Source organism: Nonlabens ulvanivorans, assembly GCF_032922765.1.
GTDB lineage: Bacteria > Bacteroidota > Bacteroidia > Flavobacteriales > Flavobacteriaceae > Nonlabens > Nonlabens ulvanivorans.
In genome coordinates, this window is the sequence record NZ_CP136694.1 from 2,965,073 (window position 1) to 3,080,415 (window position 115,343).

At 35.7% G+C, this 115,343-nt stretch carries 95 protein-coding genes, 1 tRNA gene and 1 riboswitch (2 of these 97 running past the window's edge); of the genes, 60 read left to right on the forward strand and 36 right to left on the reverse strand.

From position 1 onward, the window contains the following. The 7 genes from mgtE to R1T42_RS13435 form a co-directional block, all read right to left on the reverse strand. Positions 1-1,345: the 5' portion of a magnesium transporter gene (gene mgtE, locus R1T42_RS13405; RefSeq protein ID WP_042245628.1), read on the reverse strand. Its footprint begins 5 nt before the window's first position; the window shows 1,345 of its 1,350 coding nt (coding positions 1-1,345); its start codon is at positions 1,343-1,345; its stop codon lies off the left edge, out of view. 176 nt (positions 1,346-1,521) lie between these two features. Next, positions 1,522-2,364 (reverse strand): 16S rRNA (adenine(1518)-N(6)/adenine(1519)-N(6))-dimethyltransferase RsmA, encoded by an 843-nt coding sequence (gene rsmA, locus R1T42_RS13410; RefSeq protein ID WP_317290684.1) that lies wholly within the window; start codon positions 2,362-2,364, stop codon positions 1,522-1,524. Between the two features lie 40 nt (positions 2,365-2,404). Continuing rightward, the gene (locus R1T42_RS13415) at positions 2,405-2,734 is read right to left on the reverse strand and encodes a DUF4286 family protein (protein ID WP_036585209.1); all 330 of its coding nucleotides are present in this window, start codon (positions 2,732-2,734) and stop codon (positions 2,405-2,407) included. Positions 2,735-2,744: 10 nt separating this feature from the next. Further along, positions 2,745-4,535 carry a tetratricopeptide repeat protein gene (locus R1T42_RS13420; RefSeq protein ID WP_317290685.1) on the reverse strand — a complete coding sequence of 597 codons (1,791 nt, stop codon included), beginning with the start codon at positions 4,533-4,535 and terminating at the stop codon, positions 2,745-2,747. Between the two features lie 17 nt (positions 4,536-4,552). Then, on the reverse strand, positions 4,553-5,824 hold the full coding sequence (serS, locus tag R1T42_RS13425; RefSeq protein WP_317290686.1) for a serine--tRNA ligase: 1,272 nt from the start codon (positions 5,822-5,824) through the stop codon (positions 4,553-4,555). A gap of 38 nt (positions 5,825-5,862) precedes the next feature. Further along, positions 5,863-7,191: an HTTM domain-containing protein gene (locus tag R1T42_RS13430; RefSeq protein ID WP_317290687.1), complete on the reverse strand. Its 1,329-nt coding sequence runs from the start codon at positions 7,189-7,191 to the stop codon at positions 5,863-5,865. After that, complete coding sequence (locus tag R1T42_RS13435) at positions 7,172-8,107, reverse strand: bifunctional riboflavin kinase/FAD synthetase (protein ID WP_317290688.1); 936 nt, start codon at positions 8,105-8,107, stop codon at positions 7,172-7,174. Before R1T42_RS13435 ends, R1T42_RS13430 begins: the two co-directional genes overlap by 20 nt. 75 nt (positions 8,108-8,182) lie before the next feature. Between R1T42_RS13435 and R1T42_RS13440 the strand changes: the two genes are divergently transcribed. After that, entirely contained in the window at positions 8,183-11,497 is a 3,315-nt protein-coding gene (locus tag R1T42_RS13440) for a zinc-dependent metalloprotease (protein WP_317290689.1), read from the forward strand. Here the strand turns inward: R1T42_RS13440 and pth are convergent, their stop codons facing one another. The 3 genes from pth to R1T42_RS13455 form a co-directional block, all read right to left on the reverse strand. Then, entirely contained in the window at positions 11,498-12,064 is a 567-nt protein-coding gene (pth, locus tag R1T42_RS13445) for an aminoacyl-tRNA hydrolase (RefSeq protein WP_200875709.1), read from the reverse strand. A gap of 135 nt (positions 12,065-12,199) precedes the next feature. Then, entirely contained in the window at positions 12,200-12,835 is a 636-nt protein-coding gene (locus R1T42_RS13450; protein WP_042245653.1) for a 50S ribosomal protein L25/general stress protein Ctc, read from the reverse strand. Positions 12,836-12,862: 27 nt separating this feature from the next. Further along, entirely contained in the window at positions 12,863-13,804 is a 942-nt protein-coding gene (locus tag R1T42_RS13455) for a ribose-phosphate pyrophosphokinase (protein WP_036582609.1), read from the reverse strand. A 130-nt stretch (positions 13,805-13,934) separates the two neighbouring features. Between R1T42_RS13455 and R1T42_RS13460 the strand changes: the two genes are divergently transcribed. The 4 genes from R1T42_RS13460 to R1T42_RS13475 all read left to right on the forward strand — a co-directional run bounded on the left by R1T42_RS13460 (position 13,935) and on the right by R1T42_RS13475 (position 16,799). Beyond that, a tRNA-Leu gene (locus tag R1T42_RS13460) sits at positions 13,935-14,016 on the forward strand. A gap of 94 nt (positions 14,017-14,110) precedes the next feature. Then, on the forward strand, positions 14,111-14,695 hold the full coding sequence (locus R1T42_RS13465) for a HupE/UreJ family protein (protein WP_042245656.1): 585 nt from the start codon (positions 14,111-14,113) through the stop codon (positions 14,693-14,695). A gap of 101 nt (positions 14,696-14,796) precedes the next feature. Next, positions 14,797-15,222: a deoxycytidylate deaminase gene (locus R1T42_RS13470; RefSeq protein WP_036585207.1), complete on the forward strand. Its 426-nt coding sequence runs from the start codon at positions 14,797-14,799 to the stop codon at positions 15,220-15,222. A 2-nt stretch (positions 15,223-15,224) separates the two neighbouring features. Further along, a complete protein-coding gene (locus tag R1T42_RS13475) occupies positions 15,225-16,799 on the forward strand; it encodes a S41 family peptidase (protein WP_317290690.1) in 1,575 nt (524 codons plus the stop codon). A gap of 16 nt (positions 16,800-16,815) precedes the next feature. Here the strand turns inward: R1T42_RS13475 and R1T42_RS13480 are convergent, their stop codons facing one another. Then, entirely contained in the window at positions 16,816-17,016 is a 201-nt protein-coding gene (locus R1T42_RS13480) for a hypothetical protein (protein WP_036582602.1), read from the reverse strand. Then, on the reverse strand, positions 17,017-17,619 hold the full coding sequence (locus R1T42_RS13485; RefSeq protein WP_006796739.1) for a MarC family protein: 603 nt from the start codon (positions 17,617-17,619) through the stop codon (positions 17,017-17,019). A gap of 193 nt (positions 17,620-17,812) precedes the next feature. On the opposite strand from R1T42_RS13485, the gene R1T42_RS13490 reads away from it, so the two are divergent. The 9 genes from R1T42_RS13490 (at position 17,813) to R1T42_RS13525 (ending at position 30,372) form a co-directional block, all read left to right on the forward strand. Continuing rightward, positions 17,813-18,379, forward strand: a complete 567-nt coding sequence (locus R1T42_RS13490) for a DUF3109 family protein (protein WP_036582599.1) — start codon at positions 17,813-17,815, stop codon at positions 18,377-18,379. A gap of 374 nt (positions 18,380-18,753) precedes the next feature. Then, positions 18,754-19,746 (forward strand): ribonucleotide-diphosphate reductase subunit beta, encoded by a 993-nt coding sequence (locus R1T42_RS13495; RefSeq protein WP_036582597.1) that lies wholly within the window; start codon positions 18,754-18,756, stop codon positions 19,744-19,746. A 146-nt stretch (positions 19,747-19,892) separates the two neighbouring features. Beyond that, positions 19,893-22,379, forward strand: coding sequence for a ribonucleoside-diphosphate reductase subunit alpha (locus R1T42_RS13500; RefSeq protein WP_036582595.1), 2,487 nt, complete (start codon positions 19,893-19,895; stop codon positions 22,377-22,379). A 338-nt stretch (positions 22,380-22,717) separates the two neighbouring features. Beyond that, entirely contained in the window at positions 22,718-22,927 is a 210-nt protein-coding gene (locus tag R1T42_RS14365; protein ID WP_394805711.1) for a DUF2383 domain-containing protein, read from the forward strand. Next, a complete protein-coding gene (locus R1T42_RS14370) occupies positions 22,921-23,085 on the forward strand; it encodes a ferritin family protein (protein WP_394805712.1) in 165 nt (54 codons plus the stop codon). Before R1T42_RS14365 ends, R1T42_RS14370 begins: the two co-directional genes overlap by 7 nt. Positions 23,086-23,349: 264 nt before the next feature. After that, the gene (gene dnaE / locus R1T42_RS13510; RefSeq protein WP_317290691.1) at positions 23,350-27,702 is read left to right on the forward strand and encodes a DNA polymerase III subunit alpha; all 4,353 of its coding nucleotides are present in this window, start codon (positions 23,350-23,352) and stop codon (positions 27,700-27,702) included. Between the two features lie 110 nt (positions 27,703-27,812). After that, complete coding sequence (gene trxA, locus R1T42_RS13515) at positions 27,813-28,133, forward strand: thioredoxin (RefSeq protein ID WP_042287338.1); 321 nt, start codon at positions 27,813-27,815, stop codon at positions 28,131-28,133. A 190-nt stretch (positions 28,134-28,323) separates the two neighbouring features. Continuing rightward, positions 28,324-29,322, forward strand: coding sequence for an NADP-dependent oxidoreductase (locus tag R1T42_RS13520; RefSeq protein WP_317290692.1), 999 nt, complete (start codon positions 28,324-28,326; stop codon positions 29,320-29,322). Between the two features lie 120 nt (positions 29,323-29,442). Next, on the forward strand, positions 29,443-30,372 hold the full coding sequence (locus R1T42_RS13525; protein WP_042296075.1) for a DUF58 domain-containing protein: 930 nt from the start codon (positions 29,443-29,445) through the stop codon (positions 30,370-30,372). Between the two features lie 398 nt (positions 30,373-30,770). On the opposite strand, the gene R1T42_RS13530 is transcribed toward R1T42_RS13525, so the two are convergent. The 4 genes from R1T42_RS13530 to R1T42_RS13545 all read right to left on the reverse strand — a co-directional run bounded on the left by R1T42_RS13530 (position 30,771) and on the right by R1T42_RS13545 (position 39,196). Further along, positions 30,771-33,500 carry an alpha-amylase family glycosyl hydrolase gene (locus R1T42_RS13530; RefSeq protein WP_317290693.1) on the reverse strand — a complete coding sequence of 910 codons (2,730 nt, stop codon included), beginning with the start codon at positions 33,498-33,500 and terminating at the stop codon, positions 30,771-30,773. 64 nt (positions 33,501-33,564) lie between these two features. After that, positions 33,565-34,680, reverse strand: coding sequence for a SusF/SusE family outer membrane protein (locus R1T42_RS13535; RefSeq protein WP_317290694.1), 1,116 nt, complete (start codon positions 34,678-34,680; stop codon positions 33,565-33,567). Between the two features lie 18 nt (positions 34,681-34,698). Then, a complete protein-coding gene (locus tag R1T42_RS13540; RefSeq protein ID WP_317290695.1) occupies positions 34,699-36,294 on the reverse strand; it encodes a RagB/SusD family nutrient uptake outer membrane protein in 1,596 nt (531 codons plus the stop codon). A 19-nt stretch (positions 36,295-36,313) separates the two neighbouring features. Then, positions 36,314-39,196: a SusC/RagA family TonB-linked outer membrane protein gene (locus R1T42_RS13545; protein WP_317290696.1), complete on the reverse strand. Its 2,883-nt coding sequence runs from the start codon at positions 39,194-39,196 to the stop codon at positions 36,314-36,316. Positions 39,197-39,390: 194 nt separating this feature from the next. On the opposite strand from R1T42_RS13545, the gene R1T42_RS13550 reads away from it, so the two are divergent. The 16 genes from R1T42_RS13550 (at position 39,391) to R1T42_RS13625 (ending at position 61,130) form a co-directional block, all read left to right on the forward strand. Further along, positions 39,391-40,410, forward strand: a complete 1,020-nt coding sequence (locus R1T42_RS13550) for a LacI family DNA-binding transcriptional regulator (protein WP_317290697.1) — start codon at positions 39,391-39,393, stop codon at positions 40,408-40,410. 122 nt (positions 40,411-40,532) lie between these two features. Then, positions 40,533-41,993 (forward strand): MFS transporter, encoded by a 1,461-nt coding sequence (locus R1T42_RS13555; RefSeq protein WP_036582568.1) that lies wholly within the window; start codon positions 40,533-40,535, stop codon positions 41,991-41,993. Beyond that, positions 41,986-42,651, forward strand: a complete 666-nt coding sequence (pgmB, locus tag R1T42_RS13560; RefSeq protein WP_317290698.1) for a beta-phosphoglucomutase — start codon at positions 41,986-41,988, stop codon at positions 42,649-42,651. The genes R1T42_RS13555 and pgmB overlap by 8 nt, the downstream gene beginning before the upstream one ends. Then, positions 42,648-44,951 (forward strand): glycoside hydrolase family 65 protein, encoded by a 2,304-nt coding sequence (locus R1T42_RS13565; RefSeq protein ID WP_042245679.1) that lies wholly within the window; start codon positions 42,648-42,650, stop codon positions 44,949-44,951. The genes pgmB and R1T42_RS13565 overlap by 4 nt, the downstream gene beginning before the upstream one ends. A 3-nt stretch (positions 44,952-44,954) precedes the next feature. Beyond that, on the forward strand, positions 44,955-46,865 hold the full coding sequence (locus tag R1T42_RS13570; protein ID WP_317290699.1) for an alpha-amylase family glycosyl hydrolase: 1,911 nt from the start codon (positions 44,955-44,957) through the stop codon (positions 46,863-46,865). Between the two features lie 67 nt (positions 46,866-46,932). Further along, on the forward strand, positions 46,933-49,290 hold the full coding sequence (locus tag R1T42_RS13575; RefSeq protein WP_317290700.1) for an alpha-amylase family glycosyl hydrolase: 2,358 nt from the start codon (positions 46,933-46,935) through the stop codon (positions 49,288-49,290). Between the two features lie 6 nt (positions 49,291-49,296). Beyond that, positions 49,297-50,739, forward strand: coding sequence for an alpha-amylase family glycosyl hydrolase (locus R1T42_RS13580; RefSeq protein WP_317290701.1), 1,443 nt, complete (start codon positions 49,297-49,299; stop codon positions 50,737-50,739). A 94-nt stretch (positions 50,740-50,833) separates the two neighbouring features. Further along, complete coding sequence (locus R1T42_RS13585; RefSeq protein WP_006796759.1) at positions 50,834-51,169, forward strand: arsenosugar biosynthesis-associated peroxidase-like protein; 336 nt, start codon at positions 50,834-50,836, stop codon at positions 51,167-51,169. Positions 51,170-51,414: 245 nt separating this feature from the next. Then, entirely contained in the window at positions 51,415-52,482 is a 1,068-nt protein-coding gene (arsS, locus tag R1T42_RS13590; RefSeq protein ID WP_036582554.1) for an arsenosugar biosynthesis radical SAM (seleno)protein ArsS, read from the forward strand. 1 nt (position 52,483) lies between these two features. Then, the gene (locus tag R1T42_RS13595) at positions 52,484-53,170 is read left to right on the forward strand and encodes a TIGR04282 family arsenosugar biosynthesis glycosyltransferase (protein ID WP_317290702.1); all 687 of its coding nucleotides are present in this window, start codon (positions 52,484-52,486) and stop codon (positions 53,168-53,170) included. Between the two features lie 45 nt (positions 53,171-53,215). Next, entirely contained in the window at positions 53,216-56,425 is a 3,210-nt protein-coding gene (locus R1T42_RS13600) for a SusC/RagA family TonB-linked outer membrane protein (RefSeq protein ID WP_317290703.1), read from the forward strand. A gap of 41 nt (positions 56,426-56,466) precedes the next feature. Continuing rightward, complete coding sequence (locus R1T42_RS13605) at positions 56,467-57,918, forward strand: SusD/RagB family nutrient-binding outer membrane lipoprotein (protein ID WP_317290704.1); 1,452 nt, start codon at positions 56,467-56,469, stop codon at positions 57,916-57,918. A 90-nt stretch (positions 57,919-58,008) separates the two neighbouring features. Further along, positions 58,009-59,355 (forward strand): sodium:solute symporter family transporter, encoded by a 1,347-nt coding sequence (locus R1T42_RS13610; RefSeq protein ID WP_317290705.1) that lies wholly within the window; start codon positions 58,009-58,011, stop codon positions 59,353-59,355. Next, positions 59,340-60,164 (forward strand): metallophosphoesterase family protein, encoded by an 825-nt coding sequence (locus R1T42_RS13615; RefSeq protein WP_317290706.1) that lies wholly within the window; start codon positions 59,340-59,342, stop codon positions 60,162-60,164. The genes R1T42_RS13610 and R1T42_RS13615 overlap by 16 nt, the downstream gene beginning before the upstream one ends. A 3-nt stretch (positions 60,165-60,167) precedes the next feature. Further along, positions 60,168-60,659, forward strand: a complete 492-nt coding sequence (locus R1T42_RS13620) for a rhodanese-like domain-containing protein (protein ID WP_317290707.1) — start codon at positions 60,168-60,170, stop codon at positions 60,657-60,659. A gap of 3 nt (positions 60,660-60,662) precedes the next feature. Then, positions 60,663-61,130 (forward strand): hypothetical protein, encoded by a 468-nt coding sequence (locus tag R1T42_RS13625; RefSeq protein WP_317290708.1) that lies wholly within the window; start codon positions 60,663-60,665, stop codon positions 61,128-61,130. A 69-nt stretch (positions 61,131-61,199) separates the two neighbouring features. Here the strand turns inward: R1T42_RS13625 and metK are convergent, their stop codons facing one another. Beyond that, entirely contained in the window at positions 61,200-62,456 is a 1,257-nt protein-coding gene (gene metK, locus R1T42_RS13630) for a methionine adenosyltransferase (RefSeq protein WP_317290709.1), read from the reverse strand. A 394-nt stretch (positions 62,457-62,850) separates the two neighbouring features. Next, a riboswitch (SAM riboswitch) is annotated at positions 62,851-62,958 on the forward strand. 126 nt (positions 62,959-63,084) lie between these two features. Between metK and R1T42_RS13635 the strand changes: the two genes are divergently transcribed. The 9 genes from R1T42_RS13635 to R1T42_RS13675 all read left to right on the forward strand — a co-directional run bounded on the left by R1T42_RS13635 (position 63,085) and on the right by R1T42_RS13675 (position 71,752). After that, a complete protein-coding gene (locus tag R1T42_RS13635) occupies positions 63,085-64,377 on the forward strand; it encodes an O-acetylhomoserine aminocarboxypropyltransferase/cysteine synthase family protein (RefSeq protein ID WP_317290710.1) in 1,293 nt (430 codons plus the stop codon). Next, a complete protein-coding gene (locus R1T42_RS13640; RefSeq protein ID WP_042245713.1) occupies positions 64,377-65,366 on the forward strand; it encodes an alpha/beta fold hydrolase in 990 nt (329 codons plus the stop codon). Before R1T42_RS13635 ends, R1T42_RS13640 begins: the two co-directional genes overlap by 1 nt. A gap of 9 nt (positions 65,367-65,375) precedes the next feature. Further along, positions 65,376-66,458, forward strand: a complete 1,083-nt coding sequence (locus R1T42_RS13645; RefSeq protein ID WP_317290711.1) for a homoserine dehydrogenase family protein — start codon at positions 65,376-65,378, stop codon at positions 66,456-66,458. Positions 66,459-66,538: 80 nt separating this feature from the next. Next, complete coding sequence (locus tag R1T42_RS13650) at positions 66,539-66,949, forward strand: RrF2 family transcriptional regulator (RefSeq protein WP_036582526.1); 411 nt, start codon at positions 66,539-66,541, stop codon at positions 66,947-66,949. A gap of 351 nt (positions 66,950-67,300) precedes the next feature. After that, positions 67,301-68,365 carry an NAD(P)/FAD-dependent oxidoreductase gene (locus R1T42_RS13655; RefSeq protein WP_317290712.1) on the forward strand — a complete coding sequence of 355 codons (1,065 nt, stop codon included), beginning with the start codon at positions 67,301-67,303 and terminating at the stop codon, positions 68,363-68,365. Then, positions 68,365-68,688, forward strand: coding sequence for a 2Fe-2S iron-sulfur cluster-binding protein (locus R1T42_RS13660; RefSeq protein ID WP_036582522.1), 324 nt, complete (start codon positions 68,365-68,367; stop codon positions 68,686-68,688). Before R1T42_RS13655 ends, R1T42_RS13660 begins: the two co-directional genes overlap by 1 nt. Before the next feature lie 21 nt (positions 68,689-68,709). Continuing rightward, entirely contained in the window at positions 68,710-69,813 is a 1,104-nt protein-coding gene (locus tag R1T42_RS13665) for an acyloxyacyl hydrolase (RefSeq protein ID WP_317290713.1), read from the forward strand. Between the two features lie 65 nt (positions 69,814-69,878). After that, positions 69,879-70,988 carry an acyloxyacyl hydrolase gene (locus tag R1T42_RS13670; protein WP_317290714.1) on the forward strand — a complete coding sequence of 370 codons (1,110 nt, stop codon included), beginning with the start codon at positions 69,879-69,881 and terminating at the stop codon, positions 70,986-70,988. 2 nt (positions 70,989-70,990) lie between these two features. Then, positions 70,991-71,752 (forward strand): head GIN domain-containing protein, encoded by a 762-nt coding sequence (locus R1T42_RS13675; RefSeq protein WP_317290715.1) that lies wholly within the window; start codon positions 70,991-70,993, stop codon positions 71,750-71,752. On the opposite strand, the gene R1T42_RS13680 is transcribed toward R1T42_RS13675, so the two are convergent. The 3 genes from R1T42_RS13680 to gldA are packed head-to-tail and all read right to left on the reverse strand — an operon-like array spanning position 71,753 to position 74,128. After that, positions 71,753-72,352 (reverse strand): DUF2911 domain-containing protein, encoded by a 600-nt coding sequence (locus R1T42_RS13680; RefSeq protein WP_317290716.1) that lies wholly within the window; start codon positions 72,350-72,352, stop codon positions 71,753-71,755. 48 nt (positions 72,353-72,400) lie between these two features. Next, the gene (locus R1T42_RS13685) at positions 72,401-73,198 is read right to left on the reverse strand and encodes a tRNA pseudouridine synthase A (protein WP_317290717.1); all 798 of its coding nucleotides are present in this window, start codon (positions 73,196-73,198) and stop codon (positions 72,401-72,403) included. Between the two features lie 18 nt (positions 73,199-73,216). Next, entirely contained in the window at positions 73,217-74,128 is a 912-nt protein-coding gene (gldA, locus tag R1T42_RS13690; RefSeq protein WP_317290718.1) for a gliding motility-associated ABC transporter ATP-binding subunit GldA, read from the reverse strand. A 339-nt stretch (positions 74,129-74,467) separates the two neighbouring features. On the opposite strand from gldA, the gene R1T42_RS13695 reads away from it, so the two are divergent. The 11 genes from R1T42_RS13695 to rlmN all read left to right on the forward strand — a co-directional run bounded on the left by R1T42_RS13695 (position 74,468) and on the right by rlmN (position 85,537). Further along, the gene (locus R1T42_RS13695) at positions 74,468-75,280 is read left to right on the forward strand and encodes a prephenate dehydratase (RefSeq protein ID WP_317290719.1); all 813 of its coding nucleotides are present in this window, start codon (positions 74,468-74,470) and stop codon (positions 75,278-75,280) included. After that, positions 75,277-76,440 (forward strand): pyridoxal phosphate-dependent aminotransferase, encoded by a 1,164-nt coding sequence (locus R1T42_RS13700; RefSeq protein ID WP_317290720.1) that lies wholly within the window; start codon positions 75,277-75,279, stop codon positions 76,438-76,440. The genes R1T42_RS13695 and R1T42_RS13700 overlap by 4 nt, the downstream gene beginning before the upstream one ends. Next, entirely contained in the window at positions 76,437-77,297 is an 861-nt protein-coding gene (locus R1T42_RS13705; protein ID WP_317290721.1) for a prephenate dehydrogenase, read from the forward strand. Before R1T42_RS13700 ends, R1T42_RS13705 begins: the two co-directional genes overlap by 4 nt. Beyond that, positions 77,287-78,369 (forward strand): bifunctional 3-deoxy-7-phosphoheptulonate synthase/chorismate mutase type II, encoded by a 1,083-nt coding sequence (locus R1T42_RS13710; protein ID WP_042245738.1) that lies wholly within the window; start codon positions 77,287-77,289, stop codon positions 78,367-78,369. Before R1T42_RS13705 ends, R1T42_RS13710 begins: the two co-directional genes overlap by 11 nt. A gap of 82 nt (positions 78,370-78,451) precedes the next feature. Then, positions 78,452-79,456 (forward strand): ribosome small subunit-dependent GTPase A, encoded by a 1,005-nt coding sequence (rsgA, locus tag R1T42_RS13715; RefSeq protein WP_317290722.1) that lies wholly within the window; start codon positions 78,452-78,454, stop codon positions 79,454-79,456. Further along, on the forward strand, positions 79,453-79,905 hold the full coding sequence (gene dtd / locus R1T42_RS13720; RefSeq protein ID WP_317290723.1) for a D-aminoacyl-tRNA deacylase: 453 nt from the start codon (positions 79,453-79,455) through the stop codon (positions 79,903-79,905). Before rsgA ends, dtd begins: the two co-directional genes overlap by 4 nt. Positions 79,906-79,922: 17 nt before the next feature. Then, positions 79,923-80,252 (forward strand): nucleotide pyrophosphohydrolase, encoded by a 330-nt coding sequence (locus tag R1T42_RS13725; RefSeq protein ID WP_042245744.1) that lies wholly within the window; start codon positions 79,923-79,925, stop codon positions 80,250-80,252. A 2-nt stretch (positions 80,253-80,254) separates the two neighbouring features. Then, a complete protein-coding gene (locus R1T42_RS13730; RefSeq protein WP_317290724.1) occupies positions 80,255-81,532 on the forward strand; it encodes a 3-phosphoshikimate 1-carboxyvinyltransferase in 1,278 nt (425 codons plus the stop codon). Between the two features lie 67 nt (positions 81,533-81,599). Continuing rightward, positions 81,600-82,652 (forward strand): tRNA preQ1(34) S-adenosylmethionine ribosyltransferase-isomerase QueA, encoded by a 1,053-nt coding sequence (gene queA / locus R1T42_RS13735; protein WP_042269595.1) that lies wholly within the window; start codon positions 81,600-81,602, stop codon positions 82,650-82,652. A 105-nt stretch (positions 82,653-82,757) separates the two neighbouring features. Next, positions 82,758-84,419, forward strand: coding sequence for a T9SS type A sorting domain-containing protein (locus tag R1T42_RS13740; protein WP_317290725.1), 1,662 nt, complete (start codon positions 82,758-82,760; stop codon positions 84,417-84,419). Between the two features lie 77 nt (positions 84,420-84,496). Further along, on the forward strand, positions 84,497-85,537 hold the full coding sequence (gene rlmN / locus R1T42_RS13745; RefSeq protein ID WP_317290726.1) for a 23S rRNA (adenine(2503)-C(2))-methyltransferase RlmN: 1,041 nt from the start codon (positions 84,497-84,499) through the stop codon (positions 85,535-85,537). Between the two features lie 77 nt (positions 85,538-85,614). Here rlmN and R1T42_RS13750 read toward each other — a convergent pair whose 3' ends face one another. Then, positions 85,615-87,078: a T9SS-dependent choice-of-anchor J family protein gene (locus R1T42_RS13750; RefSeq protein ID WP_317290727.1), complete on the reverse strand. Its 1,464-nt coding sequence runs from the start codon at positions 87,076-87,078 to the stop codon at positions 85,615-85,617. A 234-nt stretch (positions 87,079-87,312) separates the two neighbouring features. On the opposite strand from R1T42_RS13750, the gene R1T42_RS13755 reads away from it, so the two are divergent. The 9 genes from R1T42_RS13755 to R1T42_RS13795 all read left to right on the forward strand — a co-directional run bounded on the left by R1T42_RS13755 (position 87,313) and on the right by R1T42_RS13795 (position 98,307). Then, on the forward strand, positions 87,313-88,290 hold the full coding sequence (locus tag R1T42_RS13755; RefSeq protein WP_317290728.1) for a polyprenyl synthetase family protein: 978 nt from the start codon (positions 87,313-87,315) through the stop codon (positions 88,288-88,290). A gap of 118 nt (positions 88,291-88,408) precedes the next feature. After that, positions 88,409-89,710: a ribosome biogenesis GTPase Der gene (der, locus tag R1T42_RS13760; protein WP_317290729.1), complete on the forward strand. Its 1,302-nt coding sequence runs from the start codon at positions 88,409-88,411 to the stop codon at positions 89,708-89,710. A 153-nt stretch (positions 89,711-89,863) separates the two neighbouring features. Further along, a complete protein-coding gene (locus R1T42_RS13765; protein WP_317290730.1) occupies positions 89,864-92,623 on the forward strand; it encodes an outer membrane beta-barrel protein in 2,760 nt (919 codons plus the stop codon). Positions 92,624-92,797: 174 nt separating this feature from the next. Beyond that, positions 92,798-93,286 carry a toxin-antitoxin system YwqK family antitoxin gene (locus R1T42_RS13770; RefSeq protein WP_317290731.1) on the forward strand — a complete coding sequence of 163 codons (489 nt, stop codon included), beginning with the start codon at positions 92,798-92,800 and terminating at the stop codon, positions 93,284-93,286. A 53-nt stretch (positions 93,287-93,339) separates the two neighbouring features. Further along, a complete protein-coding gene (locus tag R1T42_RS13775; protein ID WP_317290732.1) occupies positions 93,340-94,044 on the forward strand; it encodes a glycosyltransferase family 2 protein in 705 nt (234 codons plus the stop codon). Continuing rightward, a complete protein-coding gene (locus R1T42_RS13780; RefSeq protein ID WP_317290733.1) occupies positions 94,041-95,531 on the forward strand; it encodes a cellulose synthase family protein in 1,491 nt (496 codons plus the stop codon). The genes R1T42_RS13775 and R1T42_RS13780 overlap by 4 nt, the downstream gene beginning before the upstream one ends. Continuing rightward, positions 95,531-96,940 carry a glycosyltransferase 87 family protein gene (locus R1T42_RS13785; protein WP_317290734.1) on the forward strand — a complete coding sequence of 470 codons (1,410 nt, stop codon included), beginning with the start codon at positions 95,531-95,533 and terminating at the stop codon, positions 96,938-96,940. The genes R1T42_RS13780 and R1T42_RS13785 overlap by 1 nt, the downstream gene beginning before the upstream one ends. A 10-nt stretch (positions 96,941-96,950) precedes the next feature. Next, complete coding sequence (locus R1T42_RS13790) at positions 96,951-97,607, forward strand: peptidoglycan-binding domain-containing protein (RefSeq protein WP_317290735.1); 657 nt, start codon at positions 96,951-96,953, stop codon at positions 97,605-97,607. Between the two features lie 130 nt (positions 97,608-97,737). Continuing rightward, positions 97,738-98,307 carry a helix-turn-helix domain-containing protein gene (locus R1T42_RS13795; protein ID WP_317290736.1) on the forward strand — a complete coding sequence of 190 codons (570 nt, stop codon included), beginning with the start codon at positions 97,738-97,740 and terminating at the stop codon, positions 98,305-98,307. A 57-nt stretch (positions 98,308-98,364) separates the two neighbouring features. Here the strand turns inward: R1T42_RS13795 and R1T42_RS13800 are convergent, their stop codons facing one another. The 15 genes from R1T42_RS13800 to R1T42_RS13870 all read right to left on the reverse strand — a co-directional run bounded on the left by R1T42_RS13800 (position 98,365) and on the right by R1T42_RS13870 (position 113,962). Continuing rightward, the gene (locus R1T42_RS13800) at positions 98,365-99,885 is read right to left on the reverse strand and encodes a bifunctional GNAT family N-acetyltransferase/carbon-nitrogen hydrolase family protein (protein WP_317290737.1); all 1,521 of its coding nucleotides are present in this window, start codon (positions 99,883-99,885) and stop codon (positions 98,365-98,367) included. Between the two features lie 170 nt (positions 99,886-100,055). Then, the gene (locus R1T42_RS13805) at positions 100,056-101,024 is read right to left on the reverse strand and encodes a deoxyhypusine synthase family protein (protein ID WP_317290738.1); all 969 of its coding nucleotides are present in this window, start codon (positions 101,022-101,024) and stop codon (positions 100,056-100,058) included. Between the two features lie 14 nt (positions 101,025-101,038). Then, the gene (gene speB, locus R1T42_RS13810) at positions 101,039-101,974 is read right to left on the reverse strand and encodes an agmatinase (protein ID WP_317290739.1); all 936 of its coding nucleotides are present in this window, start codon (positions 101,972-101,974) and stop codon (positions 101,039-101,041) included. 48 nt (positions 101,975-102,022) lie between these two features. Further along, a complete protein-coding gene (locus R1T42_RS13815) occupies positions 102,023-103,414 on the reverse strand; it encodes a type III PLP-dependent enzyme domain-containing protein (protein WP_042296037.1) in 1,392 nt (463 codons plus the stop codon). Between the two features lie 201 nt (positions 103,415-103,615). Continuing rightward, a complete protein-coding gene (locus R1T42_RS13820) occupies positions 103,616-104,596 on the reverse strand; it encodes a pseudouridine synthase (RefSeq protein ID WP_042245773.1) in 981 nt (326 codons plus the stop codon). A gap of 143 nt (positions 104,597-104,739) precedes the next feature. Then, positions 104,740-105,690 carry a carbon-nitrogen hydrolase family protein gene (locus tag R1T42_RS13825; RefSeq protein ID WP_317290740.1) on the reverse strand — a complete coding sequence of 317 codons (951 nt, stop codon included), beginning with the start codon at positions 105,688-105,690 and terminating at the stop codon, positions 104,740-104,742. Positions 105,691-105,699: 9 nt separating this feature from the next. Next, positions 105,700-106,890, reverse strand: a complete 1,191-nt coding sequence (locus R1T42_RS13830) for a TlpA family protein disulfide reductase (protein WP_317290741.1) — start codon at positions 106,888-106,890, stop codon at positions 105,700-105,702. Beyond that, a complete protein-coding gene (locus R1T42_RS13835; protein WP_317290742.1) occupies positions 106,890-107,831 on the reverse strand; it encodes a geranylgeranylglycerol-phosphate geranylgeranyltransferase in 942 nt (313 codons plus the stop codon). Before R1T42_RS13835 ends, R1T42_RS13830 begins: the two co-directional genes overlap by 1 nt. A gap of 148 nt (positions 107,832-107,979) precedes the next feature. Beyond that, positions 107,980-108,918 (reverse strand): mevalonate kinase family protein, encoded by a 939-nt coding sequence (locus R1T42_RS13840; protein WP_042291765.1) that lies wholly within the window; start codon positions 108,916-108,918, stop codon positions 107,980-107,982. 10 nt (positions 108,919-108,928) lie between these two features. Beyond that, positions 108,929-109,984, reverse strand: a complete 1,056-nt coding sequence (locus tag R1T42_RS13845) for a diphosphomevalonate/mevalonate 3,5-bisphosphate decarboxylase family protein (protein ID WP_317290743.1) — start codon at positions 109,982-109,984, stop codon at positions 108,929-108,931. Positions 109,985-110,196: 212 nt separating this feature from the next. Then, complete coding sequence (locus R1T42_RS13850) at positions 110,197-110,712, reverse strand: hypothetical protein (RefSeq protein WP_317290744.1); 516 nt, start codon at positions 110,710-110,712, stop codon at positions 110,197-110,199. After that, complete coding sequence (locus R1T42_RS13855; protein ID WP_317290745.1) at positions 110,709-111,383, reverse strand: M24 family metallopeptidase; 675 nt, start codon at positions 111,381-111,383, stop codon at positions 110,709-110,711. Before R1T42_RS13855 ends, R1T42_RS13850 begins: the two co-directional genes overlap by 4 nt. Further along, positions 111,380-111,664, reverse strand: a complete 285-nt coding sequence (locus R1T42_RS13860) for a hypothetical protein (protein ID WP_317290746.1) — start codon at positions 111,662-111,664, stop codon at positions 111,380-111,382. Before R1T42_RS13860 ends, R1T42_RS13855 begins: the two co-directional genes overlap by 4 nt. 112 nt (positions 111,665-111,776) lie before the next feature. Continuing rightward, positions 111,777-113,129: a UDP-N-acetylmuramate--L-alanine ligase gene (locus R1T42_RS13865; RefSeq protein WP_317290747.1), complete on the reverse strand. Its 1,353-nt coding sequence runs from the start codon at positions 113,127-113,129 to the stop codon at positions 111,777-111,779. A gap of 74 nt (positions 113,130-113,203) precedes the next feature. Further along, positions 113,204-113,962: a tetratricopeptide repeat protein gene (locus tag R1T42_RS13870; protein WP_317290748.1), complete on the reverse strand. Its 759-nt coding sequence runs from the start codon at positions 113,960-113,962 to the stop codon at positions 113,204-113,206. A gap of 142 nt (positions 113,963-114,104) precedes the next feature. Here R1T42_RS13870 and R1T42_RS13875 point away from each other — a divergent pair, with 142 nt between their 5' ends. Continuing rightward, positions 114,105-115,343: the start of an alpha-2-macroglobulin family protein gene (locus R1T42_RS13875; RefSeq protein ID WP_317290749.1), read on the forward strand. Its footprint extends 5,325 nt past the window's final position; 1,239 of the gene's 6,564 nt are visible here — the first part of the coding sequence; its start codon is at positions 114,105-114,107; its stop codon lies off the right edge, out of view.

Here is a 115,343-nt window from a genome sequence, read left to right on the forward strand (position 1 = left end):
TACCTATGATAGCCTTTGCAATCAAAAAGTATATCAATATACCAAATATATCATTACTGGTTGTAATAAATGGACCAGTTGCAAGTGCTGGGTCAATACCTCTTTTATGTAAAGCTAGAGGCACAAAAGTACCTACTAATCCTGCCACAATGATTACCGCAAATAGAGAAGTAGAGATGGCTAAAGAGGTTAAGAATTCACGCTCTGCAAAGAAGGTGTAAGCAAATAATAGAATAGCCAAAATCACACCATTGAGCATCGCTAGTAATATTTCTTTTAATAGTCGGTTTCCTATACTACCTTTTAAATCATCATTTGCAATACCTTGTACAATAATCGCACTGGATTGTACACCTACATTACCTGCCATCGCAGCAATAAGCGGTGTGAATAAGAATAATACAGCATATTCTTTAATCAGATGCTCAAAACCACCCATAATGGCTGCAGCACCTATTCCACCTACTAGGCCTAGGACTAGCCAAGGTAATCGTGCTTTAGTTAAATCCCAGATGCTGTCATTTGCCTCAACGTCTTGAGAAATACCACTAGCAAGTTGGTAATCTTTCTCTGCTTCTTCTGTTATAAAATCTACTATATCATCGATGGTTACGCGACCTACTAATCGGTCTAATTCATCTACAACAGGTATGGCTTCTAGATCATACTTACGCATGATACGAGAAACTTCTTCTCCAGACGTTTTAACGGTTACATAATCAACCTTAGGTTTACACACATCTTTAATAGGTGTGTTTGCTGGACTGGTTAATAAATCTTTAAGGGATAAGCGGCCTTTTAATTTATCGTTATTATCCACTACATAAATGGAGTGTACTCTTGTAACATTTTCTGCTTGAGCACGCATTTCACTCACACAACCAGTAACGGTCCAGTTCTCGTTTACCTTAACGAGCTCTTTGGCCATTAATCCACCGGCACTATTTTCTTCATAACGTAGAAGGTCTACGATATCCTCAGCATGTTGTTCATCTATAAGCTCTGAAATGACTTCTTGAGCAATGTTATCAGGAAGCTCGTTGAGAATGTCAGCCGCATCATCAGTATCCATTTCCTCGAGCTCGTCTGCAATTTCTTTAGGAGATAGGGCATTAAGAACGCGATCACGCTGGTCTTCATCCAGTTCCATTAAAGCTTCACTCGTCTTTTCAGAATCGAGTAGCTTAACGATGTAAACCGCTTGTTCAAGATTGAGCTCGTCTATAATTTCTGCAACATCAGCAAAGTGTAATTCTTCTAGAATGTGTTCTAGTTGCGCACTATTATCGCTCTCAATAAGCGTGCATATTTCTTCTAGAAAATCTTTGGTAATATTAAACTGCATGATTCATGGACTTGCTGCAAATATAAAGGTTATAGATTTTGAAAGCGAACTTGAAGTAGGTCTGACACTGCACATTGTTTCTAACAATTCAACTTTTATAGTTCTATCGTTATTAGCCAGTTTATGTTTCCATAAACAAATTAATGATGTCTTAGATATAAACTCAATTAGAAATCTTACAACTTTTCAATTTGTGTAGCTAACTCAACAAAGGCATCTACACTTATTTGCTCTGGACGCAAACTGAAGATGTCTTTCTCACGCATCTCATCAGGTAAGTTCATTGTTTTTAATGAGTTTCTCAAGGTTTTACGACGTTGCTGGAAAGCGAGTTTTACAACCTGTCTTAAAATAGAGTAGGAGCAAGTGAGGTTATCATAATTATCTCTACGTTTTAAAAATAGCACTCCACTATCTACTCGTGGTGGTGGATCAAAAACTTCTGGTCCTACGGTAAATACATAATCTGCTTCATAATAAGCTTGTGCAAGAACAGATAATATTCCATAGGTTTTTGAGCCATGAGGTGCACAAATGCGCTGGGCAACTTCTTTTTGAAACATACCGCCAAATTCAGGAATTTGCTCACGGTTTTCTATGGTTTTAAAAACAATTTGCGTGCTTATATTATAAGGGAAATTTCCAATTATCGCAAAAGATTGATCACCATAAATTTCTTTCAAATCTTTCTTTAAAAAATCTGCTTCTATGACTTGAAATGTTTGATCATTCACAATCTTTACATGTTCCAGAGGGAAACTGTGCTTAAGATAAATCACCGATTCACTATCTAATTCTAGTGCCGTCACCTTCATGTTTTTGCGTATCACATGTTTAGTAAGCACACCAGTTCCAGGTCCTATTTCCAGAATTTGGTCATAACCTTCATAGCTTAATACCTCTGCAATTCGTAATGCTACATCTTCATCTTTAAGAAAGTGTTGTCCTAGATGTTTTTTTGCGGTAACGCCTTTATCGCTTCCTTTATGAGATGATTTATGTTTGTTGTATTTGGCCAATTGCTAGTATTTATTATCAGTATTAGATGTAAAATTAAACCTAATTTAGATTAGTGTGCACTGTATATTCATCGAGTACATCTAATTCTGTGCGGAATGATAAAACATTATTACCCCATTTATCTAATCCGGCTTTACGCAATGCTTCGGCATGATTTGAGTAATATGTTTCTAAAGTTTCTCTACTAATTGCTTTGTATTGAATCGAGAAAGTGCTAGCGCCATCTTGCTCTTCTACCAGGACGCGTGTTAATTTTGCATCTTTAAAAAGTCCAGTTCCTAAAACGTGTGCAATATGTTCACGTATCCATTCTAACCATTCCTCTTCTAAATGACTTGCCATGTTGCAAGTCACATTATATATTACCATAATTATTTTTTTAAAAAGCAGTGAGGTTTTCATCACCTCTTAAACGTCTGTATCGTCTGCGAGCATCTACAAAGTGTATGCTGTCTGCATAGTCATAAATAATACGTTCATATAACGCTTGTGCTTTATTAGGATTGTCAAATTTCTCTTCATAAAGCAATGCTAGTTTATAAAAAGCATCATCTGCTAGAATACCATCTGCAAAGTTGTCGATAATTGTTTGATAGTTGTTTTTGGCAGCTTCAAGGTTGCCTTCAATTTCATATAAGCTTGCTTGGTTGAGCATTGCTTCATCTTCTATGGGATCGCCTTTATGATTTTGTAACAATTGGTCATAAAGCGATATAGCTTCTGATCGTTTATTTTGATATTGTTTTAAATCTGCTTTTGCGAAAGCCTTTAAGGCAACATAAGTAGTGTCCTCGAGACTGTGATCGCTAATAGTAAGGCTTAGTTCCATAGCGTCGTTTGCGATAAGTTTTGATGTAGCACTGCGCAATACTTTTAATTGTGTCAGGCTCCATGGAAAGTCGCCCTGATAATAACTAGTGCGTGCTACTCTATATTGAGCTTCTTGTGCAAGCTCATCGTTAGGTAAGTCAGTCTGAACCTGACTATATAAAATTAACGCGCGATTGAACTGCTCTTGTAATACAAGAATATCTGCGAGCAACATTTTTACTTCAGCCTTTTGAAACTTGCTTAGTCTTTTGTTTTCAAGTTCTGTTAATATGGTTACAGCTGTTTCAGGTTCGCTAGCTTTAAAGGTTAAAAAATCTGCATAATCTAATTGTAACATAAAGGTCTGACCATCGCGACCATATTTAGTTAGTAGTTGCTCATAATTAGATTTCACGGTCACATAATCACTTGCTATAGCATTGTCTGCCTTAATTTTTGCCAGTAAACTTTCAGCGATATAACGAGTAGAACTAACTTGCGATTCTCGTACTAAATATTCGAGAATCTCTTTGGCGGCATCTAAATCTTTTTCCTCAATCGCGGTAACGGCTAGCTCTTGAAGTTCTACCGTACTTTCTTTAGTACGCACATAAATAGCCTTTTCTTGAAGGAATGCTTTCTTAAAATCTTTTTGCTGAATAAATAGCCAACTTAAGAGCTGATTATAGATTGGGTTTTGCTTTTCGCGTAAGCGTAATAATAAGGATTTCCTCAAAAGCCTATTACCTTCATTATCAGGATCATCTGTGATGTATCTGAAAAATATAGCTTGAGCACGACCACGATATGACACATTACTTTCAATTAAATCTATATACTGATCAAACATTTTTTCAAGGTTTCCTTGTTGTCCATATAGATTTGCTAATTGAATTTTAAAATTAGCATTAGGATTTGCTGTCATACCTTTTTCATAAGCTATAATAGCTTCATCTAGTAAATTGCGACGCTCAAAACGATTTGCGATTTGATAGGTGTAATTAGGTAAGGAATCAATGATTGCAATAGCCTCATTGTAATAGGGTGCAGCTAGTGAATCTTTACCTTGAAGCGTTAAATTATAGCCACGTTCAATAGTGAGACTTTTATTATTGCGCATGAATTTTTCTGCATCATTAATTAATGAGTCTACCTGCTGGTATTGCTCTAATTGCTGATGTATGTCAATGACCTTATATAAGTTATTGATATTGCGCTTATTTTCTTCATAGATTTTGTTATAAATTTTGAGCGCTTTACCGTATTCTCCTTGGTCCATATAATTCTCTGCCAATCTTGGGTTTTGTGCAAAACCAAAGCTGCTATACAACAGTATGAAGAGAATTAATAAATGACGCATAGGTCTAATATAGGGTTTTAATCAATGATGTCAAATCCACAGTAAGGTTTTAATACTTTTGGGATTTTTATACCACTTTCTGTCTGGTAATTTTCTAAAATACCAGCTAGTATACGTGGTAGAGCTAATGAGCTACCGTTCAAAGTGTGTGCCAGTTCTGTTTTACCTTCGCTATTGCGAAAACGTAATTTCAAGCGGTTACTCTGGAATGTTTTAAAATTAGAGACACTACTTACTTCTAGCCACTTATCTTGTGCGGTACTATAAATCTCAAAGTCATAAGTAAGTGTAGATGTAAATCCAAGGTCACCACCGCATAATCTTAAAATACGATAAGGTAATTCTAGTTCTTCTAAAATATTTTTTACGTGAACAACCATGGCGTCTAGTGCACTTTCACTTTGGTTAGGATGCTCTATACGTAAAATTTCTACTTTATCAAATTGATGCAAACGGTTCAAACCACGTACATCACTTCCATAACTACCAGCTTCACGACGGAAACATGGTGTGTAGCCTGTCATTGCGATAGGTAAATCTTTTGATTCTAATAAATCACCACGGTAAAGGTTAGTGATAGGAACTTCTGCGGTTGGGATAAGGTATAAGTCATCAACACCTACATGGTACATTTGCCCTTCTTTATCAGGTAATTGTCCAGTTCCATAACCACTGGCTTCATTTACAAGATGAGGTACCTGCATTTCTTCATAACCAGCAGCGGTGTTTTTATCTAGGAAATAGTTGATTAGGGCACGTTGTAAACGAGCTCCTTTTCTTTTATATACAGGAAATCCTGCGCCGGTGATTTTTGTGCCAAGTTCAAAATCTATTATATCATAATCCTTTACAAGTTCCCAGTGTGGTTTTGCACCTGCGTGTAAAGTAGGGATCACTCCATGTTGAGAGAGAACTTCGTTATCTTCATCACTATTCCCAGTAGGTACACTGTCTTGCGGGATGTTAGGAATGGTATATAGAATATTTTGTAACTCAGTAACAGCTGTCGTTAGTTCTTCATTAAGTTGTTTAGACTTTTCTTTAAGTTCTCCCGTTTGAGTTTTAAGTTGATTTGCTTCTGCAGCTTTTCCAGATTTAAATAAATCGCCTATTTGCTTAGATAGCTTATTACTTATAGCAAGTGTCTCATCAAGTTGTGCTTGTAGAGAACGCCTTTTTTCATCTACTGAAATAGCGTTTTCTAGCATTGGCATTGCGTCGATGTTTCTTTTTTTAAGCGCTTGTGCAAAAGCATCTTTATGCTCGCGTATAGCTGCGATTTGTAACATGGTATTCGTTTTTAATTCTAAGCTTGTAAAATTACCATTTATTCCTTGTTCTCATAGAGAGAAGATGGTAAAATCCATTCGTGATGTGACCAGTGACTCCATTCTTGAGCGGCAATATCTATTTCTTTATCTGTAAACTGCTGCAAGGGACGACCATTGATACTAACTTTGGCATCAATATACACAGCAACATCTTCACCTTCCATCGCGTGAAACTCTTTTAATTTTTGAGCAAATTGCCACATAAAATCAGGCTTTGTCTGTACACTGTAAGATTGTTTAGTAGTTAGATAGTCGTTATAATTAATCGCTTTGCGACTGCCGGTTTTTTTATTTTCCACATAATATGTAGTGAAACCACGTCTGTTGCGCAGCATCATGCGCCAGCTTAAACGATGACCTTCTTCTGTCCATAACACGTCGTCATTTATTACCCAATGTCTTAATGGTAATAAAATCATTATGATTAAAAAGCTCATGGTTACAGCAATTGTTGGCTTTTTGTACGATGGTACAATTATTTCGTCACCGTCATAGAATTGCTTCTTTTTTAAGAATCGTTTTTGTATTGTTTTAGGTTTAAAGAAGAAAACTAAAAATGCTAATGCTAGATAAGGGAATATCCCTATTTTAAAAATGATTGAATTAAAAATATGAAAGAAGAAAGAAGCTATAACGGCAATCATGCGCGTTCTTTTCCAAAGTAATAAGGGCACGATTAAAATGTCAAAGCTCAATCCGTAAATCATAATTGCCCAGTGAGCCCATTCCTGCTGTAAGATATTCCAATCACCAGCTCTTATTTTCATTAAATGCTTAGGGAATGAGGTGTCTATCCAGTCGGGATAAAACTTTGCAACACTAGCATAGGAGTAAACGATAAATAAAAACGCTATGATGAATAAATAAATCCATCTACTCATGTGTTCTTTACGTATCCTTGGGTTCCATTTTGCATCTATAGAAACAGATCGATGCGCTGGTAAAAAAATCATGATGTAGTTAAGTAACATCAGTAAATAATAGTGGTTGTTATAAGATGTTTTTTGCAATAAGTAGATATAACTCCAGGCGATTGCATAAAAAATCATCGCAGTACGGTACTTAAAACCTACCATCACCAATAATCCTGCAATACCCATCATTACAAATAAGCCATACATTAATGGCGCTGGTAAAGGTTCTAGAAACTCAAAGCCTATGAAAGTAAACGTGAATTTTGGTTGTAAAAAATGTTTGTCAACCGCTCCTAACGCTATATGTCCAAAAGCCTCACAAGCCAATAAGAAACCAAAAAACATTCGGAATAAAACCAGAGCAGAATTATCTACTTGCCTGAACAACCATTTATCCCATTTGCTGTACATAGGTTCTGGTCTTTAATTCATCTTCTTTCATTGCTGCTTTTAACTCTTCAATAGAATTAAATCTAACCTCATCTCTTAGCCTCTTATGAAAAAACAGCTCTACTTCAGAGTTGTATAAATCTGCATTAAAGTCTAAGTAAAATGTTTCAATGGTTTTTTGTGATCCGTCAGAAACTGTAGGGTTGAAACCGATATTAGTCATTCCGTAAACTTCAGTTCCATCTATGATGCTACTAGTGATATAGACTCCGTTTTTAGGTAATAATTTATAAGTTTCACTCACTTTTAAATTTGCTGTAGGGTAATTAATAGTTCTACCTATTGCTTTTCCTTGAACGATTTTACCGTTAATACTGTAGGGTCTATTCAGATAATTTTCAGTTACTACCATATCACCATTTTCTATGGCGTTACGTATTTTAGTACTGCTTACAGTAACCTCTTCTACTTCTTTTTTAGAGATCTGGACAACTTTAAAATTAAACTCTTTACCATACTCTTCTAATTCATTAATACTCGCAGCACGATTTCTGCCGAATCGATGATCATAACCTATGACAACTACAGCAGCCTTTAATTGATCGACAAGAATATTTTTAACATAATCATGTGCGCTAGTTCTGGCAAAATCTAAAGAAAATGGATGCGTCACAACGTTTTCTATCCCATTTGCTGCAATCAACTGCTGTCGCTCTTCAATCGTGTTGATTAATTTAAGATCGCCATCTGGCTGCAATACCATTCTAGGGTGAGGAAAAAAAGTAAGCAGTACACTCGTAAGGGATTGCTGCTGCGCGATTTCAGTAACTCGGCTTAGGATTTTTTGATGACCATGATGTACACCATCAAAAGTTCCTATGGTTATTACAGCGCCTTTTTCTGCCACATATGAGGCAATGTTATCAAATATTTTCAATGTATTAGAGCTCTTTTTTCAGGTAGATGCAAATTAAAATATTCTCGGTGAATTGCACTAAAAAACAGCATGTTTATGAAAATGTTTGTACAGACCACAAACATGAAGTATTTTGTAAACTTATTATTCCCTATGAAATATCTTTTAACGATTGTAATGCTGTTTAATTTCGCTTTCGCGAAAGCGCAAAACTTCTGGCAATCTGTCTCACAAACACCTACTGAGAACCTAGAAAATCGCAATTTTACACCTGATAACTATTTGATATATAATTTAGATATAGATGGTTTAAAACAATCTGTTACTGGATCGCCAATGCGGTTTACTACAAGCCACTCAAATGTAGTGGTGTCTATGCCTAATGCTGAAGGGGATTTTTATGATTTTGAAATCTTTGAAACTCAAATAATGGAGAATTCGTTATCTGCAAAGTATCCTAGTATTAAGACCTATTTAGGTTTTAATGTAAATGATGCTGCAGATGTTATACGGTTTTCAATTACCTCTCATGGTTTTCATAATATCGAGTTTGTCCCAGGTGCACCTACAGTATATATCGACCCATTTACTATAGATCATAATACGTACATCGTTTATGATAGATCTTCAATTCCTGAAGTAAAGGAAGATTTTGAATGTTTAACGGATGAGGTTTCTGTAATTGGAACTGATCTCAAAATATCAAATGTGGTTCCTGAATCAACAAATGATAGTTCATTGCGCACTTATCGGGTTGCCATCTCATGTAATGCAGAGTATGGAAATCTTTTTGCAGGTAACGGTACAGATGTGCAGAAGAGAGCAAATATTCAAGCAAGACAAGTGATAACGATGAATCGTGTCAATGGTGTTTATGAGCGTGATCTTGCTATTAATATGATCTTTGTGGCCAATAATGATTCCTTGTTATATTTTGGCGATACATCTTTAGATCCTTACACTAACGATTTTAATAATAGAACACAAGATTTAATAGATGGCGATCTTGCAAGTCAAGGCTTTCCTGGTATAGGGAATGCTAATTATGATATAGGCCATAATTTTAATACCTCTGGTGGTGGAAATGCCGGTTGCATCGGTTGTGTATGTGTAACTGGTCAAAAAGGTAGTGGTATGACCGGTCGTGCCAACCCTACTGGCGACCCATTTGATATTGATTATGTAGCTCATGAAATGGGACACCAGTTTGGTGGTTATCATTCCATGGCATCAAGTAACTGTAGAAGTGGAAGTGGTCAGACCGAAGTAGAGCCTGGAAGCGGAAGTACCATAATGGCTTATGCTGGTATTTGCAATCCCAATATTCAAAACAATTCAGATGATTATTTCCACTATGTAAATATTAGAGATATTACGGCAAATATTAAAAGTGGTCCTTCTAGTTCTTGTGCGGTAGTTACAAATATTCCTTTTACAGCTCCGGTAGTTGATGCAGGTTTAGATTATATCATACCTTATAGCACGGCATTTGTCCTAACCGGTTCAGCGAGTAATCTAGGGACAGAGACAGTAGTCTATAATTGGGAACAAAACGACCCAGAAAATCCAGGAAGTAATAATGGACCAGATCCTACACGAGTTCAAGGTCCGATGTATAGGTCATTACCTTCCGTAACGGTTCCAGAACGTTATTTTCCTGCCTTATCAGATGTTGTACAGGGGGATTTAGCACCATCTTATGAAGTAACACCATCGGTAGCTAGAAATATGGAATTTGCTTTCACTGCCCGTAAGTATAATAATAATGTAGGGCAGAATGATTCAGATTTAATGAATATTACTGTTGATGGTATAGCAGGTCCGTTTACTGTTACTAGTCAGAATTCTAATGTAAGTTACAATACAGGAGAAACCTTTGTAGTTAATTGGGACGTAGCAGGTACAGATCAATCTCCTATTAATACAATGAGTGTTGATATTTTAATGTCTACAGATGGTGGTTTAACTTTTAATGATATTATTGAAGTAGCGACACCTAATGATGGAACTCAAACGGTTATTATGCCAGTAGTTTCTCCTACCAGTCAAGCGCGTATAATGGTAAAGGCAAATAGTAATGTTTATTATGCTGTAAATTCTTCTAACTTCACAGTTACCAGCGATGAGTTTTCTTTGAGCACCACTGAGCTTGAGCAAAACGTTTGTTTGCCAGCAAATGCCAGTTACGATTTTACATATAGAACATTTAATGGTTTTAACACGCCTACAACGCTTTCATTAACGGGTGAGCCTGTTGGTTCAACGGTTGTAATCACACCTAGTACTGTTACTAATAACAATACGCCGGTAAATATTACCATTAGTGGTCTTAATAGTTCAATGGTAGGTAATTATAATCTTTCCTTTGATGGAACTGCTGGATCTACTATGCGATCTGTCGGGTTAACTCTGAATGTGTTAGAGAGTAGTCTTCAAAATACGACGTTAATTGAGCCAGTAGACATGGCAATTGATGTTGCGTTATTTCCGACCTTAGAATGGAACGCTAGCACCGGAGCTCAAGAATATGATGTAGAAGTATCATCAGATTCTAGTTTTAATATAATTGTTGAGGCAACAACAACTGCGGCAAGTACATATACTTTAACGACTGATCTAGATGAGGATACCATTTATTATTGGCGTGTAAGAAACAAAAATGTATGTGGTGACGGACCTTTTAGTGCGAGTCGTAGTTTTAGAACAGCAAATATTGTTTGTTTTAACGTGTCTTCAACTGTTGTCCCTATAACTATAAGTTCGGGTCCACCATCTTCATTTGATACAATCATTACGGTTACTGATAATGTAGTGATTAACAATATTGTATTAAACATAGACTTGTCGCATACCTGGATGAGTGATGTTGATATTTATTTAACCAGTCCGTCGGGTACTCAAATAACGATTATAGAAGATCGATGTAATAATAGAAATGACTTACTAGCTACATTTACAGATGATGGGGCAGCACTTCAATGTACTTTTGCAGCGCCTACAGTAAGTGGAACCATCCTAGCAGTAGATACGTTCTCTTCTTTTAATGGAGAAAATGCACTAGGTGATTGGGTATTAACTGTTGCAGATGATACTGATCAAGATGGTGGTAGTTTAAACGGATGGTCTGTAGATATTTGTGGAACACAAACTCTTTCTACAATTGACAATATATTTGATGATATTAGTTTATATCCGAATCCATCAAAAGAATCGGTTTTTCTACAATTAGATAATATCGCTTTTGCAGAAGCTGAATACGATATCTACGATATGGCAGGAAGATTTATAACTTCTCAAGAAATAGTTGCAGCTCGCACTCAAATCGATTTGAACCATTGGTCTAGCGGAATGTATTTAATTAAAGTAACAATAGATCATCAAACAATAGTAAAGCAGATTATTAAAGAATAGCTATTTACCGTTGAATTGATTCATGGTGTTAGCTAGTCCAGCATGAGTAAAAGATAAGCACGCCGCTGCTGCTTTATCAATACGTTCTGGTAAAGCTTTTAGTTCTTCTTTGTTCCATTCTCCTAAAACGTAGTCAACCTGACGGCCTTTAGAGAATTCATCAGAGATACCGAAGCGTAATCTTGGGTAATTAGGTGTGTTTAATTTAATCTGTGTATCCTTTAATCCGTTGTGACCGCCATCAGTCCCTTTTGCCTTCATGCGTAATGTGCCAAACGGCAGATTCAAGTCATCAGTAACTACTAAGATCTGTTCCTTAGGAATAGATTCTTGATTCATATAATATTTGATTGCCTTACCACTTAGGTTCATATAGGTGCTAGGCTTAAGTAAGGTAACTTTTTTTCCTTTGTGAGTAATAGTTGCAACATCTCCTAAAGTTAAGGTCTCAAAAGAAGCGTCCTTTATCTTTGAAATCTCGTCTAGAACTTTGAATCCTATATTGTGACGCGTTTCAGTGTATTTATCTCCTATATTACCTAACCCTATAATTAGAAATTTTTTCATGTCGTTCTCTTTTTCAACGATAGATGATTTAAAAAGGCTCACCCACCAATTTTTCAATTCACTTATCATGGCTCAAAGCTATAAAAAAAGCCGCAAGAAATAAATCTTGCGGCTTGTAAGTATTTGAGTAAAGAATTAATCTTCTTTAACTGCAGCTACATCATCTGTTTGTGTAGATGGTACATCTCCAGCTTCAACATCATCATCCTCATCATCTGCAATAGCAGTACGAGAAGTTTTGATCATTACAACCACAACGCTGTCTGGGTGCATGATTTCATACTCAGGTACGCGTAAGTCACGTACGTATTTCTTATTTCCAATTTTCATAGGCGCGATGTCTACTTCAATTAGATCAGGTAAGTTAGCAGGAATTGCTTTAACCTTTAAACGACGGTTATTTCTACGTAAAACACCACCATTAAGTACACCACGAGAAGTTCCTACAGTAACTACAGGTACTTCCATTGTAACTGGCTTGTCATCAAAAATTTGATAAAAGTCAGCGTGTAATAATTGCTCTTTTACTGGGTGCCATTGCATATCTTGAGCAATCGCAGCATATTGACCATCTTTACCTAGGTCTATAACAACTGTCATAGCGTCAGAGGTGTAAACCAAATTTTTAAATGCTTTTTCTTCTGCTTGAAAATGCACTGGCTCGTCTCCTCCGTAAATTACGCAAGGAACCAATCCAGCATTACGTAGGGCCTTAGTTGCCTTTTTGCCCACGCTTTCTCTTTTAGATCCGTTGATCGTGATTGATTTCATTTGTTGTTTATTTATTAATTATTGAAATTACATGATAAAATTAGAACTGATAGACTCATTGTTTTGAACACTAGTCATTACTTCTGCAAATAGACCTGCGCAAGTAAGAACTCTTATTTTTCCACTTTCTTTTCTTAAAGGGATAGAGTCGGTTACAATTAGTTCTTCTAGTTGAGAGTTTTCAATTCTCTCATAAGCCTGACCTGATAAGATGGCATGAGTACAAATAGCTCTTACGCTTTTTGCTCCACGCTCCATCATCACATCTGCCGCTTTTGTTAAAGTACCTGCAGTATCGACCATGTCGTCTACTAGGACTACATTTTTCCCTGTTACGTCACCTATCAATTCCATGTGAGATATCACATTTGCTTTTTGACGCTGTTTATAACAAACCACTACATCGCTTTCAAGAGTTTTTGCATAGGCATATGCTCTCTTAGAACCACCCATATCTGGTGAAGCTATAGTTAGGTCTGATAAATTAAGGCTCTTTAAATAAGGGATGAATAATGCACTACCGAATAGATGATCTACAGGTTTTTCAAAAAATCCTTGAATCTGATCTGCATGTAAATCCATGGTGATAATGCGAGTCGCACCAGCACTTTCTAAGATTTTTGCAATCATTTTTGCGCCTATCGGTACACGAGGCTTGTCTTTACGATCTTGACGTGCCCAACCAAAATAGGGAATTACAGCTGTAATATGTCTAGCGCTTGCGCGCTTTGCAGCATCTAGCATTAACAATAACTCCATTAAGTTATCACTGCTAGGATGCGTAGATCCTATAATAAAGATGCGACGACCACGTATTGATTCTTCAAAAGATGGTTGAAATTCACCATCACTAAAAGTAGAGAAGTTAACCTGGCCTAGTGAGGCACCATACTTCTCAGCTACTGCCTTAGCAAGGTCCATACTTTGTCTACAACCGAATAATTTTGCTTCTGTCATGGTGTTGATCATCTTAAAATGAATTAGACTCCTGATTTTAAGGCTGCAAATGTACAGATATTTTTATTCTTTGTCCTTAAAAATAGCTCTAAATAAGGTGTGAGATTTAAAATAATATGTACTTTTGCAATCCAATTTTTAGGCCTCAGTGGTGGAATTGGTAGACACGTTGGATTCAAAATCCAATGCTTCACGGCGTGCCGGTTCGATTCCGGCCTGAGGTACTTTTTAAAACCAGAACAGAAATGTTCTGGTTTTTTTATACCACATCACTAAAAATCCTATTTTTGAATTATTACCCCTTAAAACTATAAATAGATGGATGATTTTTTAAGAAACGTGATTTTTGGGTTTGAACATGTGCTAGATTGGAGAGCTTATGACCACATCCTTTTTATCATGTTACTTGCAGTACCTTACCTCTTTAAAAGTTGGAAAAAGCTATTATGGCTGGTTACAGCATTTACGGTAGGTCATACCATTTCATTAATGCTTGTAGCTTTTGCAAAAGTGAGCTTTTCAAGTACGTACATTGAATTTCTAATTCCTGTGACCATAGCAATCACGGCACTGTATAACATCTTTACAGCAGGTAATAGGCACCGCGATAATGCGGCATGGCTAGCTATATCTATTTCATTATTTTTTGGGTTAATACATGGCCTTGCATTCTCTAGTGCTTATAAGATGCTGGCCAGTGGAAGCGATAATGAGTTTTTATTACTACTTGAATATGCAATAGGTATAGAAGGTGCTCAATTAGTTATTGTGCTATTAGTTCTTATTTTAAACTTTATATTCACTGGGATCTTCCGTTTTAGTAGAAAAGATTGGGTTCAGGTTATTTCAGGTATTGTTTTAGGAATGGTTATACCTATGTTGATTGACAGGTGGTTGTGGTAGATTTAATGAAGTGATTTTTTGACCTCGCTTTCGCGAAAGCGTAATAATGATAGTATAGTGCGGCATTATTAAATGAAATGCAAAATTTAAAAATAGAAAATTTGAAGGATCAAAAACAGCATAAATATGATGTTGCTTATCTTAAGATGGCTGCAGAATGGGCTAAGTTATCGCACTGCAAACGCAGGCAGGTAGGTGCTTTAATTGTTAGGGACCGTATGATTATAAGTGATGGTTATAACGGTACGCCTAGTGGATTTGAGAATTTTTGTGAAGATGATGAAGGGTATACAAAATGGTATGTATTACATGCAGAAGCTAATGCAATTCTTAAAGTAGCTGGATCAACTCAATCTTGCGCTGGCGCTACATTATATATTACGATGTCACCCTGCAAAGATTGTAGTAAGCTGATTCATCAAAGTGGCATTAAACGTGTTGTATATGTAGAAGGCTATAAAGATGATAGCGGTTTGCAATTTCTGCAAAAAGCTGGCGTTGAAGTAGAACAAATTAATCAACTATAATATTGAAAAAATCACAGGCATACTTTCCATTGTTTTTAGGAATAGCAGTAGCGCTAGGAATAGGGCTGGGCTATACGATGCATAGTGGTGAGTCTAGTTATGGATTACTTATGGCTAGTAACGCCAATAAGCGTAAACTTAATAAGTTAATAGATATTATTGATCAGCGATATGTAGATGATGTGAATACAGATAGTATTGTTGATATTACTGTAAATGGTATATTATCTAATCTTGATCCTCATTCCATCTATATAACTAACGACGAGATGGAAGACGTCGCTGATCAGATGCGAGGTGATTTTGTGGGTATAGGTATTAGATTCTTTGTAAATCAGGACACGATTTCTGTTCTCAATGTATTGGATGGTGGACCTAGTAAAAAGGCTGGTATTAAAGGTGGTGATAAAATTCTTTATGCCGATGGGAAGCCACTTTTTGGAACAGGTGCTGTAAGTACAGATGTTTTAAAAGGAGAAGAAGGTTCAAAGGTTACACTAGGTGTATTGCGACCTGGTGATAATGATGTTCAACAGGTGTCTGTAGTAAGAGGCAATGTGCCTATTAATAGTATTGAGGCGGCTTATATGCTCAATGAAAATATGGGATATATAAAAGTTAATCGATTTGCAGAGTCTACCGAAGAAGAATTCAACGATGCTATAGATGGCTTAATTGAAAAAGGTGCGCAACGCCTAACAGTCGATTTAAGAGATAATCCAGGTGGTGTCTTAAGTGCTGCAATCGCTATGGCAGATGAGTTTTTGCCACGTAAAAAATTAATCCTTTTTCAAAAGGATCGTGATAATGAGCGCAAAGATTCTTATGCTACTAGTGATGGTGATTTTGAGGATAAACCTGTTTATATTTTAATTAATGAAAATAGCGCTAGTGCTAGTGAGGTAGTCGCTGGAGCTTTGCAGGACAACGACGTGGGAACGATTATAGGCCGACGTAGTTTTGGAAAAGGTCTGGTGCAACAAGAAATTAAACTAGGTGATGGTAGTGCAGTCAGGTTAACAGTGTCTAGATATTATACACCTACTGGTAGAAGTATTCAACGCCCATATGATAATGGTAATGAAGACTACTTTAAAGAGTATATCGATCGTTATAATAGCGGTGAACTAGAAGATGCTGCTAACATTGAGGTGAATGATTCTTTAAAAAGAACAACGCCAGCAGGTAAAGTAGTTTATGGTGGCGGCGGAATCATTCCAGACGTTTTTGTACCATCTGCAGATGGGTATGTTTTACAAACCCTAGAATATTTTGCTCGTACAGGATTTGCAGATCAGTTTGCTAATCGGTATTTACAAGGCGATGGTATTAATTTGCGCAACATGACTGAAAAAGATTTCATGGAAACCTACAGTGTTCCAGAATTAGTCATGGAAGATTTTATTCAATACGCACAGTTATACAATACTAGTATTTCGTTGCCAGGTTATAGAGATGAGATCTCTACAATTATTAAATCTGCGCTTGCAGAGCAGCTTTTTGATACTGAGGCAAAAATTAAAATCTTGAATCGACAAGATCGTATGATTCAAAAAGTGCTAGAGCTTAATAAGTAAGTCTGTTATTTTTAATCTATCGTTTTTCGTGCTTATCTTTTATCTTAAGAGATACTTGTAGTATCGCCAGTAAAATAAGTACACACAAAGAAGCGAGGATGCTAATAACTGCTATTTGACTATCACCTTTAAAAAGATTAGAGAAATCTAGTTTAGTAGCGTTAAATATAATGCTGGCAGCTGCAAGAGCCATTAATATGTATATAACTATTTTCATTTAGAAAAGTTCTTTAATGTTTGTGGTAAATAGCTTTACCGCGATGGCTAGCAAGATAACCCCAAAAATTTTACGTACCACATTAATACCTTGTTTTCCGATCAGTTTTTCAATGTACCCAGAGTTCTTAAGCACAATGTATACAAAGATAATGTTCACGATAATAGCAGCAATAATATTAATAACTGAGTATTCTGATCTTAAAGAAAGTACTGAGGTTAAGGTACCTGCACCAGCGATAAGTGGAAATGCGATAGGTATAATAGCAGCAGTTTCTGGCGCCTCATCTTTATAAAGTTGTACACCTAGAATCATTTCTAATGCGATAAAGAAAATTATGAAAGCACCGGCTACTGCAAATGAGTTGACGTCAATGCCTATTAAATTCAACATTCTTTCACCGACAAATAAGAATACAATCATTAATACACCAGCAACAACAGATGCTTTTTCACTTTGAACATGACCTACTTTACGACGTAAGTCAATTATAATAGGAACGCTTCCTATAATATCGATTACCGCAAATAAAATCATGGTTGCTGTAAAAAACTCCTTTAGGTCAAAGGCTGCAAAAAAATCTACAAAAGAATTGCTTTCCATCGTCTTGTTTTGAGCGCGCAAAAGTACTGCTATTTAATAGTTTAGTATTGATTAATAAAGGTTAAATATTCATTAACGAATTGTGACTTTTAAGTTGTAGGTCTGCTTCGTCTTAAAGCTCTTTTCAACTATGCCATATTCTGTCAGTATTAAATATGACTTCTAGTATCTTTGTAGCTTCAAATTTGCCTTTATGTTTCAGTTAGGAAAAACCATCGTGTCAGATGATGTATTAGAAAAAGACTTTGTTTGCAATCTTACAGCTTGTAAAGGTGTTTGCTGTGTTGCAGGAGAAGCTGGTGCACCATTGGAGCAAAAAGAGTTAGATATTCTAGATAAAGAATATGAAAAAGTGAAGCCTTATTTAAGATCTGAAGGGATTGAGGCTATAGAAGCTCAAGGTACGTGGATAGAACGTGAAAATGGCGAATTAGAAACTCCATTAGTAAATGGGGCAGAATGTGCTTACACCACCTTTAAAGAAGATGGTACGGCATTATGCGGTATTGAAGCCGCTTATCGAGATGGGGCAACTTCTTTCTATAAACCTATTTCTTGTCATCTTTATCCGGTGCGTATACAAGAATACACCGATTTTAAAGCGGTAAATTATCACAAGTGGCAAATTTGTGATGACGCGTGTACATTAGGTGAAGAATTAGGTGTTCCAGTTTATAAATTTTTAAAGGAAGCTCTCGTTCGTAAATTTGGAATTGCCTGGTATGAGGAGTTGGAAGAAATAGCTCAAAATTTTTCCTAAAAATCGTAAATCTGCGTTTTCAAATTTCAATTTTTAACATTTCGCTTTCGCGAAAGCGTGGATAACTTATTCTTCTGTGTTTATAAATAAAATGTAGGAATTAGACTAAATATTGCTGTCTATCAGTGATAAAATATAGGCTTGTATTATCTTGTTTCTATTAAATGCATTGAATGTTAGACGAAATTTTAATATACTGTGATACAGTGTTTTGAGATAATGAATTAATTTATTTTTAACATTTTAAAGTAGCTTTGATGATGTTGAAAACTTGTTTAAAAGCAAATTGTTAAGACGCTGATTTGCTCTCAATGATTTTTGATATTTGTTACTCTTCAAGCCAGAAGAAATAACCGAGAAAATTAAAAGGACACATGCAGACGACTCAAGAACCAATTTTACAAGAGAATCCAGACAGATTTGTTATTTTTCCTATTCAACATGATGATTTATGGGAGTGGTATAAGAAACAACAAGCTTGTATTTGGACTGCTGAAGAAATCGATCTGCAAGTTGATATTACAGACTGGCAAAATTCATTGAATTCTGACGAGCGTTATTTTATTAAGCATATCCTTGCGTTTTTTGCGGCTAGTGATGGTATTGTGAATGAAAATCTTGCAGAGAATTTTGTGAATGAGGTACAATATTCTGAGGCTAAGTTTTTCTATGGTTTCCAGATTATGATGGAAAACATTCATTCAGAGACTTATTCTTTACTTATCGATACTTACGTAAAGGATGATGCAGAAAAAGATCAACTTTTTAGAGCTATCGAGAACTTTCCTGCTATTAAATTAAAGGCAGATTGGGCAATGAAGTGGATTGAAAGCCCATCATTTGCAGAGCGTTTAATCGCATTTGCTGCGGTAGAAGGTATCTTCTTCTCTGGTGCATTTTGTTCTATTTACTGGTTGAAAAAACGTGGTCTTATGCCAGGACTTACTTTTTCTAATGAGTTGATATCACGTGATGAAGGTATGCACTGTGATTTTGCAGTACACCTACACAACCATCATCTAGTAAATAAAGTTCCTAAAGAGCGTATCACAGAAATTATTGTTGATGCATTAAATATCGAGCGTGAATTTATTACTGAGTCATTACCGGCTAGTTTAATAGGTATGAACGCAAAATTAATGACACAATACCTAGAGTTTGTAACTGACCGTTTATTAGGTGAGCTGGAATGTGATCCTGTGTATAATGTTACTAATCCATTTGATTTTATGGATTTAATAGGTATGGAAGGTAAAACTAACTTCTTTGAGAAAAGAGTAGGTGAATACCAAAAAGCAGGTGTCATGAACAGTACTAAGGAAGATAAGGATTCAATGGATTCATTCTCCTTAGATGCTGACTTCTAGTAAGTAACCTAAATAACCCTACAGCTCTTAGGGCTGTTCCATTATAGTGTATTGAAGATAAATTAAGTTTTCTTCACAAATGTTAACCCAATTATTAGAGAATGGGATTAGAATCCTTATCTCTTAACCCAAAAAACTAGTTCAATATGTTTGTAGTAAAAAGAGACGGCCACAAAGAGCCAGTGATGTTTGATAAAATCACAGCGAGAGTACGTAAATTATGTTATGGTTTAAGTAATCACGTAGACCCAGTAAAAGTAGCGATGCGTGTTATCGATGGTTTGTATGATGGAGTTACTACAAGCGAATTAGATAATTTAGCTGCAGAAACGGCTGCAACGATGACCACAGCTCATCCCGACTATGCTCGTCTGGCGGCACGTATTTCTGTCTCTAACTTACATAAGAATACTAAAAAGACGTTCACTGATGTGGTAACTGATTTATATGAGTATGTAAATCCACGTACAGAGAAAAAAGCACCTATGATCTCTGATGAGGTGTATCAAGTAATACAAGATAATGCAGACCGCTTGAACTCGGCCATTATTTATAATCGTGATTTTGGGTACGATTACTTTGGGTTTAAAACATTAGAACGTAGTTATTTATTAAAAATTAATGGAAAAATTGCAGAGCGTCCACAACACATGTTGATGCGTGTTTCTGTAGGAATCCATATGGATGATTTAGATGCAGCGATAGAGACTTATGAGTTGATGTCTAAAAAGTACTTTACTCATGCAACTCCTACATTGTTTAACGCTGGTACGCCTAAACCTCAGATGTCTTCTTGTTTCTTATTAACGATGCAAGATGATAGTATAGAAGGGATTTATGATACATTAAAGCAAACAGCTAAAATCTCACAGAGTGCTGGTGGAATAGGGTTATCTATTCACAACATACGAGCTAGAGGTTCTTACATAGGTGGTACTAACGGTACTTCAAATGGAATTGTACCTATGCTTAAGGTTTATAATGATACAGCACGTTATGTAGACCAAGGTGGAGGAAAACGTAAAGGTTCTTTTGCTATTTACATGGAGCCATGGCATGCAGATATTTTTGATTTCTTAGATCTTAAGAAAAACCACGGTAAAGAAGAAATGCGTGCGCGCGATTTATTCTATGCGATGTGGATGTCTGATCTATTTATGAAAAGAGTTGAGGCAAACGATAAGTGGACCTTAATGTGTCCACATGAATGTCCAGACCTTTATAATGTTTATGGAGATGAATTTGAAGCGCTTTATACTAAGTATGAGCAAGAAGGGAAAGGTCGCAAAACAATTCAAGCGCGTGAGTTATGGGATAAGATATTAGAATCTCAAATAGAGACTGGTACACCATATATGTTGTATAAAGATGCAGCAAATAATAAGTCTAACCAGAAGAATCTAGGAACCATCAGGTCTTCAAACCTATGTACTGAGATCATGGAGTATACTTCTCCAGATGAGGTGGCTGTATGTAACCTAGCTTCTATCGCACTACCTATGTTCATAAAAGATGGTGCATTTGATCATAAAGCACTTTATAAAGTAACTAAAAGGGTAACACGCAACTTAAATAAAGTAATTGATCGCAACTATTACCCAGTAATAGAGGCGAGAAATTCTAACATGCGTCACAGACCTGTTGGACTAGGTATTCAAGGTCTTGCAGACGCTTTTATCATGTTACGTCTACCATTTACAAGTGACGAGGCTAAGAAATTAAACTCAGAGATTTTTGAGACTTTATATTTTGCAGCATGTGAAGCTTCTATGGAAATGGCGCAGGAAGAAGGAGCATATTCAACTTTTGAAGGGTCACCTATGTCACAAGGAGAATTCCAGTTCAATATGTGGAATATCAATGATTCAGATTTAAGCGGTCGTTGGAATTGGTCAGATTTAAGAACTAAGGTAATGGAACATGGTGTGAGAAACTCACTTCTAGTAGCGCCTATGCCTACAGCAAGTACCTCACAAATCTTAGGTAACAATGAGGCCTTTGAACCATATACTTCAAATATCTATACACGTAGAACACTGTCTGGTGAGTTTATTGTAGTTAATAAGCACTTATTGAAAGACTTAGTAGACCTAGGGCTTTGGGATGATAGTTTGAAGAATGCGATTATGAGAAATAATGGTTCTATTCAAGCGATAGAAGGTATTCCAGAAGATATCAAAGAATTGTATAAAACGGTATGGGAATTAAAGATGAAGGATATCATCGATATGTCTCGTCAACGTGGTTACTTCATTGATCAGTCTCAATCGTTAAACCTGTTTATGGAGAACGTGACAACATCTAAGCTTACTTCAATGCATTTCTATGCATGGAAAAGTGGTCTTAAAACAGGAATGTATTATTTAAGAACTAAGGCAGCTGTAGATGCTATTAAATTTACGGTAACTAAAGAAGCTAAAAAAGCTCCAATAGCACAACCAGCAGTAGCGCCGGTACTTATAGAAGATCATTCTCCAGCTGCTGCAAAAGTTATGGAAGCTGCTGCAGACATTATTAATACAAAAGTCGTTACAGAGAGTGAAGAAATGACGGCTGAAGAATATAAAGAAATCCTATTGCGAGCTAAAGAAGCGGCAAGCAATGGAGATGACTGCGAGATGTGCGGTTCATAATACTTACTTATTTACTTAATGTAAAGCGACCTTGCAATTATTGTAAGGTCGCTTTTTTTGTACGCTTTCGCGAAAGCGTATATAACTAGCCCTATTTACATCCCAAAAGTTAAGTCTTTTAACAAGAATGGGTTATATCGGTATTATAAACTTAAATCTATATTAAGCTTGGTGTAAACCCATGTTAATCACTCGGTCTGAACTGTATTCTGTCTGTATATTGAGGTATATTAATTAAATAACCATACAAACTAATATTATGAATTACACAGAAGAAGTAGCAAACAAGCTAAATGAATTATTAGAAAAAAAATTATGATGCTGAGGCTGGATATAAATTGGCCAAAGAAAAAGTAGAGAGTAAAAGATTAAAAGGATTTTTTGAAAATCAAGCGCAAGAACGATATGATTTTGGTCACGAGCTTAAAAATGAAATCCGTAACTATGGAGCAACTCCAGATAAAGGAACGAGTGTAAAAGGTGATGCGCACCGCGCATGGATGAACATCAATCTACCTTTACCTCAGATAATGAAGAAAGCATGTTAGAAGAGGCAATTAGAGGAGAGAAAGCTGCTGTAGAGGAGTATGATACCATAATTGCAGATATGACATTGCCGCCGTCAACAAATTCATTGTTAACGAAGCATCGTGATAATGTGCAAACAGCATTAAATAAAGTAAGTGCGATGGAAAGCATAGCATAATTTCCATAGATTATTGATTGAGGACCCTTTTGAGGCATCAAAAGGGTCTTTTTTTTAGATGTAAATAAGTAAATCTTTTGCTGCTTTTGTTCATAACTACATTTTTAAAAAGAGTTTCAATCACGTATATTTAAAATTCTGATTTTAAATTTTAATCGATTTTTAAATAACTGTTTTTAAGTTAATTAACTGGTTGAGTATAACTGATTTTTTTGACTTAATAATAACAATTTGACAACTCGATAACGCAACACTCATTCTACTATGTATCTCATTTTTGACACTGAAACTACAGGATTACCTAAACGCTGGGATGCACCTTATACAGATGTAGACAATTGGCCACGTGTGATACAAATTGCATGGCAATTGCATGATGAAATGGGTAACCTTATTGAGCACAAGGATTATCTAGTTAAGCCAGATGGTTTTGATATACCCTATGATGCAGAGCGTATTCATGGTATCTCTACAGCACTTGCAGATCAGCAAGGTGTGCCGCTAGAAGAAATGCTGTCTGAATTCAATATAGCACTTAGTAAAGCAAAATTTGTAGTAGGTCAGAATTTAAAATTTGATTTAAACGTCACTGGTGCAGAGTTTGAGAGAACTCAAATCGCAAACGATTTACAAGAGATCCCGGTACTAGATACCTGTACAGAACACACTGCACAATTATGCCAGATACCTGGTGGTCGTGGTGGTAAATTTAAGTTACCTACACTTACAGAGTTACATCAGTTTCTTTTTAATCAACCGTTTGGAGAGGCCCATAACGCCACTGCAGATGTTGAAGCGACAACTAGATGTTTCTTAGAATTAATACGTAAGCAACAATATTCAAAACAACAACTAGACGTTGCAGACGATTACTTTGTACGCTTTCAACAACAGAATCCGGCACCTATACGACCTGTAGGGATTACTCATATTAATCTTAAGAAAGCATCAGATCAACTAAAAGAATCTTCATCACCAGAGCTTTCTAAACAAGAAATTAAAGAAAATCTAGAGGAACTTAATGAGGCACAATTTGCACATTTACATTCTCATTCTCAATTTTCAATCTTGCAGTCTACTGCAAGTGTTCAAGATCTGGTAATGGCAGCTGCTGCAAATGACATGACTGCTGTAGCCATGACAGACCATGCAAATATGATGGGAGCTTTTCATTTTGTAAAAGCGGTAAAAGCCCATAATGCGAGCCTAGTAAATGATGATGATAATGAGTTGCAAAAAAAGCCATTAAAACCTGTTATAGGTTGTGAGTTTTTTGTTTGCGAGGATATGAATGATAAGTCCCATAAAGACAATGGGTATCAAATCGTATTGCTGGCCAAAAATAAAAATGGTTATCTCAACATTGCAAAAATGTCTAGTAAAGCCTATGTAGATGGGTTTTATTATGTTCCTAGAATTGATAAAAAATTAATTCAAGAGTTTAAAGAAGACGTTATTGTCCTTACTGGTAACATGTATGGAGAAGTGCCTTCAAAAATCCTCAACATAGGAGAAAATCAAGCCGAAGAAGCACTTCTTTGGTGGAAAGAAGAATTCGGCGATGATTTATATGTTGAAATCATGCGTCATGGACAGGAAGATGAAGATAGAGCAAATGAGGTTTTGATATCGCTTTCGCGAAAGCATAACATCAAAATGGTAGCGACTAATAATACTTATTACGTACATAAGGAAGATGCAAATGCACACGATATTTTATTATGTGTAAAAGATGGAGAGAAGCAAGCGACACCTATAGGTCGTGGACGTGGTTATCGATATGGATTGCCTAATCAAGAGTACTATTACAAATCTGCTACAGAGATGAAACTTTTGTTTAAGGATTTGCCTGAGGCGATTCTTAATATTAGCGAAGTTCTAAATAAGATAGAACCCTTTGAACTAGCACGAGATGTACTATTACCTAAGTTTGATATTCCAGAACAGTTTCTAGACGCGCAAGATGAACATGATAATGAAAAACGTGGTGAGAATGCTTACCTAAGGCACCTAACTTATGAAGGTGCAAAAATACGTTATGGTGAGATTACACCGGAAATTGAAGAACGTCTAGATTTTGAACTAGAAACGATCCGTAAAACGGGATATCCAGGATATTTCTTAATTACTTGGGATTTTATAAAGGCTGCTAGAGACATGGATGTAGCAGTAGGTCCTGGTCGTGGTAGTGCGGCAGGTAGTGTAGTCGCCTATTGCTTATGGATTACAAATGTAGACCCGATACATTACGACTTACTTTTTGAGCGTTTCTTAAATCCAGATCGTGTAAGTATGCCAGATATTGATATCGATTTTGATGATGAAAATCGATACAAAGTGATGGATTATGTCATTGAGAAATATGGAGCCAGTCAGGTGGCACAAATTATTACTTATGGTACCATGGCGGCAAAATCTTCCATACGTGATACCGCAAGAGCATTAGATTTACCACTTAATGAAGCAGATCATATTGCAAAATTAATTCCTGATTTTGCTAAGCTTAAAAAGATTTTTGCTCTTGAAGATAATGAGGTTCGTAGCAAATTCCGTGGTGAGGATGCTGACATGGTTGAAGAGCTTAGAGGTATCGCAGCAGGATCTGACCTGGCTGCTGAAACTTTAAGACAAGCTCGTATTTTAGAAGGTTCTGTAAGAAATACTGGAGTTCATGCCTGTGGTGTGATCATAACACCTGCGCCACTTACTAATTTTGTACCGGTTGCTACCGCAAAAAATTCAGACCTTTATGTAACCCAATTTGATAATGAGGTTGTAGAAAGCGCGGGATTGTTGAAGATGGACTTTTTAGGGCTTAAAACACTAAGTCAGATTAAAGACACTGTTGCAATTATTAAAGAGCGACACCATATTGATCTCGATATCGAGTCTATACCATTAGATGATGCTAAAACTTATGAGCTTTTTCAAGAAGGTAATACAATAGGGATATTTCAGTATGAAAGTGCTGGTATGCAGAAGTATATGCGTGATTTAAAACCGACGCAATTTGCAGATTTAATTGCCATGAACGCCTTGTATCGTCCTGGTCCGCTTGAATATATACCAGATTTTATTGATAGAAAACATGGTGTAAAAGAGATAAGCTATGATCTTGATGGTATGGAAGAGTATCTTTCAGAAACCTATGGTATTACCGTCTATCAAGAGCAAGTAATGCTACTTTCTCAAAAGCTTGCAAACTTTTCAAAAGGTGAGGCAGATGTCTTGCGTAAGGCGATGGGTAAAAAGCAAATGGCTACACTGCAAAAAATGAAGCCTAAGTTCTTAGATAACGGAGAATCAAATGGTCATGATCGTGAAATACTTGAAAAAGTATGGAAAGATTGGGAAGCATTTGCATCTTATGCATTTAATAAATCTCACTCCACATGCTATGCGTGGATAGGTTATCAAACTGCTTATTTAAAAGCAAACTATCCAGCAGAGTTCATGGCGGCAACCTTGTCCAACAATATGAACCAAATTAAGGACGTAACTAAATTTATGGATGAGTGTAAACATATGGGATTACCTGTGCTAGGTCCAGATGTTAATGAGTCTAACTATAAGTTTACGGTAAATAAACAAGGTGCGGTTCGTTTTGGGATGGGAGCTGTTAAAGGTCTCGGTCATGGAGCTGTAATGACTATTATAGAAAATAGAAAAGACGTTGCTTATAAAAGCATTTTTGATATGGCTAAGCGTATTGATTTGCGTGCTGCTAATAAGAAGTCTTTTGAAGCACTAGCCTTAAGCGGTGGATTTGATGGGCTAGGTGGAGAGAATAGAGCACAGTATTTCCATCAATCTGATAATGGGCAGATTTTTTTAGAGCAGGTTGTTAAATATGCTCAAAAATATCAGGAAAATGAAAACAGTGCTCAGGTAAGTCTTTTTGGAGAAGCTAGTGATGTACAGATTCCAGAACCAGAATTACCTATCTGTGAAGATTGGGGCACGATGGAGAAATTGAAACGTGAAAAAGAAGTTGTAGGTATTTATATCTCTGGTCATCCACTTGATGATTATAAAAAAGAGATGGAATTTTTCTGTAATACAGGACTGTCTAGCTTAAAAGATTTACATGGTTTAGTAAATAGAGATTTGACCTTTTGTGGAGTGATAAGTGATGTTCAGCATCGTATTACAAAAACCAATAAAGGTTGGGGAATGTTTACGGTTGAAGATTATGAAGACAGTTTTGAGTTCAGACTTTTTAATGAAGATTACTTAAAATTCAGGCACTTTTTAGTCCCTAATTCTTTTATCCATTGCAAGATTAAAATCAAAGAAGGCTGGATTGATAAGAAGACAGGTAAGCCTACAGATCCTCGTATTAATTTTATGGCCATGCAGCAACTACAGGACTTAATGGCTAGTAGTGCAAAAAAATTGACTATTCAATTTCACATTAGTGAGGTCGTTGAAAATAGAGTCGAGTGGTTAAAAGATGTTATAGAGACCCATAAAGGTGATCATCAATTGTTTTTTAATCTTGTAGATCACGAAGAAAAAATCTCTTTGAATATGCCTAGTCGCTTGAAAAAAGTGAATGTAACTAACGAATTATTAGATCTATTAGACGAACAAGGCATTAATTATGGAGTTAATTAAGGTCAAATCACTAAGCAACATATCGCTATAAGTAAGTCTAATGGTGACAGCCTGTGATATGGAATAGGATTTGATTACTTTTGTATATAGAATTTTAAACAGCAAGTAAGATGGCACTAGAAATAACAGATGCAAATTTTGAAGAAACAGTATTAAACAGTGATAAGCCAGTATTGGTAGATTTTTGGGCAGCATGGTGCGGACCATGTCGCATGGTAGGTCCTATCATTGATGAAGTAGCTACAGATTATGATGGTAAAGCCGTTGTAGGTAAAATGGATGTAGATGCAAATCAAGAGTTTGCTGCAAAATATGGTGTTCGTAACATCCCTACAGTTCTTGTTTTCCAAAATGGAGAAGTAGTAGGACGTCAAGTAGGTGTTGCGCCTAAGAATGCATATACAGATGCAATAGACGCATTATTGAACTAGATTATAGTTTTTACTTTATAAAGAAGCCTGTTTTGTAATTGAAACAGGCTTTTTTATGCTCGTAACTCATTGTTTTTCAAGTTTAAGAAGCATTACGTTTTCAAATATTTAACCTAATCGTTTTAAACTTTAATACAACGCTAGTACATCGTTGCTCACCATTACAGTATCTTGAAATAAAATACTAATCATGAGCAGGACTATAATATTAAATCAAAGACCAGACGGAGCACCCCAAACAGGCGATTTTAAAATTATAAGTGAAGAACAACCACCCATTAAATCTGGAGAAATACTTTTAAAGGCAAAATATGTTTCAGTAGATCCATATTTAAGAGGACGCATGCGCGATGAAGAATCCTATATCGAACCATTTAAAATTAATAATCCAATCGCTTCTACCGTAATTGCTGAGGTTGTTGAAAGTAAAAATGATAAGTTTAGCAAAGGGGATTTTTTAACCGGAATGTTAGATTGGAAAGAATATCAAGTGCATACTGGGGATAATTTGCGTAATGTAGATGGTGACAGTATCTCTCTAAGTGCCTATTTAGGAGTTTTAGGTTTAACAGGATTAACCGCTTACTTTGGATTAAATAGGATAGGAGAACCTAAAAAAGGTGAGACATTACTAGTATCTGGTGCAGCTGGTGCGGTAGGTTCCATAGTAGGTCAAATTGGTAAAATAAAAGGATTAAGGGTAATAGGGATTGCTGGATCTGATGAAAAAGTATCGCTACTTACTGATCAGCTGGGATTTGACGCAGCCATTAATTATAACACGACAGATGATATGGCAGCGGCTATTAAAGAATATGCACCGGACGGCGTCGATATCTATTTTGATAATGTAGGTAGTTATACCTTAGATGCTGCCATGAAAAATATCAATCGCTTTGGGCGTGTCATTAATTGCGGTGCTATCTCGCTTTATAATGAAACAGAGCAACCTACTGGTCCTCGTTTAGAGACTACACTGGTAAAGAAAAGTGTTAAAATGCAAGGGTTTATAGTTCGTAATTTCGAGGAAGATTTTCCAGAAGGTGTTCAACAACTGTCTAAATGGTTAAAAGAAGGTAAGTTAAAACATGAAGAAACAATTGTAGAAGGATTTGATTCCATACCACAAGCCTTTATTGATTTGTTTGATGGTAAAAATAAGGGTAAGATGGTTGTTAAAATCTATTAGGTATGCATAACAATTAGGTTGATAAGTATTCCGCTTTCGCGAAAGCGGAATCTTTTCAGTCCTTAGTACTTTTATAAAAAGATAATTTGCAAATATTCTTGATACTCTTATCTTCACAAAATGGATATTCAAAAGGAGTTAAATAAAACTACAGGCTTTAAAAACCTTGCGCTACTAGCCAGTCAGGTAGTTGAAGGTTTCATATCTGGAATGCATAAATCTCCTTTCCATGGTTTTAGTGCAGAATTTGCAGAGCATAAGATCTATAATCCAGGAGAAAGTACACGTCACATAGATTGGAAGCTTTTTGCTAAAACGGATAAGCTATACACAAAGCGATACGATGAAGAAACTAATTTGCGTTGTCATCTGATTATAGACAATAGCCCTTCTATGCATTATCCTTCAGTTTCTAATCAACAATTAGGAAATCTCAATAAAGTAGGATACAGCGCACTAGCAGCTGCTAGTGTAATGAGTGTACTCAAAAAACAAAGGGATGCTGTAGGATTATCTGTTTACAGTGATTCTTATGAATATTATGCACCTGAAAAAGGTAGTGATAGACATCACAATATGTTATTAGATCAGTTGTCTAAAATGGTTGTGAATAAGCCTAAAGGAACAACAACAAATACCTATAAGTATTTACATGAGATTGCAGAGAAAATGAAGCGACGATCTCTTATTTTTCTTTTTACAGATATGTTCCAAAGTGACGTCCAAGAAAAAGAACTGTTTGAGGCGTTAAGACATTTAAAATATAATAAACATGATGTAGTCCTCTTTCATACCTATGATAGTGCTACTGAAGTAAATTTTGACTTTACAAATAAACCTGCTCGTTATACTGATGTAGAGACTGGTGAACATATCGATTTATATGCAGATAATGTAAAAGAAGTTTATAAAAAAGCTGTAAGCGCTTATTTTGAAAAACTGAGAGTACGTTGTGGTCAAAATAGAATTAAATATATGCCTGTTGATATACAGCGCAATTTTGATGTGGTACTCACTACTTTTCTTTTAGAAAGACAACTTTTCAAATAATATTTACCAATAAAAAAAGCCCGTCGTTAAACGGGCTTCATAACTCTATTTTTGAAAAGAGTAAGAGTTATAAGAATAATTAATTATTCCTTCTGCAAATTTGTTTATTATGCATGCATAAAGATAATTAAAATCTTACATTTTTTCTAATATCGATAAACGCTATAAAATTCATACAAAAGGTCGTTAAACAAAGAAAGCCTATCGTGAGATAGGCTTTCGTAACCGAATGAATTATGAAAAGAGTATTAGGTTACACTTAAATCGGTACTTAAATTTTTAGGGAAAACCTAAGTCCTTTATTTGAGCATTACAAATATCTGATTATACTCTTCTTTTATTTAAAATGTGACCAATCCAGAAAAACTAATCGTTAAAGTACTTATTTGTCTGATTAACTACTCTTTTATCAATTTTATTTGGTGATTTCCTTTTACAGTTTGAACTGTGATGATGTAAACGCCACTTGTAAGGCTCTCGATAGAGTAATTGGGTAAGCTCTTTTCATAATCAAGTACTTGCTGTCCTTTCATGTTGTAAATTTTCATGCTTTGAATGTCTTCAGATAATCTGAAAGAGTTTTGAGCAGGATTAGGATACAACTTTATACCTGTCGTTAAGTTAGAGCTGTCTTCATTACTTAATGGATCTTGTAATTGCTGAGTAGAGTAAACTCGATATTCACCAGGTTGTAGATTAATCATTGCAGTGGTATTAGTAATATTTACAGTTGTATTACTGAAGTATTCATACCAAGTTCCGTTTTGACTAAAATTTGGATTAACATTTTGGGCTGTAATGCCATAATTAGACAGTACAACGACGTCAAAGACAGGTCCATTTAAATTAATACGTTTTGTAACTCCAGACACATCTAGGTTGTTGTTTGTAGTGTTCCACGTATCTGGATATTTAGTTTTAAAACCTATCATGGTAGCAGTAACATTATATAAGTCCATGCGGTCTTGGTCAGTATCATAATTCAGTGTCCATGGTATCGGTTTGCGACCTGTACGACCGTTCTGATCAATATCTATCTCATAGCCTAACTCGCCAAACTGCCAAAGCATTTTAGGGCCAGGTATGCTGTATAATATCGCAGCAATAGCCTCTTGTCTATCTAATGCTACAGGTAAACTACGTACGTTATGCGAAGAATTTGCAGAGTTTCCAAAATTTAAGTTCTTATACATTAAACGTTGCTCATCATGACTTTCTGCATAAGCAACTAGGTGCTGGTCATTCCATCCTCTAGCTAGATAGTAAGATCTAAAAACATCATTGTTACTAGAATAACCCATAGAATTTTGATTAAACTCATCAGTCATCTTGCCCCATAGCATAAAGCCTGCATTTGCTAAGGCTGTCTCTTCAGAGTTGTCGCCTAAATGTTCAAGAATCATGTATATATCATTGCTATTTGCATTCCAAATGGTGTTCTTATAATCGTTAAGAATATCTACTCTAGATTGATCATATGCACTCCATGCGCTAATGTTACCTAGTGTGAAGTTTTGAGTAAATCCTTTCGAAAGATCAAACCTAAAACCGTCGATACGATACTCATCGATCCAGTATTGTAATGTCTGTTTAACATAGTCTCTGGTCCACTGGCTCTCATGATTGAAATCATAACCAACATTAAAGTCATGCGTAGGAGAAGAATTTAAATAAGGGTTGTTTGCAGCTGGTCTAAAGTTATTTTCATCCCACCAAAGTTGACACAATGGACTTTGCGAAAAGGCATGATTATATACTACATCTATTACAACAGCAATTCCTCTAGAATGACATAAATCTACTAACTCTTTAAATTTTTCTGGGGTACCGTATGCTTTATCTAATGCTCCATGAAACTTAGGATTATAACCCCAGCTGTCCGTTCCTTCAAACTCATTTACTGGCATTAATTGTAGCGTATTGATTCCTAATGTTTCTAAATAGTCAATACGATTTATTACTTCTTGAAAACTATCGTTCTCTGAAAAGTCACGTACTAATAGTTCATAAATAACTAGGTTTTCCTTATTAGGTTTCTGAAAATTATTAACCGTCCAATTATAAGGTGTCGCTTGATAAGTATATAATGATACATCACCAGTTGTAAGTCCTGTAGGATATGTTGGTAAATTAGGGTAATTACCAGGCTTGATATATTGATCACTATCTGGATCTAATATTAATCCAGAAAATGGATCTGCAACTTTGAAAGTATAATCAACTATATATTGATATTGAAAAGTCTGTCCAGCAGTAAAATTTGAACTAGGAACAGTTACCCAGAAGTAGTCACCATCTTTAAACATTTGAAAGTTAGTGTCTAGGTTCCAGTTTGTAAAATCACCTATTAAGGCAGCATCCGTTTTTCCTGGAGCAGCGAGTAAAAAAGTGACACTACCATCTGCATTCTCATTGACTCCATTTTTAAGCCCAGCAGGTCTTGTTTGCGTTTGCGTTGCCGCAGGAACAAAAACGTTCACAGCATCTGTGATTTGTTGTGCTCCATTATCTGCAGTTAATTCTATTGTGTGTCCACCTGTCGTATTAAAAGTATACGGTGATGTGATGTTCATAGAACTAGTCGCAGTGCCTATTGATGTATTATTGACCTTTAATTCAAGTGTTGCATTTTGAGAAGCGTCACCTGATATATTGATGGTTTGATTTAAGGTAAAAATATCTCCATCTGCAGGTGAGGTAATTAATGCATTTAGGCCTGGTTGAAAAATAGGTAGAAAAATATCTGGACTTGTCTGGGCACTTGCTGCTGCGTTTCTTACAACTAGGCATATTTCACTCACGACATCACCAGCTGCGACATTATAAAAGGACTCTATATCAGACCCAAGTGTTAACTGGTAGATATTTCCTCCTGTATTTACAAATTGAGGTGCGCCATTATTATCATTAAATGTGGGCACAATAATGTTTTGCCATCTATTTCCGTTAATCGTTACACCGGTGTAGGCATAAAGAGTACCTGTGGTATTTTCTAACGCCGTACCAGTAGAGTCAAATATTAATGTAACCTGATCTGTTTGAGTAGGAGTGGATGGGTTTGTGGTTACTTGCGCTTTCGCGAAAGCGAATCCTATAAATGCTAAAAGTATAAGTAAATTGTTTTTCATAGTAAAGTCTTTAATCTAAAAAAGGGCTGTTACCAGCCCTTTTTAATTATTATCTGTCCATTAATTATTGAACAGGAATTAATATGTAACGACCATCTAAATCATTAAAGAAGATGTCATAAGCTCCTGGTGCTATAGGCACATTAGGACCATCTTGAGTTCCCTGACCTGAGAATTCAGTATCGCTTCCCCAGTTAGTTGCCCAATCATCGTTTGCTCTAAACTTTAATTCACCAGATATAAGAGTAACGTTTCTTAAGCTCCATTTGTGAGGATCAAAGCTAGATTGATTCATAGCTGTACTAGCGCCCCATCCTGCAGGAGTACTATCACCTATAATACCAACCGTTGTGTAAGTTGCCGCAGTTGCTGCAGTACTATTAGCTGTTATAGAGAAACTAGAAGCTCCTTCTGAAGAGTTGGTCACGCCATCTACATCTACCACAAAGTCATAGTAACCAGCAGCAGGTGCAGCAAATGAATTAGGGTCACTACCACCACCATCATTAACTCCTACAGCTCCGTTGCGCTCACCATATTGTGGCTGCCAGAATCCTGGAGTAGAAAGTAATTTAAATTCATCACCGTTGAAATAACCTGTGTAATAATAAACGGTTTCGTTTGCTGGATCACGGAACAACGCAGGGTTGTTGTTATCATTACTCCATCCAGCTTCTGTGGCTGCTCCAACTAGATATAAGTCTGAGAACGGATATGCTGCAAAAGGAGTGATAATGATGTTTACCTCATTTGAAACTATAGGGTTAACAGCTGGGTCTGCTGTAGTAGCTACAACTCTTAATTTATAATTACTAGCAACAGTTGCTTCTCCACCTAGTGCAATCGCAGCCGCATTTAACGTTTCATAAGTAACGGCAACATTAGTCTCAGTACTAGCTCCTAATATTTGTGGTGCACTATAGTCACCCATGTCAGTATCCATTTGTAAAGTATAGTCTATTTGTACTGGTACTTCAAGGCTTATAGCGTTCCATGTAAAACGCTCTGCTAGGTCATCACCATTAAACTCTGTTACTTCAAATGCTCCAGATCCTGGAGATAATGTAATTTCTCCAGCGGTATTAGTGTTTAAATTGAATTCTTCAGAATCATTGTCATCACAAGATGTGATAGCAGCAATTGCTAAAAACGATAGTATTAATATTGAAAACTTTTTCATCGTATTGCTTATTTATAATTAGTATCCAGGATTCTGGATTAGGTTAGGATTTAAATTTACTTCTTGTGCTGGAATAGGTAATAAATTACGGAATGGAGCGGTTGTAGTTCCAGATTGAACATTTCCTTTCCATGCCCATACTTTACCTGTCGTGAATTTTCCGAAACGGATCAAATCTTGACGTCTATGCGTTTCCCAATGGAGTTCTCTAGCTCTTTCATCTAGTATAAAATCTAGGTCTATATCACTTGCTGTGATATTACCACTAGTGTTTCCATAAGCTCTTTCACGTAGTTGATTGATATAGCCTTCGGCTATGTTTAAGTCTCCGCCAGCAGCGCCTCTTACAGTAGCTTCAGCATACATTAAATAGGCATCTGATAATCGAAATACTGGGAAATCTATATCAACAAAGTCTCCTACAGTATCGCTACCAGCATTACCATTTACGTCGATGTTTTTAAATTTCTGAATAGCAAACCCATCTTTGAATCGTCCAACATCAGCAATTTCTAAATTTTGATCTTGAGTAAAGAAAGTTTCACGCTGGTCTGCGCTATTTTCCATTCCTGGGAATAACTCAACAAATTCCTTTGTCGTACGTATTCCACCCCAACCACCGTTGATACCAAACTCTGAAGGATCCATATCTCCACCAACTGGTGCGTGTGTTAAGTAAGTCGTGCCACCAAATGTTTGTGTATTTAAACCATCAAAGTTTAAAGTCCAGATAAACTCGCTTTGTGCACCGTTACTATCATTATCTGCATAGAAACTATACGCATATGGTACCGTTGGAATCGTATATCCACCATTAATTACCTTATTCGTATAGATTAAGGCATCATCGTTTCTTTCAGTTCCTGTATAAACTTCTGCATTTAAATACATCTTTGCTAATAACATTTGAAGGGCAGCTTGATCTGCTCTACCATACTCATTCATTCCTGCTGGAACAATTTGGTCTTCAATAGCTAATAGTTCTGTTTCAATCCAGTTGAATAAGTCCGTTCTATTGATTGCTTCTAGACCATTTGCTACATCAGTGTTTTCAGTACTAAAAGGCATTGTTCCAAAAAGGTCCATACCATGATAGTATGAGTAAGCCCTTAAAAAGCGAGCTTCATTTCTGTATTCTGCTACTTCTGCTCTAATATCACTAGGCACATCAAACTCGTTAAGTTTTGCATCTGACGATAGTCTTATAAATTCATTACATACAGAAATCTGATAATTGATTCTAGAGAACATAGCGTTGATGAACTCATTTCCATCTGTCCACACGTGACCATGAAGATCTTTAATAGTACCGTCATTCCATGCGATGATAGCTTCATCTGTCGTAAGCTCTTGCATGTTCCAGTATAATCTTAGGTAGTTAGAAAAACCACCATCGATTCCAGAAATATCTGCATTACCATCACCACCAGATTGTCCGCCTAGCATTAAACCTGCATAGGCTTTTGCAATAAGACCGCGATAAGTAGTAGGGTCTTTTAATAAATCAGCTTCTGTTAGAGAATCTCCATCTGGTTCTACAGTAAGCACGTCATCACAAGCTGTGAATAATAACATACCTAAGAAAACCAAAATAATCGATTTATACATTTTCATATTATTGCTTTTTTAAATTTTAAAAATTAAATCCTAGACCTAAGATGATTCCGCGATTTCTAGGGAACAGATTGTTATCAATTCCATTGAAAACCTCAGGGTCTACACCATCATAATCTGTAATTGTAAGTAAGTTAGTTCCTGTAATAGAGGCTCTTATGTCCAATTTGTCGCCAGGGAAGTTATATCCTAACGATACGTTATCTAATTTGACAAAGTCAGCTTTTTGAAGATAGTAATCAGAAAACACTTCTTGATCACTAAATCCTGTGTTTAGAAAATCTGATGGAGTATTAAGATACAGCGGATTTTGAGTATTCGTAGGGAAGATAGTGGCAAGGTTTGCTGAATTAGAGCTTACATTGTTGTAATTATATCCACCTGCGGCACCTCTTAAAGTAGCACTTAAGTCAAATCTCTTATAAGAGAAGTTAGTTGTTAAACCAAAATAAGCGTCATGATTAGCTTTCTTGTAACGTACTCTGTCAGCATCGTTAATCACATTGTCACCATTAGTGTCAACAAAGACACCGTCAAGAGGCGCACCATCTTGATCATATACCTGACGGAACACGTGGAATGTAGTAGGATCAGATCCTACAGCCCATTCTTGAATATTATTACCTACTCCACCAGAGATACCACCTACTTGCACAGGATCATCATTTGCACCAGCAAGATCAGTAATTTCAATTTCTTGGAATGTAATGTTTCCACCAATGTTCCAAGTCATATTTTCTGTCTCAAGAACTTTTACATTGATACTCGTTTCAATACCACGACTTAAAGTAGAACCTGCATTTTGAATACTACCGTTTTCTAATCCACCTGCCGGAAGTGGACCGAATAATAATAGATCAGATGTTTCTCTATAGAATCCATCAACACTACCCGTTAAACGGTTGTTAAAGAAACCTAAGTCAATACCAGCATTCCATTGGTCTGTTGTCTCCCAAACTAAGTCTATTGATCCTTCTGGACGTATGGTTGTTACAAACTGATTACCGAATTGAACGGCCGCCGTTTGTTGACCTGGAGTAAATGTAGATAAATAAGCAAATGGAGCACTGATTTCTTGCTGACCAGTCTGACCAAATCCACCACGTATTTTTAATTGTGAAAGAACGGTACTGTTCTTTACAAAGTCAGTGTTCGTCAACTTTAAAGCTCCGCTGACTCCGTAGAAGTTTGCCCATCTATTGTCTTTAGAGAATCTTGAACTACCATTACGAGAATAACTTCCTGAAAGAACTAGCAAGTCATTAATGTCAAAAGAGGCTCTACCGAAGAATGTTACAATTGAATTTTCATCTGGAGATGAAAGAAAGTCAACAAGTGATCCATTCTCTAATCCACGATCAAAAGATTGTCTAAAAAATGTTTGAACACTACTACCTAAAGTAAGGTCCATTTGTGTATTTAGTTTTTCTAAATCTCTGGAATAATCAAAACGACCATCAAGAAGATTATTTCTTCTTATACCACGACTAAAGTTTTTAGAAGCGACGCGATCACCTGCCCCAGAATTTGCATCTCTTAAAGAATAAGAGTCAAATTCATTATAGTCGATACCAGCATTACCTGTAAATTTAAGTCCTTTAACAGGTAACTTATATTCTGCATTCATGTTAAGTCTCGCCTGATAGTTATCTAATTGTGAGTCTAAACTGTTTAAAAGCCCTAGAGGATTTCTAGGTGCATTAGGCTCAATACCTGTAGAGTTTGTATATTCAAAATATCCACCATAAAGGTCATTACCACTAAATATAGGCTGTGTCGGGTCAAAAACTACGGCTGCACCTACAGCACCAGTATCTGCATTTCTAATTTCTTCTTGAGCTAGTTGAGAAGTGAATGTCAGTTTTAATTTATTATCCAATAACTTCTGGATCACATTTAAACTTAAACTTGCTCGTTCATAACCAGAGCGCTGTAATGTACCATGTTCATTATTGTATCCTAGAGAAGCTCTGATAGATGTGTTATCATATCCCTTTTCAATGGTAAGGTTGTGAATGGCACGAGTACCATTTTGGTAGATAGCATCTTGCCAGTCAGTATTTGCGTCTCCCAATATAGAAGTGTCACGACCTTGATCAGCTACCATTTGACGAAATTCATCGCCTGTTAATACATCTGTATAGTTGTCTACCTTTTCAACAGCAAACTGTACATCATATCTTACCTTAAGATCGCTACTGAAATTAGCCTTTTTTGTAGTAATTAAAACAACACCATTAGACGCACGATTACCATATATAGCCGTTGCAGATGCATCTTTTAAAATAGTGATACTTTCAATGTCATTAGGGTTAATGGAGTTTAAACTTGCATTACTTTGATCTAGCGGCACACCATCTACCACATAAAGAGCATCTTGACTACCAGATAAGGTAGAGCCAGGACGTACACGTATAACAGGTCCGTCTCCAGGGCGACCACTTGCAGCCGTAACTTGCACACCAGCAGCTTTACCAGCGATTAATTGACCTGGTGAAGTAATGGCACCTTTATTAAACTCTTCTGACTTAATAGTTTCTTGAGCACTAGTAACATTTTCTTGTTTAATACTACCATAACCTATTAATACAATCGCGTCTAATTCTGATGGATCTTCAGCTAGTGCAATGTCAATTGTGCTTTGACCAGTATAAGCTACTTCTTGAGTAGTATATCCTATGTAAGAAAAAACAATGACTGCACCATCTGGTACATTATTAAGAGTGTAATTCCCATCGAAATCTGTTGCGGTACCATTAGAGGTTCCTTTAACAAGTACACTGGCGCTAGGGACAGGTAATCCAGTACTTGCATCTTTAATTGTTCCTGTGATAACACTTTGGGCAACAGCTAGCAAAGGTAAGATTAGGAGCAATAAAGCAGTTTTAAATTTTTGATTCATTACTGAAATTAGTTTAAATTAATAGTTAATATCTTCTTCTCACACGCCCCAAAAATATGTAAACCTTATGTTAAGAAACCGTTTTCGTAATGTAATTCTACGAAAACGTTTTCGGTGTTTTGTAGTAAATTATTATATACTATATTACGCTTTCGCGAAAGCGTAACTCTTTATTTTTAAAATATTTAGATCAGATGGCTCAAAAGTTAACTCTTAAGAAAATCGCACAAGAATTAAAGGTCTCCATATCAACTGTTTCCAAGGCTTTAAGGGATTCTCACGAGATTAGCGTTGAAACACGTACCAAGATTCAAGAGTATGCAAAGCAGTATAATTTTAAGCCTAACAATATCGCGTTAAGCTTAAAAAATCAAAAGACTAAAAAGATAGGTGTGATTATTCCAGAGATAGTCCATCATTTTTTTGCGACGGTAATTTCTGGTGTAGAACGTGTGGCAAATGAAAAAGGATATCAAGTAATTATATGCCTGTCTGGTGAAAGTTTTGATAAAGAAGTAGTTAATATGGATATGCTGGCAAATGGAAGTATTGATGGTTTTGTAATGAGTCTTTCTAAAGAGACTATGGAGCGACAGGACTTCCACCACTTAAGAGAGGTGACTAATCAAGGTATGCCTATTGTCATGTTTGATCGTGTTGCAGATGATATCGCCTGTGATAAAATCATAATTGATGATGTTGAGGCCGCAAATAAAGCTACCGATTTTTTATTGCGTAAAAACCGTCGTAACCTAGGTCTGATCTCAACACCGGATTATGTTAATGTAGGTAGGTTGCGTACTCAAGGTTTTAAAGAGGCATTAATGAAAAGAGGTTATGAAATAGATGAAAGTGCTATTTTAAAAGTTGAAGACATTGAAAATTGTGGAGATAAGATAAAGGAATTTCTGACGGCTGGTAATTATGACGGGTTACTTGCAGTTAATGAACTGTTTGCGGTAACCGCTAGTAAGGCATTGCAAGGAATTGGTAGAAAAGTGCCTGATGATGTTGCAATCGTTGCTTTTACTGATGGTATGTTGTCTAAGTATGCTAGTCCTACATTAACAACCATAGGACAAAAAGGCGAAGAAATGGGTGGATTAGCTGCTGCAAAGCTGATTCAAAAATTAGAATCTGATCACCAAGAAGATGAAACTTACGAAACCGTTATCGTAAAAACTTCATTAATTGAAAGAGAATCTACGCCTTAATTTTTTAACTTGCGACCGTCTAAAAATGTAAATGATTAGACAAACTATCAAAACTTATCTTCTTCACACACATTAAGTTTTGATAAGTCATAAGGCTTATCGTCATTATAAATTATAACGATATGCAAAAACCTAAGTTAGGTTTCTGGAACATTTGGAACATGAGTTTCGGATTTCTGGGTATTCAGTTCGGTTTTGCCCTACAGGGCTCTACCATGTCACGTATTTTTGAGACTTTAGGAGCAAATAAAGATGAGATCCCATTACTATGGATTGCAGCTCCACTTGCTGGTTTAATCGTGCAACCTATTATTGGTTATTTAAGTGATAATACCTGGCATAAAAATCTAGGGCGTAGAAGACCTTTCTTTTTAATAGGTGCCATTCTCAGTTCTATCGCCTTATTATTTATGCCTTATTCTTCTGAGGTATGGATGGCTGCTGGTCTTTTATTAGTGCTAGACGCTTCTATTAATATTTCTATGGAACCATTCCGTGCTCTGGTGGCAGATAAATTACCAGAATCTCAACGCAGCTATGGTTTTGTAGTTCAAACATTAATAATAGGTGTCGGTACTTGGGTAGCCAGTAATTTACCGAAATGGGTAAATGATACATTGGAAATATCAAATGAAGCGCCATCTGGCGTTGTTCCAGATTCAGTTAAGGTTGCATTTGGAGTTGGTGCTTTTGTTTTTATCACAGCAATTTTGGTGACCATCTTTACAACAAAAGAATACTCTCCAGCCGAACTCGCACAATTTGATGACGCCGAAAAAGAACCTGAAGAAAAGAAAGGAATGTGGGAAACCATATCAGGAACCTATGCACTGATGCCACTGATTATGAAAAAATTAGGTGTGGTGCAGTTTTTTTCTTGGTTTGCTTTTTTTGCTATGTGGACGCTTGCAAATCCTGCTTTAACTTCACATATCTACAATGCTCCTAAGCCAGATGTTATTGAGTTTGCTAAAACTACAACTGATGATAATGGAGAATTAATAACGATGCGAGATGCTAATGATGAAGTGGTGTTTTTAAATGATGCCAAAGCATTAGAGTATAAGCAACAGGATAAATCATATAATGAAGCTTCAGATGATGTAGGTTCTAAAATGGGTATTTATGGATTGACCTCTATGGTGTTTGCACTAGGATTAACTTTTTATACTGCATACAATAGTATCAATAGGAAATATATTCATATGGCCAGTTTAATCTTAGGTGGATTAGGGTTTTTATACATGTTTTTCATACCAGGTGAACCAGATAAATTGCTTATCTCTTTCAGTTTAATAGGGATTGCATGGGGAAGTATTTTGTCTATGCCTTATGCCATGCTTTCAAGCTCGGTAGAGTCGCATAAAATGGGATTAATGATGGGCGTTTTTAATATGTTTATCGTTATACCACAAATCATAGCCGCTATAGGTGGTGTTGTCTTCTTACAAAACTTAATAGGAGAGGAATCAATACACGCTATGACCATCGCAGGAATATTTTTAATTATTGCTGCATTTTCAAATTTATTAATCACAAATAAAAAGGCGATTACGTATCAGCCGTCTATAGATAATGAATAAAAAAGCATTCATATTTGACCTTGATGGTGTTATTGTTGATACTGCAAAATTTCACTTTATTGCATGGCAACGGTTAGCAGCATCTTTAGGAATCAACTTTACTCATGAAGAGAACGAGCAACTCAAAGGAGTTTCTAGAGTAAACTCATTGAAGAAAATACTTGAATGGGGAAATAAGACAATTACTGCTGAAGTTTTTCAGGAGAAAATGGACCAAAAGAATGAAGAATATCTAGATCTAATTAAAACATTAGATACATCAGATATTATGCCTGGAGTCCATAACTTTCTTCTAGAGTTAAAGGGTAAAAATCAGCCTATCGCATTAGGTAGTGCTAGTAAAAACGCGAGGCCCATTTTAGAAAAGTTAGGCATTAAAAATTTGTTTGACGTTATTGTAGATGGTACTAATGTCACTAAAGCAAAACCAGATCCAGAGGTGTTTCTCAGTGCTTGTAGTCAGCTGGGATACCATGCACATGATAGTATCGTATTTGAAGATAGTGTCGCTGGTGTGCAAGCTGCAAATACAGCAGGCATGATTTCCATTGGATTAGGAGAAAAAGACATATTACACGAGGCAGATGAAGTTTTTAATCACTTTACAGACATGCCAGAAGATTATATAAACACACTATTGAATAAGAATAAGGAATGAATCAGGAATATATAAAACCCAACGCATGGTCCATCATAGAAGAAGGATGGAGTCCTGGCTTAGTAAAGTCAAGTGAAAGTTTATTCTCTATAGGGAATGGAGCCATGGGACAACGTGCTAATTTTGAAGAACAATATAGTGGTGAAACTTTTCAAGGAAGTTATGTCGCAGGAGTTTACTATCCAGATAAAACAAGAGTAGGATGGTGGAAAAATGGCTATCCAGAATATTTTGCAAAAGTTCTTAACGCACCTAATTTTATAGGTATTGATGTTTTTGTTGATGGAGAAGCGCTTGATTTAAATCAAGTAGATAAAGTGACGGATTACCGACGCGAGTTGAATATGAAAGAAGGTTGGTATGAACGCACATTTGTAGCTCATTTCTCTGATGATAAGGCGATAAAAGTAATTGCTCGTAGATTTTTGAGTTTAGAGATTGATGAGTTAGGAGTGATTGATTATCAAGTCAGTGCGGTTAAAGGTGATGTAAAAATAGAATTTCAACCATATTTAGATGCCGGAATTACTAACGAGGACTCAAATTGGGATGATGCATTTTGGGAAATAGAAGAACTGATTTCTGAAGATCATCAAGGTTTTATACGCAGCCGTACTAATAAAACTAACTTTCATGTATGTACCTTCATGCAATCAGAGCTAGTTCAGAATGGTGAGCATTTGCAATATGCAAATCATCTAGAACAAAATACTAAAATAATACGCCATACCGCTAGTATAGAGCTTCAAGAGCGTGAAACGGTAACCTTAAGAAAGTATGCTGGATACTGTTCTAGTCTTAATCATCAACAATATGAATTGTTTGATGCTGCAAGAAAAGTCTTGACTCATGCTACATTAGCCGGATATGACGTATTATTGCAAGGTCAGATTGAGCAATGGGCTCAAATTTGGGCAATGGCAGATATTACTATAGACGGTGATCTTAAAGCACAACAAGGGATACGTTTTAATATCTTTCAATTAAACCAAACTTACTTAGGTAAGGACGCTCGTTTAAATATAGGTCCTAAAGGATTCACTGGTGAGAAATACGGTGGTTCTACTTACTGGGATACAGAGGCATATTGTATACCTTTCTACATGGCTACTAAAGATCAACAAGTAGCAAGAAATTTATTGAAATACAGATATGAGCAGCTAGACAAGGCCATTGAAAACGCTGAGAAATTAGGGTTTTCTAATGGAGCTGCTCTTTATCCTATGGTAACCATGAATGGTGAAGAATCTCATAATGAATGGGAAATCACCTTTGAAGAAATACATCGCAACGGTGCCATGGTATTTGCCATATACAACTACGTACGTTATACAGGTGATTTTTCTTATGTGCCAGAAATGGGACTAGAGGTCATGATTGCCATCGCTAGATTCTGGCATCAACGTGCTACTTTCTCTCAAAAAGCAAATAAATATATGATCCTAGGTGTGACAGGACCTAATGAGTATGAGAATAATGTGAATAATAATTGGTATACTAACTATTTAGCCAAGTGGTGTATCAATCAAGCCTTAGAAAATCTAGATAAGGTAAAAGACGGATATGATGACGACTATAAGCGCATCATAGGTCTTACACACCTTTCAGGATCAGAAACTGCATCATGGAGAGAAGTTGCAGATCAAATGTATGAACCTATCGACGAAGAATTAGGAATCTATTTACAACAGGATGGTTTTCTTGATAAAGAAATTATTCCTGTACAAGAATTAGAAGGTAAACACAGACCTATTAACCAGAAATGGTCTTGGGATCGCATTTTAAGAAGTTGTTATATCAAACAGGCAGATGTCCTTCAGGGATTCTACTTTTTTGAAGACCATTTTTCTAAACAAGAACTAGAAAAACACTTTGATTTCTATGAGCCATTAACAGTTCATGAAAGCTCATTATCTCCTTGTGTTCATAGTATTCAAGCAGCAAAATTGGACCGTATGGATCAAGCTTATGAATTCTATTTAAGAACCTCACGTCTTGATCTAGATGATTATAATAAAGAGGTAGAAGAAGGTTGTCATATCACTAGTATGGCAGGAACATGGATGAGTATTGTAGAAGGATTTGGTGGGCTTAAAATAGTCGATGATAAACCTAGTTTTGAAACTAAGTTACCAGAGCAGTGGAAAGGATTTAGTTTTAAATTAAACTTCCGCAATCAGATATTACATGTTCAGGTAGATAAATCTGGCACACAAGTAACATCGCATGGAACAGAACCGGTTGACGTGATAATTAATGGTGAGGAAATCACTCTACAACCTCAAATGGTAAATGCTTAAAATATGAATAAGGTAGTTCAAATTCTTAGTGTTCTTTTTATTATCGCTTTCGCGAAAGCGTCTCTAGCACAAGATATACAACGTATAGAACCGCCTTTTTGGTGGGCTGGAATGGAGAAGAGTGAGATTCAAATCATGATGTATGGAGAAGATCTTTATAATTATGAAGCGATATCAACAGATCTTAATTTAATTGAAATTAATAAAACCGAGAATGAAAATTACCTTTTTATAACAGTAGATACTAAAGGATTTGAAGCTGGAACCTATGTTTTTAATCTTGAATCTGTCGATGGTGTGGTAGAAGTTATGGAATATGAATTGCTACCACGAGAAAAGGAATCTGCACAACGTAAAGGGTTTGATTCTAGCGATGCCATATATCTGATCATGCCTGATCGTTTTGCAAATGGTGATTCGTCTAATGATAGTACAGATGATACTGTAGAAAAAGTAAATCGAGACTTCAAAGGTGGACGTCATGGTGGCGACCTTCAAGGTGTGATTGATCATTTAGATTACCTTGAGGATTTAGGAGTTACTTCGTTATGGAGCACACCATTATTAGAAGATAATGATAAACGTTATTCTTATCACACTTATGCACAAAGTGATCTGTATAAAGTGGATCCACGTTATGGTAGTAATGAAGACTATAAACGTTTAGGAGATGAGTTGCACAAACGTGATATGAAATTAATCATGGATTATGTTACCAATCATTGGGGCGCGACGCACTGGATGATGCAGGATTTACCTACTCAAACTTGGATTCATCAATTTGATGATAATAGAGGTAAAGATTTTCCTGTGGCTGGATATGCAAACTCTACTTATAGACAGACCACTCAAATGGATCCTAATGTTTCTCAGATAGATGATACTTATGCCGAGAAAGGTTGGTTTGTAAGTACGATGCCAGATATTAATCAAGGCGAGCCTCTTGCATTAAATTATTTAATACAAAACACGATCTGGTGGATTGAATATGCTGGTCTAGACGGTTTACGGGTGGATACCTATTCTTACAATGAAAAAGAAGGTATTGCAGCATGGACTAAAGCGATAATGAAAGAATACCCTAGTTTTAATATCGTAGGAGAAACGTGGATGCATGATCAATCACAAATTGCTTACTGGCAAAAGGACTCTAAAATTGCAGCCATTCAAGATTATAATACTTATTTGCCTAGTGTCATGGATTTTACGCTTCACGATGCTATTATGAAGGCGTTTGATGAAGATCAGCAGAATTGGGATCAAGGAATGATTAAGGTCTACGATAATTTTGTCAATGATTTTTTATATCCAGACATTGATAATATTCTAGTGTTTGCAGGTAATCATGATACAAATCGTATCAATGGTGATGGTTTGTATAATGGTGATTTAAAGAAGTATAAACTCGCGATGACTCTGGTTTTAACTACTCGAGGAATACCTCAGTTATATTATGGTGATGAGATAGGCATGGCTGGAAATAGAGATACTGATGGCGATGGCGACATACGTAGAGATTTCCCTGGTGGCTGGAATGGTGATGAAATAAACGCTTTTAAAAACCCAACAGATTATCAAAAAGGTTTTCAAGACTTCACTAAAAGATTATTGAATTATCGTAAAAATAAACCTGTTCTGCATACCGGTAAATTATTACAGTATGTACCAGAAAATAATTGTTACGTATACTTTAGATATAATGATGAGAGCCGTGTTATGATCATCATTAATAATAATCCTGAAGCTATTACCTTAAATCTTAATCGTTTTAAAGAAGGAATTGATGGAAAAGAAAATGGTATTGATGTGCTGACCAATCAAAAAATTAATCTCTCTGATTCTGTTAAAGTGCCAGGCAAAACAAGTATGGTGATTGATTTAGATAATCAAAAAAGAAAAGAAAGATTTTTTTAAAAATTTATGAAGTAAGCCTTTATATTTCGGTGTATCTGTGAGATTTAGCTAACTGGAAAATTAAAACATGAAAAAACTATTTACCATTTTTATCGCAATCTTTCTAATAAGCTGTGGTGAAAAAGAAGAAAAGAATACAGGTGATAATAGACCTAGTATTATCGAGGCAATGACCACGCCTATTTATTCATCTACATCGGGCACAGAAGTATACACTTCAGATTATTTACTGGATGTTAATCAATTAGATAGTATCACTTATGGTAAAGGTATTCTGTTTAATGAAGATACTCGCAATTACAATGAGCCATTAAAAATAGAAATGGACTCTGTGGCGCCATATGTTTCTCATGTAACCTTATGGACTGATGGTGTGCGCAATGACATCCCAGTTTTTAAAAGTAGTTCTAGAATGATGACTATTGTTTACACAGGTAACTCAAAAAATGTCAAACTTAAAGGCGAGTTCACAAACTGGTCAACCGTTAATTTAATAGAAGAGAATGGTCAATTGGTTTATAATGCAACGATACCACAAGGGAAGTTTCAATACATTTTTGTTGAAAACGGAAAAGAAGAAAAGTTGACGGGTAGTGAGCCTCAAGTAATCAGTAACGGTATGGGAGGTTTTAATAGAGTTATAGATAATTCTAGAACAGCTGCGCCAGCACAATTAGCATATGGTAAAATACTAGATAATGGCTTTACATTTACCACTACTGGAGCACTTGAAAATATTGTGGTGCTTTACGAAAACCAAATGATAAGTGCTTCTCAAAACGGTAATTCATATACAGTAGAGCTGCCAGAAAAGGATTTTACAAACCGTAATTCTCAAACACAATTAGTAAGAATCTATGCCAGTGATGCAAATGGTCGCACAAATGATTTGTTAGTTCCTGTACAAGATGGGAATGTAGTTCAAGATCCATCTCAACTTGCGCGATCAGACTTTCATAATCAGGTCTTATATTTTATGATGGTGGACCGTTTTCTAGATGGAGATCCTTCAAATACAAAACCGGTGCCTGACCCAGAAATTTTACCTAAAGCAAATTACATGGGTGGAGATCTCGCAGGAGTATTGGCCAAAATTAAGGACGGTTATTTTGAAGAATTAGGAATTAACACCATTTGGTTATCGCCTATAACGCAAAACCCAGAAGGTGCTTATGGACTTTGGCCTGAGCCACGAACAAAATTTAGTGGTTACCATGGTTACTGGCCTATTTCAAATACTGAAATTGATTATCGTTTTGGCGATGAACAATTATTTAAGGAGATCATAGAAGAAGCTCACGATCGAGATATGAATGTCATTCTAGATTATGTAGCAAATCATGTTCATGAAGAGCATCCATTATACAAAGAACATCCAGAATGGGCGACAAACCTTTATCTAGAAGATGGTAGTTTGAACACAGAGCGATGGGACGACCAGCGATTAACAACTTGGTTTGATACCTTTATGCCTACACTAGATTTCTCAAAACCTGAGGTTGTTGAGAAAATGACAGACTCTGCACTTTATTGGGTGACTAATTATGAATTGGACGGTTTCCGTCACGATGCTACTAAACATGTGCCAGAGGTGTACTGGAGAACATTAACTAAAAAGGTGCGTAGCAATACCGATCGCCCTATTTATCAGATAGGTGAAACTTATGGTTCTTATGATTTAATACGCAGTTATGTAAGCACAGGAATGTTAGATGCACAATTTGATTTTAACCAGTATGATGCTGCTGTTTCCGCTTTCGCGAAAGCGGATGGCGACTTCTCTAATCTGGCAGAAACACTCTATAAAGGATTAGAATACTATGGTCACCATCACCTGATGGGAAATATATCAGGTAATCAAGATAGAGCACGTTTTATAAGCTATGCCAGTGGCGATGTTTCTTTTGAAGAAGATGCTAAAAAAGCTGGGTGGACTCGCGAGATAGATATGAGTGATACGACAGCCTTTGATAGGTTGGGTATGTTACAAGCATTTAATATGACTGTTCCTGGAGTGCCTGTAATTTATTACGGAGACGAGTATGGAAGCATAGGTGCAAATGATCCCGATAATCGTAAGATGATGAAGTTTAAAGACTTGTCTCAACGTGAATTGAATTTAAAGGAACTGGTTCAAGAATTAGTAGAATTGAGGCGTAACTCTATGTCATTACTTTATGGGACAACTCAAATATTGAGTGATACCAATGGGATGTTTGTTTTAGAACGCACTTACTTTGGAGAAAAAACTACAGTGTATTTCAATGAAAATGCCATACTACTTAACGTTTTTACTAAATCTAGTAATGCTGATTTAATGGATATTAAAGTCCTTAATGCGCTTGAGACTGATAAAAAAATCCAAGTAAAACCACGTAACTTTGCTATCATACAAACCAAATTAAAAGAATCAACACAAGAATAATTATTTATGAAAAAATCAACATCACAATGGCTTGTTTTACTTTTTGCAGCCATAACCTTATTCTCTTGTAAAGACGCTTTAAAAGATCATGATGAAGAGGTAAAGGACGACACCTCTAGTGCATACTCACCGATTACAAATGAAGATCTAGAGAATGCTGTCATTTATGAGGCTAACATCAGACAATATTCTGAAAAAGGAACTTTCAATGAGTTTACAAAAGATATTCCAGAGCTTAAAAAACTAGGTGTAAAAGTAATTTGGTTAATGCCTGTTTTTCCTATTTCTGAAAAGAATAGAAAAGCTAAAGGAGATCTAATGGTAGAAGATATAAAAGATCCTGTGGAACGTGCAAAATATCTAGGCAGCTACTATGCAGTTGCAGATTATGAGAAAATTAATCCAGACCTAGGTACAGAGGCAGATTTAAATTTATTGATAGAAACAGCGCATGAAAACGGGATGTTTGTGATCTTGGATTGGGTAGCAAATCATACTGGATGGGATAATTTATGGATTGAAAAACATCCAGATTTTTATACTAAAGATGAGAAAGGAAATATCATTCATCCTAAAGGAACGGACTGGACTGATACTGCAGATTTAAATTATGAAAACAAAAAATTATGGGATGCCATGTCTTCATCTATGATTTATTGGGTAGAAACTTTTAATGTTGATGGTTTCCGCTGTGATGTTGCTCATGAGGTTCCTACAGAGTTTTGGAACTATGCTGCAAAGTCTATTAGAGATGTAAAGCCAGTATTTATGCTTGCAGAAAGTGAAAAGAAAGATCTTTTTATAGATGCTTTTGATATGGGTTACAATTGGGAAGGTCATCATATTATGAATGAACTAGCACAAGGAAAAACTGATGTGAACTCATGGGATGAATACTTGTTAAGGGTTGAAGAGAATTATCAGTCAGACGATATTTTAATGAATTTTATTACCAACCATGATGAGAATTCATGGAACGGTAGTGTTACTGAAAGAATGGGTGACGCAAGTGAAGCAATGTTAGCATTACAATATGTGATACCAGGTATGCCATTAATTTACTCAGGACAGGAATATGGTATGACAGAACGATTGAAGTTTTTTGAAAAAGATCAAATTCCACATGAGAAAGGAAAAGTATGGAATATGATGGAAAAATTAGGAGCCTTAAAAGCAACTAATCCAGCATTAAATGGAGGTAAAGATGCGGCATCTTATAGACGTATTAATACTACTGAAGATTCAAAAATCTATGCGATAGAGAGGCAAAAAGATGACCACAAGGTTATTTATGTAGCAAACTTTTCAGATCAACTGGTTGAATTTAAAGCACCAACCGTAGTTGGTGAAATGACCGATGCAGTTAGAGGTTCAAAATCTAACATTCCTGCAGATTATAACTTTACATTCCCACCATATGGATATAGAGTATGGGAAGTACGTAAATAAAATAAGATATATTTGTATGAAAACCGCTTAGCTGTTGTTGAGCGGTTTTTTTATGCCTTAATGAATAAACTTATTTTAGTAACAAAATATAATTATGGATAAGACCTATTACGATCCTAAGGATCTAAGAAAATTTGGAAAAATCACAGAATGGAGTGAAGAGTTAGGAACAAAGTTTTTTGATTACTATGGGCAAGTCTTTGAAGAAGGAGAATTAACCGCCCGCGAGAAATCACTAATAGCACTTGCTGTATCACATGCTGTGCATTGCCCTTATTGCATAGATGCTTATACAGGAGATGCTCTTAAAAGAGGAATCACAAAAGGTGAAATGATGGAAGCAGTTCATGTTGCTGGGGCAATTCAAGCTGGAGCAACACTAGTACATGGAGTTCAAATGATGAATAAAGTCAATAAATTAGAAATGTAAATATTCTAATAGGCGTCTCGATTGACTTGAAAACTATTTTTGAATACCATTAAAGGAATACTGCTATATTCTCAATTGTTTATGAGATATAGAGAAGATTGTAAATATTTCCCACAAGCTCGTATATTTTACCTTTAGACTTAGACATATAGCGCAATAGTGACAGTTTTGTGAGATATTCTGACTACATATGCAAAACCGTAGTAGAAATAACTACGTAATTAAATAAAAAGTGACCATAATTTATGGCTGTAAATACAAAGACTTCTTTAAAAAAGAGAGATTCAGACTTAGCAAATATTAATAAGCAGATGGCTATTCTTAATGGAGAGCCTTTTTCTAATGGAGAGCTACCATCGTTTGCAAAGAAAATAAAAGATACAACCGACCAGTTTCCACTACGACCTAAAAAACTTGAGATTATCCAAGTAAATGTTGGTTATATGTGTAACCAGGTTTGTGCTCACTGTCATGTGGACGCCGGACCAGATCGTAAAGAGATTATGACGCGCGAGACGATGGATAAAATCGTTAATGTGATTAAAACCACAGGAGCACACACTCTAGATTTAACTGGTGGAGCGCCAGAGATGAATCCTGATTTCAGATACTTTGTTGAACAAGCAAGTGCCGCTGGTATTAAAGATTTTATAGTGCGTTCTAATTTAACAATTATAAGAGCAAATCCTAAGTATCACGATTTACCAGATTTTTTTAAAAAACATAATATTCATGTGGTAAGTTCTATGCCTCACTGGACTAGAGGAAAGACCGATACACAACGTGGTGATGGTGTTTTTGATAAATCTATAAAGGCTTTGCAAGAATTGAATGAGCGTGGTTATGGAATGCCAGGTAGTGATTTAAGACTAGATCTAGTATATAATCCTAGTGGTGCATATTTGCCAGGTGATCAGGCGAGTATGGAGAAAGATATGAAAGCAGCATTATTAGAAGATTTTAATATTCAATTTCATAACCTTTTTGCAATTACTAATTTACCTATAGCTCGATTCTTAGATTATCTAGTCGCTAGTGAGAATTATGAAGACTATATGTATGCTCTAGTAGATGCTTACAATCCTGCAGCTGTAGAGAATGTAATGTGTACAAATACCATCTCAATCTCGTGGGATGGCTGGCTATATGATTGTGATTTTAATCAAATGCTCGACCTAAAAATCGACAATAAGATTCAACATATTGATGATTACAACGAGGATTTAATAAATAATAGAAAGATTCAAATTTCTCAACACTGTTACGGATGTACCGCTGGTGCAGGTAGTAGTTGTCAAGGTGTTGTCGCATAATATGATTGATAATCATTCACAAACTGCCATTTTACTTTTTGCTCAATCAGCAAGAGTAGATGCTATCAGTAAAGCACTGGTAGACGTTGCGGTGATGGATGTTTTAAATAATCATGTTCTTAATACAGTACGCAATTCTGGGCTTGATTATTATCATTTTACAGAAAAAGAACAACGCGGCGATAGCTTTGGTTTAAGATTTAAAAACTCTATAGAAGATGTTTTTAAACTGGGCTACACATCGGTGATTTGTATCGGAAATGACACGCCATTATTATCTGTTGATTTAATCCATAAAGCAGCAAATTCTTTACTCAATGGAAATTCTGTTTTGGGTAAATCACAAGATGGTGGTTTATATCTTATAGGGTTAAATCACTCGCAATTTGATGCTGAAAATTTTGAAATCCTACCGTGGCAATCAGATCAATTGTCCAACTGCTTTCAACAGTATTTAAAAGAGTACAAAGGACAGATTACAATTCTCAAAACACTTCAAGATATTGATTCAACGGCAGATTTGTATCACTTTCTAGCCGGCAAAGACGCTCGTAGTTTAATCATAGCATTGTTATTAAATACGCTTTCGCGTAAGCGTAATAACCACAAGCAATCTACTTTTTACAATAAACAGGTGTTTCTTTTTCAACCTGCAAATAAAGGCTCGCCAGATCTTATAGCGGCTTAAGATTTTTATTGCCCTAATTGGGTGTTTTCAACTTTATTTATTTTCATGAAAAAAATTACTCTATTCATGTTGTTTCTATGTAGCTTAATAGGAACAGCACAAATTACAATTACAGGAACCGTAAAGGACAATACTGGTGAACCGGTTGCATTTGCAAATATTGCAGAGCAAGGAACTCGTAACGGGACGACCACATCATCTACCGGTACTTATAGTATTACAGTAAAAGAAGGCGCTACAATTGTCTTCTCATTTATAGGATATAAATCGCAAAAACTATCAGTCACTAGTGCACAAACACTAGACGTGATTCTAGAAGAAGGCGATTCATTAGATCAAATCATCGTTACAGCATTAGGCGTTAAAAGACAAGAGCGCGAGCTAGGATATGCTGTGCAAACACTGGATGCTGACCAAATAGAAGAAGTAAAGGCGGTCAATTTGCTGGATAATCTGGCAGGTAAAGTAGCTGGTATTTCAGTAACACAAGGTGCAACAGGAGTCGGGTCTTCTTCAAAAATCACCATACGTGGCGAGGCTAGTTTTTCAAACAATAATCCATTATTTATTGTAGATGGTACTCCAGTAAATAATAATACGATTTTCAATTTTACAAACGAGGCCGCAGCTGGATTTCAAGAAGTTGACTTCGGGAATGGAGCAGGAGAATTAAATCAAGATGATATCGCTAGTGTATCTGTTTTGAAAGGACCGGCAGCTGCAGCTCTTTATGGAACTAGAGCATCTAATGGAGCCATAATTATAGAAACTAAAAATGGAGGAAAACAGAAAGGATTAGGAATTTCTTATAACACGAGTTTCTTTGTAGACACAGCTTTTCAATTACCACAATTCCAAAACGAATATGGGCAAGGAAATAGCGGTCAATTTGAATATGTAGATGGACTAGGTGGCGGAACCAATGATAACATCACCTATTCATGGGGACCACGATTAGACGCTGGTATCAATATCGCCCAATTTGATAGTCCAGTCACCTTGCCAGATGGTACGGTTGTGCGTGGTGGTGATACATCTCTATATAACGGTTTATCAATAACACCTACAGCGTTCAATAGTAATCCAGATAATTTGAAGAATTTTTATGAAACTGGGCACACGTTCATCAATAACATTGCAGTTTCTAATGGCTTTGAAAAAGGAGATTACCGTTTTAGTTTTACAGATTTACGTAGCGAAAGCATTATTCCTGGCGTTAATTTAGACAGGCAAAGCGTCGCTGCAAAGCTCAATTTTACGCCTAGTGATAAAACAACCATCCGCACCAGTATTAATTATGTGAATAGTGCATCTGACAATAGGCCATCAAATGGTTATGGAAGTGAGAACGTAAATTATTCATTAGTCGCATGGGGACCACGATCTTTAAATATTGATAATTTAAGAAACTACTGGCAGCCTGGTCTTGAAGGTGTACAACAGTATTCTTTCAACTATACTTTCTTTGATAACCCGTATTTTATATTGAATGAGAATCGCAACAGTTTTGGCCGTGATCGTTTATATGGGAATGTTTCTTTAACTCAACAGTTGACATCAGAGTTGACTGCTACTGTAAGGACTGGAATGGACTATAGTAATGAGAAACGCCGTTTCTTAAGGTCTTATTCTACAAACCGTTTTAGAAACGGTGCCTATGCAGAGCATGACGTGACTTACCGAGAAATCAACACCGACTTTTTACTGAATTATAAAAACCAGTTTGATGATATCACATTTGACGCAAGTATTGGTGGTAACAGATTAAGTCAAACGGCCTCAACTACTCAGGTTCAAACGACTAGTCTAGCACAACCAGGTATTTTTTCTTTGAATAATGCCGCTAGTCCTATTGAGAATTTTGGTTTCCGTTCAGAGAAGAGAATTAATAGTTTATACGCTTTCGCGAAAGCAGGCTACAAAAACTTCCTGTATCTAGACATAACTGCTCGTAACGATTGGTCCAGCGCTCTAGCTACACCTTTTACAGCAGATAATACCTCGTTCTTCTACCCATCGGTATCGACTAGTTTTATATTGAGTAACGTAGTAGACTTACCTAAAGTTATCGACTTTGCAAAAATCAGAGCCAGTTATGCACAAGTAGGAAATGATACAGATCCTTATCAAACCCAAGGAACTTTTATATCACAGACACCTGTAAATGCGCAACCTACTTTTACAAATCAAGATTTTATCCCTAATCAGAATTTAAGACCAGAAACTACCTCTAGTGTTGAATTAGGGTTTGATATGAGATTCTTAAAGCAACGATTGAATGTAGATTTTACCTATTACAATGCTGTAACATCAGATCAGATACTTTCTTTACCTATCGGGATCTCTTCAGGTTTTAGTCAGCAGGTAGTAAATGCAGGATCTGTTAGAAATACAGGTGTTGAGGTTGTTTTAAATGCGATTCCGGTGCGTACTGATGACTTTCAGTGGAGCTCAACAGTAAACTTTGCGACTAATAGAGCAATCGTTGAGGATTTACCACAGGATGAAGGACGTTTAACACTAGCCTATTCAAGAGTATATGATAGTCAAGATCAAACGGTCTGGCATCAAGTTGAAGAAGGTGGCCGTATAGGTGACCTTTATGGAACTGGTTATTTACGTAATGAAAATGGAGATTTTGTTCTTACGGCAGATGGTCGTTTTATCGCAGATCCTGAGTTGAAAAAACTAGGGAACTATAATGCAGATTTTACAATGGGATTCAATAACAGTTTTACTTATAAAAATTGGGACGCATCTTTTTTACTGGACTGGAGACAAGGAGGAATTTTAGTTTCTAGAACTCTCGCTCTAGCTGCAGTAGGTGGACAGCTAGAGGAAACAGCTAATAGACCAGATGCTGGAATCGTAGCAAATGGTGTAGTCAACACAGGCACTGCAGATAATCCAGTATATGTTCAAAATACGACTGCGGTAAGTGCTGAGAGTTATTATCGTCAGTTTTATGACCGTAATCACGAAGAGAATAATGTATATGATGCGAGTTATTTAAAGCTGCGTCAGTTCTCTATTGGGTATTCTTTTGATTTAAATAAAGGTGCTTTAGGTCTATTTAATGATGGTGCAGAAATGAGAGTTTCTCTAATAGGTAGAAACCTGTTTGCCTTCTCAGAAATTCCTCATTTTGATCCTGAGCAACTTGCCGTACAAGGTCAGGGATTTGTAAGTGGAGTAGAGGACATGTCATATGCATCTACTAGAAGTATAGGTATTAAAGCAGGAATCCAATTCTAAATTTAAGTTTGAACTTAAGTTTCAATTGTAAAACACACATTATGAAATATATATATAAATACTATTTTTTAATCGCTTTCCTAAGTATAGGAATTACTTCTTGTACAGCAGATTTTGAAGAGATAAATACTAATTCTAATGCACCAGTAACTGTACAACCTAGTTTATTGTTGAGACAGGTCATTTATAACTATGGAGAAGAGATGTCTTATGAAGGCTTTGTTGCCGGTGGATTGTTAGGTCAGCATATGACAGCACTAGATTTTAATCTTTTTGATAGACATGCTTTAAAAAGTCCGCAATTAGGTGGTGATCCATGGCCTATTTTTTATCGTAATTTAAGAGATAATGAATTGATCCTTAATCAGTCCAGATCTAGCGAGGCTTTTAAGGTTTATGAAGGTCCAGCACTGATTTTTAAAGCCTATATGACCGCTGCACTTACAGATATTTATGGTGATGTTCCTTATAATGAAGCGTTCCGTGGTTTAGATGGGATTGTGCAACCTAAATATGATTTACAAGAAGATATTTATCTTCAAGAGAATGGGATTTTGGATAATCTTGACAAAGGGATTGCAGCCATTGAAAATTATACAGGATCTATTACTTTAGATGGTGACGTATTGTACAATGGCGATTTACAAGCTTGGGTAAGATTAGCAAATAGTCTTAAGATAAAGGCGCTAGTAAGAATCTCTGATAAAGAAAATATAAGCACTCGTTTACAAGAATTATATGATGATGGAAATTACATAGCAGACAATACTCAAAATGCCATTTTTAACTTTACAGATAGTGAACCTAACAACTTCCGTATGGCACGATTGAGAGCTGGAGATTTCAATAATTTTGTGATGAGCGAGACGATGGAGGAAATCCTAGAAGGATTAAATGATGCGCGTATTGACATTCTTTTTAGACCTAGAGGAAATAATGGGAACGGCGATGATTATGAAGGATTGTTAAACGGTATTGACGCTTCATCAACATCAGTAAGCCTTGCAGATTATTCACTTGCCGGAACAATCTTCAGAGAGAACACAGGAATGCTAGATGCAAATTATATGACCGCTTGGGAAACTAACTTTTTACTTGCCGAAGCTGCTGAAAAAGGATTGATAACTGCACCTGCACAAACCTTATATGAAACTGCGGTAACTCAAGCCTTTGAATATTGGAATACAACATTGCCCGTGGATTATTTAACTACCACAGCCGCTTATGCTGCAAATGGAAATGATCCTATTGAGCAAATCATCACTCAAAAATGGATTGCAGGTGTCATCAATGGTTATGAAGGATGGATTGAATATAGAAGAACTGGTTTCCCAGTTTTAAAAAACATATCGGCTAGTTTAAATAATAATTTAATACCGGTAAGAATGCCTTATCCTGCAGAAGAAGCAGCGCTTAATGCAGATAATTATAATGTAGCAGCTAGTGCGACTAATAATAATGATATTAATGTACCTGTATGGTGGGATGAGTAATGAAATCCAAGTTGAATTCGAAATCGAAAACTAATTTGAAAATATTTATTTCCAGCAACCTAGTAACTCAGTAACCCAATAACCCCAAAAGTGGATTTTCTAAAAGAAACATCAACCTTACAATGGCTTCTCATCATAGCGAGTAGTGTGATATTTTTCATACTGGCGCCATATGCTAAAGATGTAGAGACGTTTTTTAAAGCACAGCATCGTGGTAAGAAACCTAGTATGATAATGCTTACAGGTAGTTTGATCATCTCATGGATTTTTGCAAAAAGCATTACTAATGCTGCAAATCTAGGACTGGCGTTTGGTCTAGTAGGTGGCGTTGCTTACGCAGGTTATTATTTGTCATTTGCGGTAGCAGGAATTGTAATTTATCAATTGAGAGTTCAAGGTGGATTTGAAAGCATCCATCATTTTTTGAGTTCTAAATTTGGTAAAACTGCTGTAAATGTATTCTCGATATTAATTAGTTTTAGACTATTTAATGAAGTCTGGTCTAACACGATGGTGATAGGAACCTATTTCGGTGATATAGGAACTACGGCTTATTATGCCGCCATAATTGTCTTTACATTGCTAACTCTAGCTTACACCTTAAAAGGTGGATTAAGTAGTTCTATATTTACTGATGCAATCCAAATGGTATTGTTCTCTATTTTACTGGTAATTATTTTAGGCGTTATTTTTACAGAACCAGATGTTCAGATAGGGGAAATGTTTACCAGCGGAACTTGGTCTATGGAATTAGGATTAAATTTATTTTTTGCGGCCATTCTACAAAGTTTCAGCTATCCTTTTCACGATCCAGTATTAACAGATCGTGGTTTTATAAGTAATCCTAGAATTACTAGAAAAAGCTTTTTATGGGCAGCACTATTAGGAGCGATTTGTATAGTTTTATTCAGTATGGTAGGCGTGTATGCACAGCAAGCTGGATTAGAAGGACAAGCCGCCGTTGAGGTGGCAAAAAAACTAGGAGTAGTACTACTTCTCATCATCAATTTTATAATGATTACCAGTGCGGCTAGTACGCTAGATAGTACATTTTCTAGTTTCTCAAAAATGCTTACTATCGATTTAAATTTGGGTAAAACGGTCAGTTTTGGTAGAATAATGATGGTTGTTGTTGCAGTTCTAGGAACGATTCCTGTTTTTCTAGATGCAGAAATTTTAAGTGCCACAACGATTAGTGGTACAATGGTTATAGGACTCACGCCAGTGTTTTTATTATGGAAAATGGACGCTCCTAAAATTAGTTATTTCCTATCTGTCATCGCTGGATTGGTTTTTGGTGTATTATTGATTTTTGAGCTTTTTCCAGATCAACTCATTCATACCAGCGGTAAATATTCTTTATTACTATGGATTAATTTCTATGGTATAATTATTAGTTTTATCCTCTTTTTAATTCCCATATGGTTCAAAAAGTAAAAGATTTAGGTCATAAACGAGGTAAAATGCTCCTTTTTGGTGGCGTTTATAGTAATCTACAAGCATTGCAATCTGTGATGGAGATAGCTAGAAAACATCATATAGAGCCAGAAAATTGTATTTGTACCGGTGACATTATAGGTTACTGTGGTCAACCGCAAGAAACTCTAGATACTTTTCAAGAGTGGAATCCATACAGCATTTTAGGTAATGTAGAAATCCAATTGCGTGATGATCAAGAAGATTGCGGCTGTGACTTTACAGAAGGTTCTCGTTGTGACGGATTTAGTGATGTTTGGTACGCTTTCGCGAAAGCGAACTTACACACCAACTCAAGAGAATATTTCAACACCTTACCAGATCACATCACTTTTGAATATGGCGGCAGGACTATAGGAGTCGTTCATGGTAGCGCAGATTATGTATCACAATTCATATTCAAGTCCAGCGATTGGGCAGAGAAAATAGAAAGTTACCAAGATCTAGTAGTAGACACTATCATAGCTGGTCATTGTGGATTGCCATTTAAAGATCAATATGAAAATTTATTATGGCTCAATCCAGGCGTGATAGGTATGCCGGCAAATGATGGAGCAACGCATACATGGGCTATGATACTAGAAGATGAAGATGGTTTTGAAGCACGGCACATTCCAGTGGTTTATGATCATCAAACAGCGATTGCTCAAATGAAAAAGCACAACTTGCCACAAGAATATGCACTAACACTAGAAACTGGAATATGGGATAATATGGAAATCCTACCAGATGAGGAACGACTATTGCAGGGAAAACTACAAGCGTTATAACTAATGAAAAAACTAATCCTATTCATCTCGTTTTTATGCATTTCTGTGAGTATTCAAGCTCAAGAAATCAATGAATTATTGCATCAGTATAATAGAATGTCCGTGCCGTATATCACTGTACAGACCTTAAAGATGGAATATGATCAATATATCATTTTGGACACTCGTAAAAAACCTGAGTATGAGGTAAGTCATTTACCTGGTGCCATTTGGGTAGGTGAAGATTTTGATGCCAAAAAGTTAAATACTTTAAAGCATGTCATAGGTGATAATCCTATCGTTGTTTATTGCTCTGTAGGAATACGTAGTGAAGATTATGGTGAAAAGGCTTTACAAGCAGGTTTCAAGAATATATTTAATCTTTATGGTAGTATTTTTTCATGGAAAGATGCTGGCTATTCATTAGTAGATTCAAATGATATGGCCACAGAACGTGTTCATGTATTCTCTAAAGAATGGGAAAAGTATTTAAAAACGGGAGAGAAGGTTTATTGATAGATGAAAGAATCTATAGATTTGATTTGGAAGACTCTTAAAAACTATTATTGGTTGCTTGTTATTCCCGTTTTTGTGTTTCTTTATTTTAAAACGCTACAAAATGAAAGAGAGCTCGATAACTCATTCAAATTTACTTTTGCTCGAGTAAATTATACATCTTCAGTTTACAAGAAATATAGTAAGCGCTCTTATCATTATGAATTTTTTGTAGAAGGGAAAAAATATGTAGGAAGTTCTAGTGCTTACATATCTGATGATATTAAAATAGGGAACTTTTATCAAGTGAAATTTGCTTCAAATGATCCTGGTAATAATAAAATTGATTTTACAACTCAATACTATCAGATTATAAGCGGTTTTGAATCTAAGAAAATCGACACCTCATATATTGAAGTGTCAAAATATAAGGTTGATTCAGTAGATTTAAAAAACCGATTCAATCGAGTGAAAGCATTAATTGAAAATTAGGGTCAAAAAAAAAACGCCTCGTGATTTCACGAGGCGTTGTTTTTTAAATACGTTTTAGTTTCTAGGATTTTATAAAGAAAAAGCTTTCTTTACTTCGTCCACATAATCTAATTTTTCCCATGTAAATAACTCTACGGTTTTTTCTACACGACCATTATATGGCGATTCAAAAACCAGCGTTTCTGTACGTGGTTCACGTCCCATGTGGCCATAAGCGGCCGTTTCAGAATAGATAGGATTTCTTAATTTTAATCTACTTTCTATCGCAGCAGGACGCATGTCAAAGATTTGAGCAACCTTTCTAGAGATTTCTCCATCGGTTAAATCTACAGTTGATGTTCCATAAGTATCTACATGTATAGAAGTAGGTTCTACCACACCTATGGCATAAGAAACCTGCACTAAAACTTCAGTTGCTAGGCCAGCCGCAACTAGGTTTTTTGCCACGTGACGCGAAGCATAAGCGGCACTACGATCTACCTTAGAAGGATCTTTACCTGAGAATGCTCCACCACCGTGAGCACCTTTACCACCATAAGTATCTACTATAATCTTACGACCAGTAAGTCCAGTATCTCCATGCGGTCCACCTATTACAAATTTCCCAGTTGGGTTAATGTGGTAAGTGATTTTGTCATTAAAAAGTTTTTGAGCATATGCTGGTAATTGCTCAATAACTCTAGGAATTAAAATTTCAACAAGATCTTTTTTAATCTGTGCAAGCATCGCATCATCATCTTCATTAAAAGGATCGTGTTGTGTAGAAATAACAATTGCATCTATACGTTGCGGTATGTTATCATCATTATACTCAATAGTTACCTGTGATTTTGCATCAGGACGCAAGTAAGTAATCTGATCCATTTCACGACGCAATTTTGCCAGCTCGATAAGTATTTTATGAGAAATATCTAAGGCTAGTGGCATATAATTATCCGTCTCTGCCGTTGCATAACCGAACATCATTCCCTGATCTCCTGCACCTTGTTCTTCTTTGTTTTCACGATCAACACCTTGATTAATATCTTGTGATTGTTCATGGATTAAAGAAATTACACCACAAGAATCGCCGCTAAACTGGTAAGCGCCCTTGGTATAACCTATCTTGTTAACCACTTCACGAGCAATGTGTTGTGCGTCTATGTAGGTGTTTGATTTTACCTCACCGGCAAGTATAACTTGACCAGTCGTAACCATAGTTTCACAGGCTACTTTGGATTCTGGATCAAAGGCTAAAAAATTATCTAATAAGGCATCACTGATTTGATCAGCAACTTTATCTGGATGTCCTTCACTTACGGACTCACTTGTAAATAAATATGGCATTTTAAATATTGCGCTTTCGCGAAAGCGAAATTAAAAATCGCTCTCGACATTAATAATTATAGAAGATAAAAAGGGCTGTATGCTCGAGTGCGGTACACTGTTTTAGCGTTTATGTTTTCGAACATGAAAACGAGGTCGCAAGCAGCCAAATCTTTCCCCTAATTGAAGTGCAAATGTAATAAAATGAGCGCTATGTGAGCATTGTTATTATAGCTTTATTAACTATTCTCATAGAGTTTAGTGATCGCTTTTAATTTTAACGTTTGCTTTAAAAATTTGTAATTCAGTTTATTATGTCTAATTCCTACTGTATTAGTAGGAATTTATTTTGTAAAAAGTTTGGTAGTCTCAAAAAGTTTTATGAATCTTTACACTCACGTTCATAACCATATTGAAATTATCAAGAAAGGACGAGGGAACAGACCCATCGACTCCTTAGCAACCCTTAACACTCGTTAAGAAGGTGCTACATTCTGCTCATTAATTTGAGACGAGATGATACACATGTAAGTAGGTTATACTAACAAGTTTCTTTTTTGATTTTCTATCTAGGCTTTAAGTCTGGACAGGAAGTACTTTTCAATTTGGTTTTGTTCTTAAATCAATTTTTAATTTAAAAAGAAACAAAATGTCAAATCAAAAATTTTCAACAAACGCACTTCATGCAGGTCATGACTTTAAAAACAATGGTGGAACTAGAGCGGTACCTCTATATCAAAGCACAGCATATGTGTTTAACGATAGTGATCATGCGGCAAATTTGTTCTCACTATCAGAGCCAGGTTATATCTATACCAGAATTAATAATCCTACGGTAGACGTTCTAGAACAACGACTTGCGGCTTTAGAAGGTGGTATTGCTGCGGTAGCCACAGCATCAGGAACCAGCGCCATCTCAACAACTTTATTAACCTTGTTAAGGGCAGGAGATCATATTATAGCTAGCAGCTCTCTTTACGGTGGTACTTACAATTTACTTTCGGTTACCTTACCTCGATTCGGTATTACCACCACTTTTGTAGATCCTAACGAGGATGACGCTTTCACAAATGCATTACAAGAAAACACAAGAGCTGTATTTGTTGAATCTCTAGGGAATCCTAAACTTGATGTATTAGATTTAAAAAAGATAAGTGCACAAGCTACTAAAGCTCGTGTGCCATTTATCGTTGATAATACCGTAGCAACTCCTTATCTATTAAATCCTATTACTCACGGAGCAGATATCGTCATTCACTCGTTGACTAAATATATTAACGGAAACGGAACCGCTCTAGGTGGTGTAATTATCGATGCCGGAAAATTTGACTGGACTAATGGGAAATTTCCAGAATTTACAGAACCTAGTGCCGGTTATCACGGTCTAGTATATGCAGATGTGTTAAAAGAAGCAAGTTTTATTGCCAAAGTGCGTATAGAGGGATTACGCGATTTAGGTGGAGCAATTTCACCATTTAATGCATGGCAAATTATTCAAGGTTTAGAAACATTGAATTTAAGGATTGAGAAACATAGTCAAAATGCACTAGAATTAGCAAAATGGTTAAGAGATAGAGATGAAGTAGAATGGGTGAATTATCCAGGACTTAAAGATAATGCTTACTATAAACTCGCTCAACAATACTTACCAAATGGACAAAGCGGAATTGTAACATTTGGGGTGAAAGGTGGATATGAAAGTGCTAAAAAGATTGTTGATAGTGCTAAAGTTTTCTCTTTATTAGCTAACATAGGAGATACTAAATCATTAATTATTCATCCCTCGAGTACGACACACCAGCAACTTGATGATGAGTCTCAATTAAGTACTGGGGTAACTAAAGATTTGATACGTTTATCTGTTGGGTTAGAAGATATATCAGATCTTAAAAAAGACCTGGAAGAAGCTTTTTCTACTATCGATAAATCAGTATTGATATAATGAGTGGTTCTTTAAACCATATAGAATTACCAGATTTTAAATTAAGCATTGGTAAAGCACAAACGGTTCATGTAAATTATCAAATTTTTGGGTGTCAATTGCACACGGCACCCATAATATTGATTAACCATGCTTTAACTGGTAATTCTTCGGTAATTGATTGGTGGTCAGAAATTGTAGGTTCAGGGAAAGTAGTTGATACTAGTCGGTATACCGTTATTTCTATCAATATACCGGGAAATGGATTTGATGAAGAAGTAGAGCACTTGATTTATAATTATCAAGACTGGCGATTAAATGACGTCGCTCGTATTTTTTATCAGGTTTTAAGTGAGCTAAGAGTATGTTACATTCATGCAGGCATCGGTGGTAGTATAGGAGGTTGTTTACTTTGGGAAATGGCAGTGTCTTATCCAGAATTATTCGGTACTATTATTCCTATCGCGGCAGATTGGAAAGCAACAGACTGGGTCATTGCAAACTGTCATATTCAAGAACGACTGCTCTCAAATTCAACTCACCCGATAGAGGATGCGAGACAGCATGCTATGACATTTTATAGAACTCCACAAAGCCTAAGGTATAAATTTAATAGAGAAATAACAACTGATTTTAAAGTGAGGTTGTGGTTGAATTATCATGGTAAAAGTCTTAAAGAGCGATTTACGCTGCCAGCTTATAAGTTGTTGAATCAATTACTAGCCACTACAAATGCTGCTACAAATAATGATGATAACATATCAAAGGCTATTGCAAATAGTGAAGTAAAAATTAGATTAATAGCTATTAATAGCGATGGTCTTTTTACAGCCCTAGAGGATCGCGAAACTTTTGACTTATTAAATAATTATAGAGATATAGAGTACCAAGAAATAGATAGTATTCACGGTCATGATGCCTTTTTAATAGAGCACATACAAGTAGAGGAAATATTAAAAAAATATCTAAAAGAAATTGAACCTATTGCGCTTGTGAAAAAGTGCGCCTAAAATTTAATTATGAATATCATACATATATATTTATTTGGTTTAGGCAACGTCGGTAGTACGTTGATTAAGCAAATATTAGAGAGTCAACATTTTTTTAAAATTAATCAAAGTGTTGAATTGAAAATAGTCGGATTAGCAAATAGCCGAAAAGTATTGACAGTAGCCGATGGAATTGGAGAAGATTGGGAACAAGTTTTTGTTGAACAATCTGTAACCAGGCGACCTGATGCTTTTTATGAATTTGCAATGACTAATGATGAAGTTCGAATTGCGGTAGATGCAACTGCTAGTAAAGAACTTTCACGCTTCTATCCAGAACTAGTGGAACAAGGTTTTCATGTAGTAACTGCAAATAAAATTGCAAATACATTATCTCAAGAATTTTATGATGATTTACGTTTATTGCTAAAAGAAAGGGAATTGTCATTTGAATATGAGACTAATGTTGGTGCAGGTTTACCTATAGTAGACACGATACGTAATTTACATAAAAGCGGTGAAGAGATATTTGCTGTTAATGGTGTTTTTTCCGGTTCTTTAGGGTATATTTTTAATCGTTTTTCTCAAGAAGAAGTACCTTTTTCACAAATTGTTTTAGAGGCACTTAAGCAGGGATATACAGAGCCTGATCCTCGAGAAGATTTATCAGGTAATGATGTCGCAAGAAAACTGCTTGTACTAGCTCGAGAATCTGGATTAAAAGTGGAGTTTTCAGATATCATTATTGAAAACTTAGTGGTAACCGATTTACAAACAGCTTCTGCAAATCAATTCATTGAAAGGATTACAGAATTAGATAAACCTTTACAACATTATAAATCTCGATTGCAGCCTGATGAGGTATTAAGACACTTAGGTAAACTTGATGTCGTTAATAAGAGTCTTGAAGTTTCTTTACAAGTGGTAAAAAAAGATAGCCCTGCCGGGCAATTGCAAGGTAGTGATGGTTTTTTTGAGATTTATTCAGAGTCTTATGCCGCACATCCTTTAGTTATAAAAGGTGCCGGAGCAGGCAAAGCTGTTACGGCACGTGGACTTTTATCTGATATCATAAAAATAGCCAAATCTTGTCCGGTGGTAACTTATAAATAAGCTCAGTTAAATAATCCCTTTATTATTTTTTCTAGAGGTTAATTGAAGTGATTAATCTCTAGAAAATACTACATTTGACCATGCTATCACGTAAGACTAAATATGGAATTAAAGCATTAACTTATCTAGCAAGACTAGATAATAATGATCCTGTATCTATTAGTACCATCGCAGATGCTGAGCATATTCCACATAAATTTCTAGAAGCAATTTTATTAGAATTACGTAAAAACAGTATTCTAGGATCCAGAAAAGGAAAAGGTGGTGGTTATTATTTAATGCAATCGCCAGCAACAGTGCGTATGTCGGCCGTGCATCGTATTCTAGAAGGTCCTATAGCCATGTTACCATGTGTAAGTCTCAATTTTTATGAAAAATGTGATGATTGTATTGATGAAGAAACTTGTGCTGTAAATAGATTAATGACTCAGGTTCGTGACAATACCCTTGAAATTCTTGAAAATCAAACGCTTAAGGATTTGATTAAATAATTTTTTTAATTTATTACCCTATTAAGCTTATAGGATATATATATTATATATATTCGTCCTGTTATTTAATAATGACGTTAGTTTTGGATAGGTCGTACTAAAACACGAGTTGGGATTATTTGATTGGGCTGTTTTCAAATAATTATAATAATTCGTGTTTAGACCTTATCACTACTTTGTTAAACTGATAAATGTCATTGTTCCTCAATTTTTTTTGACACTACTTAACTAAAAGTGTGTTTTCAATCATTTTCATTACTCAAATACTTCCCGTTGACTTGGTTACAATCCAATTGATGCCGACCTTTGCATAGGTCAATCGTTTGGCCTTAATGTTGGTAGTATAAAGTTATGATAGAAACAGATATTCTTATAATAGGAGCAGGTCCTACAGGTCTTTTTACCGTTTTTGAAGCAGGTTTATTGAAGTTAAAATGCCATTTAATAGACGCACTACCACAACCTGGTGGACAGTGTAGTGAGTTATATCCTAAAAAACCTATATACGATATACCTGGTTTTCCAGAAGTTCTAGCCGGTGATTTAGTAGATAATCTTATGGAGCAAATAAAGCCTTTTCAACCAGGATTTACTTTAGGCGAGCGAGCAGAAGAAATTGAGAAATTAGAAGATGGTACTTTTATAGTGACTACTAATAAAGGAACTAAACATCATGCAAATGCTGTAGCCATTGCTGGAGGATTAGGTTCTTTTGAGCCACGTAAACCACAGATTGAAGGAATAGAGAATTATGAAGATCACGGTGTGGCTTACATGATTAAAGACCCAGAAACTTTTAGAGATAAAAAAGTTGTTATCGCTGGTGGTGGTGATAGTGCATTAGACTGGTCTATCTTTTTAGCAAATGTTGCTCAAGAAGTGACACTCGTGCATAGGAGAGAAGAGTTCCGTGGTGCGTTAGATAGCGTTGAAAAAGTTCAAGAATTAGTTACCCAGAACAAAATTAACTTGATAACACCTGCTGAGGTGACAGATGTGAAAGGTAGTGATAAGGTAGAGTCTGTAACAATAACAATACACGATGAAGCAAAGCGTTTTCAAGAAATTGAATGTGATGCCTTTGTACCATTATTTGGCTTGTCTCCTAAGTTGGGACCTATTGCAAATTGGGGTCTTGAAATAGAGAAAAACGCTATTAAAGTAGATAATACTTTAGACTATCAGACTAACATCGCGGGAATTTATGCTATAGGAGACGTGAACACTTACCCAGGAAAGTTAAAGTTGATTTTATGTGGTTTTCACGAGGCAACTTTAATGTGTCAAAGCGTTTATCAGCGTATGAATCCTAATAAAAAATATGTTCTTAAATATACTACCGTAGGTGGTATCGATGGTTTTGATGGTTCTCGTAAAGAGGCAGAAAAAGCCGTGATTAAAAAAATAGGTTCATAATGGATCCAGATGTAAATATTACTATCATAGATAGAGAAGGTGTAGAGCATCAGGTTCAAGCACCTACAGATATGAACATGAATTTAATGGAAGTTTGTAAAGCTTATGAACTACCAGTAGAAGCAGTTTGTGGTGGAATGGCAATGTGTGCCACCTGTCAGGTATATGTAAAGAGCGATCACGATTTAGGTGAGCGCAATCCAGATGAAGAAGCTATGCTTTGGGAAGCTTTACATGTGCAAGATAATAGTCGTTTGGGATGTCAAATTCCTATTTCTACTGATTTAGAAGGGCTCATTGTTCAATTAGCTCCAGAGCAGTAATCTATTTCATATTTTAGCACAATGAATAATTGGATCATTGTGCTTGTTTTGTTTGCTTTCGCGAAAGCGTCTCTAGCACAAACTAATGAGCCAGCTGTTTCAAGCTCATTCTCTATAGATGCGAGCTATTATTATGGAGCTGTTCTACAGCACAACTCAGATATCTCTCACTTAATCACGGGTCATCCAGAAGGTGTAATCTTACGCTATAATGAACGTACTTATGGTGAGAAGGAATGGCAATCTTTGTATGGATTTCCAGATTTTGGGTTTACTTTTTCTTATCAAGATTTAAAGAACAGGTCACTCGGTGAAGCTTTTGGAGCTTATGCGCACTACAATTTTTATGCATTCCATAGACAGTTGCAGTATAGTATTGGTACAGGAATAGCTTATATGACAAATCCTTATGACCCAGTAACTAACTTCAGGAATGTAGCCTACGGTACGCGTTTCACGAGTGCAACCTATCTGCAAGCAAACTACCGTAAAGAAAATCTAATAGGTTCCATAGGGTTTCAAACTGGTATTACCTTAATTCATTACTCAAACGGAAATATTAAGGAGCCAAACACATCTACTAATTCACTTCTTTTTAATGTAGGTCTTAACTGGTCCTTAGAGCCAGAAAATCCAATTTATAAAAGATGGAGTATTGAAAAATATAAAGAACCTATTCATGTTAATGCTATTCTTAGATATGGATGGAATGAGAGCAACTTGCGAGGTAGTGGACAATTTCCATTTTATACCTTCAGCTTTTACGTAGATAAGCGATTAAATAAAAAGAGTTCAATTCATGCCGGTACCGAGTTAATGCTCACAGATTTTTTAAAAGAGCATCGAGATTATCAGGCAAATAGTTTCCCTAATAGTGGTATTACAGGTAATGAGTCAACAGCTAGAATAGGCTTGTTTGCAGGCCACGAACTACATATAGGGAAAACCAGTGTGCTCACCTATTTAGGTGTATACCTGTACGATGAAATCAATTATGGATCAGTAATTTATAATCGAATAGGTTTGCAACGTAGGATTAATAATCATTGGTTAACTAGCTTAACTCTTAAATCTCATGGAGCAAGTGCCGAGGCTTTAAGTATAGGATTAGGGTATAGACTGTAAGAATAGTATGAGAAACTTATTTTTGAAAGGTTAATGGGCAGGATTCTATTTCATACTTTAGCGCTATGAATAAATGGATTATTGTTTTTCTGTGTCTCGCTTTTGCGAAAGCGTCTCTAGCGCAGGAATCTGTAAATATTAAATTACCAGTAGTTCGTAATTTTGAAGCTTCCTATTTGTATGGAACGATTTTAGAACACAATCCAGATATAGCACATTTAATAACGGATCATCCTAGTGGTGTGATGTTGCGTTATAATCGCAAGACTTATGGCGAAAAGGAATGGGAATCACGTTATAACTATCCAGATTGGGGAATTACAGCAGTCTATCAAGATCTTAAAAACTTATATTTAGGAGAAGTGTATTCTGCATACGGGCATTATAATTTTTACTTTTTCAATAGAAATCTAGAGCTCAGTTTAGGAACTGGTCTAGCTTATATCAATAGGCCTTTTGATCCAGTGACTAATGCACGCAATAACGCCTATGGTTCTAGAATCACCAGTTCTACTTATTTACTTGTTGATTACAAGAGAGAAAATATCTATAGAGGAATAGGTTTTCAAGCAGGATTTACCATTGTTCACTACTCAAATGCAAATGTAAAAGCTCCTAATAATTCTACAAACAGTTGGCTTTTTAATGTGGGATTAAATTATAGCCTAGGCTATGATAAAGCACCAGCATACAAGAAATGGGAAAAGACTCCATACTCAGAGAAAATAAGTTTTAATGCGGTAGCAAGAATAGGTGTCAATGAAAGTGATGTGCGCGGTAGTGGTCAGTATCCTTTTTATACTTTTTCTTTTTATGCAGACAAGCGTATAGGTTTTAAAAGTAGTCTACATGCTGGAACAGAAGTAATGATTTCAGAGTTTTTAAAAGAATACCGAGATTATCAGGCAAATAGTTATCCTGAAAATGGCATAACAGGTGATGAAAATTTCCAACGTGTAGGAATTTTTATAGGTCATGAATTACATTTAGGTAAAACAAGTGTGGTAACGCAGTTTGGCTATTATGTGTATAGACCAATTGAATTTGAAACATCAAATTATAATAGAATAGGATTACAACGCAGGTTTAATGAACGTGTGTTTGCTAGTTTAACATTGAAATCCCACGGCGCTGCTGCCGAAGGTGTTAGTCTAGGAATAGGATATAGATTATAGAAATGAGAACATTTTTTAAAATAAGTATAGTATTTCTGCTGGTTTTTATATCCAGTTGTGATTCTGAAAACGGTTTGAATTGTACACAAGCCGCTGGTGATTTAGTACGTCAAGAATTAAGTGTAGAATCTTTTGAAAGAGTACTTGTTTATGAAAGAACAAGATTACTTGTGCAGCAAGGTCCAGAATACAAGGTGATTGTAGAAACTGGAGAGAATTTATTGAATGATATAGATATAAAGGTACAGGATAATCAACTTATAATTGTCAATAATAACGGCTGTAATCTAGTTAGAGATTACGGAATCACTACTGTTACGGTTATAGCACCTAACTTGACTGAGATTAGATCCAGTACCGGAGAAGATACCCGTAGTATAGGAACTTTAAATTATCCAAGATTAACCTTGTATTCTGAAGACGCCCAAGAAGAAGACCTATATCACACTACCGGTAATTTTTATCTAGATTTAGATGTCGATAGTTTTAGAATCGTAACAAATAATTTAAGTAATTTTTATCTTACAGGTCAAGTAAACACTGCTTCATTAGAATGGTATTCTGGTGATGGACAGCTATTTGCTACTGATCTAGAAATTCAGAATGCGCAAGTTTATCATCGCGGCACACATAATTGGCAAATTGATGTAAAACAAAACATCGCCGGTAGCATTGTGGGCTATGGCGATGTAATACTAGAGTCTTCTCCAGTTTCTGTAAACGTTCAAGAAACCTGGCAAGGCAGATTGATTATCAAAAATTAATTATTGTAGTACAATAGGTAATTCAGCTCTGTAAGTTCCCCATCCTATCTTTAAATGTACAGTATTGTCATTCTTAGGTGAGTACAACGCAATACTTAATTGTTCTAAGCTCTTTGAATCTTTAGTTACAGGAATTGTTACTGTAATAAGATCAAGTTCTGGTTTATGGCTGTAGTTTCCCCAACCGTCATTTTCTGAGTTGATGTGAACGGTCCATTCATTCTCACTAGGAGTAATAACGATAGAGTAGCGACCAGCTTTAATTAATTTTCCACCTATCATGGCGTCTTTCAAAAGTAGTAATTCAGTACTCTCATTGGCACCTACACGCCATGACTCGCCTAATTTTGTGATTCCATCTTTACGATTATCTGTTGTGCGAAAGATGCTGCGGCCATTTAATGAAGGTCTACTGTATAAAACACGTATCTGTGGTTCAAGAGCCATTTTTTGCTCTTCAGTTTTTGCAAATTGTCTTTTTGCAGCTTGAGAAGGGAAGAAAGCCGCATCCATTGGGCTTTTATCTAGATCTACAAAATCTTGTGCATAGAGATTACTACTTATTAAGGCAATCGCTAGAAGTAAAAGTATCTTTTTCATAGTATTTATTTTATGAGATAAAGATAAATGTAAACCTTCACTAAAATATCACGATTCACTTTTGCTTAACTCCATACGGTACAACATTAATCCGCTCGCAGGTGCGATATGAGATAAATGTATCTTTTTACTACCATCCAGTGTTTCTTTAAAATCGCCAAGTGTAATTTTATGCATTCCCAGATCAAATAAAGCTCCCATCATTAAACGTACTTGATGTCTCTTAAAACCCATTCCGGTTACTCTAAAAGCATAACTTTTTTCTGGAAAAAAATTAGCTGTAAACAAGGTGTTTTCTTCGATAAGACAACTGTTCACAGTACTTACTGTATCGGTGGTGTCGGATGGTTTATATGTATAAGACCAGAAGTTATGTGTTCCTTCAAATAATCTTGCAGCGGTTTTCATCAATTCAATATCCAGTTCTGTTTTCATGTACACCATTAAGGATGCGCAAAAGGGATGGAATTTTTCACCATGGGAAAACAAATAAATATATTCCTTCTCTTTAGGATGTTGAATGACATTAAACTGTGCGTTAGTTTCTTCTATCGCTAGTGCTCTAATATCGCTTGGCAAGTTCAAATTAAATTCTGCTAGAAAGGTATCTAGATTTAATGCTTCATCATCCAGAAATAACTCAATAATGGTTTCATTTACAGACACACGAGCATCAGTTCTACCAGCGGCAAGGACTTTAAAATTAGGATGGTCTAGCACAAATCGCAAGGTGCGTTTTACCATTTTTTCCACGGTAGGAACGTCAGGCTGTTTTTGCCATCCATGAAAACGGAATCCTAGATACTGTAATTTAATGAGGTAATAAAGACGTTGCGGTTTTTGCATGTGCAAAGATGAGAATTTCTACTCACCAGTCAACTCCTGAAACATCGTCTCAAGATTTTTATTTTTTTTATTAAGCGATAAGATTTTTAACTCATTATCATGTGCAAAATCAAAAACAGCACTACGCATATCCTCTTGTGTCTCAAATCTTAAAGAATATGTGAAACCAGGTTCTTTGACAAGATCAGTTACTTCTCTTACTTTAGTAATGCGATTCAATAACTCTGGTTCTACTTTATAGTCAAACTCCACCTCAATGACTTGAGCGGCATCACTTTTAAGGTTCTTCAAATAATCGTCGGCAACAATTTTACCTTTATTGATAATAATCACACGATCGCACATCGCTTCTACTTCTTGCATGATGTGTGTGGATAATAATATGGTCGTATGCGCACCTACTTTTTTAATAAGTTGACGTATTTCAACCAGTTGATTAGGATCTAATCCAGTAGTAGGTTCATCTAGGATCAGTACTTTAGGTTGATGTAATAGCGCATTTGCAAGACCTACACGTTGTTTGTATCCTTTGGATAGTTGACTTATTTTTTTACCTACGTGAGAAGTCAGTCCAGTTTCTTCTATAACTTGAGTAATACGATTTGCGGCATTTTTTAATTTGTATACTCCAGCACTAAAATCTAAATATTCACGCACATACATTTCAGGATATAACGGATTACTCTCAGGCAAATAACCTATAGATTCTTGCACTTCTTTTTGTGTCGTTAAGATATCGTGACCATTAACGGTAGCACTACCTTCATTAGGATTTAAGTAAGTCGTTAAAATACGCATCATGGTGGATTTTCCGGCACCATTAGGACCTAGGAAACCTACAATTTCTCCGCTTTTAATAGAAAAACTGATTTTATCGAGCGCCTTTTGGCTACCGTAATTTTTTGATATGTTTTGAACTTCTATAGACATCAGGTAAAGATAAGAAATGAGAAGATTAGGTCTGGTGTTTTAACACGCTTTCGCGAAAGCATATTTATAAAAATCTCTAGCTCACTTATAAATATCACAAATGAATTCTGATTTTATTCCTAATAATAACGTCAGATTTTAAATAATTATATAATTTTTTTTTAAAAACTCCTGTTTTAAAAAATTCTATTTTACTTTAGCCATCTATTATGAACACAAAAACTTATTTCTGGTACGGATTTTACTTCTATTTTATAGAAGACAAGGCTGTATTGTGAAAATTTAAAATATACTAACAATAAAGTCTTGATTTAATCAAGACTTTTTTTTTACAATAAAATGAAAGTAGCAATACAAGGAATTCAAGGTTCTTATCATCATCAGGTGGCGTCTATTTTATATGGGAATGTTGAGCTATTAGAATGTTCCACATTTGATCAGCTGGCCAATGCTGTTTCTACTGGTCACGTTCAAACTGGTGTTATGGCAATAGGTAACTCTATAGCAGGAAGCATCTTGCCTAATTATAATTTAATAAAGGAACAAGATCTAAGCATCACAGCAGAGTATTATTTAAATATAGAACACCAATTAATGGCTCAGAAAGGTCAGGTTTTTGAAGATATTTTTGAGGTGCAGTCACATCCTATGGCTTTACTACAATGTCAATCTTTTTTCAGAAAGCATCCTCACATTAAGTTGGTTGAGACTGATGATACCGCAGCTGCCGCACAAAGAATTGCAAGGGATAGCAAAATGGGAATTGCTGCTATAGCATCTTCACAAGCGGCTGCTTTTTATGAACTAGATGTGGTTGCAAAAGATATTCAAGAAGTAAGGAATAATGCGACTAGGTTTGTGGTAGTAAATAGGGAAAGTATCATTGATGAACAAGCTAATAAAGCGACGATCAATTTTACCGCTAATCATGAGCCTGGTAGTCTCGCAAAAATATTAACCAAATTAGGAGATCTAGATATGAATGTTACAAAAATTCAATCTATTCCGATCATTGAGAAGCCATTTCTATTCTCTTTTGTTGCAGATCTTGAGTTTAAAAATCTGCAGTTATTTAAAGAAGCACAATTAGAAATAGGCATTCTTGTAGAATCTTTAAAAATCCTAGGAATTTATAAATCACACACGTTATGATAAAAGCAGCCACGAGACTTGATAGCGTTCAAGAATATTACTTTGCGACTAAGCTGCGTGAGGTAAGATCTTTATTAGAAGAAGGAAAACCTATCATTAATGCAGGAATAGGTAATCCAGATTTACTTCCTCCTGAGCAGGTTATACCTGCAATAACGGCTGCGTTACAGGATCCTAAAGCACATGGTTACCAGAGTTATTTAGGATTGCCAGAACTGCGAGAAGCTATGTCGCAGTTCTATAAAACGCGTTATAGTGTTTCTCTAGATGCAGAATCGGAGATTATACCGTTGATGGGAAGTAAAGAAGGTATTTTACATATTTCTATGGCTTTTCTCAATCCTGGAGATGCGGTTTTAATTCCAGATCCTGGATATCTAACTTATGCTAGCGCTACTAGATTATGTGAGGCTATGCCCGTTACATATGCTCTGAAAGAAGAGAATCATTGGTTACCTGATTTAGAAGAATTAGAACAATTTGATTTAAGTAAAGTAAAAATTATGTGGATCAATTATCCACATATGCCTACTAGCGTTGCAGGTTCAAAAGAGTTGTTTGAAAAACTAGTCCATTTTGCAAAAAAGCATGAGATTTTGCTTGTAAATGATAACCCTTATAGTTGTGTAGGTTATGAAGATAAAATAAGTGTTCATCAAGTAGCTCATTCAAAAGATGTAGTTCTAGAGTTAAACTCCATTAGCAAAACATTTAATATGCCTGGATGGAGAGTAGGAATGCTTACTGGGAAAAGTACTTTACTTAAAGAAGTTCTTAAAGTAAAAACTAATATGGATAGTGGTATGTTCTACGGTGTTCAGAAAGGTGCCATTGCAGCATTAAAAACTGGTGATGTATGGATAGAAAATCAAAATAGAATCTATAAAATTAGAAGAGATTTAACCATACAGCTAGCTGAAAAATTAGAGATACAACCTCAAGAACAAAATGGTGGTTTATTCGTTTGGTGCAAGTTGCCAAATGGAATGACAGATGACAAAGCTTTTGTAGATCAATTGCTACATGAGAGCCATATTTTTATCGCACCAGGAAGCATTTTTGGAAAGAATGGAGAAGGTTATGTGCGATTTTCACTTTGTGTAAATGAAGATAAAATACAAGAAATGATTCACAGAGTTACTAAAAAAGTCGAGGCATGAAAAAAGTATATTTAATAGGTACTGGATTGATAGGTGGATCTATACTTAAAGATTTGCGTGTTCATTATCCGCAGGCTATTTATTATGGTATTGACCACAATGATGCTCATGTAGAAAAAGCAAAGCAAAATGGTATTATAGATGAAGTGGCACAATTTCAAGAGTTGAAAAATGCAGATTTGGTTATCATTTCAATTCCCGTAGATGCAACCATAAAAGTTTTACCTCAAGTGCTTGACTTAGTAAATGAACATGCACTAATTATAGATGTAGGTTCTACCAAAGAAGCAATATGTAAAAGTGTCGAAAATCATAAAAACAGGAGGCAGTTTCTTGCGGCACATCCTATTGCGGGAACTGAATTTTCTGGACCAGATGCTGCCATCTCAAATTTATTTGTCAAAAAAACGCTAATTATATGTGAGGTAGAGAAAACCACCTTTAAATTGCAAGAATTGGCAAATGAGTTGTTTGAGAAACTGGAAATGAGAGTGCGATACATGACGCCTGCGGCACATGATAAACATATTGCTTATGTGTCACATTTGTCTCATATCTCTAGCTTTATGTTAGGTAAAACGGTCATTCAAGAAGAAGAAAACGAGCGTGATATATTTGACCTCGCGGGCAGTGGTTTTGAAAGCACCGTACGATTAGCAAAAAGTTCTCCAGCCATGTGGACACCCATATTTGCACAGAATAAGGAAAATGTACTAGCTAGTCTAGATGGATATATTGAGAATTTATCTCGCTTTCGCGAAAGCGTAAAAAATAACGATCACCAATCCATATTTCAAGATATGGAAGAAACAAATAGAATAAAAACGATATTGAAAGGAATTGAAAATGGAAAATAAAAAGGAATTTAGAACTTGGTTAGATAATCACAACCTAGAGCACCCTATAGTGATTGCTGGACCTTGTAGTGCAGAAACTGAAGATCAGGTATTAAGAATTGCACATGAACTTAAAGACAGCGACGTAACATATTTACGTGCAGGTATCTGGAAACCTAGAACGCGACCAGGAAACTTTGAAGGTGTAGGAGCGATAGGATTAAAATGGTTGCAAAAAGCAAAAGCAGAAACTGGTTTGCTAACTGCTACAGAGGTTGCTAATAGAGCCCACGTAGAACTGGCGCTAGAACATGATATAGATCTTTTATGGATAGGTGCAAGATCTACAGTAAGTCCATTTATAGTACAAGAAATAGCAGATGCTTTAGAGGGAACAGATAAAGTGGTGCTAGTAAAAAATCCTGTAAATCCAGATTTAGCTTTATGGATAGGTGCGGTTGAGCGATTTCATACAGCTAATATTAAAAACCTAGGAGTAATTCATAGAGGTTTTTCTACTTATGAAAAATCAAAATATCGTAATATACCTGAATGGCAAATTGCGGTAGATTTTCAAACACGTTTCCCAGATATTCCATTGATATGCGATCCATCCCATATTACTGGTAAGAGAGATATGATTTTTGAAGTATCACAAACCGCACTAGATCTTAATTATGATGGATTGATGATTGAAACACATTATGATCCTGATAATGCATGGAGCGATGCGGCACAGCAAGTAACTCCAGAAACATTGTTGCAAATTTTTCAAGACTTACGCATTAGAAAAGAACAAGATGATGAGGTAGGATATCAATCTAAACTAGGTGTTTTAAGAGCGCAGATCGATGTAATAGATAGCAATATTATTGAGACTTTGGGTAAAAGAATGAAAACAGCTGATGCGATCGGAGCCTTAAAAAAAGAGCGTAATGTAGCAGTTCTTCAATCTAAAAGATGGAACGAGATTTTAGGTAAAATGATTCTTGCTGGTGAAGAACAAGGTTTAAGTGAAGAATTTATTCTTAGAGTTTTTAAAGCGGTTCATCAAGAATCTATCAACCATCAAGAGAAAGTAATTAATAAATAATTGCGGTAAAGATTTTATGTTCTGGCAGCACTATATATAATTAACCTAATTTTGACTTCTAGAAATAAAGCAATTAGTTTAAATGAAAGGAACCGTCTATAGATCAACAGGAAGCTGGTATGAAGTAAAAGGTACTGATGGTGCGATGTATTCATGTCGTATAAAAGGTAAATTTAGACTACAAGGAATTAAGAGTACTAATCCTGTGGCTGTAGGTGACCGAGTAGAATTTGAAATCGAGAAAAAAGGAGATGAAGAAATAGGAATTATTAATGAGATTGAAGAACGTGATAATTATATCGTGCGCAAATCTGTAAACCTATCTAAACAAACCCATATTATCGCAGCAAATGTGGATCAGGTTTTTTTGATAGTCACTTTAAATAATCCACCTACATTTACCTCATTTATAGATCGTTTTTTAGTAAGTGCGGCAGCTTATCAAATTCCAGTTATTATACTTTTTAATAAAGTAGATACTTATAACGATGATCAAGATGAAGTGGTGTTAGATCCAGAAACTGGTGAAGAAATGCTAACGATGACCGAGCTGGATCAGGTGCGTATTTTAATGCAGTTATATAAATCTGTTGATTATGAATGCATTGCGATAAGTGCAGCAACAGGTAAAAATATAGATTTAGTAAAAGAGAAGATGCTGGGTAAAACCAGCATGTTTGCTGGCCATAGTGGTGCTGGTAAAAGTACTACTGCAAATGCAATCCAGCCAGGACTAGAATTAAAAACTAAAGCTATAAGCTTACAGCATAAACAAGGACAGCACACAACTACATTTGCAGAAATGTTTGATCTCGATTTTAATGCTCGCATTATTGATACACCAGGTATTAAAGGTTTCGGTGTTGTAGATTTAGAGAAAGAAGAAATAGGCGGTTATTTCCCAGAGATTTTTGAACTTAGTCAGAGCTGTAAGTTTCATAATTGCTTACACCTTGAAGAACCTAAATGTGCTGTTAAAGAAGCTGTCGAGACAGGAGAAATCTATTTGAGTCGTTATGAGAGCTATGTGCAAATTGTTAATGGAGATGAGGATAATTATCGTGCAGATAAATATACCACACCATGAGAGTAGTTTTGCAACGGGTCAGTGAAGCAAGTGTTACTATAGATGGTCTAGTCCATGGAGCCATAGATCATGGGCTACTTATTTTACTTGGTATTACTGTAGAAGACACTCAAGAAGACATCGATTGGCTTGTAAATAAAATTGCTGGAATGCGCATTTTTTCAGATTCAGACGGTAAAATGAATTTAAACATCAGTGGTATAGGTGGAAACGCATTGGTGATTTCTCAGTTCACACTTTATGCCAGTACAAAAAAAGGAAATAGGCCTAGTTTTATTAATGCCGCTAGACCAGAGGTAGCTATACCATTATATGAAAGTTTTGTGAGCACGCTTTCGCGAAAGCTGGATAAAACAATCCCAACAGGAATCTTTGGTGCAGATATGCAAGTAGCTCTCGTAAATGACGGACCTGTTACTATTGTAATGGATAGTAAGAAAAAGGAGTAGTTTAATTAATAATAAATATGTCTTTAAAACAATCACAACAGCAAGTTGACAACTGGATCAAAAATCATGGAGTGCGTTATTTTAACGAGCTTACTAACATGGCACAACTTACCGAAGAAGTAGGTGAAGTTGCTCGTATTATCGCAAGAAGATATGGAGAGCAAAGCGAGAAAGAAAGCGATAAAAACAAAGATCTAGGAGAAGAACTCGCCGACGTTATGTTTGTAGTGCTATGTCTAGCAAATCAAACAGGAACTGATCTCGAAACCGCTTTTGCAAAAAAACTGCAAATTAAAACAGAGCGTGATCATGACAGGCATCACAATAATGATAAGCTCAAAGGCTAGTCATGGATTTATTATTAGAAAAGCCACTAAACTCGTTAAGTAAAGAGGTTGTCTTTACCATAACAGGCTCAAAAAGTGAAAGTAATCGTTTACTTATTCTCAAAGCCCTATATCCCGAATTAGAAATTGTCAATCTTTCTAATAGTGATGATACCGTGCATATGCAAGAGGCATTAATGTCTCAAAAAAATCATGTCGACATAGGCCATGCTGGTACAGCAATGCGTTTTCTTACGGCATACTACGCAAGTAAAAAAGGTCTGATCACCATAACTGGAAGCCAGCGCATGCAGCAACGACCTATAGCCGTATTAGTAGATGCTTTAAGGTCTATAGGTGCAAAAATCGAATACCTAAACCAAGAAGGTTATCCACCACTAAAAATTGACGGTGGACATATTAATGGTGCAACCGTTAAGTTAGATGCCAGTGTATCTAGTCAGTATATAACTGCTTTAATGCTCATAGCGCCATCGCTAGAAAATGGATTAAAAATTGAGTTAATAGGTAAGTTAACCTCAAGGCCATACATACAAATGACGGTACGTCACTTACAATCTATAGGCGTGACTGTAAACTGGTCAAAACAGGATGTTGATTCTGAAAAGGATATTCAGACAACATCAGAAGTTATCCAAATTAAACCTCTAGACACGATAATTAATAGATCACTAACAGTAGAGAGCGACTGGAGTAGTGCTGGATATTGGTACAGTTGGGTAGCTTTACAGGACATAGGTTATCAATTAACTTTACAACATTACTTTAAAGAGTCAGTCCAAGGTGATAGTAAGTTAAGCGAGTATTACGAGGAATTTGGAGTTCAAACTAGCTTTGACAATAATCAACTCATATTAACTAAGAGGTCTGAAAAGGTAGCGCAACGCATCGTGATTAATCTGGTGAATGAGCCAGATCAAGCACAAACTATATTTGCCACCTGTTTAGCATTAGGTGTTGACGCTCACCTTACTGGACTTCATACCTTACGCATAAAAGAAACAGATCGTATAGCAGCCTTAAAAGATGTGGGATATCGCTTTCGCGAAAGCGTAATAAAAACAACACAAGATACTATAACATTAACCTGTATACCTCTAGAACAACATGCCGAGCCTGTAGTAATCGATACTTTTGATGACCATAGAATGGCTATGGCATTTGCGCCAGTTGCCTGTCGGACTTCATTGTTAATTAAAGATGCAGGTGTGGTTGCAAAAAGCTATCCGCAGTTTTGGAACGATTTAAAACAGGTAAATGTCAACATCACAGAAATTTAAGTGTCGATTTACTTGACAACGCCTATTCCACAATCGTATATTTGTTATCTCAATATAAAATGAATACATGAAGCTATCTCAATTCGGTTACAAACTACCAGAAAATTTGATTGCGCAACATCCTGCAGAAAATAGAGATGAGTCGCGACTTATGGTACTCCATAAAAAAACGGGTGAAATTGAACACAAAATGTTCAAAGATGTACTTGATTATTTTGAAGAAGACGATGTTTTTGTAACTAATAATACACGTGTGTTTCCTGCCAGACTTTATGGTAATAAAGAAAAAACAGGTGCACGTATCGAGGTTTTTCTTTTAAGAGAATTAAACCCTACTACAAAGTTGTGGGACGTTCTAGTAGATCCAGCTAGAAAAATAAGAATAGGAAATAAACTTTACTTTGGTGAAGATGAAAGCCTAGTAGCAGAGGTGATTGATAATACAACTTCAAGAGGAAGAACTTTGAGGTTTTTATTTGATGGTAGTTATGAAGAGTTCCGTCAGAAATTGAAAGATCTTGGAGAAACTCCACTTCCTAGAGAACTAGGTCGCGAGGTTGAGGAAGAAGATGAAGAACGTTACCAGACTATCTATGCAACTAATGAAGGCGCTGTTGCAGCACCTGTTGCAGGTTTACACTTTTCAAAGCATTTATTAAAACGTTTAGAAATTAAAGGTATTCATAGAACTGCGGTAACTATGCATATAGGTTTAGGAACTTTTGCTCCGGTGGAAGTAGAGGATTTATCTAAACACAAAATGGATAGTGAGCAGGCTGAAATTACTGAAGAAACACGTGCTATAGTAAATAAAGCTATAGATAATAGAAAGAATGTATGTGCGGTAGGAACAACCACCATGCGTACTCTAGAAAGCGCCGTAAGTAGTGATGGTCATTTAAATACTTTTGATGGTTGGACTAATAAATTTATTTTCCCGCCTTATGATTTTAGTATTGCAAATGCTATGATCACCAATTTTCATCATCCTAAATCCACTTTGATGATGCAAGCAGCAGCTTTTGCAGGTTATGATTTATTGAAAAAAGCTTACGATGTAGCTATTAAAGAAGAATATAAATTCTCTACTTATGGAGATGCAATGTTGATAGTTGACTAAATAATATACAATTAATCTTACAACGAACCGCTTAGAGCTTTTCTAAGCGGTTTTTTTGTGCTAATCTCGTATATTGCAACTTATTAAACTCCCTAAAAATCAGTGATGAAAAAAATATTACTAACGTTATTAATTTGTACTGTAGCTTTTAATTTAAATGCTCAAGTATCTAATCAAACAACACCGCCTAGTTGGGCATTTAATTTAAAAACCCAGCCAGCAGCTGAAATTATGCCGTCTTTTGACTTGCAGTCCATGATTGCCGAAGATGAAATTGAGGCAACTCAAGTTATAAAAAAGCCTTATCGTTTTGGTAAAAAATTCTCTGTAGCAATGGATTTATTTAATTCTGGTCAGTGGACTGAGTTAGAAAATGGAGATCGTCTATGGAGGTTGAATGTGGTGTCTACAGGTGCTCGCACTATGAATTTTATGATGGATAGATATAATCTTCCTGAAGGCGCAGAAATGTTTATTTACAGTGATGATCATACTGACAAAATAGGACCTTATACAATTAATGAAAATCAAGAAGATGGAATATTAGGAACATGGGTTGTTTATGGAGATAACGTATGGATTGAATATTATGAGCCAGCTTCTGTAAGAGGTTTAGGGCGTATTTCTATTAATGAAGTAGTACATGGCTATAGAGGTTTTGGAGAGACTGAAGAGAGCTTCTTAAAACTGAATGAATCTGCAGCATGTAATGTTGATGTGATGTGTGATCCTAATCAAGGTTCTACAAATGGTCAGGATTGGTCGACAATAAGAGATAATTACAGACATGCGGTAGCTAGAATTATTATCAACGGTGCAGGACTTTGTACTGGTACCTTAGTTAATAATGTTAGAGAAGATGGAACGCCATATTTTTTGACGGCAGATCATTGTTTAGGTAATACTGGTGATGGTGCAGGAACATCATATTCTGCAACTGGTTGGAGTTTCGGCTTTGATTGGTATACCAATACACCAGATTGTGCAACAAATTCAAATACAGTAGGTACTCAAAACCCATCTAGAGTTGTATCTGGAGCAACGTTGAGAGCAAATAGAGGTGCTAGTGACGTGGCGCTTTTTGAATTAAATACGACTCCACCTGCGTCATGGGATTTGTATTATGCAGGATGGTCTAGAGCAACATCTGGCGTGACTTCTCAATTGAGTATTCATCATCCTAGTGGTGATATTATGAAATTAGCAAGAAATGATCAAAGCGCCACTTTTGTTACTGTTTCTGGAATTTCTTGTTGGAATATAGCAGATTGGGATTATGGTGTTACTGAAGGTGGTTCTTCAGGTAGTTGTCTATTAAATCCACAAGGTCAAATTATAGGACAATTACTGGGTGGAAGTGCAGCTTGTTCTGGTACAAATGACAATGGCGCACCAGACTTTTATGGTAGATTTAATGTAAGTTGGAATACAGGAGGAACTGCAGCGACACAATTAAGAGATTGGTTAGATCCAGATAATACTGGAGCAGCATCATATGATGGTGATTATTACTCTACCTTAAGTACAACAGAGAATCAAGTGCTTAACTTTAGTGTATTCCCTAATCCGTCTAAAGATATTTTTAATTTTGATTTAGATCAAGAAGCTTCTTATCAAGTATATGACCTATCTGGAAAAGTAATTGCTACAGGAGAATTTACAGATAATAATAACAGTGTTGATCTTAGCGCTGTATCAAATGGTATCTATTTTATCAATGTGCAAACTATTAATGGTAAGGCAACAGCAAAATTAATCAAAGAGTAATTTTTTAACTCAACAACTTCAAAACGCGCTGCAAGATTGTCTAATTTTGCAGCGCATTTTATTTATAAAAAGTTCCATTGAAAGAAACTAAGAAAGATATTAGATCATATACTCAAGATGAATTGAGAGAGTATTTTGTAGATCAAGGTCAACAGGCTTTTAGAGGTAATCAGGTGTATGAATGGTTATGGAAAAAAGGAGCGCATCACTTTGAGGACATGACTAATCTTTCTAAAGAAACAAGAGCATTTCTTCAAGAGCATTTTGTGATAAATCACATAAGAGTAGATTACATGCAGCGCAGTAAAGATGGCACTATTAAAAACGCAGTAAAATTACATGATGGTCTAACAGTAGAATCTGTAATGATACCTACACCTACTAGAACAACAGCTTGTGTTTCTTCTCAAGTAGGATGTAGTTTGAATTGTGAGTTTTGTGCTACGGCGCGTTTAAAACGCATGCGTAATTTGAATCCTGATGAGATATATGATCAAGTCGTTGCCATAGATCAACAAAGTAGAAATTATCATAATAGACCACTTTCAAACATCGTCTTTATGGGAATGGGTGAGCCGTTAATGAATTATAATAACGTCATTAAGTCTATCGATAAAATCACAGGTGATGATGGTCTAGGGATGTCTCCTAAGCGTATTACTTTGTCGACTAGTGGGATTCCTAAAATGATGAAAAAGCTGGCAGACGACAGGCCTAAATTCAACCTAGCGTTATCATTACATAGTGCAATTGATGAAAAACGGGTTAAAATCATGCCTTTTAATGAGCAATTTCCACTAGAAGATATTAAAGATGCTTTAAGATACTGGTATGATAAAACCGGTACCCGAGTTACCTATGAATATGTTGTTTGGAAAGGTATTAACGATACTAAAGAAGATATCGATGCCTTAATAGAGTTTTGTAAGGTAATACCATGTAAAGTAAATATTATTGAATACAATTCCATAGATGACGCCCGTTTTGAACAAGCTTCAAAACAAGCAGTAGATGCTTATGAGCGAGAACTCTATCGTTATGGTTTTACTGTAAATGTAAGGCGTAGTAGAGGAAAAGACATTGACGCAGCTTGCGGGCAACTGGCAAATAAGGAATAAGATTTTTTAAATTTATTATATAAAAAAACGGCCTTCAAATTGAAGGCCGTTTTAAGTTTATAAAAGAAGTCTATTAATTACTTCTTGATAAATTGTACAGTTTGAGAACCGTTATCAGTATCTAATTTCAATAAGTAAAGACCAGCGCTTAATGTGTTGATGTTAATTTGATTGTTGTTAGATTTAACGTTTTCAGAAATAACTTGACCTAGACCATTGTAAATTGTACCATTAGTAATAACCTCATCAATCTGGATGTTTAAAACATCTGTTGCTGGGTTAGGGCTCAAGGTAAATAAGTTCGCTATCTGATCATCTACAGATGCAGTACCTTCAGTAGTGAATTGCCATACTGGTCCAGCAGTATTCGTTCCACCTACATTTCTAGGTTGTACTTGCCAGTAATATGTAGTTCCTGTAAGCATACCTGTAATGTTTACTGAAGCATTAGCAGTAGTACCTAATGTATTCAACGTAGTAGGGCTATCACCTAATAAGAAAACATAAGATTCTGGTGCGTCACCTGTAGTAGCGTCTGTCCATGCAAAAGCAACAGCGTCATTATTAGCAGTATCGATTACAACATTAGTTGCCATATCAGCTGGTGTAGGTGTAGTAACTGCATCTGGTGCGCTCACACTTCCTACTTCAGTTGTAAAGCTCCATACTGGGTTATTCGTAGCAGATCCTGCAGTGTTCTTAGGGATTACTTGCCAGTAATAGGTTGTATTATATAAGAAACCATTGATTGAAATAGGCAGAGTTACTGTTGCTGGAGCAGTTCCTAAAGAAGCTAACGTTGTAGGAGAATCTCCTAATAAAATTTCGTACTCATCTGGCGCAACAGAGCCAAGACTATTATCAGGAGTCCAGGCAAAAAGAATTGAATTGTCAGGTGATCCGTCAGCATCAGCATCACTAGTATCTACGATTACACCAGTAGCCATATCAGCAGGTGTTGGAGTCGTTGCCGGTCCTGGTGCATTTGCAGCACCTTGTACTACCTCAACATTGTCAAAAGTAATTGCATCACCATCATTTTGAAGGTGCACAAAAGCGATGTAAACACTCTGGTTTAAATAGGCAGCAAGACTAACGTTGAAAGAAGTAAATACAGCAGTTGCGTTATTCCCTAATTCTGCTTCAGTAAAATTATCTATCTCAACAAACGATGTTGTATCTGTTTGAGAAGTTGTTGAAATTCTAATTGAAAGCTCAGATCCAAAATCACCTTGATTCAAATCTGTAGCATCAAACAATAAAACATTTTGTGTAGCATTAATAGGTATTAATGGAGATACAATCCAATCTTCTGCAGTTTGTCCGGCAGTAACAGCTTCCCAAAGACTTTGAGCACGGAATTCTGGGTCAGTTCCAGCTTGTGCCCATTGCACAGTAGTACCAAGTCCATTTGCACCATCATAAACAGCCCATCCTGCTGGTGGGAACGCTGCACCTGCACCATTGAAGTCCTCAAGGTATTGGGCAAATCCAAAATTAAATGACACTAATGCCATTAAGATTAAAGTAATTTTTTTCATGTCTAGTAATTTAATTATTTCGGCTAAATATAGCCATATCTCAAAAAATCGACTTGTCATTTGTTTAACAATTATTGTCTTTTTCTATATTTCCTTTAAAATTTAGATGTAATGCGTTTTAATCGGTTCAAGTGTGAAAGTGACCACGTTAAATATTTGATAAATTACAATTTCATCCTTCATAAAGGGTAAAGTCTTTAAAAGGTTCGTCCTAGGGTAAGTATATTTGTAGTCATGAAAATAGTTGAGCAAATAAAAGCACCCGTTGCACACGAGATGGAACTCTTTGAGAAAAAGTTTCAGTTAGCTATGGCATCTCGCATCGCCTTGCTCAATAGAATCACTCATTTTATAGTGAATCGCAAAGGGAAACAAATGCGACCTATGTTTGTTTTTCTAGTTGCTAAAATGATAGGAGATGGAGAGGTAAATGATCGTACCTACAGAGGCGCTTCTGTAATAGAGCTAATTCATACAGCTACCTTAGTACATGATGATGTTGTAGATGATAGTCTCAAAAGACGTGGATTCTTTTCAGTTAATGCACTATGGAAAAATAAAATAGCAGTCCTAGTAGGTGATTATTTATTATCTAAAGGCTTGTTGTTAAGTATCGATAATGGCGATTTTGACTTGCTGCAGATTATTAGTGTTGCTGTACGAGAGATGAGTGAAGGTGAATTACTTCAAATAGAAAAAGCTCGTAGATTAGATATCACTGAAGATGTATATTATGACATTATACGCAAAAAAACTGCGACACTTATAGCGGCTTGTTGTAGTCTAGGAGCATGTGCCGTTTCCCCAGGATCTCCAGATGTTGAAAAGATGAGAGAATTTGGTGAGATGATAGGAATCGCTTTTCAAATTAAAGATGATCTTTTTGATTACGGTAATGAACGCATCGGTAAGCCCACGGGAATTGATATCAAAGAACAAAAAATGACATTGCCGCTTATCCATACCTTGCAAGTGGCAAGTAAAAAAGATCGCAAGTGGTTGATCAATTCTGTAAAAAAGCATAATAGAGATAAAAAGCGAGTTAAAGAGGTTATTGATTTTGTAAAGAATAATGGTGGTTTAGAATATGCCGTTAAAGCAATGTACGATTACCGTGATAAAGCAATGGAAATTTTAAATACTTATCCTGATTCTGAGTATAAAACATCTCTAAAGCTTATGGTAGAGTATGTTATCGACCGTAAGAAATAATTAAATTACTTGATAAATTTTGCATACACGCTTTCGCGAAAGCGTTATAAAAACCTGCACTTTTACTATTCACTACCTCATAACAAAAACGTACCTTTGCAACCGCAAATAAAACAGCATGAGCATAGTAGCAATAGTAGGACGACCTAACGTAGGGAAGTCTACACTTTTTAATAGACTGATACAACGTCGTGAGGCCATTACCGATGCGGTAAGTGGTGTCACTAGAGATCGTCATTATGGGAAAAGTGACTGGAATGGAAAGGATTTTTCTATAATAGATACAGGTGGATACGTCTTGGGTAGTGATGACGTTTTTGAGGCAGAGATTGACCACCAGGTTGAACTGGCTATTGATGAAGCAGATGTTATACTCTTTATGGTCGACGCTGAGGACGGAATCACTGGAATGGATGAGGATGTCGCCAATTTATTACGCAAGGTTAAAAAGCCAGTGGTTCTAGCGGTTAATAAAGTTGATAACCCAGAACGTGAGGCAAACGCTGTCGAATTTTACAATTTGGGTCTTGGAGATTTCTTTACGCTTTCTAGTACCAGTGGTAGTGGTACTGGAGATTTACTAGATAAAATTGTAGAGTTGTTACCAGACACACCAGTTAGAGAGGATAGCGATTTACCTCGATTTGCCGTAGTAGGTAGACCTAATGCAGGTAAATCATCTTTTATAAATGCATTAATTGGCGAGGATAGGTACATTGTTACCGATATTGCTGGTACTACCAGAGATTCTATTGATACAAAGTATAATCGTTTTGGCTTTGAGTTTAATCTCGTAGATACTGCGGGAATTAGAAGGAAGAAAAAAGTAAAAGAAGATCTAGAGTTTTATAGTGTCATGCGCAGTGTACGTGCTATTGAGCATGCTGATGTTTGTATACTTATATTAGACGCTACTCGAGGATTTGATGGACAGGTACAAAACATTTTCTGGCTGGCAGAACGCAACCGTAAAGGTATTGTCGTTCTCGTTAATAAGTGGGATCTTGTTGACAAGGAAACTAATACTGCTAAGGAGTTTGAAGCGCAAATAAGAAGAGAAATGGAGCCTTTTACTGATGTGCCTATTGTCTTTATATCTGTTTTAAATAAGCAACGTATTTTCAAAGCAATTGAAACTGCTGTTGACGTTTTTAAAAATAGAACTAAACGTATTAAAACTAGTGAGCTTAACGAGGTGATGTTACCTATCATTGAACACTATCCGCCGCCATCTTTGAAAGGTAAATTTGTGAAAATAAAATTTGTTACTCAATTACCGACGCCACAGCCTCAATTTGCATTTTTCTGTAATTTACCTCAATATGTAAGAGATCCTTATAAAAGGTACCTTGAGAATCAATTGAGAAAGAATTTTGACTTTAATGGTGTGCCTGTAAGTGTATACATGAGAAAGAAATAAGAAAACTATAGATATTGATATAAAAAGAGCCGGCATTGCCGGCTCTTTTTATTTTTAAAGATTCTTAACTAGCTGCTTGTCTACAATTTTGATATAACATTAACGTTTGACTTTTAAGATGTAAGTAATTTCATCCCACTAGCTAACTAAACTATGAAAAGACTGATTTTAACCGTAATAGCAATTCTTGCTATGGCTTTTGTGCATGCACAAAGGTTTGAAATTAAAGGAATTGTAAAGGATTCTACAAATCAAGAATTATTACAAAGTGCCACGGTATTTCTAGAGAGTAAGACAGACTCAACTTTAATATCATACTCCATTACTGATGAGAATGGATTTTTTAAACTAGTAGGAAATACTGCGGTTAAAGAATTCAACTTTTTTACATCATTTACAGGTTATAAGGAATATAATAAGATAATCACGTTTGAAAATGGGACAATCATTGATCTAGGGACTATTAATTTATCTAATGATGTTGAGTTTCTAGAAGGAATTGTGGTTAATGCACGTAAAGCGCCCGTAACTGTAAAACAAGATACATTAGAGTTTAATGCCAAATCATTTAATACAAAAGCAGATGCAAATCTAGAAGATGTTATTAAAGAATTACCAGGTGTAGAGATTGATAAGGATGGTAAAATTACGGTAAACGGTAAAGAGGTTACTAAAATTTTAGTGAACGGTAAAGAGTTTTTTGGTGATGATCCTCAAGTAGCATTAAAGAACTTGCCTAAAGAAATCATAGATAAAATACAGGTTACAGAATCAAAAACTGATGAACAAAAAGCAAATGGTGAGGCTGGAGATGCAAATGCGAGTGAGATAAACATCACCATTGATGAGGATAAAAATAGAGGATGGTTCTCAAGATTAACCGCTGGTGCCGGTACTGATGATCGATACTCTATGAGTGGTATAGTGAATTATTTTAAGGACTCTTTTAGAGTTAGTGTTTTAGGTAGTAGTAACAATATTAATAGTCCAGGCTTTTCTTTTGATGAAATCTATGATGCCATGGGAAACAGCGCATACTCTATTTCACGTAATTCAAATGGAAGTTTTGGTATCAACGGAATTAGTTTCGGTGGTTCTGGTGGTATTACTTCTAGTAGATCAGCGGGATTAAGTCTTGCAAATGATTGGGATGAAAAAGTAGAACTCACTGGTAGCTACTTTTATGGGAATAACGATACAGAAACACAAACCAATAATAGGACGACCACTTTTTTGCCAGATCGAGAATTCATGACAACATCTTCTTCTAGAGGTAGAAGTATGGGAGACTCTCATAGGATCAATACGAGAGTTGAAGTAAAATTGGATACTTTAACCACCATCAGTATTGAACCTAGTTATAATCAAAGCTCTAATAATAGCCTGAGTAATCGTATCTCAAATACTCAAGATGATACTGGTCAAGAAATTGACATAGAAACATCTAATAATTCAAATTCAGATAATTACACTGCTGGTGCAAATTTGTACTTCAGTCGCAGGTTTAAGAAGAAAGGAAATTCCATATCTCTTTTTACGACAATAAATGTCAATGATTCAGAATCTATAAATGACTTCTTTTCTGAACGCGTCATTTCAGATAATGGTGTTATTGATGAAACTGAGATTCAAAATCAAATCATTAATCAAGAAAGTAAAGGAACTAACTTTTCTATAACACCTACATGGCGCAAATCCTTGAGTGATGATTATAGACTAAATATTTCTTATCGTGTGTCTGCAAATAGGCAAGAGCAAAGTCGTAATGTCTTTGATAGAGATATGGTCACAGGAGAAGCTACTATTTTTAATGATGCATTAAGTAATGATTTTGAGACTGATAATACGCAACAAAGACCTAGTGTAGGGTTATCATATAACAAAGATAAAACGAGATGGGAAATCACGGCGGGACTTTTATATCAAACTTTAAATACGGACAATGTTGCGCTAGACAGTTCTTTTGATCGTTCTTTTTCTAATCCTTACATCAGAGCATATTTAAGTAAGCAGTTTGGTAAATTCGGTAGGATTTATTTCAATTATAGTAATAATATTAATGTGCCTAGTGTTAATCAATTACAACCTGTAGAAGATAGTACCAATCCTCAAAACATTATAAAAGGTAATCCAGATCTAGAGGCTACTAATACTCATAATATTTATTTGAATTTCAATAATTATAACTGGGAAGAAGGAAAAGGTATTTATTCTGGCGCAGGATTTACATACACAAATAATCAAGTCGCAGCCACAACAACAACTGATGATAATTTAGTTAGGACTACCACTTATACAAATGTAGATGGCACTTATAACGGTTATTTGTACTCTGGTTATAGCATGCAGTTTAAAAAAGACGAGCGTTCTATTGATGTGTCACTTGGATTAGACGCAAACCTGTCTTTAAATAAAGGTTTTACTAACGGTGTTTCTTTTGAAACTAATAATGTAAATCTTTCTCCTAACGTAAGTTTTGAATATAGTATTGATGATATTTTTGAGTTAGAAACAGAGTACAATATAAGTTTTAATTCTAGTAAGTTTTCACTAGACAATATCGATGATCAAAGCTTTACCAACCATACCGCCGCGATAGATTTAACGACTTTCTGGCCTAAGAGTTTGATCATGGGATTGCGAGGCGAGTATAATGTCTTTGGTAATGTGACAGAAGAGTTTGATAACGATTCCTTTGTACTTATAGGTAGTCTGGGATATAAGTTTGCAAAAGATAAAGCTGTCGTAAAACTTAAAGCTTATGACATTTTAAATCAGGTCATAGACACACGTCGTACCATTTCACAAGATTTTATTTCAGATTCCAGTAGCTTAGTGTTACGCCAGTATTTCATGCTTAGCTTCACTTATAAATTCTCAAAATTTGGTGGTAAGGATCCAAATAGAGAATAGAAAAGTTTGTTTTATGACGCTTTCGCGAAAGCGTATTTAATCACATTATTTTATCAACTGGTAAATATTTCCTTTTCCATATAACATCATTCCCGCGTGAAGAACCTTTTAAGATTCTGTGAACACTTTGTGATGTAGAACAGATTACTTTGCTGCAACCAAAGTAATTAATCGATGAAGTTTTTAATAACAGTCATGCTGTGCATCAGTACATTATTGCCTTTTGTACCTATGCAAAAAGAGTATGTAAAGCAAGTTGACAATAACGGAAACCTAGTCAGTGAAGGCTGGATGTTGAATGGTGCCAAAGATGGATATTGGAAATTTTATGATAAGCAACAACATCTATCCTTTTCAGGCCACTATATTAACAATCAAAAAACGGGTTATTGGCACGAGTATAAGTCCGGTTTAATTAGTTCTGAAGGACATTATACCAACGATCTGAAAACAGATTGGTGGACCTGTCATAATAAAAAAGGATACCGTACTATTAAAAAGCAATTTAAAAAAGGTCTCCAGCATGGGTATGCTCTTTATTATAAAAAATCATCTCTATCTATGGTAGAAGAATATGAGAGTAGTAAGAAGATAGGAGCTTGGACCAGTTATTTCAAATTTAAAAGAGACCACCCAGGATTTTCTATGAGCGATTTGCGTTAAGTAATGCCATGTAAGTCTGATATTTCTTAACTTTCCACCTTTAAAATTCCCTATTGCAATCCACTAATCCTATCATTAGAGTAATTATACCTGCCTATAATGAAGCAGACTCTATACCGCTGGTCATTAAAGATATACCTTCATTAGTTACTGAAGTTATTGTAGTAAGCAATAATTCTAGTGATGACACTATTGTAAATGCACAAAAAGCTGGTGCCACAGTTCTAGAAGAACTACAACGAGGCTATGGTCATGCCTGTTTAAAGGGTATGGAATATGTGTCTCAATTAAGCGATACCACAGATATTATTGTTTTTTTGGATGGTGACTATAGCGATTATCCAGAACAATTATTAGAGTTAGTACAGCCTATTATTGATGGAAATATTGATTTTGTCATAGGCGCTCGTGTAAAATCATTGCGTGAAAAAGGCTCTATGACGGCGCCACAAATCTTTGGTAATTGGCTAGCAACCACACTTATGTCGATACTTTTTAGATCTCGTTTTACAGATTTAGGTCCTTTCCGCGCCATTAAATATGAAAAATTACTAGCTCTAGAAATGGAGGATAAAACCTATGGTTGGACTGTAGAGATGCAATTGAAAGCATTGCGTAAAAAATATTCTTATGTTGAAAAACCTATGAAATACCGCAATAGAATAGGTGTTTCTAAGGTTTCGGGTACTGTTAAAGGTGCTATATTTGCAGGCGTTAAAATATTAACTTGGATATTTAAATACGGCTTTAAAAAATGATTTTAGAATGGATTTGCATCATAATTTACTCAACATCACTTGTGATGATTTTGTTCTATGCATTTGCTCAACTCAATTTACTATTTAATTATCTGGCAGCTCGCAAAAACACAGTCGACGGACCTACCTTTAACCTAGATAACCCTGCAGAGATTCCTTATGTAACCATACAGTTGCCTGTTTTTAATGAGGCTTATGTGATGGAGCGACTTTTAGATAACATCGTCTTGTTGGATTATCCTCATGAAAAGTTAGAAATTCAGGTTTTAGATGATTCTACAGATGAAACTGTTGTTACTACTAAAGCACATGTAGAAAAGCTAGCTGCTACCGGTATCGATATAACTCATATTACTAGAGAAAATCGTGTAGGTTTTAAAGCAGGAGCACTTAAAGAAGGTTTAGTAGAGGCAAAAGGAGAACTTATAGCCATTTTTGATGCAGATTTTTTACCACAAACAGATTGGCTGAAAAAAACGGTAATTCATTTTAAAGACCCAGAAATAGGCGTTGTTCAAACACGTTGGGGACATTTAAATAGGGATTATTCTATTCTTACACAGATACAAGCCTTTGCATTAGATGCTCATTTTACTTTAGAACAAGTAGGACGCAATTCAAAAGGACACTTCATTAACTTTAATGGAACTGCAGGAATATGGCGTAAAGAAACCATCATCGATGCAGGTAATTGGGAAGGCGATACACTTACTGAAGATTTAGACTTAAGTTATAGAGCGCAGCTCAAAAACTGGAAGTTTAAATACCTAGAAGATGTTACCACACCGGCAGAACTTCCTATTGTTATTAGTGCAGCACGTTCACAACAGTTTAGATGGAATAAAGGTGGTGCAGAAAATTTCAGAAAAATGTTTAAACGTGTCGTAGGCAGTTCAAACATAGATTTTAAAACAAAACTGCATGGTGTCTTACATTTATTAAACAGTACCATGTTTTTAAACGTATTGATTGTTGGGTTACTTAGTATACCGATGCTTTATATAAAGAATGAATATGCTCACTTAAGAGTATACTTTATTGTGATGAGCTTTTTTGTCATAAGTACTATCATATTTTTTATATGTTATTGGTATATGTATAAAAACACGTATGGTGGCGGTTTTAAAAACTTCATTAGCTATATAGGAATGTTTTTCACTTTTTTCTCAATCGCAATGGGTTTTTCACTGCACAATTCAATAGCAGTAATAGAAGGTCACTTAGGGAAACGTAGCGAGTTTGTGCGTACACCTAAGTTTAATCTCGCAGCGGTAGGAGGCAATTGGAAAACCAATAAATACCTCAAGAAAAAAATAAGTCGCAACGTGATATTAGAAGGTATATTAATGCTCTACTTTGGATTTGGAATGTACTCGGCATTTATCGTTGGTGATCAAGGTGGTGATTTTGGACTCTTTCCTTTTCACTTAATGCTATTTATAGGTTTTGGTTTTGTGTTTTTCCGTAGTATCACAGATAAGCAATAATGGAACGCAGGTTAACAAATGCCTTCGGTATCTTAACCATTACTAGCGCAATTTTATATGGGTGGTTTTTCTCGCTTGCGCGAAAAGATTTTTCAAACCTACTCATTGTTTATATACTACTTTTCGTTGCTTTTCTGGGTTATAGTTATATATCTAAAAAAGGATCTCAAGAAAATTTAAAACTGTTTCCTGATTTTCTCGGTAAGTGGTTTTATGGGGCATCGCTCATTGGCGGTATATTTTTTATTGGACTTATTTTAAGGTTACTATTAATAGACAATACACCACATCTGTCTCAAGATTTTTTTAGATTTATTTGGGACGGACATCAATTGTTAAATGGAAATAACCCTTATTTGTACTTGCCAGATGATATCATTAAATCTGGAGCCAGCCATATCCCTAATGCTTCATTCTTGCATGCATCTATGGGAGAATTATCAAGTGGACATTACACAAATTATCCGCCTTTAAATCAATTGTTCTTTGCAATCGCGGCATGGTTGGGTGGCGACAGTATTCTAGCTAGTATAATATGGATGCGCATATTAATTATCCTAGCAGATGTTGCCATTTTCATCTACGGCATTAAATTACTAAGATTACTAGGTAAGCCTATGTGGTTAATAGCGCTATATTATTTGAATCCGTTTATAATCATTGAACTTACAGGTAATCTTCACTGGGAAGGAATGATGGCATTCTTTTTATTAGCGTCAGTTTATTACTTACTCGTCTATAAACAATGGCAAAGCGTTCTCTTTATGGGTTATGGTATATTGCTCAAATTATTACCAGTTATGGTGTTGCCTTTACTTTTGAGAAAATTGAAATTTAAAAAAGCATTTATCTATTACATCGCTGTTTTTATTGTTGTTGTTTTAGGCTTTCTTCCGTTTTTCTCTCAAGACTTGATTGATAAATATTCGGCATCGGTAGGATTGTGGTTTGGTAATTTTGAATTTAATGCTAGTGTATATTACATCATTAGGGCAATAGGTTATCAAGTAACAGGTTATAATATTATACAAACCGTAGGAAAGATTTTACCTGTAATTACCTTAGTAATTATTTTAGGGATATCTTTTGTAAGAAAGAATGAATTTCCTGAAATACTTCTATCCAGCGTCGTATTTTCTTTTTTCACTTACTTAATACTCTCGACTACTGTGCATCCATGGTACCTGACCATACCATTGTTATTTTCTGTTTTCACTAAGTATCGTTTTATGTTACTATGGAGCTTTACGATCTTTCTTAGTTATTCGGCCTACTCGAGTGAAAGTTTTACTGAGAATAACTGGTTTATCGCTATTGAATACATTTTAGTGCTATTTATATTTATTTTTGAACTGTTTTTAACCAAAACAATACTACCAGAAAGTAAAGGGGAAATAACTAACCATTAAACCACCTGTCATGAGGCAATTAATTATTTTAATCCTGATAATTATATCAGGATTTATCGTCTATGATTTCTATAAAGACTGGGATCGATTTCATGCTCCAGAATATCATTACTCTACAGAAACGATAATCGATCAAGAATATCATAATCAAGATGTAGTCATGATGTATCACGATGCTATTACCGATTTAAATAGCTTTATTAAGCTACAATGGACAGCAAATGATATAGATGTAAGATTACCAGAAGATGATGATTTAGAAACAACACTTGCTGTAGAAGAGTATGCTCATAAATTAGCGCGTGTTACTTATCTAGAGCAAAAACTAGCGCAGTCTGCAAGTTATAAATCTAATGGATGGAACAATCAACAGATAATCGATTTTGAAAATAATCACAGTAGTCCAGAAGAAATCAAAACTATAGGACAAAAGAACTTAATGAAGAAACTCTATAATAATCATTGGGAAAATAGTCAACGCATAGGAGCAAAAAACGTGTTGATTTTTGAGATACAAAAAAAACTCATAGCACAAGGTTATGATATGTCTCTAGATGGTGTTTTTGCAAAAGCTACTATGGAAGCTCTGGCCAATTTTGAATCAAAAAACAATCTTTTCCCAGATGGGAAAATAGATGTGCTAACTTTTGAGGCTTTATTAAAATAGGTTATTAAAACTTTGTATATCAGTGATTTGACATGATTGTCATAAGAGTGACGTAAACAAGTCAAGGATCTAATTTGTTCTTTAAATGACTTCATTCTTAGATTTGTTTCACTAATTTTAAATTATGAAAATGATGAGCCCAATAGGTGCTAAAATCAAAGAAATACGTCTCAAAAAAGGCATGTCTCAAGAGGAGCTTGCGACAGAATCTCAAGTCAGTTTACGAACCATTCAACGTATCGAGAACAATGAAAATGAACCTCGAGGTAAAACAATGAAACTTATTTGTGAAACGCTAGCAATTAATATTGAAGAGTTATTAGATTACGGAAAATATGAAGACCGACAATTTTTAATGTTCTTTCATTTGTCTGTTATCGCTGGTATTTTTATACCTATTGGGAATATCATTTTGCCCTTAATTCTATGGCTGACTAAAAAAGATAAAGTCCAAGGACTTCAAAAAGTAGGAGCAAGATTATTGAATTTTCAAATTGTTTTTCAAGCCTTCGGATTTGTATTTTTTATGTCAGCAGTAATATTAAAAATTCTTCATAAAGAAGTGTTTTTAATTTCAAATGGTTTAGAGATTGTATTGGCTTTGGGTGTTTTAAACGGCATAGCGGCAATCATTTTTGCTATTTTAAACTTTCGTGGTAAGCAAATCACCTACCCAAGTATTATTCCTATGATTAAATAAAAAAAGGGATTCTTATACTTTTATAAGAATCCCTTTCAACTAAGTATTTGCAATAATCTACTTCTTACTCACCTCATACAAATCTGTTCTTCGGTCTTTTAAGTTCTTTACAGCGCCATAATTGTGTAGTTCTTTTAATAAATCAAGATCCACATCTGCCACCAAGATCATTTCTGTGTTTGCTGTGGCCTCTGCCTTTACTCCATTTGATGGGAACGCAAAATCACAAGGAGTGAATACAGCACTTTGCGCATAAGAAATATCCATGTTTTCTACTGCAGGTAAATTCCCCACACTACCAGCGATAGCTACATAACATTCATTCTCTACCGCTCTAGCTTGAGAGCAAAGGCGTACACGAGCATAAGCATTTTGTGTATCTGTCAAGAATGGTACAAAAAGAATTTGCATCCCTTCTTGTGCCATAATACGACTCAATTCTGGGAATTCACTGTCATAGCAAATCAAGATTCCTATTTTACCACAATCGGTGTCAAAAGTCTGGATCTTACTTCCACCTTGAAGTCCCCATACTTTTTGCTCATCTGGTGTGACATGTATTTTTTCATAACGTTCTATCGTACCATCTCGACGGCACAAATTCCCTACATTATACAATTGTCCATCAATGATTTCAGGCATGGATCCTGTAATAATGTTGATGTTATACTTAATGGATAATTCAGAAAACTTGTTTCTTATCATTTCAGTATATTTTGCTAGTTCTCTAATAGAATCACTAACACTCAACTTATTGTAAGCAGCCATAAGTGGCGCATTAAAATATTCAGGGAATAAAGCAAAATCAGACCTATAAGCTGCAACAGCATCTACAAAGTATTCTACTTGTTGCATTAACTCATTAAAACCTGAGTAAGGACGCATTTGCCACTGGATTAATCCTAACCGCACCGTGCTTTTTAATGCTGTGGTTTCTGTAACTGGTTTTGTATAGTAAATATTATCCCATTCTAGTAATACGGCAAACTCCATAGAGGCTTTATCGCCATCCAGATAGTTTTTAAGAACACGAGAAACATGGAAGTCGTTTGATAGTTGAAAGTTCAGTACAGAGTCTGTAATCTCTTTATTGCGCACTTTTTCGATGTATTCCTTAGGTGTCATTTCACTCGCGTGATTATGATAGTTAGGAATACGACCACCGAAGGCTATACCTCTTAAATTCAAATTCTCACACAGCTCTTTACGGTAATCATATAAACGACGACCTAATCGCATACCACGATATTGTGGTTTTATAAAAACTTCTATTCCATAAAGAACATCACCATCATCATCGTGCGTGGTGAACTTGTAATTTCCAGTCACTTGCTCATAGGTGTACTGACCACTAAAATCGTCATACTTTACAACTATAGAAAGCGCACAAGCTACGATCTCTTCATTCACTTTGAGGACAACTTGACCTTCTGGAAATTTATCTATAAGCGTTTTGATCTGTTCTTCTCGCCAGTAAGAATCTGGTAGATTACTATAAGAATCTATCATTGCATGTTTCAACTCTTCATAATCCTTAAGCTGTAAAAACTCCAGATTTAAGTTGTCTATCTTACTCATGTTTATAGCACTCATAGTGTGTTACTTGTATTTAAATGTACTTGCAATTCATTAATATCTCACAATTGAAACGTTAATTTTAAAAGCATAAAAACCTGTAAACCGCTATGTGTTGAGCAACTTACAGGTTTTGATTTTTGTTCCGCTTTCGCGAAAGCGGAATTAAAAATTTACATCTCTAATAAATAAGCAAAAATGAGCGGCGCTACAATAGTTGCATCACTTTCTACTATAAACTTAGGTGTGTCTTGATCTAGTTTTCCCCAAGTAATTTTTTCATTAGGTACGGCTCCAGAATAACTTCCATAACTGGTCGTTGAATCAGATATCTGACAGAAATAACTCCAAAACGGTGTGTCGGTACGTTCCATATCTTGATACAACATAGGCACTACACAAATAGGGAAATCTCCTGCGATTCCACCACCTATCTGGAAGAAACCGATTCCTTTCTGTGAGTTGTCAGTATACCAGTCTGCAAGGAAAGTCATGTACTCGATACCACTTTTTACAGTGCTCGCTTTTAACTCACCTTTTAATACATAACTAGCAAAAATATTACCCATGGTACTATCTTCCCATCCAGGAACGACGATTGGTAAATTGGCTTTGGCAGCGGCATACATCCATGAGTTCTCAATAGGGATTTCATAATACTGTTCTAGGACACCACTTAAAAGTAGTTTGTACACATATTCATGAGGGAAATAACGCTCGCCTTTTGCCTCTGCATCTTTCCATATTTTCACGATGTGTTCTTGTAGTCTTCTAAAAGCCTCTTCTTCTGGAATACAAGTATCTGTGACACGATTCAATCCTTTTTCTAATAAATCCCATTCATCTTGCGGTGTTAAATCGCGATAGTTAGGGACTCTTTTATAATGGCTGTGCGCTACTAGATTCATCAAGTCTTCTTCTAGGTTTGCACCTGTACAAGAAATGATATGTACTTTATCCTGACGTATCATCTCGCCAAAGATCTTCCCAATCTCTGCAGTACTCATTGCTCCAGCAAGTGAGACCAGCATTTTAGAGCCTTGGTTCAATTGTGCTTCATAACCTTTTGCAGCGTCTACTAGTGCAGCGCTGTTAAAATGTAAGAAGTAGTTTTCTATAAAATCAGTAATAGGTTTTCCCATGATGTTTTTGAAGATTAATCTTCTATGTTTTTCATTTTTTTTAATCCAGATTTGGTAAAAGCATTATTTGCTTCATAACCATCTTCTCCTTCTAGAGCGATATCTTTAAATTTATAGCTCAGCATTTTATAATACAATTTTGCAGCAAGAAAATCTGATGATTTCTCTGATGGATTAGGACATAATTCAACAATGTCAAAACCTACCACGTTCTTCTCTGCAAATACCATTTTTAAGAAATCTAATGTTTCATACCAGAAAAGCCCACCAGGTTCAGGCGTGCCAGTAGATGGACATATCGATGGGTCAAAAGCATCTAAATCGATGGTGATAAATACATTTTCTGTAAGTGCTTCAGTAGCTTTCTCTTGCCAGTAGTCATCTTGAACCATTTCATGAGCCAAAAATATTTTATCGTCATCATTAATACCTACTTCTATACTATCCATAGAGCGTATTCCTACTTGAACTAGGTTTGTTTTTTGACTTGCTTCATAAACGGCACAAGCATGATTACAAGAACTACCATCGTATTCTTTTCTTAAGTCTGCATGAGCATCAATTTGAAGTACACTTAGGTTCTCATACATTTCATTAGAGGCACGTATACTACCTATAGAAATAGAGTGTTCTCCACCGAAAAGAGTTACAAACTTATTTTTCTTAATATACTTTTTAGTAGTTGCGTGAACGGCATCTACCATCGCTTCTGGCGAACTGTTTTCTGTAACAGCATCTGCAAGAAAGACTCCATGATGATACACTTCTGTATCCGTTTCAATATCGTATAATTCCATATTTGCACTGGCGTCTAGAAAAGCTTCTGGACCTTTATCTGCGCCTTTTTGCCAGGTGCTTGTTCCATCATAAGGAACTGGAATTAAAACAATTGATGCATTATCTAATCCAGCATATTCATCTGGAATTCCTGCATAGTTTGAATTGCTCATGTCTTGAAATTAAAGATTTGTTTAAAGTTAATCGGTTTATAAAAAATATTAATATCCTAAAATATCGAGCATTTGTTCTGAGCTTTGTTGCTCTTTAAAAACTCTAGTTTGTATAGCGCCATTTTCATCGCGGTCTATTAAAATATGTTTAGGTGCTGGTATTAAACAGTGTTGTATACCGCCATATCCACCTATACTTTCTTGATATGCTCCAGTATTAAAAAAGCCTATGTAAAGCGGTTTATCTTTATGATATTTGGGTAAATAGATAGCGTTAACGTTTTGCTCGCTGTTGTAATAGTCATCACTATCGCAAGTTAGTCCACCTAATAATACACGTTCATATTCTTCATTCCAGCGGTTTAAGGCTAGCATAATAAAACGTTTACTTATTGCCCACGAATCTGGTAAAGTTGTGATAAATGAACTGTTAATCATATTCCACTTTTCACGATCGTTTTGTTGTTTTTGATACAACACTTTGTAGATCGCACCACCACTTTCACCTACTGTAAAAGAACCGAATTCTGTAAAAATATGTGGTACGTCCACATCTGCCTCATCACACACCTGCTTTATTTGAGTTACAATCTCATTAATCATGTACTCATAGTCAAATTCAAATGCAAGTGAGTTCTTAATCGGGAAACCACCACCTATATTGAGACTGTCTAATGAAGGGCATATTTTCTTAAGGCTTATGTATACTTTGAGACATTTGTGTAATTCATTCCAGTAATATGCATTATCACGTATTCCGGTATTAATGAAAAAGTGAAGCATCTTAAGAGATACCTGTTGGTTCTCCTGAATCTGATTTTTATAGAAAGAAAGAATGTTTTTATAACCTATGCCTAAACGACTGGTATAAAATTCAAACTTTGGTTCTTCCTCACTGGCAATGCGTATTCCTACTTTAAACTTCTTATCAGTAACATTAGTTAGTAAGTTCAGTTCTTCATAGTTGTCAATGATAGGAATACAATTCTTGTGACCAGAGTTGATTAGGTCTGCAATATTGTCTATATACTTTTCACGTTTAAAGCCATTGCTTATGATATAGGTATCGTCTTTAATTTTACCTTCAGCTTTTAGTTTTTTGATGATATCTATATCAAAAGCACTGCTGGTTTCTAGATGTATATCATTGCTTAATGCCGTATCCAGTACATGCTTAAAGTGTGAGCTTTTTGTACAATAGCAATAGTGATATTTTGCTTTGTAATCCGCTTTCGCGAAAGCGTCATTAAACCATTTCTGTGCACGCTGAATATTATCAGAGATCTTAGGTAAGTAGGTGAATTTTAATGGAGATCCATACTTTTCCACCAGTTCCATCAGATCGATGTCGTGAAAATGAAGAGTTTTGTCTTCTAGTTTGAACTCTTCCGTCGGGAAGAAGTACGTTTGATCAATGAGATCAATGTATTTAGTATTCAATAGCGATAGGTTAAGTGTAGTTTAAAGTGAACTACAAGCTAAACAATAAAAGATTAATAATAGAAAGAAGTGTATTACCTAAATATTAAAATTGAATGGCGATAAGAAGGGACAATAATATTCCTTTTTTTGAAATAATTGCAAAAAAAATAGCGTTGCCTAAAAATTTAGACAACGCTAGTGTTTATAAGTGATTGTAGCTTATATCATCTTTAAATTGATGATTTCTTGCTCTGTTAAAGAACGGTAGTGACCACGTGGAAGGTCTTTTTTAGTCAATCCACCTAGTACAACGCGATCTAAAACTTTAATTTCATATTTAACTGCCTCAAATAAGGCCTGAACGATATTGTCTTTTCCACTATGTATTTCAATTCCGATTTCATTGTTACGTCCATCTTCTACATAGTTAATTTCTTTTACATCAATGACTTCGCCGTTGATAGCGATTCCATTACGTAATTGCATTAAATCCTCGTGTTTAAAACTACGATCTAGGGCAACTTGATAAATCTTGCGCATTTCTAGATTAGGATTGTTGAGCTTGTTAGCCATCTCTAGGTCGTTAGTAAATAACATTAAACCTACAGACTGTCTTCCTAGACGTCCTACATAGTGCAAATTAGCAACACCAGCACTTTGCATTAGGTCTAGTACAGTTTTACTAGCACGTTCTCCTTTGCGAGGTGCAATAAAACCTTTAGGTTTATTAAGTAGTAAATACTGCTTTTGATATGGTTGTATGTTCTGTCCGTCAAATTTCACTTCGTCAGTTAATTTAACACGATAACCCATTTCAGACACAGGTTTACCGTTTACGGTTACACTACCAGCTTTAATGTATATATCTGCATCGCGACGACTGCATATTCCAGAATTTGAAATATATTTATTCAATCGTATTGTTCCATCATCAGGCTTAGACTTAGCGCCTTCAGATTTTTTACGCATGATATATTCCTTCTTTGTTACTGGATTACCTGTGCGTGATGTTCCTACTACTTGATTTTTACCACCTCGAGTTGTTGGTTTTCCGGTAGGTGCATTTCCTCTAGCTTGAGATTTTCCTCTATGGTCTGTGCTTCCAGCATTACGTCTGTTGCCACCTTTTGAGCTAGAAGAATCTCTGCCGCCTTGGCGGCCAGTTCCTTTTCCTCTTGCTCCATCATTACCTCTTCCCATGGTATTAAATTTTTTGCAAAGATAAGTTTTTAAAAATGTGATGTTGCAAAAAGAATTCTAAAGTATTTAGTTCCTCAAAAAGAATAATTTAGAGGAGTTACTCGAGCACTATAAAGTGTTATTTTTTAAGATTTATCTATTCATTAATCTTTAAATCTCACTGTAGATTGTCGCTCTCTATTAATATGTAATTGCGTCACATCAGGTCGTGAATAATGGCCTACCGCGTCAAAGTTTTGTCGTTCTTCCAATACACGATTAAAATCTAAAGTAGCAGTTATGATTTCTTCTTTTCCTATCTGTGGTTCTATGATCCACTCACCATCAGGACCAGCGATGCAGCTGCCACCATTAGCAAGTACATCTGGGCATTTATCTAGAATAGCTTCTAGATGAGGTGTATTTGCTGGGAAGTCTTCTTTAAACATCATGCTGGATACAGACAGTACATAAGTGCGTCCTTCACGAGCTATAAATCTTGTAATATCTTTTGTATTATGGTCACTTCCTGGCCAGCAAGCAACATGTAGATTCGTTCCTTGCGCATACATGGCCGCACGTGGTAATGGCATCCAGTTTTCCCAGCAGTTCAAACCGCTTACGGTAAAATCTTTGAGTTTGTGTGTCACTAAACCATTTCCATCGCCAGGCGACCAGGTGAGTCGCTCATCATAAGTAGGTTGTAATTTACGGTGTACACTTTCTATACTTCCACTTTGATTGATGTAAACCATGCTCGCATAAACACTATGACCACCACGATCTTCAGGTCTTTCTATTATACCTAAATAAATGGCTATGGAGTTCGCTTTCGCGAAAGCGCATACCGCATCCAGCTCGCCGTCCTCTATACTTATGCTATTTAGCACATAGTGTCTGTGTAGTTCTTTGACTTCTTTTTTATTCCAAGCAGCACCATCAGTTAGCGCAAGCCAAAAAGGATAACCAGGCAATAATCCTTCTCCAAAAACAACTAATTCAGCATCTTGCTTCTTAGCCTCTTCTAGCGTGTTAAGTATTTTATCTAATGTCGCTTTTTTATCTAGCCATACTGGAGAGATTTGAGCAAGTGCCACGTTGATGAGGTTCTTCATTATTTCTAATTAGAGTTTTGTGAAAATATTTTTTACTGATTTAACGTCACCTAATTCAATCGTTATACCGTAATATTCTAAACTTTTTTTGATGTCAGCTATCGAGCCAGTTTCAATAGTGAAATCATATTTGTCAATATCATTACTTTCATAACTAATTAAATATCTGGTCGTTTTAGATAGATCAATAGTTAATTCTTTTAAGGAGTAACTGGTATAATTAACGCCAGTAACTTTGTTTATGCTAGCATTAAAAATATCGGATCTACCATTACCAGCGTCATCTAAGGTTTTTTCAAGTTTAGATTTATCTTTTATAGATAATTGATATCCTTCAGTGATAATTTCTTCTTTTTCCCATTTTAAGTTCAATCTGTTAGTGGCGTCAATTAAAAAATGAGTTTCAAAATCGATACTTGGATATTTATTCTTATATATAATTTCAAACTGTTGAGTTTCATATTCCTCAGGTACTTCTATGAAACGTGGATAAGTGCCTAACAGTTCACTGAATAATGATTTTATGCTAGCATTTGAATTGATATATAAACTGCTACTATTCATGGTTATATTATTCATGCTATTTTCAACTTTTTTAAGTTCAAGATAGTAGTTCATTCCCGAATCTTTCAGCCTTTTCACTTTCTTAGCAAAAGCCAATACGTCATCATATTCTTCTTCTACACTATTTTTAAAGGCATTTCTCTCTTCAATACTTCCGTCTAATAAGGATTCTAAAATATCTCTATCAAGCATTTGTGGTTGTCCTATCCATTTAATGATGTTTTTATCATCAATAAGAACTGTCATAGGTAGAACAGTGTATTCACTTTTTCCATCACCGTATTCTTGTTGCGTATATGAAGTTTGATCAGTAACCACTGTACTAAAGAATTCCATTCTTTTTAAAGTGCGATTAACTTTCTCTGAAGATTCATTAGTGATAGAAAGAAATAGAATCTCATCTCCAAATTCTTTGACAAGTTCGTTCATATGAGGAACAGCACCCAAGCAAGGTCCACACCAAGTTGTCCAAAACTCCAGCACTTTAAATTTGTTATCTAAATCTTTATTCTCAGGAACGTTTGCAATCCATTCAGTAATATTAATACCAGGAGCTTTTTCACCCAGATTTAGATTCTCCTGACCATAAACCTGAACGACCGACAAAAGAAAAATAAATGACAGTATTTTTTTCATTACAAGAAATTTTGAAGTCGTTCGATGATGGCAGGCAAATCAATTAATAATATGGATAGCACGCCACCTACAATGACTATTTTAAGTATAAAATGTATTAACAGATATTCTCTTTTACGTCGCGAGCTCCATAATAATGGTAAGCATACTAGTAAGGCACCGCCTATTAAAGCAAAGTAATAACGCATATATCCTATATTAAAATAGAGTATCAATGCTGTAATAGGTATAATAGTAAGCAATGTTAGTAAGGTGTAAAAACGCTTGCTTGCTTTTTCTCCTAGTACTACTGGTATGGTATGGTAATTTTGAGCTAGATCACCTCTTAAGTTTTCGAGATCTTTAATGAGCTCGCGCATCGCAAGTATGAGAAATAAGAAACTACCATGTACAAATACGACTAGATATAAATTACGGTAATACATGAATAGCACAAAAAATGGAGTAATAGCCAGTAGGGCTGCAGTAAGATTACCAACAAAAAGGACTCTTTTTAATTTATGCGAGTAGAACCACATGGCAAAAATATAAGCCGCAAAAAACAATCCAGCACGCCACGAAACTATCCATCCAAGTATAAAAGCAATCGCGTTAACTGTAAAATAAACCGTCCATAAGGTAGAGCGACTTACTTGATTTTCTAGCATGGTTTTTTGCGGTCTATTAATAAGGTCTTTCTCACGGTCGTAAAAATTATTAATGATGTAACCACCTGCTATAGCTGTGGCACTAGCCAGAATAATCAACCACAACTTATAATCCAGCACAATCTCCTTAACAGATAATTCTGGGGCGATAATAAAAACAGCCGCTAGTAATTGCGCTATCGCTATTATAGAGATATTATAAAGTCTTACTGTTGAAAAAAGACTCAACGCTTTAATGACTAGCGTTTTTATACTAGCCTTTGTGCTCATGGTATATGTTTGCTCTTGATTCACCCGACTAAGTTAAGCAGTTTCTGTTTTTTAAATGATAATGGTATGTGAAAAGTAAATAATGTGTTATTATCAAAAAGAAAATAGACTAAAACAAAAAAAGTCCCATCACAAAAATGATGGGACTTTTTCAATATGTCTTAATGAGTTTCTAAAAATTATAAACCACTTCTAGTTTATAGTCTTTTAAAGAAGCCTCTGCTTTTTCTAGGTCTTCTGTAAATCCTAAAATGTAGCCACCACCACCAGATCCACAAAGTTTTAAGTAATAATCACCAGTGTCCAGTCCTTTTTTCCATAAGCCGTGGAATTGTGCAGGAATCATAGGTTTAAAGTTGTCCAGTACGATATGTGATAATTTCTTTACGTTACCAAAAAGTCCTTTCACATCGCCACTCAAGAAATCCTCAACACACATATCTGTGTATTTCACAAACTTGTTCTTCAACATGCTACGGAAACCTTCTTGCTTCATGTTTTCCATAAAGATATTTACCATAGGTGCCGTTTCTCCTACAATACCAGAGTCTAGTAAAAACACAGCGCCTTTACCAGTTATAGATTGAGATGGAATACCAGCCGGTTCTATATCATTACTACTATTAATTAAAATAGGTAAACTCAAGTAAGAGTTTAATGGGTCTAGACCCGAACTTTTACCGTGAAAAAAGCTTTCGATTTTTCCGAATATATCTTTTAAAATCAGCAGTTTTTCTCGAGTTAAATTCTCAAGAACCGTGATTTTTTCAATCGCATATTTATCATAGATAGATGCCACAAGAGCACCGCTACTTCCTACACCATAACCTTGTGGTATACTAGAGTCAAAATACATTCCAGCAGCAACATCTGCCTTTAAAGTCTCAACATCAAATCTTGGGAAATCACTATTTTCTTTCATCAACTGCTCAATATGACCAGTAAGACGAGATAAATTGCCGTTTGATTTAATTTGTTCTTCGGTAGGATGGTCACTTATCTGAAGTGCGCCTTTATAGAAATTATAGGGTATAGAAAGACCTTTTGAATCTTTAATAATCCCATACTCACCGAAAAGTAAAATCTTTGAATAAAAAAGTGGTCCTTTCATAGCGTTAAAGTTAGCACTTTTTTGCACCTGTGCCTACTTGATCACAAATATAGTGACCATTTTGACAATATTGCGCTAATTTGCTGTTAATCAATCCTTGCACAGCCTCATTATTTTCATGTGGATAAAGCATGTGCACGTTAGCACCAGCATCTAGTGTAAAGCATACAGGTATGCCAGTCTCTTTTTTGAACGCCCATATTTCCTCGATAATCGACAGTGTTTTGGGCTTCATTAATATAAAATAAGGATGTGAGGTCATCATCATAGCATGTAATGTGAGCGCTTCACTTTCTGTAATTTTTATAAAAGTCTCAAGGTCACCTTCCTGCAATGCTTTTTTAAGAGTAGATAGATTCTCATGGGCTTGTTCAAATCTCGCTTTCGCGAAAGCGTGTCCATTCATCAACTCGTGTCCTACCGTAGAGCTCACCACTTTTTCACCTTTATCTACCAGTAAAATCGTGTCCTGAAAATCCTGAAAAACAGGATGTAGATAGTCACTTTTATCAACTCCAAAGTATTGCGAGCTGTCATCAACTTCTTTATGCGTTCCCCAAACCACGGCGCTACCTTTCAAGCTACGACAAGCACTTCCAGATCCCAGTCGAGCCAGAAAGGATGCTTTATGAAAATCCATTTCCTGACCAGTAAGCGTGCTCTCAAAATCCATCATACAAACTGACATCGCCGCCATACTACTGGCACTACTCGCAATTCCCGAACTATGCGGAAACGTATTGTGCGTATCAATATCAAAATGATAGTTTGCAATCCATGGACAATAGTCAGCAATGCGTTTAAAATAAGCTTCAATTTTAGGAGCAAATTCAGGTTTAGGAGTGCCGTCATAAGAAATGCTGAAATCGTGAGTTCCTTTACTAGCCGTTACTGTAGTAATGGTTCTACAAGCATTTAAGGTAAAACTTATCGACGGATTTGCAGGTAACTGCATGCCATATTTACCCCAATATTTTACAAGCGCAATATTAGATGGCGCTTGCCATTTTGTAGATAAATTATCTATTAAAGTAAAATCGCCTTCTAACTTAAACTGAGTTTCCAATAGCCTTGAATTAAGCTACAAAGGTAAATATTTAAGAGCAGCCGTTGAACCTGTCATTCCGAATTTATTTCGGAATCTGCTAGTTATGAAAATGTAGGTTGTTATTACTTATAGGTTAAGCTCCTTTCCTAAGTTTAGGAAAGGTGGGCAATAGGAGCATTGCGACTATTGGTCGGAAAGGTTGAAAACGGATATTATCATAAGAAAGAACTTTAATCGCGAAACTTCATTAACCAGACATTCAAATCATGTTCTAATTTATAAAAGTCTTCATTTTTAGAATACTTCAGTTTTATTACAGACGCAATTCCTTCTTGTTGGGTCTGAGACTCTGATACATCTTCAAATAAAATGGATTTATGTGGTCTGTGGTTATGGTCATTTACAACCGCTTTAATTTCTTGAGTTAAGTTCATCTCTTGAACACCATCTTTAAACTTTCCATAATATGCTATGTATTTGAGTTTGTTGCCTTCAATGGTAAGAATTTCTTTTCCATTACGATTCCATAAAAACATTCTTATAAAATGCCATCCAAGTAATCCTAAGATTAGTAAACCTAAAAAATAGATCAAATGAATGCCTTTATTTTCTATCATTAAATACAGAATGAATAATGCTAGTAAGATTAAAGAACCTAATAATGCTATGAGAACAGTTCTTACCCATTCTTTTGCTGGTTCGACACGTACTATTAACTGATTCCCTTTAATTTCTATTTGTTTCATACCAACAATTGCTCAAAAAATCCACCAATTTCTCTAGCTCTATCTACAAAGTGAATTTCTAGAATCCATTCTCTTTTATTACCGTTTCCATCGGGTGCAAAAAGATTTTTATTATTCTCGGGATGGATATAATTGAGTTTGTTCTCGCTTTCTAGATTCTCATGCGGGAAATGACCGATTAAATGACCGGCGATAGGACCACCAAATTCCCAGCCATATTCCGTCGCTTTTTGAACGCAATAATCATAAAATGCCGCACCAGTTAGATCAGTTTGTGAGAAGTAGTAATCTCTACATTCTTGCCAGGCGGTTTCTATGTCTTTTTTTAATTTTATTTTCAGTGGATCGGTTCCTATCACATAAGTACGTCCGTAGTCTGCTTCCCATTCTTCCAGTATCGGGCCGAAGTCTAAAAAAACAATGTCATCTTCCTGAATTCGTAAATCTGCCGGGTTCTCGTCATAGGGATGTAAAGTGTTTGCTCCAGCTCTGACGATGCGTTTGTGCCAGTATTTTTTAATCCCAAATAGCTCATCTGCTAGTTGAAATACTTCAGTGTTTATTTCTTTTTCGGTTTTACCGGCCGCAATGATACTTCCGTTTTCTATCTCTTGAAACAGTTGTGCTGCTTTAGATTCGGCAGCGATGAGGTTTTTTAAAACTTCGTTCATTTTTTAAAATACTTTTTGATTAAAAATGCCATGAATACAACCGTTAACCAAGTTGAACAACAATCTAGCAATAGATTCTTTAAATTCCAACCAGCGTTAGGGATAGAATGTTTATCTAACCGGAACTCGTAATAGTAAGTAAAAGGAAAACCAATAGTAAACTCTTGACTTAAGTCTATATCACTTAATGGAGAGTGAATATCATTAAACAATGTAAAAAATGAGATGCTGAAGAAAATCAACATAGAAAGTAACGTATAAACTATTAGACTCTTAATCATTATTACTTCTTTGTGATTTTTACGACAATGCTACCTAATCTCATAGTCAAATTAAATGATCATATAGAGTTCGATAAATGGCACAACTGACTGTATGCTAAAAGCTTAAGCGTTATAATACATTTTTTAACTCCTCAAAGTCCAATCCGCCATAATTACCACTGCTCATCATTAAAACCGCTGTGTTATTAAAATCCTGACTGAATAACCATTTTTTAAAGTCGGCTGGATCTGTTTTTACGATGAGGTCATCTCTATCAAAAGATTCAAAAATTTGTTGCTCACTAATAGGTTCTAGTTTCTTAATCTCCACCGCATGTGGACTGTAAAACACCACAGCAACATCTGCTGCATCGAGTGTGTTTTTATACTGAACTAGAAATTCGGGATTCAAACTAGAATAGGTATGTAGTTCTAGACAAGCGATAAGCTTGCGTTCTGAATATTGATTATGAACCGCTCTAGTCGTTGCTTGAACCTTGCTAGGTGAATGTGCAAAGTCCTTATAGATAACACAGTTCTCATTTTGAGCTACTTTTTCTAAACGTTTAGAAGCGCCTTTAAAAGAAGCGATCGCCTCATAGAAATCATCTTCATCTATTCCCATGTGCTGACATATCCATTTTGCACCAGCAAGATTAGAAAGATTATGCTTTCCAAAAATCTCTATAGGCATATCACCTTCTGGTGTTTCTAGGTAAGTCGTTCCATTAATGATAGAATGAGCAGGAATAGAGTAGGCGTGTTTACGAGTAGGTTTGGTCGCTGCCTCCGCAATCGTTTTTACGGCTTCATCGTCCTCGTTGTAAACAAGGATACTTCCATCTCGCATACATTCTACAAATTCTGAAAACTGACTTAAGTAATTTTCCCAAGTTGGAAATACATTAATGTGATCCCACGCAATTCCAGAGATCAGAGCAATATTAGGCTGGTATAAATGAAATTTAGGTCTACGATCTATAGGACTTGATAAATACTCATCACCTTCTAGAATCATAAATTCATTATCATCTGTAAGATGCACCATGGTTTCAAAACCTTCTAATTGTGCACCTACCATATAATCTACCTCACGATCGTGATAATGCATCACGTGCAGTATCATAGAAGTAATCGTTGTTTTTCCATGAGAACCACCTATAACAACACGTGTTTTATTTTTAGACTGTTCATATAAATACTCTGGATAGCTATATATTTTTAAACCTAGTTCTTGAGCCTTCAATAACTCAGGATTATCGGCTTTTGCATGCATGCCTAAAATGACCGCATCTAGGTCAGCATTAATGTTCTCTGAATTCCATCCCATATGATCTGGTAGTAAACCGTATTTGTCCAATCTGGATTTACTAGGTTCAAAAATGGTATCGTCACTACCAGTAACCTGGTAACCTTTATGATGTAACGCAAGAGCGAGATTGTGCATGGCACTGCCGCCTATTGCGATAAAATGTACGCGCATAATAAGTAACTTTATAAGACGTAAAGCTACTAATAAAAGGCTGGAATGACTAAGGAATGGAGTGCTTTATGAGCTTAATCACCTACTAGATCATGATCTTTCTTAAGTCTAGAGATTTCTTCTAACAAACTGGATTCTTTGTGAGCTGCATACGCATCCTGTAATGTGATCAAAGCCTTGAGATACTCTTTAGTCTTTTTCTCATAAAGTGAGGCCAGTTTTTTATAAGTGGTAAGAGAACCACCTATTTCTATGGCTTTTTTATAACATTTCTCTGCAGCGCGATATTCTTTATCATACTCTTCAATATAACCTTGGGCTAGATGACCATCTACTGGTGATATTTTTAAAAGCTCATCGGCATATTTACGACTGGTTCTTAAGGATCCACCTACGATTCCAGGCAACTCACAATATAATTGCACCAGTGCCCATCTAGCCTCTACATGATTAGGGTCTAAGCTAGCCGCTTTTTTAAGATGAAATTTAATATCGTCCAGATAACCTAGCGCCTCAAGTTTTGAACTTTCTTTAGCGTGTAAACCTAATGTACCACCATATAAAAAATGGTAATCTGGATTAGAGTCATCTAGATCTAATAATCTTTTATAGTATGGAAATGCTTTTTTATAACGTTGAGCATGTGATTCAATATCGCCTAGTCTGCGCAATATTATGGGGTCTTTTTTGTTGTCTTGCAGTAAGGATTTATATATGGGCTTTGCGGCTTCATATTGCTCAGAGTTGAATAATGATTCCGCTTTCGCGAAAGCGTCCTGACTCCAACCCATTGCACTGCACAACAGTAATATGATAAAAAACATTTTTTTCATGCTCTAAATTTATCAAAAAGTGAGCCAATGCCATCAATAGAGTTGTTAAAAAGGATTTCCCTAATTCAAAAGGCTATTTCCCTCATTATAGATTGTAGAATGGTATGAACTATGTGTAGATTTATACAAGAATTAAAGAATTATGAGACCTAACCACTATATCACTGCTGTTTTAATATTGTTTGCGATGCAACAAGGTATTGCACAAAATTTTTATATCGATAAATGGCGCGAGGTAGAGCAATTTGAATTACAAGATAGAATTGAAGATGCTACTCAAGTAGTAGATGAAATTTATAAATATGCTAGACGTAAAAAAGATCGTGATCAATATATCAAGGTTTTCTTATTCAAATCAAAATACCAATTGATTAACGAGGAAGAAGCGCAGTATAAAATTATCGCTGAGCTGGATAAAATGATCGTAAAAGCTCAATTCCCTAATAAGAATATTTATAACGGAATAAGAGCTAAATTATTAGATGATTATGCTCGTGCAAATCAATGGAAAATTAGACAAAGAACAGCAGTAGAGGATGATGATGTAGATTTTAAAACATGGGATGCAACACGTTTTTATAGCGAGATTCATAATAGCTATCAGGCTTCTCTAGATCAGCCAGAGAAATTAGTTAAGATTCCGCTTAGTGATTACAGCGCTATCATAGGACCTATGGCACCAGCACGTTTTTTAAGACCTAGCTTACTGGACATATTATCGCACCAGGCTTTAAACTTTTATAAAAGCGGCTATTTCAATCTTACAAAACCTAAAGAAGAGTTTATAATCACTAAAGAAAATGCTTTTCTCAACACAGCACATTTATTGAAGTTAAAACGGCCAGCTGGAGATACCGTTTTTTCAAAATATGATGTGATGCAGCAGTATGCACATCTAGAAGCCATGCATTTAACATCAAACAATGACGCTGCTTTTATTCATGTCATTACTGATCGATTATGGTATGCGCAAAATCAGCTAGGAAATTATCAGGTTTATGAAGATTATGAAAAACAACTGCAAAGTATAATAACGTCTTATGATGCTAATCCAGCTGTTACTGAGGCTTATTATTATCTAGCTTTATATCATCAAAATCTAAGTAATCAGGTAGGTGAAGAACAGCAGTATAGTCATAGACAGAAAGCTATTCAATTAGTTAATAAAGCTATTGATTTATATCCTAAATCCTATGGAGCTGCGTTGTGCGAGCAATTGAAAAATCAGATGTATCAATCGAGCATCAATGTTCAGGTAGAAGATTTAATTATTCCCAACAGGCCACATCGTGGAGTAGTGAGTTATAGCAATGTAGAACAGATTGATTTATACTACATTAAAGTCTCTGTGGATGAGGATTTGAAGGATTTGCGATTTGCA

Excerpts from the sequence above, each read along its gene's own strand:
- R1T42_RS13795 (WP_317290736.1), top strand. The coding sequence starts at position 97,738 with ATGATGAGCCCAATAGGTGCTAAAATCAAAGAAATACGTCTCAAAAAA.
- R1T42_RS13860 (WP_317290746.1), bottom strand. The coding sequence starts at position 111,664 with ATGATTAAGAGTCTAATAGTTTATACGTTACTTTCTATGTTGATTTTC.
- R1T42_RS13740 (WP_317290725.1), top strand. The coding sequence starts at position 82,758 with ATGAAAAAAATATTACTAACGTTATTAATTTGTACTGTAGCTTTTAAT.
- R1T42_RS13730 (WP_317290724.1), top strand. The coding sequence starts at position 80,255 with ATGGATTTATTATTAGAAAAGCCACTAAACTCGTTAAGTAAAGAGGTT.
- R1T42_RS13820 (WP_042245773.1), bottom strand. The coding sequence starts at position 104,596 with ATGGGAAGAGGTAATGATGGAGCAAGAGGAAAAGGAACTGGCCGCCAA.
- R1T42_RS13865 (WP_317290747.1), bottom strand. The coding sequence starts at position 113,129 with ATGCGCGTACATTTTATCGCAATAGGCGGCAGTGCCATGCACAATCTC.
- R1T42_RS13870 (WP_317290748.1), bottom strand. The coding sequence starts at position 113,962 with ATGAAAAAAATGTTTTTTATCATATTACTGTTGTGCAGTGCAATGGGT.
- R1T42_RS13530 (WP_317290693.1), bottom strand. The coding sequence starts at position 33,500 with ATGAAAAACAATTTACTTATACTTTTAGCATTTATAGGATTCGCTTTC.
- R1T42_RS14370 (WP_394805712.1), top strand. The coding sequence starts at position 22,921 with ATGTTAGAAGAGGCAATTAGAGGAGAGAAAGCTGCTGTAGAGGAGTAT.
- R1T42_RS13780 (WP_317290733.1), top strand. The coding sequence starts at position 94,041 with ATGATTTTAGAATGGATTTGCATCATAATTTACTCAACATCACTTGTG.
- R1T42_RS13635 (WP_317290710.1), top strand. The coding sequence starts at position 63,085 with ATGTCAAATCAAAAATTTTCAACAAACGCACTTCATGCAGGTCATGAC.
- queA (WP_042269595.1), top strand. The coding sequence starts at position 81,600 with ATGAAGCTATCTCAATTCGGTTACAAACTACCAGAAAATTTGATTGCG.
- serS (WP_317290686.1), bottom strand. The coding sequence starts at position 5,824 with ATGTTACAAATCGCAGCTATACGCGAGCATAAAGATGCTTTTGCACAA.
- R1T42_RS13755 (WP_317290728.1), top strand. The coding sequence starts at position 87,313 with ATGAAAATAGTTGAGCAAATAAAAGCACCCGTTGCACACGAGATGGAA.
- R1T42_RS13520 (WP_317290692.1), top strand. The coding sequence starts at position 28,324 with ATGAGCAGGACTATAATATTAAATCAAAGACCAGACGGAGCACCCCAA.
- R1T42_RS13765 (WP_317290730.1), top strand. The coding sequence starts at position 89,864 with ATGAAAAGACTGATTTTAACCGTAATAGCAATTCTTGCTATGGCTTTT.
- R1T42_RS13670 (WP_317290714.1), top strand. The coding sequence starts at position 69,879 with ATGAATAAATGGATTATTGTTTTTCTGTGTCTCGCTTTTGCGAAAGCG.
- R1T42_RS13565 (WP_042245679.1), top strand. The coding sequence starts at position 42,648 with ATGAATCAGGAATATATAAAACCCAACGCATGGTCCATCATAGAAGAA.
- metK (WP_317290709.1), bottom strand. The coding sequence starts at position 62,456 with ATGCCATATTTATTTACAAGTGAGTCCGTAAGTGAAGGACATCCAGAT.
- dtd (WP_317290723.1), top strand. The coding sequence starts at position 79,453 with ATGAGAGTAGTTTTGCAACGGGTCAGTGAAGCAAGTGTTACTATAGAT.
- R1T42_RS13615 (WP_317290706.1), top strand. The coding sequence starts at position 59,340 with ATGGTTCAAAAAGTAAAAGATTTAGGTCATAAACGAGGTAAAATGCTC.
- R1T42_RS13675 (WP_317290715.1), top strand. The coding sequence starts at position 70,991 with ATGAGAACATTTTTTAAAATAAGTATAGTATTTCTGCTGGTTTTTATA.
- R1T42_RS13660 (WP_036582522.1), top strand. The coding sequence starts at position 68,365 with ATGGATCCAGATGTAAATATTACTATCATAGATAGAGAAGGTGTAGAG.
- R1T42_RS13440 (WP_317290689.1), top strand. The coding sequence starts at position 8,183 with ATGAAAATGTTTGTACAGACCACAAACATGAAGTATTTTGTAAACTTA.
- arsS (WP_036582554.1), top strand. The coding sequence starts at position 51,415 with ATGGCTGTAAATACAAAGACTTCTTTAAAAAAGAGAGATTCAGACTTA.
- R1T42_RS13640 (WP_042245713.1), top strand. The coding sequence starts at position 64,377 with ATGAGTGGTTCTTTAAACCATATAGAATTACCAGATTTTAAATTAAGC.
- R1T42_RS13855 (WP_317290745.1), bottom strand. The coding sequence starts at position 111,383 with ATGAACGAAGTTTTAAAAAACCTCATCGCTGCCGAATCTAAAGCAGCA.
- R1T42_RS13480 (WP_036582602.1), bottom strand. The coding sequence starts at position 17,016 with ATGAAAATAGTTATATACATATTAATGGCTCTTGCAGCTGCCAGCATT.
- R1T42_RS13645 (WP_317290711.1), top strand. The coding sequence starts at position 65,376 with ATGAATATCATACATATATATTTATTTGGTTTAGGCAACGTCGGTAGT.
- R1T42_RS13420 (WP_317290685.1), bottom strand. The coding sequence starts at position 4,535 with ATGCGTCATTTATTAATTCTCTTCATACTGTTGTATAGCAGCTTTGGT.
- R1T42_RS13545 (WP_317290696.1), bottom strand. The coding sequence starts at position 39,196 with ATGAATCAAAAATTTAAAACTGCTTTATTGCTCCTAATCTTACCTTTG.
- R1T42_RS13555 (WP_036582568.1), top strand. The coding sequence starts at position 40,533 with ATGCAAAAACCTAAGTTAGGTTTCTGGAACATTTGGAACATGAGTTTC.
- pgmB (WP_317290698.1), top strand. The coding sequence starts at position 41,986 with ATGAATAAAAAAGCATTCATATTTGACCTTGATGGTGTTATTGTTGAT.
- R1T42_RS13825 (WP_317290740.1), bottom strand. The coding sequence starts at position 105,690 with ATGAAGAACCTCATCAACGTGGCACTTGCTCAAATCTCTCCAGTATGG.
- R1T42_RS13840 (WP_042291765.1), bottom strand. The coding sequence starts at position 108,918 with ATGAAAGGACCACTTTTTTATTCAAAGATTTTACTTTTCGGTGAGTAT.
- pth (WP_200875709.1), bottom strand. The coding sequence starts at position 12,064 with ATGAAAAAATTTCTAATTATAGGGTTAGGTAATATAGGAGATAAATAC.
- R1T42_RS13415 (WP_036585209.1), bottom strand. The coding sequence starts at position 2,734 with ATGGTAATATATAATGTGACTTGCAACATGGCAAGTCATTTAGAAGAG.
- R1T42_RS13500 (WP_036582595.1), top strand. The coding sequence starts at position 19,893 with ATGTTTGTAGTAAAAAGAGACGGCCACAAAGAGCCAGTGATGTTTGAT.
- R1T42_RS13620 (WP_317290707.1), top strand. The coding sequence starts at position 60,168 with ATGAAAAAACTAATCCTATTCATCTCGTTTTTATGCATTTCTGTGAGT.
- R1T42_RS13495 (WP_036582597.1), top strand. The coding sequence starts at position 18,754 with ATGCAGACGACTCAAGAACCAATTTTACAAGAGAATCCAGACAGATTT.
- R1T42_RS13570 (WP_317290699.1), top strand. The coding sequence starts at position 44,955 with ATGAATAAGGTAGTTCAAATTCTTAGTGTTCTTTTTATTATCGCTTTC.
- R1T42_RS13600 (WP_317290703.1), top strand. The coding sequence starts at position 53,216 with ATGAAAAAAATTACTCTATTCATGTTGTTTCTATGTAGCTTAATAGGA.
- R1T42_RS13785 (WP_317290734.1), top strand. The coding sequence starts at position 95,531 with ATGGAACGCAGGTTAACAAATGCCTTCGGTATCTTAACCATTACTAGC.
- R1T42_RS13575 (WP_317290700.1), top strand. The coding sequence starts at position 46,933 with ATGAAAAAACTATTTACCATTTTTATCGCAATCTTTCTAATAAGCTGT.
- R1T42_RS13800 (WP_317290737.1), bottom strand. The coding sequence starts at position 99,885 with ATGAGTAAGATAGACAACTTAAATCTGGAGTTTTTACAGCTTAAGGAT.
- der (WP_317290729.1), top strand. The coding sequence starts at position 88,409 with ATGAGCATAGTAGCAATAGTAGGACGACCTAACGTAGGGAAGTCTACA.
- R1T42_RS13790 (WP_317290735.1), top strand. The coding sequence starts at position 96,951 with ATGAGGCAATTAATTATTTTAATCCTGATAATTATATCAGGATTTATC.
- R1T42_RS13685 (WP_317290717.1), bottom strand. The coding sequence starts at position 73,198 with ATGCAAAAACCGCAACGTCTTTATTACCTCATTAAATTACAGTATCTA.
- R1T42_RS13695 (WP_317290719.1), top strand. The coding sequence starts at position 74,468 with ATGAAAGTAGCAATACAAGGAATTCAAGGTTCTTATCATCATCAGGTG.
- R1T42_RS13700 (WP_317290720.1), top strand. The coding sequence starts at position 75,277 with ATGATAAAAGCAGCCACGAGACTTGATAGCGTTCAAGAATATTACTTT.
- R1T42_RS13705 (WP_317290721.1), top strand. The coding sequence starts at position 76,437 with ATGAAAAAAGTATATTTAATAGGTACTGGATTGATAGGTGGATCTATA.
- R1T42_RS13550 (WP_317290697.1), top strand. The coding sequence starts at position 39,391 with ATGGCTCAAAAGTTAACTCTTAAGAAAATCGCACAAGAATTAAAGGTC.
- R1T42_RS13595 (WP_317290702.1), top strand. The coding sequence starts at position 52,484 with ATGATTGATAATCATTCACAAACTGCCATTTTACTTTTTGCTCAATCA.
- rsgA (WP_317290722.1), top strand. The coding sequence starts at position 78,452 with ATGAAAGGAACCGTCTATAGATCAACAGGAAGCTGGTATGAAGTAAAA.
- trxA (WP_042287338.1), top strand. The coding sequence starts at position 27,813 with ATGGCACTAGAAATAACAGATGCAAATTTTGAAGAAACAGTATTAAAC.
- gldA (WP_317290718.1), bottom strand. The coding sequence starts at position 74,128 with ATGTCTATAGAAGTTCAAAACATATCAAAAAATTACGGTAGCCAAAAG.
- R1T42_RS13540 (WP_317290695.1), bottom strand. The coding sequence starts at position 36,294 with ATGAAAATGTATAAATCGATTATTTTGGTTTTCTTAGGTATGTTATTA.
- R1T42_RS13680 (WP_317290716.1), bottom strand. The coding sequence starts at position 72,352 with ATGAAAAAGATACTTTTACTTCTAGCGATTGCCTTAATAAGTAGTAAT.
- R1T42_RS13725 (WP_042245744.1), top strand. The coding sequence starts at position 79,923 with ATGTCTTTAAAACAATCACAACAGCAAGTTGACAACTGGATCAAAAAT.
- R1T42_RS13465 (WP_042245656.1), top strand. The coding sequence starts at position 14,111 with ATGGATGATTTTTTAAGAAACGTGATTTTTGGGTTTGAACATGTGCTA.
- R1T42_RS13430 (WP_317290687.1), bottom strand. The coding sequence starts at position 7,191 with ATGTACAGCAAATGGGATAAATGGTTGTTCAGGCAAGTAGATAATTCT.
- R1T42_RS13585 (WP_006796759.1), top strand. The coding sequence starts at position 50,834 with ATGGATAAGACCTATTACGATCCTAAGGATCTAAGAAAATTTGGAAAA.
- R1T42_RS13490 (WP_036582599.1), top strand. The coding sequence starts at position 17,813 with ATGTTTCAGTTAGGAAAAACCATCGTGTCAGATGATGTATTAGAAAAA.
- R1T42_RS13665 (WP_317290713.1), top strand. The coding sequence starts at position 68,710 with ATGAATAATTGGATCATTGTGCTTGTTTTGTTTGCTTTCGCGAAAGCG.
- dnaE (WP_317290691.1), top strand. The coding sequence starts at position 23,350 with ATGTATCTCATTTTTGACACTGAAACTACAGGATTACCTAAACGCTGG.
- R1T42_RS13750 (WP_317290727.1), bottom strand. The coding sequence starts at position 87,078 with ATGAAAAAAATTACTTTAATCTTAATGGCATTAGTGTCATTTAATTTT.
- R1T42_RS13830 (WP_317290741.1), bottom strand. The coding sequence starts at position 106,890 with ATGAAAAAAATACTGTCATTTATTTTTCTTTTGTCGGTCGTTCAGGTT.
- R1T42_RS13770 (WP_317290731.1), top strand. The coding sequence starts at position 92,798 with ATGAAGTTTTTAATAACAGTCATGCTGTGCATCAGTACATTATTGCCT.
- R1T42_RS13625 (WP_317290708.1), top strand. The coding sequence starts at position 60,663 with ATGAAAGAATCTATAGATTTGATTTGGAAGACTCTTAAAAACTATTAT.
- R1T42_RS13650 (WP_036582526.1), top strand. The coding sequence starts at position 66,539 with ATGCTATCACGTAAGACTAAATATGGAATTAAAGCATTAACTTATCTA.
- R1T42_RS13805 (WP_317290738.1), bottom strand. The coding sequence starts at position 101,024 with ATGGGAAAACCTATTACTGATTTTATAGAAAACTACTTCTTACATTTT.
- R1T42_RS13535 (WP_317290694.1), bottom strand. The coding sequence starts at position 34,680 with ATGAAAAAGTTTTCAATATTAATACTATCGTTTTTAGCAATTGCTGCT.
- R1T42_RS13655 (WP_317290712.1), top strand. The coding sequence starts at position 67,301 with ATGATAGAAACAGATATTCTTATAATAGGAGCAGGTCCTACAGGTCTT.
- R1T42_RS13525 (WP_042296075.1), top strand. The coding sequence starts at position 29,443 with ATGGATATTCAAAAGGAGTTAAATAAAACTACAGGCTTTAAAAACCTT.
- R1T42_RS13450 (WP_042245653.1), bottom strand. The coding sequence starts at position 12,835 with ATGAAATCAATCACGATCAACGGATCTAAAAGAGAAAGCGTGGGCAAA.
- R1T42_RS13580 (WP_317290701.1), top strand. The coding sequence starts at position 49,297 with ATGAAAAAATCAACATCACAATGGCTTGTTTTACTTTTTGCAGCCATA.
- R1T42_RS13455 (WP_036582609.1), bottom strand. The coding sequence starts at position 13,804 with ATGATCAACACCATGACAGAAGCAAAATTATTCGGTTGTAGACAAAGT.
- R1T42_RS13850 (WP_317290744.1), bottom strand. The coding sequence starts at position 110,712 with ATGAAACAAATAGAAATTAAAGGGAATCAGTTAATAGTACGTGTCGAA.
- R1T42_RS13485 (WP_006796739.1), bottom strand. The coding sequence starts at position 17,619 with ATGGAAAGCAATTCTTTTGTAGATTTTTTTGCAGCCTTTGACCTAAAG.
- R1T42_RS13710 (WP_042245738.1), top strand. The coding sequence starts at position 77,287 with ATGGAAAATAAAAAGGAATTTAGAACTTGGTTAGATAATCACAACCTA.
- speB (WP_317290739.1), bottom strand. The coding sequence starts at position 101,974 with ATGAGCAATTCAAACTATGCAGGAATTCCAGATGAATATGCTGGATTA.
- R1T42_RS13605 (WP_317290704.1), top strand. The coding sequence starts at position 56,467 with ATGAAATATATATATAAATACTATTTTTTAATCGCTTTCCTAAGTATA.